The sequence below is a fragment of the Jidongwangia harbinensis genome (genome assembly GCF_020216025.1).
GTDB classification, from domain to species: domain Bacteria; phylum Actinomycetota; class Actinomycetes; order Mycobacteriales; family Micromonosporaceae; genus Actinoplanes; species Actinoplanes harbinensis.
Genome location: NZ_JAIWNC010000028.1, coordinates 57672 through 143278 on the forward strand (window position 1 = coordinate 57672; position 85607 = coordinate 143278).

The window sequence follows — 85607 nt, forward strand, 5'->3', positions numbered from 1 at the left end:
CACAGCCACGATCCGATCCTCGCCGCCATCGCCGCAACCACCACCCCGATCGACCACGTCGCACAGCAACTCATCGACATGATCGACGCCCACGGCTGGGCCCTACTCATTAATGCCGAGATCCAGCCTCCCAGCCCGGCCACGCCGCCAGCCGCCCCCGCCGCCCAGCCTCATCACACACACGATGACGCCCACCACCACAACAACGCTGACGAATGCAGCGAGGACAGCGATCGAGATGAGCGCGACCACCTCACCGACGTGCCGGCCGAACTCACGCGGATGATGCCCACCAACCCCGCCGCCTACCAACGCTGGCGGCGCCTTCGGGTCAAGATCAGCGAACGCCCCGACGCCACCAACAAACAACTCGCCGACGACCTGGCCACCAGCGTGCGTACCGTGCAACGGATCCGCGCCGTCGGCGCGGCAGGACTACTCGACTCCCCTCAACCCCCCACCGGCAGACTCCTCCGCCCGGCCCGCACCAATGGCGCCCCGTACCCCGATGCCACCTCATGACCGCCGACGCCCCGGCACTGCGAGATCGGCACGCAGACACACTCGACGCACCGACAACGGCGCGAATTGTCCCGCTGTAGCCTGTCCACGCCTCGGTTCGGGCGTCCAGCCGTAGTGGCGCATGACTGTGGTCCAGGAAGACGGAACCTTGATCCTGTACATAGACACAGGGGCGATTGAATGTCAGTGCGTGAGCAGGTATTCCTTCGGACTGAGCGCCCGCACGCCGAGGTGGCTCGACTGGCCGCTGAGCTACTCGGAGGTCAATTCCAGCAAGGAGCCGACCATAGCCAACTCCTGGTGGACACAGGCACTCTTGTTCCGGATGGATCCGGACAGTTCGGCGGGCCGGTCCTTACACACGAGTCCGAACGTCCCTACCGGCCGGGGGGCGAGTTTCAAGCGCTCGACCTCTACACCGTCGAGATCCGCCTGTGGCAAGCCCACGGACCCCGCGGCCACCGGAGCCCGGGCCGCGACATCGAAGCCGAAGCCGCTGCGGTCATCTTCGACACACTGGCCAAGGGCATCGACAACCCGATGATCCACGTGAGCCACACCGACAAACTCGTCAGCGCCTCCATGCCCGGAAAAGGCGTCCACGACTTCCCAACCGGCACAACGATCTACGACTGGGACCAAGAGAAGTGGGACGGCTACGTCGTGCTTGACGAGTGACTAGGGCAGCCGCCACGACCCAGAGAGGCCCTGCAACAAGGGGACGGGCTCGTACACCCCGAGGCGGGCCGCGAGCGATTCCACTCGGTGGCGACATCGTCGGCGGGCCGCTAACCCGAGAAGGGGTGACATGTCCCTACGCGTCGATCGCTTATCGACCGTCACGAGTGAGCACCCGAGGCCTGCGCGACGTCCTGATAAGTAGCCGAGAAGAGTGACTCGAACGCCAGTAACGTTGCAGCATCATGCGGATCTGAGGGACGCCAATAGGGACCCTCGATGCTTGATCAGTCATTCGCGAGATTCCGTACTACGACCAGGCAATTTGGTTCCCTGCCTGCGAATTTAGTCACTACCAACGGCTAGCTATGTGATCGGGGTACGCGCCCGCTCGGCTAACGTTACCAGCACCTGCCGATCAAGCGCGGTAAGCCATCGGAGTTTGCGCTGTGTGGTGTCTGGCAGGCGCAGCCATGCCAGGAACGCGGCTTCGGTGAAGGGGAACGCTTTCTCCCACACCGACGGGTGTGCGGTCCAGGTGGCCGACGAGAATCGCGTGCTCGCAAGGTGTTCTACGGCGCGGTCAAGGTCGGCTAGGACGCTTTCTAGGCGCGATAGGAACCGGTGGTCGTGTCGGGAGATCACCTCCAATTCCTTGAAAAGCCTTCTGAGGCCGTACTGAGTGCGTTGGGCCGAGATCCAAGACAGCAGGTCGGCGCTGCCGGGAATAGCCGGGACCTCGCGTCGCCAGGAGCGCCGCCAACGCATGTCGGCATATAGATCAAAATACGCTAGAAAGAAGATGGCCACGGTCATCGAGACGAACAGAAGGACGATAAGTGCGGCATGCCCTATATCCTGGTATGCCGTCGGCAGGTAACGGAAGCTCGCAGGTGTGTCGATTAAGGCGGTGAGCACTGCGGCGAGAAACATGACCATAACGACGGAAGAGACCGTCCGGGTGGAGTCGAATACGAAACGACCCATCTGCCGTTGCGCCAGCATCGCCAGTGGCCTATGCAACGTCAAAATCTGCGAGGCGCGACACGCGCCGCCCGCGACGGCCAGCAGGGCGAGCAGCGGCCAGGCAGCAGCTAGGGCCATAATTGACTGTGGGCCGTAGTTGACGAGAAAAACCTCTGGATATCGTAGACCGTCACGATGAATGCCGCGCCGATGGCAAACGTTCCGTAAAGCAGGCCGAGAACCCCGATCGCGCATACCACCCACGCCGCCACGACCGCCGGATAGCGCGGCCCCAAACCGCGGCAGCCGAAATGCCAGAGGATGGTCGCCACTGCGGTGCACCACAACGCCCTTGTCACCGGGACAGCGGCCGGAAATGCGATCCTTTGGACGACCGCCGTGCCGGCAACCACCGCTGCCGAGACTGCCGTAATAGCCGTCAGAATCGCCAACTGCCCACCGAGCGAGTCCTCGGATCCGTCGTCCCGCGTACTCCAGGACCGCTTGCCCCGCCACGCCTGCAGCAGCAACATCGGCCGTTCGATGTCGTCGTCCTCCACCGGCAACAGGCGCAATGCGACAGTCTTGTCGAGCGCCTTAGACCGCAGCGTCGCCACGGTTTCCTGATGCATCGTCCGGCCTACTGCCCACCGAGCAAGGGCACTAGAGGCCAGCGGGAGGCAGTCCAGGGCGACGGATCGATCGTAGGGCGCTCCTCCGACCAATGCCCCCACCACCAGACGGTCGATCACGTGCTGCAATCGCTCTGGCACGGGTGTCGGCCGGCCCGCCGCGATCATGCGGACCAGCGGCACGGTCGGTTGCGGCCAAGCGAACGAAGCCAGCCGCCTGATCTCGTCGGCTGGCTTGTTCAGATCGCTCTCGACGGGTACGCCGGCCGCCGTTGCCGCAGCCTTCTCTAGCGTGGACTCCGCGCTGCGGAGCAGCGCAGCGCGAAGCTCGTCGTCTCCGTGCCGCAACATGAACGGCACGATGTTCTCCCATCCGGGCTCGGTCAGGATGTTGTCCGGGTCGACCAGGCCGGGCCGGGCCATGGCTAGGCCGGCAGTAAGGAAGTCCTGGATGAGCCGATGCGCGAATAGGAAATCGCCCCGCGCACCATGTGTGGCGCCCAGCCCTGCCAGCTTCAGCACCAGCGCGGTCGCGTCGAGCGTTTCCCCGGCCGGAAAATCCCGTAGGGCCATGGCACGCCGGATGTCGTCCCACGAGGTCCGATCGGTGCCGCTGCCCGCAGTAAGGCAGAAGGCGAGCTCCCGAGCGGTGGACAAGGTTCGGTCGACGGTCGCCTGACCGTCTTCATGGTCACCCACCGTCTCCCGGATACGGGCGCGGATGGACCGGTCGAAGACGTCGAATACCGACTCGGGTAACTCGGTGGAACCGGTGTCCCGCACGTAATTGCATAGCAGGCGCAGCATCAGCGGGTTTTCGCAGAGCGTACGCAGGCCCGCGTCCACGGCGAGCCGCCGACGCAGGACCCGGCGAGCCAGCCTGTCGGTGATCATGACGTGAACGAACCTGCTCTGTCGGCGCAGGCTTAACGGGCGAACCGTGAGCGACGGCCATAGCGCGCCGACGTCAGTCTCGCGAAAGTCGCGGCTGGCAATGACGGTCCGCGACTCGGGCGTGTTGTCGACGAACAGCCGGATGGCGTCCAGGTGCGCCCTGGCAACCCTGCGCGCGTCGCTCGATGCGAGCAATGCGGGCAGCTCATCGAACGAATCGAAGAGGAAGACCCAGCGAACCTCGACATGACGTTCAGTAAGGTATTGCAGCACCAACTCGCGGAACCGAGCGTCGCCATGGCCAAGGATATCGGCCACGTACTCGCGGATCGTGTTTGCCTCGACCGTGCCAGCGTCCGAAAGCATACGCCTCAGGTCGACGTAGACTGGAATCGGCGCCCCGCGGCGAAGCCGCCGGCCACTCGGCAGGGCGATTCTCACCACATGCCGCATGATGGTGGTCTTGCCGCCGCCCGCCGGGCCCTGCAGCAGCACGACCGGGTCAGTTCCTCGGCGCGAGTGCCGTACTAGGGCGCGCACAGCGCGCACTGTCTCCTCTCGGCCGTGCCTTCTGTAGACCGCGTCGACGCCCACGAACGCGTCTTTGCGCCGGACACCCCCGGCTCCGGCCAGCGGGGCGGCAAGCGGCCGACCCTCGATCAGAGCCGTGGCCGCTCGGGCGATCTGCCGCAGATCGTGATCGACGGCTGCGCGGAGTGGCCGGACCAGTCGATAGACGCCGAGCGCACCAGCTAGCGCCGCGACGGCGATTATCGTGAATTGTATTTGGGGCGGGCGGTTAGCCACCACCGGCGTACTTGTTAGGAAGAGGGAGCCGACGGTCGCAGCGGCGACGATCAGCGCCGTCGCGAAGAGTCTACGGAAGGCCAATGGCCAGCCCTTCGCGAAGCTCATGGCGTCGAAGAGCAGCGAGCCCAGCGCGACGATCACGGCGGCCATGGCAAGTCGGTTCGGCAGATCGTCCACAATTGCTCACAAGGTTAGGTACGTGAGGAGACGCCATAGTGGCACGAGGCACAGGTCAGCCACTGTCGGATCATCGACGATGTTCCCTTCCGGGGATCGACGAGTGCGTGACGGTCGATGGGGTTAGCCGCCAGATGGGGCGACCTGGGCCTTTCCGGATCGCGGCCACGATCCATAAGGCCCTCATTTGCCGCGATGAAGCGACGCAGTGCAGGCCCGAGCCACGGGTCATCGCCGGCCAGGTCCCTCACCGCGCACTCGGTCTGCTGATCCGCCCAGCCCAGGTTCACCCCGTAGCTCACCGCCGACTCCTGGAGCCGTCCGCGCCAGTCCCGCGACCAGTGCTCGTACGCCCCGCAGAACTGGAACGCGCAGGTGCCCATGAATTCCGCGGTCCGCGCCCGGTTCAGACCCCGCGTTCTTGCCTCGCTACGCAGCTGGCCATCAACGCTCTACGCCTAGCCGGATCCCACGACATCACCCGAAGCGACCCGATAGGCCAGCCGCAACATGACCAGACCCTTCAACATCCTCGGCATTGCATTATGACCTTGAACCCTAACGTTGCCTTCCGTACTCGATGTCAGCGACGCAGTGACGTGACCTCGGCCCCTGTGCATCGTTTCCCGTTTAGGTTCGGGAACCGAGGGGCGGGAGTTGGTATGGATGAGGTCGTGGTCGCGTTCGGGACGGCGCTGGTGCAGGCGGTCGCTACTGACAGCTGGGCTCAGATCCGTGACGCGGTGACCGGACTATGGCGGCGTACCCGCGGCGGCCAGCCCGCCGAGGACATCGGTAGTGACCTCGACACGTTGCGGGCGGAGGTCCTCGAAGCCCGCGCTGCTGGCGACCAGGACATCGAGGACGCGCTCACCGGTGAATGGCGATCCCGGCTACGCCGGCTGCTGCGTACCGATCCCGACCTGGCTGTCGCGCTCCGCGAGGTCCTCGATCAAGTGCTGACCCCTGCGCTGCAGCCCGCCGAACAGGCGCGGGTGCAGACGCTCCTCGGCGACCACGGTCAGCAGGTTCACATCGCTGCTGGGAACAACGCCTACACCGCGTTGGGTGACCAGACGAACATCGGTGGTAGCCAGACCAACATCGGCCCGGTGTGACCGCCGCGCCTGCTCCCGACCCGCCGGGCGCAGACGGTGCCGACCAGCCCGCCCTGCCGTCACACCTGTCGGTCGGCGACAGGCCACGGATCGATGTCCACGCTGGGAACAACGCGTACACGGCCGGCAGGGATCAGATCAACATCGCCGGCGACCTAAACGTCTGCCCGGCCTCCGAGTCCGTATCGTTCAGCCTGCCCCTTGACACCGCGGCGTTCACCGGACGACAGAACGAGTTGGACAGCATCACCACTGCCGTGCTGCGGGCCGCGGAAACCGGTGGGATCATCGACATCCATGCCATCGACGGGATGCCGGGTACCGGCAAGACCGCGCTGGCCGTGCACGCCGCCTACCAACTCACCGACCGGTTCACGGACGGACGACTGTTCCTCGACCTGCATGCCCACACCCCGGGGCACAGGCCCACCGACCCGAGCTGGGCGCTGGCCATGCTGCTTCTCGCTGACGGCCTAAACGTTCGTGAGCTTCCCGCGGACCTGGACGGGCGCGCTGCGCTTTGGCGCAACCGGACGGCTGCTAAAAGCCTGTTGCTCATCCTCGACAACGCCGCCAGCAGCAGCCAGGTCAGGCCGCTGCTGCCTGGCAACCCGGCCTGTCTGACTCTGATCACCAGCCGCCGCCACCTCGGTGATCTACCCGGGCGCACAGCATCGCTGTCTCTGGATCAGCTGTCCGCCCGGGAAGCGCAGGACATGTTCGTCCGCTCGGCCGAACGCCCGATCGACGACATGGACGCTGTCGCGACACTGGTCAGAACGTGCGGGCATCTGCCGATGGCGATCACGATCCTCGCCCGGGTCTATAACCAGCACCGGTGCTGGACCATGGCCGACCTGATCGCCGAGACCGAAACCCGACTGCTGCATCTGTCGCCCGAACAGGACACCGTCGCCGCCGCGTTCGACATCTCGGTGGACTATCTATCCGATCAGCGCCGCCGATTCCTCACGCTGCTCGGCTTGCACCCAGGAACCAGCATCGACCCCTACGCCGCGGCGGCGCTGACCGATAGCAGCCTCCAGGACGCCACCGGCCACCTCGATGGGCTGTGGCACGACAACTTGCTAACCGAAACCGCACGCCGCCGGTACGGCATGCACGACCTCGTCCGCGCCTACACCCGCGACCTGGTTGCCGCAGTCCCCGAGACGGAACGCGAACAGGCTCTCCACCGGCTGTTGGATTACTACCAGCACACCGCTACCCGAGCTGCGACCGTCCTAGCCCACGAGCCCTGGCCCAGCCCAGACCTACCTGGCCAAAATCGGTTCGCCGCCCCGCCGGTCGACAAGCACCCGAGCGCCTTGACCTGGAGCCGCGCCGAACGCCCCAACCTGCACGCCTGCCTACACCATGTCACCGATACTGAGCAACACGCCCGGATCATCGCATTCACCGCAGCACTCGCCCCGATCATGCGCACCGACGGTCCCTGGATCGATGCAATCAATCTGCACACGACCGCGGCCGAGACCGCCGGGCAAGTCGGCGACCGGCTCGAGCAGGCCAACGCCCTCCGTTCGCTGGGGGTCGTCCAGTGGATGACCGACAACTACCCAGGCGCGACCAGCGCGTTGCAGCAAGCCCTGGACCTCTACACCGCCCTCGGCAACCAGCTCGGACAAGCCAACACCCTCAGCGATCTGGGGCGCGTGCGGCGCCTCACCGACAACTACCCAGGCGCGACCAGCGCGTTGCAGCAAGCCCTGGACCTCTACACTCCCCTCGGCAACCAGCTCGGACAAGCCAACACCCTGCACGTTCTGGGCGGCGTGCGGCGCCTCACCGACGACTACCCAGGCGCGACCAGCGCGTTGCAGCAAGCCCTGGACCTCTCTACCGCCCTCGGCAACCGGCTCGGACAGGCCAACGCCCTCCACGCTCTGGGGGGTGTGCGGCGGATGACCGGTGACTACCGAGGCGCGACCGACGCGTTGCAGCAAGCCTTGGACCTATACACCACCCTTGGCAACAGGACTGGAGAGGCGAACACCTGGAGCGATCTGGGAACCGTGCGGCGGATGACCGGCGACTACCCAGCCGCGACCGACGCGTTGCAGCAAGGCCTAGACCTCTACACCCGCCTCGGCAACCGGCTCGGACAAGCCAACACCCTTATCGATCTGGGAACTGTGCGGCGGATGACGGGTGACTACCGAGGGGCGACCGACGCGTTGCAGCAAGCACTAGACCTCTACACCACCTCCGGTGACCGCGGCGGTGAGGTAGAGGTGCTCAACGAATACGGGGCATTGCTGCGGGTGTGCGGTGACCTAGTGGGTGCTGGGAAGAAGCATAGGCGGTCGTTGGATGTCTCGCGGCAGATCGGTAGTGAATGGGATGAAGCGCACGCCCTGGCAGGATTGGGACGGTGCGTCCTCGCAGCCGGGCGAAGCGCCGACGCCATCGACTTGCTAAGCCGTGCGAAGGAGATCTTCACCCGGATCGGCGCCGCCGAGGCACCAGAAATCGCCGCTGAACTCGCCGCCGTCGAAAATGAGCAACGTCCCGAAGGCCAAGAACCTCTGGAACCATTGGCCGACGATTGTCGGCTGGACCCGGGCGCCATGACGGAAGAGCGGCCTGCCTGACCATTGGGCCTTGTGGTTTGACCCGGCCAGGCCTTTGGTGTCCTGCTACATCCTCGGTGCCTTTGCTTCGCGCCCTCGCTGAGGACATCGCATTACTTTGAACCACGGATCGATACGTGGACGCTGAGGTTACGAGGAACGCATCAACCCTGCAATATGCATCGGAATGGCGCTCACCGTCCGTCGATACGTGTGACGGCGTACTGATCTGCCGCCGTCCGGGCGCGTCAGTTGGCGCCGTGTGGCCCAACCCCTAGCTGGGGCGGTTCGCGCTGTGGGTACCGTCTAGCCATACGACCAGGGCTTCTCTGCGGATAAGCCAGTGCCTTCCGAGACGGTTACCGGGCATGTGCCCGGCCTGGATTTCGGCGATGACATCGGCCACGTCGACATCGAGGTACACCGCCAAGTCGACGGCTTTGACAACTGGCGGAAGTGGGACCTCGGCAGGCCCAGCGCCCGAAGTCCCCGGCGAGCCGTCGAACGTACGTCCAGGAGGCGAGGACCTGTTGGGGGCGGGTCGAGGCTTCGTCCGGCTCCAAGTGACGGCCACGCCGACGAGAAGTGCCGCCATGAACATGATTTGGAGCGCAGTGAAGCTTCCGTCCAGGATGATCGACAACATGACAAAGACAGCCAGGGCGCCGGCACCGACCGGCCACGGCGAAATCGGGCGTCGCGGTGGCTGCGGTCCTCCAGGCATGTCACCATCCTGACGGCCTGGCAGGCATCGTCAACGGTCAACACGCTGATGGATGTTGACGGATGCCGCATCAACGGTTCCGGTCATGGCGGTGCTGCGTCTAATCTCGGATGGCACGCACACTGAGGGGGTCGAGCATGCCGGGCATCGGGCGGTGGTTCGGCTTCGGATTGTTCGCGGAGTTCGACGAAGATCCCGGGACCTCATACAGGCCAGACATCAAATCTGACCCTGTCCCCTTCCGTTGTCCTTACTGCCAGGGGGTAAGGTGGTCGATCCATCTCACGTTGAAGTGCCGCGGCACCGCGGAATGCCGGCATACCCCGACACAGATGAGAAAGATCCGCCGCGAAGGCGAGAACCTGGACCAGCCCTTCGATACGGACGGCCTCGACGCGGCGCTCGACTTCCCCGATGAATGATTTCGTCGCCTTCCAGATCAGCTCACGCTTCATTTTTGTCAACGTACTCCCTAATACCCTGTTCGTTGCGCTAGTTGGCGGACTGGTAGCTGCGGGGGCACCGGATCAGGCACCGTCATGGTCGACGCTAGTTCACTCGATAACCGAACTGTCGTGGACGGGTGGAATCCTCGTGGCGCTGGGGATTGTTGTTGCTTCCGTGGTGCTACACCCGTTGTCCTACCCGCTTATCCAAGTTCTGGAGGGCTACTGGGACCGCTTTCCTACCGCCGGCCAGGCGCATCGACTGGGTGCGGCCCGATACAAGCGCTGGCGCATGGAGCTGGCGGGCTTCCCGAATGTTGAGCGAGTTCTCCATGACCTTGCCGATCTGCCTGCAGATAACGCGCTAGTGCTCCCCACTACCCTTGGTAATGTTCTTCGGGCAGGCGAGCTCCGAGCTGGCTCTCGTTATGGGTATGAGACGGCAACCGCGTGGCGCAGACTGTTCAAAATTGCCACCCCCGATGCGCAGGGCGAGGTCAGAGATACCAGGAATCAGCTTGATTCGGCAGCTCGGCTATGTATCACGGGCCTTTTGTGTGTCCCGGTCACCACGTGGCTGCTTTGGTCTCACCAGAATTGGTTACTAGTCCCGCTTGGTTGCTACTTGTTCGCCTGGGCGGCGTATCGTGCCGCCATTGCCGCTGCCCGGCGCTTCTGTGACGCGCTTGCGGTTGCCTTCGACATGCATCACTTGGAATTGTGGGATGCGTTATCGCTTCCGCGTCCGAAGACCCTTCTCGCAGAGAGGGACCAGGCCGCGCCGCAACTGTGCAAGCTCCTGGCGGGGACTCAGCCCCTGCAGGTGGAAGAAGAGGAAGAGTTCGAGTACGGAGAAACGACGCGGCCGCAGTACGGCATTCCGCCGCCGAGTCCCTTTTCTGGCCAGCCATAGACCCAGAAGACTGGCGTGGTAGGGCCGTCTTCCGCAGGTAGCGACGCACTGATCTGCCGCCGACAATGCGCGTTGGCTTGCTCTGCCCGATCATTGCGGGAGTGCGGTCAGCAGCGTTTACCGGTTTCGCTGGATGAAATCGCGGTCGTTCGCAGCCCAAACGACTGCCTCTTGAGCGTGGTGCCGGCGGACGCCTTGCTGGACAGCCACCTGCCGATGCTCGACCTGATCAGCCACCCGGCCAAGGACTGGCACGGCATGGACCCGGCTGACGAGCGCTACATCGGCCCGACATACGCGCTGCGGGTCCTCGCGCGGGGCTTACCGGCATATGACCCAGCTGGCGGGCGCACTGACCCTGTCCCGTATGGCATGGGGATGTCGAGGCTGGCCGCCGCTGTCGCGCACGGTCGGCCGCTGCCTGCCGTCAGACGGAGCGCTCGTCTCCACTCCGGAGATGGAGGGCGTCAGGCGGCCTCAGGCCGGTCGGGTTGGGGCCGGTCAGCACGCCACCCTCGACGGGCAGGGTATGGCCAGTAATCCACGCAGCGTCGTCGGAACCGAGGAAGGCGACCGCCGCGGCAATGTCTTCCGGCTCGCCGACGCGGCCGAGCGGGTACATCGACTTGAGCTTCTCCAGCGTGCCCGGCTGGGAGTCCCAGTTCGATGTCCGGACGGTGCCGGGGGCGACGACGTTGAAGCGCACACCGAGCGGACCGTACCGGGCGGCGTAGTTCTGCGACATCGCGATCTGGCCGGCCTTCGCCGCGGCGTACTCCACGTTGCCGAAGGCGGAGATACCGTTGACCGAGCTGATCGTGACGACGTTGCCGCGGGTCGCCACCAGGTGCGGAATGGACGCCTGGATGCAACGGGCGGCGCTGAGCAGGGTGAAGTCGAGCTGACGGTGCCAGTCTTCGGCCGAGGTGTCCTCCGGCATCGAGGTGACGATGCAGCCGCCCGCGTTGTTCACCACCAGGTCGAGCCGGCCGAACCGCCCGACCGCCGCGGCGATCGCGGCGTCGATGTCGGCGCGTGAGGTGACATCGACCTTGACCCCGAGCGCGTGCTCAGTGCCGAGTTCGTCGGCCAGCGCTGCCACCGCGTCCTGCTGCAGATCCGTGACGACCACCGCGCCGCCCTCGGCGGCGATCCGCCGGACGACGGCCTGCCCGATGCCCTGAGCCGCCGCCGTGACCAGCGCGACCTTGCCCTCGAACCGCCGCATCACCATTCCTCCGGATCGTTGCCGCCATTCTCCGCGATTCAGCCCGGCCTGGGCGCCGAGACCGCAGCCCAGCATGATCGACCGCCCTCGGTCGCCTGCGCCGCCCTAGATCGACTATCGAGAGTAGCTCTCATGAACACTATCGTCGCGACCCCCGCTCAAGTCGACGTGAGAGCCAGCCTGCCGGCACGCAGGGTCGGACGATGGCTACCTGGTTCGAAAGATGGCCACCCCTCCAGCAACGTTGGAAGTAGGTTCCGCGAATCTCCTCCGATCCGTTCGCGACCCCACCATCGGGTAGAACCAACACCGCATCCGATTCGTAGAGGGCAACGAGCCCTTCGACATCGCCGGTATTGAGCCGAGCGACAACAAGGCGACTGAGAGGGCGGTTTGTGAGCTTTCCGTAGTTCGTCATCGCTCGATGTCGTAACCTTTAAGTAGCGGCGATGTCCGGCTGGCAGGCGGACGGGTTGAGCTGGTCATGGGCGAGCGGAAGGCGTATCCCAGTGACCTCACCGATGAGCAGTGGGCGGTGGTGGGCCCGTTTTTGGGCGCCTGGAAAGCGAAGCATCCGTCGGTGTCGGGACACACGGGCCGCTACTCGTTGCGGGAGATTCTGAACTCGATCTTCTATCAGAACCGGACCGGTTGTCAGTGGGCGTATCTGCCGCATGACCTGCCGCCGAAGTCCGCGACGTACTACTACTTCGCGTTGTGGCGTGACGACGGCACCGACCAGGCGATCCATGATCTGCTGCGCTGCCAGGCGCGGGAGAAGGCGGGTCGGCGCGAAGATCCGTCCGCGATCATCATGGACACTCAGTCGATCCGGGCCGCGAACCATGTTCCGGCCGTGACGACCGGCAAGGACGCCGGGAAGAAGGTGCCAGGCCGTAAACGCGGGCTGGCCGTGGACGCGCTCGGGTTGATCATCGCGGTGGTGGTGACCGCGGCGTCGGTCACCGACACCGCGATCGGCGTGCGCCTGCTGGACAAGGTCGTCGAGCACACCCCGACCGTCACCCGGGCCTGGGTGGACGCCGGGTTCAAGCACGACCTGGGCATCCACGGTGCGGTGCTCGGCGTCGACGTCGAGGTCGTCAAGCGCAGCGACACCAAGCCGGGGTTCGTGCCGATCGCGAAGCGGTGGGTGGTCGAGCAGGTCAACGGCACGTTGATGCTGCACCGCCGCCTGGTCCGCGAGTACGAGAGCCGCCCGCAGTCGTCGGCGTCACGCACCCTGTGGGCCTCGGCGGCCAACCTCATCCGCAGGCTGACCGGCACCAATACACCGTCCTGGCGGGACCCGGCATGAACACCACGACCATTCTCGACCTGATCGCCGCCCGCGAAGCTGCCGCGTCCACCGCACGCGACGACCTGCGCCAACAGCAGGCCAAGCTCGCCGCCGAGGTCGCCGCAATCGACGCCGAACTGGCCGACCTGGCGACCACCCGCCAGACCCTGACCAAGATCCTCGAAGACGAGGTGAGCGCATCCGAGCCGGCCGTCATCAGCGAGCCCTACCAGCAGATCCTCGCCGTATTCAGCCCCGACCGCGGCGCCCTGCGCGCGAAAGACGTCTGCCTCGCGCTGGGCATCGGCACCGAACCCAAAGACACCGAAGGCATCCGCGCCAAGCTGAAACGCCTGGTCAACCGGCAAATCCTGACCGAAAGCCAACCCGGCCTATTCACCCTCACCGAGAAACGGGCATAACCTCACGGACCGCCCTCTCACGCGGTGGCGGGCTCGATGTCCAGGACGATCATCTTGTCCTCCCGGTAGGCGTCCAGGTCAGGCCTGTTCCAGGACTCGCCCTGCCTGATCTGGTGGAAACGGAACGTTGCGTTCGTGTCGTTGGCAGCGACGATGCAGCGCACTGGGCTGGGGGCGCTGAGCGCGTAGACCAGTCGGCTGAACTGGAGTGCGAAGGCGAAGCCGTGCAACAGCAAGGTCCGCTGGTCACCGTCCGAAATCACCGGAGCGTCATCGACGATGGCAACGTCTACCTGAACAAAGTCTTCGATGTGGAACGAGGTGTCGGCGCATTCCCAGGCTGTCAGATCGTTGAAGATCGACGGCGCGCCTTCGGCCACTCCGACCGAGTCAGCCCAGGTGAGGACCGAGCCCCGGCGTCGGAGGCCGCAGTCTATGCGCTCTTGAAGGCCCGTCGTCAGATCGCCCGGTGCGGCCGTGTATCGCAGAGCACCAATCATCCCGAGTACCTGGGCGGCCGCGTCGTTCACCTTAAGCGTGAGCATGTCGATCATGATCTCATCGCGCTCGGTAACGCCATGGGTATCGGCAGGCGCGACACCCTGCCCTGGGTCGACTTTCGCAGCGCTAACACCGAAGGGGGCGGCGAGTGCACGGATCTGCCGCCGATAATGCGCGTTGACGGACACGGTGGGTCAGGGACAGCTTTCACACCTGATACCAGCGCGCGTGATGTCGCCGCTGCGGACAAGCTCGCGGATCGCTGCGGTCATCACCGCGATGCCGGACTCTGGCACGATAACGTCGTCGACACCCCAGAAGTAGCTGCCATTCGCGACTTCGCCGGCATCCCGCCACACCGATAGGAGTCGTCGGACCTCCTCGACTGTCAAGATGGTCAGTGCCCAGCAGGAGCCGTCGGGCAGGTCGACGAATGCGTCGACGTTCGCCACCGATTCTTCGGTATCGGACTCTGGGTCGAGAAGGAACCGCGCCACGAACGTCGGCTCTTCGACCGTGAAGTATGGACTTGGACTGCTCACCGCCCTCATCATACCGTGCCCTGCCCCATGTGCCCTGCACATCGGCCCACGGCCGCAGCTATTTCATGGACGATTGCTGAAGGTGGGCCAACGTGCTGATCTGCCGCTCTTGGGCGTGCTGGCGTTCATCGTGGATAGTGACGCACGGTGGTGTATGGCTGCCTTTCCCACCTCCGTGAAGGACGTCGCCGCAGGTGAGAAATGGACCGAAGGGGGATGGTTTCTTTCGTCAACCGTGAGATAGTTGGCAGCACAATGCGGGTCGTTCCCGTTTGGGAGATTGAAGAAAGTCGTGTCTCGAAAACGGAGGTCGTATCCAACTAGGTAGGGGGCGCTCGAGGCACTGATCTGCCGCCGTCCCTGCGGCGCTTACAGCAAGTGGAGGCAGTGAACCCCACGCCAGCACTGAGGGCATCTGGGCTCGCCTATCAGCCTGAGAAGCGTGATCAGGGGTCGACCGGTGGGTCGAGGGAGGCCGGTCCCTGGACGGTGCCGGGCATATATCCGGCCGGACGGCGGACAGGCAGCTGAGCGAGGCGCCTTGTCGAGCCGATGACGTGTCTCTTCGCTGAGTTGACGAAGTCCAAACGCACCTCTTCCATGACTGCGGTCACCGCGAACCAGTCGGCCTCCTCGATCACTTGGCCGCGTTCGATTCGCTCGGTCTGTTGCCAGAACACTGCGTCGACCTCGCCAGCTGCGTCAACTACGGCACCATCCGCCACTAGGCTGATCTCCGCGAGCGCGTCATTCCATGCACCCCAATCGACGTCCACTTGATGCTTCCAGTGCCTACGTATCGCGAGCTGGAGACGGGTGGACTCGACCACGATGGCGGCGCACGCATCAACTTGCCGTCCTAGCGCCCACTGTCTTTTCTGGACCTGAGCGGTGACAAGCGCGCCTAGGCTGACACCGAACAGGGCGGCGGATCCGGTGATCACTGCAGGCCACACTGATGGTTCCATCCTCAATCAGCTCCCAACGACCTGAAAGATCGGCCAGCCTGCCCATGTGCGGGCCCATTTGCTGTCTTGCACTACCCAGATGGTGTCACGTCCACCAACCAACGGAGCCAGCCGTTTCATCTGTCATTCCATGATCGTCCAGCGCACTCACAGGCCGCGATTCGAGTGGCCTGTGCGCTGGACGTTTATTGTGCCCGCGATGTTTGCCCTTCGGGCTTGCTCCTGTGTTGATGTAGGAAAACCGCTGGTCATGTCGGTGTCTCGGATACGGTGACTGTGTGCTGGAGCACTACGAGCGGCTGTTGTCGGCGCAGGGGTGGGACTCGGAAGCGTTGTGCTTCACCTACGCCAAGGGTCTCGATGAAGCCGCACTGATCACGGCGTTCGGCGGGGACCCTTCAGCGACGATGCCGCAGGCGGAGTTGTTCGAGACACTGGCCGGTTTCCACTACAGCAAGGTGCCGGCAGCGCTGCTGGTCGCTGACCTGGACGGCTGGTGTCTGGGCATCGAGCCCAACGGCTACCAAGGCAGCCGGCCCGAGGTACTGCGCCGTGCCGCGGTCGGCGGCGCGGCGGTGAGCGTGTACTGGAACGTCAACGCAACCAACGCGTTTAGCTATGCGACCGGTGGCCGTACCGTCGTCGGCTTCGACATGCTGGACCCGCAGTCGCCGTATGGTGCCGACCCGCATCTCCTGGACGCGGAGATGGCCGATTTGCCGTTCGGCGGCGAGATCTTCGAGTCATACGTCGCCGGGCTGGTGCTGGCGGAGCGGGTAACCGGAGTCCGGCTGCCGGCCGACCTGCCGCAACGCGAACTCACCGGCGCTGTGCTGAAGAGGGTTCCGGAGGACCTCGTCCCAGAGCACGGGGTCGGTCACCCGGCGTTGGACGATCCCTTCATCCAGCAGGTACTGGCCACGCCGACCGCGGATAAACTGCGGGCGATCGACGGATTCCTGGCCCAGCTTGTAGCCACGGACTCGGGTGTCATCGAAGAGCCGGAGATTAGAGCGAGCATCGAGGCGTTCCACGACAAAGAGGTACCAGCGGACCTGCGCGACGGACTCCTAGCGGTACAGGAACGCTACCGCGCCACGCACCGCGCCACGCTGCAGCTTCCTGCGACCGATCGAGGCAACGCGCTCGAACTCCTTCACGCGGTGCAGGATGTTGTGGCGGCCCTGCTGCCTGACCAGCGTAGGCGCGGCCGAGACACCATCAACTACCGCAGCTACCAGCTCCGAGACAGCGGCCGGAGCCTCCAAGCCTACGTGTTGCAGCAGTGCGCCGCCCGCGCGAAATACCACTGACCGGCGCCGCCCCGAGCGTCGGGGCAGTCCGGCCCGGGGACTGACCGCGGTGCTACCCGTCGGGCGACACCCGATACAGGTGGGCGCATCGAGGACGGGCGTGGCGGCGTCGCTGTTCGGGTTGACATCGCTGCGGAACGCCCGGCCGGCGGGTCGCGAGAACCTGAGCATCCGAGTTCACCACCGACCGGGCAGCCACGAGGCTACCTTTCGTCAGGTCCCCAATCCCGGTGACGTGGCCTCCGGTGAGCCGTCGACTACGCCACCGCCCGACTACTCAGCCCGCCGCAGGAGTACTACTGCTGCCCATCCCATCGCACACAGGCCGGTCGCTGACCACGGACAACGCAGAACTCCTTCACCGCCCGCCGCACGAGTTCCAGGGGGACCTCAGACCGTCCGGGAAGGTCAGTCCAATGACCGAGGATGAAATAGTCGACGTCGTCGCGGCTGCCCGGCGAACCTACCGTCACCCAGTTGCCCCCAGCGTCCATGAACGTCAGAATGCCGACCTGCAAAGTCCGGTCGACGCCCACCAGCAATTCATGATCAGGGGAACCGGAGAGAAGGGTGTCGCGCTCCAAGGAATGAAGTTGAGCGAGATTCTCATCCTCGGGTCCCGCCAGGAGAGCGTCGATCATCGCATCGACGTCGTCCGGAGAGCGCAGCAACGCAGGCGCCTGTGCGTGCCCTCGTCGGTATCGCGCCTCAACCGTGAAGCTCATCAGCCAACCCGTCGCACGTCTTGGTCCCCCGCTTGTCACCTGGGCTTGACCCGTTTCGACGGACAGGCTCGATGAGTTGATCTTCACGCTACCTTGAGGGCAGGCAGTGGAGCGAGTCTGGTGCCGGCTTCGTAGGCGGCTGGACTGTTGTAGCCGAGGCTGGAGTGCCGGCGGCGGGTGTTGTACCAGCCCTCGATGTACTCGAATGTTGCCTGGTGGGCGGCCTTGCGGGTGGGCCATGCCTGCCGGTGGATGAGTTCGGTTTCAGGGTGGAGAAGAACGACTCAGCGACCGCGTTGTCCCAGCACTGTCCGCGCCGGCCCACGCTCAGGCGTACGCCGTGCCGCTGGGCGAGGCGGGCGTGCTGGGCGCTGATGTGCTGCCCGCGGTCGGAATGAAAAGTGAGACCGTCGGCGGGACGCCGCCGGGCGAGGGCGTCGCTCAGGGCGGCGTCGACCAGGTCGGTTTTGAGACCCCGGCCTGCTGCGCGGCCTGCTCGCAGGCCTGATCGCCGGCCTGCTGGCCGGGATCTTCGCCTACGCCACCGGCGAACCCCACATCTCGCGCATCCGCCGGGCGATGCGTTTGCGGCCGTGCCGCAGCCCGGCGTCGGCGAGCTCGGCATGGATGCGCGGGGCACCGTACGTGCCGTTCGACGCGGCGTGCACCGCAATGATCTGCTCGGGCAGCTGCGCGTCGATGCGGTCCCGGGTGCTCTGCTCGCCGCGGGCGTGCTGGTAGTAGGCGGACCGGGAGACCTTCAACAGCTCGCACGCGCGCTTGACGTTGTGCTTTCCGGCCTGCTCCGCCTCGATGAACGGGTACACGTTCACCGGGTCTCCCTCGCGAAGAAAGCCGTGGCCCGTTTGAGGATGTCGACGTCCTGCTGCAGCCGCCGGTTCTCCGCCCGCAGCCGGGCCAGTTCCACCCGCTCATCCGATGCCAGCCCGTCCGAGCGGGTCCCGGCATCCAGCTCGGCCTGCTTGACCCAAGCCCGCACCGCAGTCTCGGTCAGGTCGAAATCCCTGGCCACTTGCCCGACGGTGCGATTGCCGCGCTGACACAACTCGACGATCTCGGCCTTGAACTCGGGCGTGAACGCCCGCCGCGGCCTCGATCGCTTCTTTCCCACGCTCTCCATAATGCTGGACATCCTCCCGGAGACCCCAGGTCTCCTGATCTTGGATGTCCGTCAAAACGGGGCAGGCCCAACCCAACTCCGCATAGCCAACAGCGGCCGATGCCTCACCGTCAACAATGCCGTCACTAGGACCGCTACCCCACTCACTCAACAATCCTGCGACCACACCAGCAATGGCGCTCATGACCCACACCGACGCCAGCTGAAACCACGTAAGACCAGCCAGAGGAAGGCCCCGGCTCGGTTCGGGCGAGCCGGGCCACCGCACGGTCGTTGCCGTGGGAGCTTGCTGTGCCGGTAGTTGGCACCTGGACCGCACTGAAGAATCCAATCAGCGCGGGCGAGGCTGTCAGCACTTCGGACTCTAGGCTTCTAGCCATACGCACGATACGGCGACGATGCCGTCGAGGGCCTACCGCCCGCTTAATGATCCCGTCGCCTTCGAGCCGCGACCGTTCCTGCCGCCGCAGAGTGCTCACCTCGTTCCCTCCAGCGTGCCGCCCTCTGGCAGGAGGGCGGACGCCGCTGACCTGCGACGGCATGGGAAACGACCAGCGGATCAAGGGAGCACCCGCACGGCGAAGGGCCGGGAGAAGCTGCGCCGGGTGACCATGGCCATGACGTCCCGCTGCGCCAGTCGGCCTCGGACAGGCTCTGCGTCACTACGGGGTGAAGGCCGCGACGGTGGACGCAGCCCTTGTGTAGAGCCTGCCGCCGGCGACTATCACGCCGTAGACGGGTCCGTATGGGATGCCGGAGGCAGCGGTCTTGCCGCTGGACGGCGACAGGATCGAGAGACTGCCGTTATCGGATGTGACGTACAGCAGACCGCCGGCACGAACAAGACCCTCGGGGTCGACGACAGCGCGTGTCCAGGCCAACTTCCCGGTCTTGGCCTGGTATGCGTTGACCCGCCCGGCTGAAGCCACGTAGACCCGGTTCGCGTCGGCGGCCAGGTCACCCGTCTCTCTCTTGACCGTCCAGAGCACCTTGCCGTTCTTCGCGTCGAGCGCGCTCAGGCCAAGCGAGCTGGTCAGATACCACCGATCTCCTGCGGGACTGGCAGCGCTCGGCGTCCAACCCGACCCGAGGGTATACAGCAACGCGCCCGTCTTGGCGGACGCGACGAAGTCAGACCGCCAGTCAGTCGGCCTCAGCAAGACACGGCCGCTCGCGGAAACCGGCCCAGCGAGAACCGTGTTGTCATAGCTCCACACCTGCACGCCGTCGGAAGCGCGGATACCGATGACACCGTGTTCAAAGCCGTCACAGGTGCCGCAGTATCCCGAGGTAATCACCACGCCGGCATCAGCGACGACCGTGTCGACCATCCAGCTTCCGCTGTGGCGCCAGCGCTGCGTCCCGGTCCGCACGTCCAGGGCAGTGACGTACCCGTCGTAGTTGCTGTTGGAGTAACAGTTCGTGTCGGTCACCAGAAGAAGACCGCCGACAACGACAAGCTCCGCGCTGATATAGCTGAAGGAGGTGTTACTCCACAGACGGGCACCGGTCTTGACGTCAAACGCCGCCACCCCGGCTCCGCTGATCATGAACATTCGTCCATCGACCACTCGGGTTGAACCCGGGCTTGCACTGCACCCCGGCTCACCATCCTCCGCGGTGACAGACCACCGAAGCTTCAGCTTCTTGATCGTGCTGGTGTTGATCACCGATTCCTGCGGGTTGTAGTAGGTGTGGCCGGGCCCGTATCCGGCCTGCGCCCACTGCGATGGCGGCGTAGCCGCCGCGGCCGGCGTGACCGGCGTTACGTTGGCCGCTGCGAGGACGGCCGCGGCGGCCATCACCAGGGCTGTTCGCCGGCCGCAGCGTTGTTGACTGTTCGACATGTGTCCCCCGTCGTAGACCTGTGGGAAGAATCGTCACGCCTGTAGGCGGAACCCGGTGGGCAGACACAGCGGCTGCAAGGACAAATGACCGAACGGGCGAACTCGCGCGTGGACCACCAGCATGGGTCCGTGCCGCGGGCCTTCCGAGCAGTTCTGGCACTGCGTAACCGCACCGCCGATACCTAGCTCGTCTCCCCCGCTGAGTCGCTTGGGATGGCTGTACTGGCGACGATGCCGTCGTCACCATATTCACTCGCGAACGAAGACGCCTTTGCCGTTCTCATATACACAGGCGATCTTGCACGCGTGCAGCAGGTCGACGAGGTCGTCGGCGGGGCGTTCCGGTAGAAGCACCGCAAGGCTTGCCGTCTTGGACGGGAGGTGGCGTTGGTAGTCGTACAACTGCCCAATCGCGAGCCGGACGGCGTTGCGGGTAGCGGTCCCCTTCGCTTCGTATAGCTCACCGGCAGTGACGTCAAACAGGTCCGTGAGCAGAGGTCGCAACGTACCGGGCGGTCGAAGCCGGCCACGCTTGACGACATGGCCAAGGCTGGCGAGATGCGTGCGGTAGCGCTCGGACAATTCCGCTTCCCGGCGTTCGGCGGTGCCACCTTGGGTCGGATCACGTTCGAACGATGCGGCTTCTACCTTCTCGACCGGCACCAGCGCACTGGCGCCCGCGGAGACGTCGGCCGCGTGTTCAACCTGCCCCGTTGAGTCGGTGAGGGCCGCTCCCACCGCGCGAAGACGGAACACGACCGCAGACCGCATCTCCTGGTTGCGGTCCACGCCGTCCTCGCGCACGTACGGCAGATCAGGGTCGACTTCGAACTCACCGATGTAGGTATGCAGCTTGCCGCCCTTGCCGGGATCGCTGTGGAAGACGAATAGGTGCAGGCTCCGACCCTGTTCGCGATGGCGCAAGACGGAGCCGTTAAGCCCGGTGATGAGTTGATCACCGTAGTTACCGGTGCCGGTGTAGAGGAAGACCGGCTCATCGTTCTCGTCTGTGGCTGGGCCATCCCAGTGGTAGCCGTACCGAGCTGCTTCAGCAGGATCGGAGTAGATAAACACATTCGGTGTCGTGTCAGACGGGGATGATCCCGCCCTGGATACCACCGCCGAACGCCTGTTTGACCTGCTCACGAGTCCTGATATCGCCCGGCGTCAAACCGATACTTGCCATAGCCAGACCTTACGAGGCCGGTACGACAGTTCTGCAACCACAAGACCACCCCCGTCCAGCCTTACCCGCGCGCAAGGTGCACCGGCAATGGCCCCTACAGCTCGGCGTTGCTCACCCAGCAACCGAGGGCTTAACGAACCTAGATAACGTTCGCGTTCTCCACCTCGACCGACCCCTGATCTACTGTCTGCACCGCAGGAAGGCTGCCTCTGCGCGCAGCACCGCGCTCACCTGCCGGGCCATTTCCCGCGCACGTGTCGGATCACGTCCCACTCACTCGTAAGTCCTCAGCGTCACCGCGCTGGCCGACTCCGCGCCTTCGCGCACTTCGCCGCGATGATCGACGGTCTCGGCGACGGCTACGACGTCGATCTCGACGCGCTGTTCGAGGCCGACCCGAGCGGTCGGGACGACGACGTCTGACCGTTCCCTCCACCGAGTAGTGGTCTGGGATCGCCTGAACGCTCTACCGAGCACTCCCGTCACGCAGGAGAGTCCGAGGTGCAAATGTCAGTAGGAACCGGCCATCCGGGATCTGGACCGTGCAGAACGCCGTACGCATCAACCTGGTCCGCTGCAGGCCGCTATCGGTGATGACCAGGTGCCCGCCCGGCCGCAGCGCCCGGGCCATCGATGCCAGCATCGCCCACGTGACCGCGAGCGGGCACTGATGGAGCTCGAGGCTCGAAACGACGGTGTCCACCGAAGCCGGGCCCAGCAGCTCAGCCACCGCTTCACCCCGGCCGGTCACCCACGCCCGCTCGAGCTGAGGTTCTGGGGCCGGGCCAGCGCCAGCACTTCGGCATCGGGGTCGAAACCGACGATCCGGGCCAGCGGCTTACCGCGGGCCGGCAGCAACGCCAGTGATCCGGTGCCGCAGCCCACGTCGGCGATCACGTCGCGGGACGTGGCGCGACGTGGTCATAGAAGCGGGTCGGAGCCGAACGGCCCAGGGCCGGAGTGAACGATCTCATGCCCGAGTCTCGCCCGCAGATCCTTCCCGGTCTTGAACAAAGCGCTCGCGCCGATCTGCTCGGCGGGCGCCTGCACGCTGGCGCAGCCCCCGTCGATCGGGCTGGTGTCGAACCACCCGGCCAGGCATCAGCGTCGCAACGTAGTCGACGTGGCCTTGCTTGCCCGCGTGGTCCCGTCGGTGGTGCTCGGGTCGGCGTGCCCGTAACCGGCCCGCATCATGCGGTGGGGGCGGCGGGACGTCAGGTGGCGAGTCCACCGTCGCCCAGCAGCTTCTGCGCCAACGCGGAGGGTTTCCGGACCTCGTCGGCCGCCGGGGGCACCTGCGCCCGCACGCCGCCGTAGTCATTTGCCTCGATGGTCCACGGCTCGGCCGAGCCGGGCACCATCACGTTCACCGTGTGGATACGGTCGTGGGAGTCGAGGGTGGCGCGGAACGGCATCGCGTGCACGGCACCGGACAGCGGGTACCGGCGTGCCATTGCACCGATCATCGTCGGGTCCTCCGCCAGGCCGGTGGCGTCGAGGGTGCCGTGGACGATCACTGGGCTGCCCTGGGCGGTACGGACGCGGCTGAGGAGACGTTTCATCCCGACCGCGTCGGGGTCCGTGAAGTTAGGCCCGGTCGTGGGTGTGGACGCGACGACCACCGGCGGCCGCCAGTACTTGCCGCTGGCGAAGTCGTGCACCTCCCGGACCGCCGCGGCCTGCTTCTTCCGGGTGGGGCCGAGGGCTTCCTCCAGCTCCTCCAACCTCCCGAGCAGGTCGTCCCACTTGCCGCCCTGGAGTTCCGTCTTGAGGTATCGCTTGCCGCCGACGATCCGAGCCCGGTGCCAGGCCCGGGCGTCCTTCGTCGTCTCGAGCGAGGTGAGGTCCGCAGTGCCGCTCGGCGCGTGCAGCAGGCCCCTCGTAATCACGTCCTTCGCGTTCACGACGAACCGGTACGAGCCGGTGTCGATGCCGCTCGTCGACGCGGCGAGCGCGGCCATGGCGTCGAAGGGTTTCGTGACGGCGGGTGCGGGACTGCTGGGCTCCGAGCACGCGGCGAGCGGAAGAATCTGCAGGAGCACCACGAAGATCAGCAACCGGCGGAGAATCACCGGCGCATCGTAGACGAACCCGCGGGCCCTGGATCGTGCCGGTGGGCGTCCCGGTCAATGACGGACCCGGTCCGGGCGTGCGGGTCAGAAGGTGGTGTGGACGTGGGCGGCCACGCCGGTGGAGCGGCCCCTGCGCGTCGATGACCCGACCAGGGTGAACGCCGCCGCGCGGCCGGTAGAGCCGGCGGTCCTGACCGTCGCCCAGGGCGAGGCGCAGGAGACCTCGCCGCCCGGTTCGAGACGCGCCGCTCCACACTGGTCAGGCCGTACGTCAGAAAGCAGATGAGTGCCCGCAGTTCCCCAAGTTCAATGGCCTGGCCTGTCGTTGATCACGGTGGACAACCGAGCCGAAGCCATGGCCCGCTCGATCACCGACCCGGACCGGCAGGCGCAGGCGCTGTGTGCGGCAACTAGGGCGAGTGGCGCCGCCGGCGATCCCGACGGGGCCGAGACGGTGACCCCGCTCGATCACCGACCAGTACCAGCAGGCATGGGCGCTGTCCGCGGTAGCTAGGGCGATCGGGTCGAGCCTGTTCCGCTCTGTTGCGGTCGCTCTATGGCAACGTCCTCGTCATCTCGACGGTTAGTCAAGCTCTTCGATAGCACGTCCGAACGAGTGCCTTATTATTCCCCTTGATCAGACATTTCGGGGTCGAAGGTACCCATCTGGACGTCGTAGAAGAAAGCTTCCCAATACGTTTCCTCCCCGATTCCGAAAGCCGTTTCGTCGATGGTCGAGATCGCCAACCGGACCCGGTCGGCGGCCTCGTCCCAGTCTTCAAAATCAGGGGGCGAATAGAACGGGAACATGGTTTGAACAGCTCGGATGCATTCGGAGAAGTGGTCCAGCGTCGCGTTGACGTGTGCTCCTCTGCGACCATCGGGGACGAAGGCGGTTACCACACTTCCAGTTTCGAGATCCACACACATCCGGATAGGTGCCAGTGCAGGACCGCCGAAGGAGACCAGGTCGCTGCCGCCGCCGATCCGTCGCGCGGTTTCGCCGGCCAGATACCTCTTGCGGATGAGGTTTCGTGGTACTCCAGGCTGGCGGAGTCGTTCAGCCAGCCACGGTGGTACGTCCGGTTCCGCCGGCACGCTGACGAGTTCGAAGGACAACCCGCCTCCGGCATTATCAAACTCACTATCTGTCACAGGCACGGTGAGATCCTACCGTAGCAGCATAAGTTGTCGGATCGCCTTCTTGAGGGCGGCGGTTGTTTCTTTCCTAATTGCGTTTCGCCTCGCAACGTCGGCGTGGTTCCATTCGAAGGACCAAGTCACCTCTACGGGGTATCCGAGCCTCTCGATTGCTTTCTGGCAACCGCTCGTGGCGCAGGGAGCGCGCTCCGAATACAGGCGCAGGATGCGAACCCCTTCGGCCATCTGGATCAGATATATCTCGGCGTGCTCGTCGTTGTCAGACCTTGCCGTAATGATTCTGCCATTGGACAGTTCAGCTGCTGCGTAGTTGCCACCCTTCGCGAGACCGCTTGGGTCGGTGAGGCGTCGGTGGTGTACGGCCCGGACGAGGTCGTCGGCGGTGTCGAAATAGTCGACCCATCGCCCGATTTCGCACCCGGCCGGGTTGGGTGTCATAGCCGACCGGCTCATGCCTGTGGCGGCGGTGAGTGCACCGGCAGGGCCGGTGCACGGTCGGTTCACCACGCTGCGGGCGAGGTTGGCGTCGATGGCCTTGCGGGGGACGATGACCCGCTCGATGACGGCGGGGATACGGATGCGGTTGAGGGTCCCCTTGAGTAGTCCCATACCAGCCGTGCCGCCGCTGACGCCGCCGGCGGCGGAGCCGATGAGGGAGCCTTCGACCCATGCTCCGTAGAGGCCGCCGATGCCCATGCTGACTTCGGCGCCGCCGGCGATGGACAGGGCGGTGGCGCACAGCGCGGCGCAGGCGGCGCCGAGGGCGAGTAGTTCGACGGCGAGGCCGGTCGCGGCCGACACGGTCAACCAGGCGCTGAAGAGGAGCCCGCCGGCGACGAGGAGGTCCCAGGACCGGTTCGTCATGAAGTTCGGGTTGAACGTGTCGGCGACGCAGCTGCGGTAGTAGGTGCTGTCAATCTGGGCGAACTTGTTGCAGAACTGCTTGTTCAGCGTGGCCCGGGCGAGTTTGATGTCCGCGGGGTCGAAGACCTTGCGGCAGTTCTTCAACAGATCCGGGGTGTGCCAGGAGCCCTTGTAGCAGTCGATGAACTGCTGATCCAGTGCCTGTCGCCGTTCGGAGGCGATCATGTCGCTGGTGATTTTCTCGGCGGCTCGGTAGGCGGCGCGAGCTTCCGCGGCGTTTCTGCCGGCGGCCAATGCCGATGCCTGGGCTCGTTTCGCGGCGCTGACGGCCCGGCCGGCGTCGCGTTTGGCCTGTTCGTAAGAGTCGCGGGCGGCGGCGGCGGACTGGTTCGCGTCGGCCGCTGCCTTGTTCGCCACGTCGGCGGCCCGCGCCGCGGTACGCGCGGAACTGACAGCCTCGATCGCGGAGTTCTCGGCCTTACGTGCGGCTTCGTCGGCCTGGTTGGCGTACCGGACGGCGTTCTCCGCGGATCTGACGGCCTTGTCCGCCCACTGTTGGGCCTGCTCGGCCCAGCCGCGTGCGCGGGCAGCCACGGCCTGGGCCTGCTCGGCGTGTTGGGTGGCGGTCGTCGCCGCGCTGAGCCCGCGGGCGAGCAGCGCGAGCATCTCCTGGTTGTGGACGTCAGCGTCGGCGTCGTTCTGCGCGGCGGTGTACCAGCCGGTGGTGACGAAGGTGTGCAAAGAGCCGGGGGCGCCGTCCAACGCGTTCTGCGCGGCCGCTTTGAGTTCCGGGCCACTTTCCGGGTCGGCCAGCATCCGGTTGGCCTTGATCCGGTCGTCGTGGTAAGCCGCATGGAACTGGCCGGTGGACAGGAACGCACGGAGGTCCTCGTCGGAACCGTCGAGGGCCTCCTGCGCCTGCCGCGCGGTGGCGACGTTGTCCGCCTCCTGCGCCTTGCTGAGAATCCGGACGACCGAGAGGCGGTCGTCGGTGGACCGCTGGGGATAGTCCTGCTCGCGCAGGAACCGTGCGACCTCGGCATCGGAGGAGTCGAGGGCGGCCTTGGCGGCCAGTTGCATACCCGGTGTGCCGGTCTGCAGCAGTGTGGTCACGGTGGCCCGATCGTCACGGGCCGCGGCCACGTCGACGCCGACACGGATGAACTCCACAACGTCGTCGTCCGTGCCGCCGAGCGCGGCGAGGGCCTCCTGCTGAGTGGCGGGGCCGGCGGTCTGGCTGAGAGTGAGCGCCACCTTACGGGCGCTGAGCACGGCCACGGCGGGGTCCGTTACCGGGTTGCGCACCTCGGCGATGAGCCGGTTGGTCTCGGCGCTGCGTTTCGTGGCTTCCTGCGCGTCCCACTCGGCGCGGGCCTGATAGGCCTCGTAGGCGGCCAGTTCGGTGCGGGCGGCCTCAGCTCCCTCCTCGGCTGCCACGGCCAGTCGATCGGCCTCGGCGGCACGTGCGACCTCGTACACCTTGTAGGCGTTGTTGGCGGCGGTCACCGCCTGTTCGGCTGCCTTCGACGCGGCAGCGGCGGCGTCGGTCGAGGCCTGCGCGGCGCGCGTGGCGTCACCAGCGTGGTCGGCCGCTTGCAGGGCGGCCGCCGCAGCGGCGTTGGCGTCGACCGCCGCGGCTTCCGCAGCGACGCGGGCGTTACCGGCGCCCTGCAACGCCGCCTCCGCGAATCGCAAGGATGCGGCCGCGGCCCGGTTCGCACGCGCGGCCCGGTTACGGGCTCGGTGCGCCGCTGCCTCAGCCTCGCGTACGTTGGCGCCGGTGGCCCGGGCCAACGCGAGGGCTTGCTGGGCGGCGTTGACGGCGTTGGCGGAGTCGATGCTCGCGGCGGTCGACGCCCGAGCGGCGTTGATCGCCTCGCGGGCGGCCTCTTCGGTGCGGCCCACGGCGTAGGCGGCGTCCTGCGACAGTTTCGCGGTGACCCGCGCGTTCTCCGCCAGAGCCCGGGCAGCCGCGCTCTTGTCCTCGTTGACGGCCGCGTCCGCGGCCGCTTTGTAGGCCCGGTTGGCGGCATTGCGGGTCATCGCGGCGGTAGCCGCCGCTCGCGAGGCCGCCGCCGCGGCCGCCCGGGACGCGGCCACGGCCTCGTGCGCGGCGTCAATCGCCTGTGCAGCCGCGTCCGCGGCCTTACTCGCGGCGTCGGCGGCTCGGGCAGCCGCGTCGGCGGCCTTTTCGGCGTTGCCCTTGGCGGCCTCCATGGCCGCCAGCGCGTCTTGGGCGGCTCCCTTGGAGGCCGCCGCGGACGTCGCCGCCTGAGCCGCCTTCTCCTTGGCGGTTCGGGTAAACACTGCAGCGTCCGCGCTGGCTCGCTGCGCGACGCTGACCAAGTCGGAAATGGTGGTCGCCTCGTCGTCGCGGGCAGCCGCGACAGCGTGCTGAGTGTCGAGGAAGTACGTCAGGGCATCGGTGTCGTCCGCGTCGAGTGCCCGCTGCGCCAAGCGCCGGACGTTGGAGTTTTCAGGAGCCTTGGCCAGGATCTGCACGACCTTGAGCCGCTGATCGGTTTCGAACGGCGTGCGCCATCCCGACGCCAGGAAGGTGTCCAGCGGCCCCGCGGGTTCGACATCGACATCGTTAATTCCCTCGATGTCGGCAAGGTCGTCCGGGTCGGGGTCCGGCAGGATGGCGGTGTCCGCGTCGAGCGCCTTCTGCGCCGCCACGCGCACAGTCGGGCCACCGGCCGCAAGGAGTTGATTGACCCGCACACGTGCGTCCGTGCGAGTGGCCTCCTGCCACCCCGTCGTGAGGAAACCGCGCACATCGTCGCTGTCGAGCGCCCTCTGCGCGGCAGACCGCACCGCAGGGCCACCCCTGGCCAGCATGCGGGTCACCGTCAGCCGGTCGTCCACCGCCTGCAGCGTCTCCGCCCGGTCCAGGAACGCCCGCACGTCGTCGTCGGAGCCGAGCAAGGCCCGTTCGGCGGCCGGGGCAAGCAGCGTTCCCCCGTTCTTCCACATCCGCACGACCGCGTCGCGGTCGACCGGTGCGACCGGGTCCGCCGCCTGAGCCGCCGGAGGAACCCAGACCAAGTTGATCGCCACGGCCGCGGCGGCAGCGAGCGCCATACCGCGTACCCGGAACACCCTGCGCGCCATCGTCATCCCCCGCATCCCGAACCTCATCCCGTCGCCCGCAGCCGCAACAACGTCGTCGACGAGTCCTCCTCACCCTCTCCGACCGGCGTACTGCCGTCCGGATCGACGACCACTGACAACTTCCTGCCGTCCTCGGACTCCAGGTCCGCCGTCACACGGTGCCCGGCACCGGAACGCAGCCCATCACCACGAATCTCGTAAACGGCCGGCACTTCCAGCTCCAGAACCCCAGTCGGGGCGGACACCCGGAAGCAAAACCTCCCTCTGCCGTTCACTCCCACCAATGCGGTGGTGCTCACCCGCAGCAATCCGATGTCCCCCTCGACCGGTGTGGCGCAGTCGACCATGCGAATGCGGCCGTCGCCGGCGATCAACCGAATCCCAAGCGTGGCCAGGAACTTCGCCTCACCGGGATACGAGAAGTCCTCTAGCGCGAATACGGGGGCGGGTTCGGAAGCGACCTGGCGCACAGGCACCGCCGCAGCGGCGACCTGGCGCTGGTACAGGTCGCGTACCTCGACGGAGGTCAGGACGCCTTGCACGGTGTGTACCTCATCAACGCTGCCCGACCACCGGTAATCGTCCGCGCCCTTCCACCGGCCGCCGCCGATGACGAACCGGCTGGTAGCCGGCCACACCGTCGCCACGCTCGCCGCTCCGGCAGCCTCGCCGTTGACGTACAAGATGATGCGCTGGCCCGCCGCGTCGTACACCCCGGTCAGGTGCGCCCAGACGCCGACGACCGGGCCGATCGCGGCGACGATCTGCACCAACGACCCGCCGGAGTCGGAATCGGCAGTATGCAGCCAGAAGGTCCATCGGTTGGCGGTGTTCTTGCCAAGTCCAAACATGCTCGTCCGGGTGCCGTCCTGCGACACGGCGTTAGTGTTGGTGGCGGTCAGCCGGTCGGCCCGCACCCACGCGGACACCGAGTACGACTGATCGGTGCGTACCGCGGCCGGGCCGGTCAGGACCTGATCGACGCCGCCAAACGAGGCAGCCCGGCGCAGGCGCCCGTCGGTGTACAGCACCCGGCCGACCGAGGTGAGGTGCCGGTCGTAGCCGGAGGAGTCCGGTGCCCGATCCTGCATCGCCCACCGACCGGTCGCGGCATTGGCCATCGACGGCATCTGGCCGCGAGTCAACGCCCTGTTCCAGGCCTTCACCTCGGCAATGTCACCGGCCCAGAAGTAGGCGTTCGCACCCACCCACCGGCCGCGGCCGATCGCAAACGCCCCGCCCGCGGTCCACGGCGCGACCGACATGGTGGCCGTCGCGGCGAGCGCGCCGTCGACGTAGAGCGCCAAGCTGCGGTCCGCCACGGTGAACACGCCGGCGAGGTGCGTCCAGACGCCGACCTTCGGGCCCGTGGCCGCCGCGGCCTGCGCCAAGGCACCACCGCCGTCCGTATCGGCCGAGTGCGTCCAGAAGACCCACTTGTTGGCGGTGTTCTTACCCAGCCCGAACATGCTCGTGCGGGCGCCATCGACGGACACAACATTGGAATTCACCGCACTCAGCACCGTCGGCCGCACCCAGGCCGACACGGTGTAGTCACCGGCCGTGTCGACCACCGGGTCTACCGTCGCCGCACCGTCGTTGACACCGTCGAACCGCACCGCAGTCTCACCACCGGGAATGCGCCCGCTCTGCCCCAACGCCGCCCCGGACACCGACGCCGGGTGCGCGGGCCCGGCCACCGTACTGTCGCCCAGAGTGGTTCCCGACATCTCGCTCATGTCCCACCGGCCCACCGGCTCGCCCGTCACGACGCTCTGCCGGACCCAGTCGCCGAGGTCGTCCACCCGGATCGCGGTCGCTTCCCGCTCCGGCTCCGTCTCATCCAGACACCCACCCGGCCACGACGTGTTGATGACGCCGGTCAGCAGCGGCCCGTCCGCGGCCTCCTGTAACGCCGGCCCACCGGCGTCACCGCGGCACACACCGACGGCGTCGCCACCGACGGTCAACTCCGCCTCGGACACCTCTCGGACCGTGAACTCGGCGCTGTGCGCCGCCGCGGGCAGCCAGTCCTGCTGGGTACGCCCGTAACCGGCCACACGGACCGTCGAGTCCACCGCGGCCGGCGCACTCGCCAGGGCCACCGGTGTGACGCCGCGCACCGGCGCCGCCAGCCGCGCCAACAGCACGCCCCGCGTCGCGTGCGGCACCACCTGCACCACCGACCGCACCTGACCGCCCGCGCTCGGCAAGTCGCCCCGACCCAGCGACGCGGTCACCGGCACCACCGGGCGGCCGGCAGCAGCGGCACCGGCACCGGTCTCCAGGCACGCAGCCGCCGTCAGCACCCACTCAGCCGCGACCAGGGCACCACTGCACGCCTGCACGCCGTCGCCGACGTCCAACTTGGCGACGAACGAATACCGTTCGGCCGGTGCCGCCTGTCCACCCGCGACGGCAAACGCCGGCGCGCTCGAAGCAACAACCACTGCGGCGACCGCCCCCGCTCCGACAGAGAGCAGGCGGACGCGCAAGGACCTTGTCAACGTGATCCCCCGTGTCAGTCGACGCACCACCCGACGGCACGCACGTAACTGAGTGACTACCAAGCGCATCGATGTGCGTCAAGGCCCCATGACGTCAACGCCTGATCGGGCAGCGAACGACATCACGCCGTCCCAATGACCGACAGCGTTCGTCGAGGGTGGACTGCGACGTGATGGACATTCGACCGACTGACACGCATTCCCTGCACCGTCTGACGGCCGCCGGGGGACTCGTACGAGGCCAGCGGGCCATCCTCGGCCCGGCACATCCGCAACCGCTGCGTTCCCAACTCGGTCTGACCATCGCGCTCGAGATGACCGGCGACTCCGCTGGCGGACAGGCGCAACTGCGCCTCGTGCGACAAGCCGCGTCCAAGAACGTCGGGCGACTCACGCAGACCTTCGGTCAACCATTTGCTGCCTTGTTGCTCAACCCCCTCCCCACCGCGTTGTGGAAGCGCCTCGCGGCCCCACCACAACCGCCGGAGGACTGCTTGCTGACTCCGCGCTCCGGGGAGAAACCAATGGCCTCGACCGCGTGGCCTGCAGGTAAAGCTGTTCTCGGTAAGGGCTGTGGCCGATCACGACTTCCAGCACCCGGGTTCGTGCTGCCATGGGATCGTGGGCCAGTGCGTCAGCCGGCCGGATATGTGCGTCGAAGGGTTCGCTGGCGGACGGCTTCGCGGTCGGGCTCGGCCGATCCGTAGTCGTCGCCGCCGGCGCGCGGTCCGCGGTGGCAGCCGACGGCGAGGTGCGGACGGCGATGAGGCCGAGGGCGCTCGCCATCACCGTTGATGTCAGCCTGACATCTGTCCAGAGCGCCGCCCAACAGGACCCCCCAACCCGAAAAGTGTCTAGATCTAGCGGCCGGGTGTGATCCGGATTCGGTGGACCGGCGGGACTGGAGACGCCGGCAGGTGGAGCGCCGACGCGCATTGCGCAGGGCGGCCGCCGGCGCGTGACGACTGGACTAGCAGGTCTGGCGGTACGGAAGGCCAGGAATGTAGTGTGCCCATTCGGACCTGTCGAGTCCTCGGCCCGCCATCGCACACGCCTTCGCGCGCGGATCGGCAGCTAGGGCCATGATCTCGCCAACGTCCCAGGTGAACACCTCGAAGCTCGGGCTACCGGACACGACGGTTTTCTCGCCGGGTCCGAAGAACACCGAAGAAACGGCGTTTGTATGCCCTCGCAGGATCGCCAGTCGCTTCGGATCTTCGGGGTGGTACAGATCCCAGACGGTCACGTTCTGGTCTTCTCCTCCGGTTAGGAGCACGCGGCCGTCAGCACTGAACGACGCCGACCCAACCCCGGGGTCCGTGCTTGGCACGGCACCGATCCGGCGCACATCGCCGAGATCCCGCACGTCCCAGAGATAGCTCGTTTCCTTTCCGCCGGTGAACAGTCTCGTACCCGTGCGATCGAAAACGAACGGCATTGCGGCGTCGGACAGTGCACCTGTCAGCCGGCGCGGGCGGGTCGGTTCGCTGATGTCCCAGAACACCGCCGCATCCGATTCCGCTTCTGCGTTGTACATGGTGGAGGCGGCAAGCCGCGCGTCCGGGCTGACCATGGCGATCGCGAGCGGGCTACCGTCTGTCTGGAGTTCGGATAGCCGTGCGGGTCGGGCCGGATTGCTCAGATCCCAGATCGTGATGCTGGCAACGAAATTACCCTCTTCGGAAGCGCTCGCATCGACGGCCGTGATGACCGCCATCCGTGCGTCGTCGCTCACGCTGACGTAAGTTGGCCCGTCCATGCCTGTACCGAAGGCGCCTAGACGCACGGGGCGGGCCGGATTAGTAACCTCCCACACTGTCGCTTGGCCGCGCGATCCGGTTAGCACGATACTTTGTGTCGCGGCCGCCGCGAAACTGTCGATGTCCTGCGGTGCAACGCTTAGCCGGCCTACCCGTCGCGGTGCTCGAGGATCGGTCAAGTTCCACAACAAGGCTTCGCCTTTTCTCCGGCCCCCGGCGAGGAGCAGCTTCCGGTCCGGTCCGATCGGCACCACCTCGTTGATGCCGCCGTCGGAACTACCCGGGATTCGTGCCGCCTGAGGTATCGCGGCGGGCGGGCGAAGATCCCAGATCGTGACGCGGCTCCCGTCGCTGGTCGCCGCCAGCCGGCCGTCGGTGCTCACCGCCGCGCCGGAATCAGAACGGCCGAACGTCGCGGTACGGCTCGGATGTTGGGGATCGCGAAGGTCCCAAAGACTGTTGGGCTGCCCCGGGCTGGCCATCACCGCAGTGTCGCCGCTGGGTGTCACCGCTACGGACGCACCGCCCAGGTCCTGAGTTTCGTAGGTCGTCTTCAGCTCGCCGTACCGCTGCGGTTTACCGGGGTTGCTCAGGTCATAGACCACGCCGCTCCCTGCGGTCACCATCTTCCCGTTCCGAGCGACCGTCAGCGTCATATCGAACGGGTCGGGCTCGTCGAGCCGCCCGAGCCGTCGAGGCCGCTGCAGATCGGTGACCTCCCAGACGTTGAAACCGCCAGCCTGTACAACCGCGAGCTTGCCGTCGTCGCTCAGGCCGTAGTTTGGCGACTGCACACCCGGTGACCTCAGGCGACCGGCCCGGCGGGGGTGCCGAGCATCGGTCAGATTCCACAGTTGGAGATCATTGACCGAGTCACCGGCCGTCAGAGCGACCGTGCCGGAGCTGTCAAGAATCGCCCGTCCCGCCGAACCAGCCAGCCGGGCAACCCTGGTGGCCCGATACCGTGGCCCGTCCAGCCGCCACACCTCGGTGCGGTCGTTCATACCGAGCAGCATTATCTTATGGTTGGCGCTGAATTCGGCCGACCAGATGCGCTGGGCCGAGGTGAAGGTGCTCAGCGGGTGTGGCCGGCTCGGGTCGGTCAGGTCCCAAAAGGTGGCCGTCGCATCCTCGGTTCCGACCAGCACTACTGGGCGATCAGGCACGAACGCGATTGCGTCTGCCTCTGAGGTGATCCCGGGAAGGGCCGCCGCGAAACGATTGTCGATCACCGTGTCGAGCAGACCGACGCGGGTCTCGCGGGTCGGGGTGATCGCGTAAGCGGCCGCGGCGAGCCGAAGCGCGGTTGCCGGCTCGGGCTCACGAAGCAAGGCCGACTCGAACACGAGTCCGCGCGCCGTTGCAACCTGCTGCTGCTCGGCGGCTCGGCGGGACTCCCGGATGGCAATCCCTGCCGTACCGGTGGCCAGCACCAGCAGGCCGACCAGCGTCATGACGACCAGCCGCCGCACCCGGTTCCGCCTGCGTAGAGAGGCTCCTTCCGCCTCGATTCGGCGCTGCTCGGCCGCGGTGCTGCGCACGACGAGCTCCGCCAGATGCCATGTCTCGGACGGACGTTCGGCGACCATCACGACCGCCTGCTGCAGGACGGCGCCCCGAAGCAGGAAGTCGTCGCCATGCTCGGTCCAGTCGCGCTTACGAAGCTCGGTGTGGTCCAGCCAGGTGAGGAACCCAGCGTCGTCGGCACGCCAGGCCACCAAGCACGGCCACTCGCGCAGCAGGATCTCGTGCGCGATCTCGGCCGCCTCCGCACCGGTGGCGGAGTCCCGGAGCAACGTGACCAGCCGGCAGGAGGCATCGGCCAGCTTGTTCACCACGGCCCAGTCCGCCTCTGACAGCTCGGTGCGCAGCACCGGCCGGCCGACACCAGCCAGGTCGGTGCGGGTGAATCTGCAGAAGACGTGCTTCGCGCGTAGCCGCTCGTCTTCGGTGAGCCGGGCGAGGCACTCGTCAGCATGCAGAATCAGACCGCGTCGCAGACCACCCATGTCAACGTACGATTCGAGCGTGAGCTCCTCGTTTCGCTGGGCCCATAGCTGACGCAGCGTGAACTGGACCAGTGGCAAGTCGCCGGCCTGGCCGGCGAAGTCCTTGACGATCTGAGCGACCAGCCGATCGTCGAGCCGGATCTTCTTCCGGGAGTTCGCAAGCTCGGCCGGGCCTACGATCGCGGATCGCAGTTCCGTCTCATTCATCTGCCGCAACGGACGCGCGTTCCGCTGCAGGTAGCCGCCGAGTCGGGTTTCCAAGGTGACGAAACGGCCATAGAAGTCGTCGCGTACCCCGAGCGCGATCACTGCGGCCTGGTCGCGCTCTGCCTCAACAAGATCACCGATCATGCCGATGAAAAGTTCGAGCTCCCGTTCATCGTGGCGGTGCGACAAAGCTTGCTCGAGCTGGTCCACAACCAGCACAGCGCGCTCGTGTCCGGTGAGCACAGCGAGTTCCGCCAACGCGCCTGCTAAGCCCAAGGTGGCCAGGCTCCTCCGCCAGCGGTCAGTGTCAGCGTGACCCGATACCCGGCCCATCGCGGCCGCGATCGCCGTCACGACCCGGTCACCTGGGCGGACGAACAGCTCGACCTGAGAGGCCGTCCGTCGGAGCCCGGCGACGAGGCCGGCGGCCAGCACCGACGACTTTCCGCTGCCGGAGGCACCCATGATCGCCAGCAGCGGTCGTTTTTCCGCGTCGGCGAGCAGAGTGCCGACGAAGGTTTCCCGGCCGAAGAAGCGTTCGGCATCACCCACCTCGAAGGAACGCAGACCTGGATACGGCGACGCTGGCGGGCGATAGAGCTGGTCCGGCCACATGTCGACGGCGACATCGGCACGGACCACATAGACATCGGTTCCGTCCCCACCGGCCGCGTGCAGGATGCCTGCCACCTCACCCGTGCCGATCAGCCAGACCGGTCCTCCGCTGAACCCGGCACCGACCGCGAACGCGCCTCTGATCACTTGATCGACCTGGATCCGACCCTTGTCGATGTCTCCCATCAGTTCGCCACCGACATGCCCCGGAGCATGTCGGTCAGGCGACGGGCCCCACATCTGTACGGCCGCTCGCGGTGGCGGATCGTCGAGAACGAGGGCCAGTGGCGGCGTGCCGACGGGCTTGGGCTGCTTCAGGACGAGGCCGGCGCAGTCGTGCGTGAGGAGGTCGGCCCCTCCCGCCGGGCCCCATGCCGCGACTGCCGCCCGGCAGACCGGCATTTCCTCGCCGACACCGCCGAACGGGAACTCGATCAGGAGATAGGCGTCCCGGTCTGGTTCCTCAGTTGTGCGCTGCGGTCGCCCCAGCGCGGCGTTGACTACATGCGCGGCCGTCAGCAATTGCCGCTCTCCGACCACGAAGGCAAGGCCTACCGGCTTCTGATCTCTCCCGAGCACCCGTGCAACGGAATGCTCAGGTGTCATCGCCCGGACGATCCCAATTCATGGTCACCTTCAAGGTCGCCTCGGCGGTGCCTTTGGTGAGAATTACTCCGGTCTCTCCGCCCAGTTTCACGCCGATCTCCACGGCCACTCGGTCAGGCGAATTCTCATGCTCACGCACCTTCGAAATGATCGTTCCAACAGCGGGCAGCAAGCGATTAATCGACGTCGAAAGCGAATGGGCAGCACGGAAAGTACGACGACCATCACTAGACGTAAGCTCGACATCGTCCGCGCCCACATCTCGCGATTCGACCTCGATCTCGATCTCAACCTCACCATCTTCTTCGATCGGCACCCGAAGCAGGACCGTGGCCATCGAGAACTCCTCATCGGACAATCGAATCGGTCAACATCACAGCAAACGAGAAAGGCTTATGAGTCGTTGGCGCCGTGCACCAGGGGTGTCGGGGCCCGTGCGCCAACACCCCGAGGTCCCAAGCCCGCTGAACCCGCCGTGCCTTGCTTTGCCGCCATTCAGCACCGACGCCTGGCGTAATGTCAAGGCCTTTCACTCGAATGATGTAAAACTTTCTCGCATGCCAGCAGCAATTTGCGATGCGACACGTTGCGGAAAGGATTTCTCGACTCGGCGAGAATTGCTCGCACATGCCATACTCGCTTAAACGTCCGACTTGTGAGCGAGAGGTTAAGGTTCCTGGTGCGCAAGATCGCTATCACTTTGGCGGCATCGGCACTTCTCGCCACCGATTGAGGCGGGTTCGGTGGGCGTCGGGTCTGTCGTTTTGGCGGGTCGCCGCGGTGCATGTTGCTGCCCGACGGGGCATGCACGGCAGCCGCCGGTCGAGGCGGCGGATTATGGTGTTGATCGCAGCCCAACGGATGAACGCCACCAGCCGCTGAAATTCAGCCTCACCGAGGCCGGCAATCTCGCCGTGAACTGGATCTACCTGATCGACCGGATCAGCGCCACCGTCGCGGTGGGTAGTCACCGGCCTTCCGGCGCCGTCAGCGGACCGGGCATTCGCCAAATGCGCCGTGTTGCCGCGGCGGAGTGGACGGGCCTGCATTTTACGGGCGACACCTGATCGCCGGCGCAGTTTTTGACCAGGTCCAGGTCACCGTCGGCCCAAACCAGCACGTACGCATCGGAGTAGACCTGGGTGTCCAGGCGCTTATGAAACACGCCTTAGACCGTCCCGGGCGGGATCTCGCCGGTACAGCATGGGAGCCCGCCTCCATCCAGACGCGCAGAGAAGTACGGACATCCCGTGCAGACGCCCTCGAAAATCGACAGGCGGCGACGGATCCGGTCCAGGTCTATCGGAAACGGTCGTCTGCGATGGAGGAGCGCGTCTTGATCTCCTCATGCCCGTTCTGCCCAGTAGGCCAGGTTGCCGCGGGCCTTGAGCGTTTCCAAGCTTTCCGCACCGAATACGCGTTGTAGGACGGGTAGCAGATCGGCGAGCTGATCACGGGCTCCCGCCGGGTCGCCGGAGCGTCCGATCCATCTGGCTAGATCGGACCTGGCAATCAGGGTGGCGCGATGACCGACGCCGAAGACGCGTTGCAGGACGGGCAACAGTTCGGCGAGCTGGTCACGGGCTGCTGCCGGGTTCCCCGCCCATCCAGTCCAGTAGGCCAGGTGCACACGGGTCTTCACCGTCTCTGGGTGTTCGGGACCGAGAACCTCGCCGAATCGCGGTACGAGCTCAGTCAACTGATCGCGGGCGGCGACCGGGTCACCGATCCGGCCGGTCCAGTAGGCGAGATCGGATCGAACCTGGAGGGTCTCGCGGTGCGAAGGGCCGAGCGCATCTCGCATGATCGATATTAGGCTGCTGAGCTGGTTGTGTGCGCTCGCTGGGTCGCCGGCCTTGCCGGTCCAACGGATCGTTTGGGCCTCGTGTACCAGAGTGGTGTGGCTCTTCCTTCCGAAGACCTCCCGCCTTAGCGGGACTAGGGCAAGGTGCAGGTCACGGGCTCCTGCGGCGTCACCTGCCTCGCCGACGAATCTCGCGTGGGTGCTTCTTATGCCGATCAGCTCATAGTCGGTCTTCTTCAACACCCGTTCGGCGGTACGGAGCAGCGCGATGAGGGAGTCGCGTGCCGCTACGACGTCGCCGGCTTCGCCGGTGAACCACGCCAAGTTCGACCGATAGAGCAGAGTCTCTGGGTGTTCGGGGCCGAGGACGTGTTCTGCGATGGGAATCAGTGCAGCGTACTGATCTCGAGCGGAGACGATATCGCCAGCTCCTCCGGTAAAAGACGCCAGGTCAGCGCTGGCGGTGACGATCACAGCCGGGTGGCTATCGCTGAGAGTCCGGGTCGCAATGGATCGGATCATCTCGGCTTGCTCGACCGCTGCGGGATGCTGACCGAGGGCCGCCACGTAGCGGCTGACCTCGCTCGCTATTTCCGCTACAACGGCGATCGTCTCCCGGTCTTCCGGACCGGGTGATTCTGCGGCGCGAGCCAGCACCTGGATCGGATGCGGTGAGATGAGACGGTAGAAGGGCCAGTTCGCGGTATCGAACTGGTTCTCATGTTCTTTCACCGCGCGTTCGAGCAGGCGGGCTGCGAGTGCTAGGGCGGCCCGGGTCTGCCCGGTCCTGGTGAGGTGGTACAGGCTCGCATCGCGGACCAACGGGTGCAGGCGCCATGTCGGCGGTGTCTGCGTTTCGGGTTCAGCAGGGTTGACGTCGAGTAGGCCGAGCCTGATCAGACCATCGCGGCTCTCGTCGAGACGTCTGGGGTTCAGCCCGGGGAAGAGCTCGGATCCTGCCATGACAGCAGCGTCGAGGAGATTTTGAAAAGGGATGGGCGCGTCGGCGAACACCGACAGCAAGCGTAGGAGGTTCCGCGCATCAGGAAGGCTTCTGCCGCGTTCGAGGTAGGTGAGCGACAGTTCCCAGGTCTGGGCGATGACTTCGCGCGCCTGCCTGTCGGCCAGGTGATGTCGTGTGTCGGGGAACACGGCGTAGGTGCCAGCGGAGTCGAGCGCGGCGTGGAAGCCGGCGAAGGTCTTGACCTGACCGGGCAGCAGATCCTCGTCCTTGGTCTGACCTAAATAGTGGCCGGCGAGGCGAAGAGCAAGCGGGAGTCCGCCGAGCCTGTCTGCGAGTGCGCGGGCCTCCTCGTGAGTCCCGGGGGTGGTGCCGGCGAGGTCGAGCAGGACCTGCGCGCTGTCCGAGGTCGACAGCATGCCGACGTGCTGTAGCTCGCACCACGTCCCCCACTCGTCGCTGTCGCTGTCCCGGCTGGTCACGATGATCGCGCCGTGTGAGATGTTGACAGGGCGGATCCAGCCCTGCTTCTGGCTGACGGTCTGTCCCTCGGGGACCAGCATGGTGGGGTCGTCGGCGTTGTCGACGATCAGCAGCCACGATTTTGAGTACGCCGCGATGAGACGCCAGAGCACGTCGGGTCCCCGATTCCAGCCCTCGGCCAGCTCGTAAGCCGTCGCGTTAAGCCTTTCGGCGACCTGCCGCATACCGGCGTTGAGCTCTGTTGGGCCGGCGGCGGAGACGAACCAGACAACTACACCTTCGGCTTCGAGGATCTGCCCGACGTGCCGGGCGATGGTGGTCTTGCCCGCGCCACCCATGCCATGCAGGACCCGAACTCTCTTCGTGTTCGTGGCGTGCCGGTCGAACAACCCGATGAGCTCAGCGATCAGGGTGTCGCGGCCGCGGATCTGCTCGCCGTCGGCGAGGCCGGGGACCTCCAGCGAAATTCGCGGCCACAGGCTCGGGGCATGCCCGGCACCATGGCCGGTCAGCGGGCCTCGGTACTTCCAAGCCAGGTATAGCGCCGCGATCCCGGACGTGCCACCGATGACGCTGAATACCTTGTCCATGCCGTTCAACAGATTCGCCTCGGCGAAAAACCAGGCCGACAGGAACGAGACCGTGGTGGTGAGCACCAACGCGACGAGCGCCAGCACGGTACGGCCCCGCGCGTTCATACGCCGCCAGCCGGCGCATGCGGGACCGGGACTGGTATCGCTGATGGTCCGCTGCCCTGGTCGTAGTCGAGGCGTTTGTCCAGGTCGAGTTCGAACCTGCCGTGCAGCGCCACGTTGGACCAGAACACCGGGGTCAACCCGCGCAGATCGTGGTCGGTGAGCCGGCTTGGCGGATGCAACTTCACCAGCTGCTCCTGGTCGGCGTCGACCACCGTCCACGACGCGATCAGATCATCGAGGTCCCACTCACGGCGCACCGCAACACTTTGGCAGACAGCGACGTGCGCCGATAAGCCCCGTCCGGGCACGACCACTACTTCGTTACCGCGTCGACGGCGCAGCGCGACGCGCTGCGCCGTCGAACGCCGCAGGCCCTGGCCGGGTGGCAGCACCGCCACATCCACCAGCAGATCCGCAACCGCGCCCACGAGCTGGACCCCACTCACCCGGTGCTGAACCCCGACTTGATGTCCCTGTACCCGGACAGCCGCCAGCCCCCGCGCGAGGACCTCGGCCGGCTGCGCACCTTCGCCTGGATCGAGGCGAACGCAGTTGTAGGCGGCGGCGTCACACGGTGGAACGACTTCGACCATCACCGACCCGACACGTTGCCGTGGATCGTCCAGCACGTGCTCAACGCCGCCGACCCCCTGCAGGCCGCGTTCTCCACGCCCAAGCCGACGACACACACAAATGGGCCGACCTCGAACACATCCCCGGGCCGGCCGGGCCGATCTACCGGGTGGTGTCCGCCGGGCGGCACCGCACCCACGCCATGCGCATCCTCGGCGTGCCGTTGATGGTCGCCGAAATCGGCGTCAGCGCGCTGCCCGTGCTCGTTGAGCAGTCCGAACTCCACGAACCCGGGTACCCCGACTACCCCGCCGAGGCGATCTGGCGTGGCCTCATCGGCCGCGGGCTGCTCGACGGCGACATCGTGCGCGGGTACCACGGCCCGGCACTGCAGCCATACCGGGTGGCCGCGCCGTGGCTGCTACTCAGCTCGGTGGCGCTTGAGTCGGTTGATGCCGCATTCCACGGCGTGGCGTTGTTGGTAGATCTGCGGGGGAAGGCCGGTGGCCGGCCGCCCTTCGACCCGAGCTTGCGCCGGTTGGCGTCCTGGTCAGCCTTGCTGGGGATGGTCGCCTTGATCCCGCGTCGGCGCAGGTAGCGCCGGTTCACCCGCGACGTGTACGCCTTGTCGGCCAACGCCCGGTCCGGCCTGGTGCGTGGCCGCCCGACCGGGCGGGGCACCCGGATGCCCTCCATCACCGCAATGAACTGCGGGCTGTCACCTCGCTGCCCGCCCGTCAGCACGATCGACAGCGGCTTCTGCCTTTGCTCGCAGCTCAGATGCAGTTTCGTGGTCTGCCCGCCCTGCGATCGACCCAACGCATGATCAGCACGCTCGACCGTCACACCGCCCGGTGGTTCAGCCTGCAGATCCCCCTTTACGCGCACCGCTGCATGCTGATGCGCCCGCGCCACGGTTGAGTCGACCGACACGTCCCACACGATCCGGCCGGCCGCATCGGTTATCGCCTGCAACGCGGTCAGGATCCATGCCCAGGTCCCGTCACGCTGCCACCGTCGGAACAACGCATACGCCGCCGCCCACGATCCATAGCAGTCCGGGATGTCCCGCCATGGCGTTCCCGCCCGGACCCGCCACCGGATCCCGTCGATGAGCTGCCGTTTCGTCCAGGTCGGCGGACGACCCGGTCGACGGGGCCCGGGCAGCAACACGGCACCCGCCTGGCGTACGAAGGCCAGGTCAGGGTCGTCGCCGCCGGATACGGGGGCGAGGATGACGTGCCAGAGCAGGCCGGCGAAGCGGTCACCGCGATGGACCGGCGCGTCACCACCGGCGTGGTCACCCTGCCGCGCCGCAGGGTGCACGTACCGGATCCCGTCGACCACGAACAGCGAGGGCCACCACTGGCTCAGGCATCCCGGGTCGGAGTGTGGTTCCGCCGTGCGCCGGGTGCTGCACCAGGTGACCACTCCGTTCTCCTACCTGCGCATGATGGAAGATGGACTGGAAGCGGCAGGCCGCGATGCTCGAAGGCGCCGCCGTGCGCCTCGAACACCACCCGCGGCCAGGCCTAACCTCAGCCACCATCGGCACCAGCAGCCGAACCGCCGGTTTCACATTGACCACCGTCACCGCCCCGTCCGCCGAGGCGAACAGGAAGCCAGCAACAGCCGCTCCAGCTCCAACCGGCTCTCGTAGACCACATGATCAGCGACCGTCGCCGCCCAGTAGCAGCCCGGCAGATACGGCTGCCCGCGATGCGACCGCCACCGCCGCCACGGCACTGACCCTGCGAAACGCGCCAGCCGCAACTGCTCGACCGGCACCACCACAACCCCGGAATCCGAGCGAATCTGCACCTGCGCCCGAAACACGGCCGCGACCGTTCCGCCCGGCACGCCGGGCACCCGCTGCGAGGCCAATCCGGCAGCCATCCACCCATGGCAATCCCACCACCCGCCCACGGCAGCCACGACACACCGACACCATCAGGCGACAACCAGCAGAACCACACATACGGGCGACACCACCCTCCCCGCCAGCCCGGCCCGGCCGCGCAGAAAGGCGCCGCCACAACAGCCACGAGCCGGGGTAACATCTGCCCGGCACGTCAGCACTTCGCGGGCCGTCACGGAAACGTCGAAGCGAATGAGAAAGGCGCACGAGTGAGCGAAGATAAACAACTTTCGCGACGCCATTTCCCGTGCGACGAATGCCCTATACGCGCCGATAACTGCGACAACCCCAAGGCCAAATTCCCGGCCGACCGGTGGGACGAGCTGAGCGTGACCGTCCGCGATCCGGAAACCCGGCACGAACCGCCCATCGGTGAAATCCTTTTCGGCTGCCACAAAGGCGCACCCAGCAGCAACGCAGACCTCGCCTGCGCCGGCTGGCTCGCCCAGTTCGGCACCGACCACCTTGGAGTACGCCTCGCCGTCGTCGACCGCCGCCTGCCGCCAGACGCCCTGGCACCTGGCTCCAACTGGCCGCCACTGCACCAGACCTGGGACGACGTCGTACGCGCCCAAACCACCGAGTGAACCCGGCGACACAATCCCATACCCGTAACCGATTTCCGGAACATCAGTCCCCCAACCGGTACGGCGACATGCGGTACGAGCCGAAATACGGATACGGAATTTTCCTGAAATGCGTACCGCCGCCACCGGACTGTTCATAGCCGTAATAGCTGCCTATCGACGCGTCGACCCAGCCCGCGAACAACACTACATGGCCACGCAAGTCGGTGTCCGGATTGATCATCAGATCACCCGGCCGTAGATCTGACTTCCCGATCATCATCGACCGCTGCGCCAGCTCAACCGTGCTCAGCCCCGGCCCTCGCAGACCCAGCGCCATCGACACGTAACCCGAACAGTCCCGCCGATACCCATGGAAAAGATCGCCGGGAACATTACTCGACAGATAAGGCACCGGTCCGCCCCGCCATGCGGTCAACCACGACCGCGCCCGGTCGAACACTGCGCTAGCCTCGACACAGGACCCACCAGAGCCGTCCGGCGAAGCCACGACCTCAGCGCAAATGCTCACGCATTGCTCACGATCGACTGGAATTGCTCGCGGATCCCCGGAAACTACAGCGGTGACGATCGCGGTCGCGTCCGGCTCATGCTTGGCGTACGCGTCAGGGTAGGCACTGATCTGCACGGCCTGAGCGGCCACTGTCAGCGGCAGGGTCTGCCAGTTGGCGACGGTGAGCAGCTTGTCGTAGAACCTGCCCGCGGCGTACTCGGGGTTCATGATCCGCGCCGGTCTCCCCCATCCCGCACTGGGGCGCTGCTGGAACAGTCCGAGGCTGTCGTGGTCGTTGTCCTTGCCAAGATTGCCGAGGTTGCGCAGGTTCGATTCCTGCATCGCGGTGGCCACAGCGATGACCTGCCCGCGCGGGGCAATGCCGCGGCGGGCGCCGACTCCGACGATGATGGCGGCGTTGTGCATCTGATCGGCGTCGTAGCCGCTGGTCGAACCGGGCAGCGCCGGCAGCATCATGCACGGGGATGCGAAGCCGCCGATGCCGGCGATGGCGGCCACGCAGACGAACGCGACGCCCAGCACGCAGGCGGTGATGATGGCGAGCACGCGGCCGGTCATGATCGGCTCCGGGAGGCGTTGGTGTGCATAGGTCTGCCCTTCTGGATGGGTCCCGGACACAAGCCGGCAACCATCCCGGGCAGGCCGTGGCACGGGCGGCGGCGTACTGCCGATCGCCCGCGCCACGGCGGTTCTCAGGACGGTGCCGGCAGTGGCGTGTGGCCGTTGCTGGAGGCGAGAGCGGCGATGCGGGCGACTGGCGTTTCGGGCGAGTCGAGTAGCCCGGCGAGGCCGGCATCACGGATGCGCTGGACGGTGCGTGAGGACACGTCGAACCGGGCGGCGATGTCCTGATTCGATGCGCCGTCGTCGTCGGTCATGGCCTGCCAGATCTCGCGCCAGCGGTCATAGACGGACTGCTGGGTGGGGATCTGGCGCAAGACGGCCGTGCTCGGTGGGCGGCTGGTGTCGACCAGCCCGGCGCCGATGCGATGCGCGGCCTGGGTCGGCGCCGGCTGCGCGGCGTCGGGTGGCTGGATCTCGGCGGCGATCGCAGCCGCCCAGCCGATGGTGTCGATCATGGCCATGAGGGCGTCCGCGATGTCGTCTACCGGTGTGGTGGTCGCGGCGATCGAGGCAAGCACCGGGTCGGTGTCGTGCCGGGAGCGGATCTTCGCTTCGATGTGGCTGGCCAGCGCGGCCCGGCGGGCTTCGGTGCGCAGCTGGACGCGGGCCTCAGCGAGGGACTCGTGCAGGCTGCAGCCGAACTGCACGGCCAGGCTCTTGGCGCGACGGGTGACGGCCGGCTCTCGCCACCACTGCAGCAGTCCGTAGGCCGGCGGGGTGGCCGACAACTTGCCGGCGACGCGCAGCGCGTCGCGGCGGCGGGCCGAGGAGTGCAGCAGCCACACGCAGTAGGCGAAGATGCCCAGCCCGCCGAACACCGTGGCGAGATACGGCGAGCCGGCGTGGCCGACGACGTTGATGCCGACCGCCAGGGTGACCGAGCCCGCCGACAGGATGCGCCAGCCGTAGGCGTTCTCGCCGAGGCGTTGGCGGGTGTCGGCGAAGCCTGAGCAGACGACGCCGCCGAGGTCAATGACGACGGCGAACGGCAGCGCCAGGATGGCGCGCAGCCACAGCGGCATGGTGTCGGACCACGGCGGCGTCTCGACGCCGACCCAGACCTGGCCGATCGACGAGCCCAGCGCGGCGACGGCGTAGAACGCCCAGGCGGCGTGCTCGGCGGCGCGGCCGAGAGCCTGGTCGCTGCGGGCGGAGGTCATTGGGCCCATGCGGCACCTCCGGTCGGGGTGCGGCGGGCGTTGGCGTTGTGGGACACGGGGTCCTCCTGCAAGGTGTGCAGGGCCCAGCGCCCCATGCGGGACGCGGGGCCGAATCGGGTTCGGCTGTGCGTCCCGCGGGTGGTGCGGGATCAGTTGCAGTGCTGGAAACGGGCCGGGTCGTCGCTGGTTTGGTTGACCTCGCCGGCCTCGGCCAGACGCAGCAGAATGCGCCGGATGGTGCCGTGCGAGTGGCCCAGCACCTTGGCCAGTTCCCACGGCGTGAACGCCAGATGCGGGTAGGTCCGCAGGTGCGCCAGGATCAGCGGCGTCAGTTGCCCGTAGGGCATGCGTTGCGGGTGGATGGACATGGCGTCGTCCTCGTGTCAGACGCGGTCTCGTCGCGCGCCAGCGTTGGCAGCGCGCGTGGCGTCGCCGCGTCAGGGTCGCGAAAGCCGGAGCGTGCCGGCGTCAGATGCTGTCCTGTCGCGGTAGGTGGCCCGCGTTGATCATGTGACGCGGGGTCTGGCGCGTCAGGGTCTGGCCAGGCCGTCACGGTCGTCGGTCTCAGCTGCTGGCGAACCGGCAGGAGACGTCCTTGCCGTGGTGGCGGCCCTGGCACTCGATGTCGCCGAGCTGCCGATGCTGGTCGGCAACCTTGTGCCGCATGGTTTCCTCCAGCTCATCGATCTGCGGGCCGTGCAAGTGCTCGTAGTGGCTCTGGTTGTCGGCCATCTCGGCGGTGACCGGGTGGCCGGGGAACGCGGCCAGCCACATGCGGAAGTACAAGCCCGCGCCCGCGCCGTGCATGGGGGCCAGCTGGCTGACCTTCGACAGCGCCAGGCAGATCTCGGCCGCGGTGGCCGGGCGCAGGTCCGCCCCGGCGGCCACCCGGTCCAGCAGTTCCCGGACGTGGCCTCGGTAGACGAACTCGGTACCCGTGCCCGGCCCGACGTGCCGCGGCGTCAGCACGCTGAAGGCGTGGTAGAGCACATCGGTCTGGCCAGGGTGGTGGCGGGCGGCCGCGGCGATCTCGGCTTCTGCCCATTCCATCACGGCGAACACGGAGCTCGTTTCCGTCTCGATAAGGGCGAACAGGGCGCCGGGATCGGACGTGGCGGACCGTTGGCCCGCGGAAGGTGTGGTGACGGTCATGCGATTCGCTCTCCATCCACTGTGGATGGCCTCGCCGGCCTATCGCCCGTCAAGGGCGACCGAAGTCGACGATGCCCTTGAGGGGTCTTGGCTTCTAGCGGTTACGGCTGACGCCGCAGGTGCTACTGAACGGCGGTGTCGCCGGTGGAGTCGCTGTCAGCGCCGGCGTCGTGGTTCTCGTCGTTGCTGTAGAGCTCGACGCCGGCGGCGGCGAAGCTGTGGTCGAGGAAGGCGGCGTTCAGTTCGCCGCTGTTCGTAGCGGTCGAGCTGGTAGCTGTTGAGCTCCCATTCGTCGTCGGTCAGGGTTCCGCTGTCGGCCTCGATGGTGCCGGTGACCTCAGCCATCAGGGAGCCGAGTTTGTCGTCGCCGGCGAGCATGGTGATCGGCTCGTGGCAGACCAGGCAGACGAGCCAGTCGCCGTCGTCATCGCCGCGCAGGTATACGTCGGGATTAACCGTCCGCGGTGGCGCCGGCACGTTGAGCCGGCGCAGCAGCGACTGCTGGGCCTGGGGCCAGGTCAGCCCGCGGTGCGGGCCGTAGTCGCCGTTCTCGGCGTGCCACCGTCCGTCGGCCCACCAGGTCCGCCAGGTTACGTACCAGGCGATGCCGGCGGCCCAGTCGGGCATGTGCTCGGTGCGTCGGCAGATGACGATCCAACGCGGCGATGGCGTGCTCGGCCACGTACAGGACGTCGGCTAGCGGGAACAACAGTCGGATCATCAGTGGGTCTCCTCGAAGGTGGGTATCTCGGGAAGCTCGACCTGACAGCGTTGGCCGCAGGTCGGGCAGTAGACGGCGAAGCCCGGGCACAGGCACATGTCTTCGGCGGCGCCATCGTCGAACGCCTCGCACTCGCGGCACCGGCTGATGACGCTGCGGCTGGGACCGAACAGGGCCGTGACGCGGTGCTCGGTACCGTCCGCCGCGAGCAGGTCGCGGTCGCCGTCCCAAGTCCAGACGTGATCGCCGGGGCAGCCGATCTGAATCGTGGAGCTGCTCAGCCAATAGCCCTCGTCCGTGGTGACGTCGGCGTACACCTGCGGGGCGCCGCCGTCGACGCTGATTAGGGCCACAGCGCCGCGAGGAAAGCCAGTCGTGGCGGCCAGCACGATCGTGACGGGCTTGCTCAGGCACGCGTCGTCGTGTTCGATCGGTGCGCCTTCGGCGACGTGCCAGCCGTGCGCGGCGCACCACAGCTGCAGCCGGGCGGTGGTGCCCATCCGCGGCGCGTAGTCGTCGAACACGTCGCAACCGACGAAGTCCTGCACCTGGCTGCTGGCTTGCCGATCGTGGGCGCCGGTGCGCTGGTGCAGCCACGCATCGGTGTCGATCAGGTAGTAGAGGTTGTGCAGGGTGACCGGTTCGGCCATGAGGTGTGCCTCCTGGAATCGGGAGGCGTGGGTAGGCTCACCGCGACCCGGCAGCCTGCCCACGCCCTGGTGGGGAGGGGTCAGGACTGCGGGTCGGCGTCGGTCTGCACACCGATGAGCGCGGTGACGCCGCGCACCGCGGGCCAGCCGTGCGAGCGGCCGGGCGCGGTGGCATCGAAGCTTTCGTAGCGGGTGCCGTTCTCGAGACCGAACACGCTGGAGCGGGCCACCTGGTCGTCGACGAACGCGTGCACATCGAGGCACAGGTGCTCGTTGTCCTCGCCGGCGGCCAGGCCGAACACCTGCACGATGGCCTTCTTCCTGCCGTCGGCGAAAGTGACGATCAGGGTGTGGCGTTGCAGGTCGGTGGTGTCGAGGTCGATGACCGGGTAGTCGCTGTCGGGGCGGCCGTACTTGGCCATGTACTCGGCGAAGGTCTCTGCCATGCGCTGGGCTCCCTCTCGGGATGGGAGCGGGCACGGCGCATCGGCCGTGCCCGCAGCTGGGTGGTTCTTGGCCGGGCATCGGCCGGATTAGGTGGAACTGGTGGAGCTTGTGGTGGTGCGACCGGGCAGCGCTGCCCGGCAGTCCGTGGCGCGGTTAGGTCGCCGGCGTCAGCGCAGCGGTCGCGGTGGTGAGCATGGCGGCAGCCTGCTGTTCGGCGTACGCATTGCCGTACAGACCGAACAGCGAGTCGTGGCCGGTCCAGCCGTCGGCGGCGGTGTGCTGTTCGACGATGACGCCGTAGACGTCGCCGTCGAGCCAGGCCCGCCACTCGTCGTGCTCGCCGGTCAGGTCGCACACGTCGGTGATTCCGGCGTGGGCGCGGAAATTGGCGGTGTCGAAGATGACCACCGTGAGGTCCTGGCCGGTGACATGGCGGATCGCGGTGGTGCCGTGTACCAGGCGCAGGTACCGCTCGAACAGCTCGTCGGTGCCGAAGCGGCGCCAGGCGGCCAGGACCCGGTCGGCGTGCTTGGGCTGGTACACCTCACCGGCCCAGACCGCCTGACGGCGTTGGATCAGCAGGGCCGGTGCGAGCGCGTCACCCCACGGCTGACTAGCGTCCTCGTCGACGACGATCCGGGCCCGCCAGCCGGGAAACCTGTCATCGATCACGATCATGCTGCCGTCACTCATCGTCCCCGTCCTCGATGTCGGTGGTCCACAGCGACAGCCGGTCAGCCTGCTCGTGCAAACCAGGTGCGGGTGTCTCGCCGTCGGCCAGGCAGGACGCCAAACCCGCGGCCATCTGCTGGTGGGTACGGCCGAACCCGCCCGAGCGCAGGTCGCTACCGGAGGCGACCAGTTCGCCGCCGAGGTGCACGGCGTAGATCCAGCCGTTGTCGGCGTACGCCAGCCCGACGGTGCCTCCACCGAGCGCGGCGATGCCGATCGTCAGCGACGGCTGCCCACCGGCGATCGCCGGAACCTCGAAGACCGTCTCCGGCTCGGTCCGGTACACCCGGAAGTAGTCCACGACCTCGTCAGCCCCGTTGTCGGTCATCGTGCACCTGCCAGCAGTTCGGTCATGGCGTCGATGTCGGTGTCGTTCATGTACGCCCACTCGGCCACCGCCGCGTTGAACACCCACCCGTCCAGCGGTGGGTGCTGGCCCATCGCGGCCCGGTATGCCTCGGCGTCGGCGCGCAGGAACGACAGAGCGCTGGCCAGCACCTCAGCTGCCTGCCGGCCTCGGCCGTAGTCGCGTACCGGCTGGCGGATCGCTTCCCGGTCGTCGTAAATCGCTCGGTAGCGCGCGGTGATGCGCAGCCGCCACAGCGAGTGCTCGCGGCCCACGAAGCTCAGATCGCAGGACACGACGCCGCCGGTAACCGAGTCGCCGATCTGCACCGAGGGCAGCCGTTCAGCGCCGAGGAACAGGGGCCTTGCAAGCCGGTATCCCATCACCGCTCCCCGTCCGCCGACGCGGGCCGTCTGGTGAGTTCCGGCAGCGACCGATGCGCGGCACTGAGGGCCCGCATCTGCTGCCCGGCCGACCCGGCGCGGTCACCGGTAACGGTGAGCAGATCCGGGCCGTCGCCCGTCTGCTGCGGCGGGCACGTGGACCGGAGGCCGAGGGTGCACACGACCACGTCCGCGGTGGTGAACTGGCCGATGACGTCGTGCAGCTCGTCGGTGCTGCGGGTCAGCCGGTCCAACGACGCGACAAGCAGCAGGTCGAAGACGTCGGACTGGGCGGCACCGACGGCGCCGGCGCGGCCGGGCCGGGCAGCGCCGTGGTTGATGTCGCAGAACGCGGCGACGACGCGCCAGATCGGCACACCGTCTGCCGTCTGCTGCAGAAACGCGGTCTGCTCGACGGCCAGCGCCATGGAATCGGCTCGCAGGTAGAACGCGACGCGGAAGAAGGAAGCAGGTTGCGTCATCGAAAAGTCACTGTCCTTTCAGGTGTCGAAGTCGATCAACGGGCAGGGCGTCCGCGTGTCCGAGAAGCTGGGGTCAGCGTTTCGGCCGGTGATCGGCCCTTTCGTAGGGCATCGAGGGCGCGCCGAAGGGCTCGCCGCCGGTCTAGTGCGGCGAGCGCGGGACGCTCGGGGAGATGTGGTGTGGCCGGGTTACTCGCCCGGTCGGCGGTCGCGGCGGCGATAGGCCGGGCGGACTCCGAGCAGCAACGGCAGGCCGTCGCGGACGGGGTCGTAGAACTCAATGTGGCTGCGCTGGTCCTTGGCGGTGAACATCGCCAGGCTGGAGCAGCTGAGCAGCTGAGCAGCTGGTGCGGGTCGCCGCCGGGCAGCTGGCAGATGCCGACGCTGACCTCGACCGGCCGGACAATGCCGGCCACCGCGGCCGGGACAGCGAGGGCTGCGGTCAGGCTGTCGGCAAGCTGTTGCGGGGTGCGGCGGGTGATGAGGACGAACTCGTCGCCGCCCAGTCGGGCGACGAGGTCGCCCGACTGGGCGGCGTGCCGCAGTCGGAGCCCGACCTCGGCCAGGTAGCGGTCGCCGACGGCGTGCCCGCCGGGTCCGTGGTTGATCGTGTGGAGTCGGTCGACGTCGGCCAGCGCGACGGTGAGGGCGATGTCTGGGCCGGCGGCGGCGATGGCGTCTTCGGCGACGCGGCATACCGGCAAGCCGGTCACCGGATCGGTGAGTGCCACCGCCAGGCGCTGCTGAAGCCCGTCGATCAGGGCGCGGAGGTCGTCGATCTGGGCGCGCATCCGGGTGGCACCCCAGAAGCCGAGAACGACCGCGAAGGTGAGCATCCAGCCGGCGGCCTCGACGAACAGGGCTGTCGCCGAGGGGACGTCGGGAAGCACGGCGATGGCCAGCAGTGGCAGCCAGAAGACCAGGCCGGCGGACATCAGGCTGAGCAGGACGGCGACGAATCCGGGAGCGTTCGGCCAGAAACAACACATGACGATCTACCTCCTCGTGGGCGGGATCGCGGAGGGCACGCCGATCGGCCGGCCGGCACGAGGACGACCGGCCGCAGCCAGGGCGTGCAGGAGGGCTAGCTAGTAGTGACGGCGACCAGCACGTCGTCACCGGACAAGGTGTTGAGGTGGTCATTGGCCGTACGCAGGTAATCCAGTTGATCGGCGTAGCGCAGGCCGATCGGCCGCAGGAGCCGCCCGTCGGCGGTCAGCATCGTGTCGGCGGGAACCGCTTGCAACAGGCCGTACGTGGAGTAGACGTACGGGCCGGCCTCGAACGCGTCGAGGTGATCGGTGGGCAGCTCGGTCGGCCGTCCGGGGTGCGCGTTGAAGGTCATCATCCGCGCGATCCGCGGCTGGCTGACGAACGCGTGCCGGGCAGCATCCCAGCTGTACTTGTCCGGGTCGGCGGCGTATCGGTCGTAAAAGTGCCACCACGGCTTCGCCTCGGGTGATCCGGCGACAATCTGCTGCCAGAGCATGTACCGGTTCCAGTACCGCTCGGCCAGGTCGTCGCGCATCGCGTCGAGATCCAGCAGCCTGACCGGGCCGCCGGCGGCGGTGCCATTGTCAGGTTGCAAGAGATTGATGGTGGTCGACCGCGTCAGCAGCCGGGCGTGCAGAGGCTGGGTCGCGGTCCGGAAATGCCGGGCGAGGCCGGCGTCGGTGATGCCGTGGGCGGCCAGCAGAGCGGAGACCGCGGCGGGGACCTGGTGGGTGCCGGCCGTCTTGGACAGGCAGACAGTCACGGTGCGAACGTCAGACACAGTTGTTCCTCCAAAGTGGATACGCGGTGGGCGCAAAGAAACGCCGTGCCCGACGACTCGCGTCGAGGCGAAGCCCGGGTGGGGCGGTGGTACGGAGAGGTTTCGCAGGCCGTGATGAACAGCAGCAGCGAAGGCGCATGGTGTGCGCGGAAGGTGCGACGCCCGCAGAGGGGGCGCCCGGGTGGTGCGTGGTGGTGCTTGGGTAGTGCGGGGTGGGTTGGCGGCGCACGAGCGGTGCAGGCCGACCGGCCGGGTGGCGGTGGGCGGTTGCGACCGTGGTCGTGGGCGGCGGGCCCGAGGGTGGTACCAACGGGTTTCTCGATGAGAAGACTTCACCATAGCGCCGGCACCCAACAGCCCGGGCCCTTCACCGCCGCGCTTCGAATGGGGCCTGACCTGCGCTATTGGACCACGCCGTGCGCGGGCCGGCGCGGCTGTTGGGTGATCCGGTGCCGCTGTTGGGTGACCCAACGGCATCACGCAGGCAGGCGCCCGGCTCGGTTGCTACCGCAGGTGCCGCAGCGGGTGGTCGTCGGGGCGGGGTGCGCCGGGGTTGAGCGGGCCGGGTTGACCGTGCCCGCGGGGCAGGTCGATCAGGCGGATGCGGTGGCGGCCGTTGCCGACGAGCCGCCACACCAGTTCGGCCGGATCGTCGCCGGCCTCCGGTGAGGTGGTCGCGATGACCAGGTTTGGCTCGGGCCGGTCGGCCAGTCGCCGGTGCAGGTTCTGCTCCCGGGCGCGGTTGGGCAGGACGAACAGCACGGCGTACGGGGGGCCGCCTTCGGCGCGCAGCCTGCGGTAGGAGTTGAGCTTGTCGGCCAGCCGGCCGAGCGGTTCAGTGCCGCGGTCGAGTTCGAGGAAGAACCCGGTCTCGTGGTGGCCGTCGGCCCAGACACCGTGCCCGTCGGGGTGAATCCTCCGGCCGAACGCGCCGGCGGTGGCGCGCTCCGACCACCACCGCGACAGCGCCGTGTCCTGGCTGGTTCGGCTGTGGACCAGGAGCCGGACGAAGAAGTCGTTGGCCTCCAGCAGGTGGTCCAGCGCCGGGTTGGCATAGATACGGTCCTGGCGTTCCCGCAGCGCCCGGGCCGTGGGCGGAGCCTGCTCGGCAGCGAGCGCGGTCAGCCGGGCCGAGAGCGGGCCGGGTACCCAGCAGACGATGTTCGCAGTGCCCGGCTCGCTACGGCGGATGAATCGATCGACGAACCCGAAGGAGCGCAGGACGGTGAGCCGGTGGCGGCAGGTGATGGCGCTGGTGAACAGCACGTCGGTGAGCTGGCCGGTGGTGAGGGTGGTGTGGTCGTCCAGCAGCGAGGCGAGTGCGTAGTCGCGAGGACGAAGGCGATGAGAGACATCGATGAGAGTGGGAGAGGAAGAGGAGTTGACGGAGTAGGAGGGGGTGGATGAGCGATAGACGGAGGGCGACGAGGGGGTGATCCCCGTCCGGGAGACTTCCCCTACAGGGAAGAGTCGGGTTGGCCGGCTGGCAGGCATAAGGTCTCCTTGCTGCGGTGTTGGCCAAGGCGGGCCGGCCTGGGGTCGGCCCGGCGGGGCGGAGTCCAGGCCGGGGTCGCGGCCGACCCGCAGCCGCACCTCCGGCCAGGTATGGGGTTGGAAGAGGAGGTATCGCCCGACGAACACGAGGCGACGAGATGTCCGCGCGACGCAGCCCGTATGCATACCGCTGAGACCGCTGGCCTCGACTGCGGACGAACTGCGAATGGTTGGGCTACCGGTGGCGACCGCGCGGCTAGATTGATCAAAGTGAGTGGGTGCATGCTTGCGGGACGCGGTCAGACGTCCCGCTGTGACGCGCAGGACGAGCACAGTGGACCGGATCGTGTTGGTGTTCGGACGCGGCCGGCGCCCCAGCCCCAGCGGCACAGGGGTTCGGGGATTCCGGCCGCTGCGGCGTCCTGCTCCAGTACGCGGATGTCGGCGAGGGCCTCTGCGGCGATCGGCCACGCGGCCAGCTGTTCCCGTTCGTCCCGGGAGGCGAACGCGCCGCACAGGCACTCGCCGGACATGTGCAGCATGTCGGCGACCTGGTTGCGCGGGCACTCCGGGAACCGCATCCGATAGGTGTTGAGGTCGAGTGCTGTCCAGTTGCGCAGCGGTGACACCCACACGATCGACTTGCGGCGCTCGAGCTCGGGTATTGCGCGTGCGGTCCGTCGTGGCGACTCCGCGAGGCGGCGCCCGGCGAGGAACACGATGCGTTCCTGGTGCGGCTGGCGTACCAGTTCGTTCTTCGCCGTCTGCAGCCCGCGTTCCTTGAGCCGCTGATACATCTTCCAGTGCTTCGCCGGGCCGGGGAATCCGTCTGCGAGGACCAGCTCTCGGTAGGTCGAGCCGGGCGGGGGGTGTTTCTCGATCAGCGGTAGCCCCCACGCGGCGCACACGTCGCGGACGAATTGCCGGGTGGCTTCGATGCCGATACCGGTGTTCGCGTGCACGGCGTGGGTGGCGCGGCTGCGGAACAGGTGGGCCAGCACGGTGGAGTCGTGGCCCCCGGAGAACAACACCACGGTCGCGGCGTGCCGCCGGCCGCGGCCCTTGCCGTCGCGGTGCTCGGTGATGTGCTCGCGGACGGCCGCGTCGAGAAGCTGGTGGGCCTGGCTGATCAGCAGGTCGAGCCGAGCATGCCGCGCTGACAGGTCGAACCCAGCCGCCGCGGTCATGCGGCGCTCGGGTGGGTCGGGCCGCCGGGGCGGGGTCGGCGGCGCCGTCGAGCGGCCCGTTGCTTGTCCTCGTACGCTTGCCAGGTGCTGAACCGGCGGCCGGCCATGGCCTTCACGAAGGCGCGGATGCGGTTGGCGGGGATGCCGACCAGACGGGGTCCGAGGACGGCGAGCAGGTCGGAGGCGTCCTGCGACGAGAATCCGGCGTCCACGATGGCCTGGTCATCGGGGAAGACGTCGGCGACCCGGTCGACGGTCGGGTCGAGCTGGCTGTCTTGGGTGCCGCCGTAGGAGTAGACCCACAGGAAGTTCGGCGGCGGATCGGGTTCCACGAGGCGCCTAAACCGGTCGACTTCTTTGGTGTAGGCGTAGAAGTGCAGGTCCGGTCGCGACCGGCAGATCCGCAGCCAGGCTCGCAGGTAGTGGTCGCTGAAGAAGTCACCGCTGTCGTGGATGCGGATCCAGCCGCCGGTGAGCTTCTTGGCCGCGAGCTCGGTGAGCATCGCGGCTTCCCAGCCAGGCAGGTCGTCAAGGACAAACGTGAGGTTGGCGTGGTGCTTGGCGCGGACAACCGGCCACAGGTAGGTGCCTTGCCGGGCGTAGCACACCTGGGCGCAGATTCCAGCCGAGGGACATGTATTGAACGTGCGGCCGTCGTCGAGGCGGCCGGCCCAGGCGGGCAGCGTCCAGTTCCAGACGCCGATAGCTTTCAACTCGCGGTTCTGCGTGAGTAGCTGACGGGGACGTGCGGCAACAGTGCGGGCGTCGATGTTTTCCGGCATGGTGGTCTCCCGACCGTGAGTGACGGGGACAAGGGACCGGCATTGGCCGCGAGGGGCATGCGCCGGTAAGCGACGCCGACGGCCCGGATCAGGGGCTCGGCGTGAGAGCGGTGTGGCTGCGCTGGCACATGCGGGTCAGTTCGGGCACCGCGAGGGGGTCGGCGGTCAGGTCGAACGCCTGGAGCCAGCCGGTGCGGGCTTTGCTGGGCGGCAGCAGGTGCAGCGGGTACGCGTCGTGGACCGCGAGGACCCAGTCGGGCAGCGGCCGGCCGGCGGACAGGATCAGGCTCCAGCTGGGCCCGTGCAGCCGGATCACCGCCGGCGTGCCTGCGGCGGTGGCGTACGCGATCCGGATGAGGTCCGGGTCGCCGCTGGCGGCGATCTGCGGGGCCTCGTTGAAGATGTCGTGCAGCCGCGGCCTGGCGGACAGGTTTGCGTGATGGGTTTGGATGAGCCGGACCCGGTCGTCCAACAGGCGTGCGGTGAACAGCTGGTTGGCGATCTGGTCGGCCAGCCGCCGCCGGTTGGGCATGTCCGGTGTGGTGGTGTTGGGCGTGCTCACGGGAACCTCCCGAATCTTCGGGGCCACAAACGGTGAGCGCCGCGTGACCGTTGGGTCACGCGGCGCTCGTTTCGGTGGGTGTTGGGTCGTCGGGCGGCTCGGGCCGGCGCTTGCGGCCGGGTGGCTTCATCCGGGCGAGCTTGGCGATCGCGGCCTGGCCGTTGCCGCTGTCGGGGGTGACGTTGGCCAGGGCGGCCTGCCGGACCGCGGTCGTCTCCCCCACCGGCGGTTTGGGCGGCAGGGTGTGCAGGGTGAACGCCGGGGTCTCCCGGCCGTCGACCACCAGGCGAGCTGCGGCCTGGAAGGCGTCCAGGTGCGACAGGTCGTGATCGGACAGCTCGGGCATGGTGTGTTTGGCCAGCTGGGTGGCGTCCTCCGGCGCGCAGGTGAAGAACACTTTGTTGCGCGCGTTCGCCGACAGGGCGAGCTGCGTCTCGCGGGGCATCTGGGTCAGGTTCTGGTGCGCCAGGACGAGACCGAAGCGATAGCCTCGCGCCTCGGCGAGCATGTCGCCGACGCTGCCGGGCAGGTTGAGGAAGTTGTGGGACTCGTCGATGTAGGCGACCGCGTCACGGCGGGCGTCTTCGGCGATCCGGGTGCGGCCGGTGGCGGTCTGCCATGCCTGGGCCAGGATGAACGAGCCCATCAGGCGGGCGGTTTCTTCACCGATCTGCCCTTTCGGCAGCCGGGCGAGCAGGATGCCGCCGTCGAGCACGCGGCGCATGTCGACCGTCGAGCGGGCCGCGCCGACGGTCTGCGTGACGAACGGCCGCGTCAGAAACGACCGCAGCCGGGCCAGGACCGGCCCGATGACCTGCGAGCGCAGCGGCGGCGGCGTCGACTCGAACCACTGCCAGAACCCCAGCAGTCCTTCGGGGTCGTCGAGGTCGCTGGTGAACGCTGCCCGGAACTGCTTGTCCTGCAACAGTGACGGGATCAGGGTGAGCGTGGCGTTGGCTTTGCGTAGCAGCGTCAGGCAGGCCATGCGCATCGTGTCGTCGATCCGCGGACCCCAGTGCTTCGCAAAAATCTTGCCGAAGATCGACACGATGTGGTCGACGACCAGGTCGTGATCGGCGCCCTCAAGGGGGTTGAGCGTGGCGCCGGCGGGCTGGTCCGGGTCGATGAGATAGAGGCGTTTGTCGGCGACGTCGGCCGGGAGTCGGTCGATGACGTCGTTGATCAAGTCACCTTTGGGATCGATGACGATGACGCCGCGGCGCGCGTGGATGTCGTCGAGGATCATGTGGGTGAGCAGGGTGGATTTGCCGCTGCCGGTGCTGCCGATGACGTGCGCGTGCTGCCGGGCGTCGGCCGCCTTCAAGGCGACTTTGTGGCCGCCGACCTGGGCGGTGCCGAGGACTTTCGTGCCGCGCCCGCCGCTGACCACGGCGACCGGCGCCGGCATCGCCTTCGCCCGGGCCCGGTCGAGGCCGGGGACGGCGATGTCGGTCGGCAGCCCTGCGAGGGTGGACAGCTCCCCGGCGTTCAAGACGAATCCGGAGCGCAGCACCCGCGACGCCAGCACCCGGCCCGGGTAGCCGGTGCGGATCCGGATGCGGCGCAGCCGGTTACGGCCGGCGTACACGCCGAAGCTTGAGGCCAGGCCCTGTGCGATGCTGGTCAGCCGCGGCGCGAGGGTCTTGGCGGTGCCACCGGGCCCGGTGTGCGCGACGGCGTAGCGGACCGCGACGTCCCACAGCGGTGTGCCGGCGAGTTTGTCGACGGCCGCTCGGGCGTCTCGGTCGGCTTGCGGGTCCGCGCCGGGTAGCCGCGCCGCCGACCGCCCCGCGGTGGGGGTGGTGCGGCGGGTCGGGCCGAGCACGCTGAGCGCGACGTCAAGGACGCCGCGCAGCCACACTGCCGGGTCGAGCCAGCTGGTCGGTGGCTTGCCGGTTCGCAGGGCCTGGACACCGCGGCGTAGGCGGCGGATCTGCCGGTTGCTGGCCGGCCGGGCCAGGACCTGCACGCATGCCGCTTCGGTGCGGCCGAGTTCGGCTGCGGCCTGGATCAGGGTGCGTAGCGGGTCCGCGTCGTGGTCGCTCTCGAGCGGGAACCAGGCCGGCAGCACCGGGATGAGCGCGCCGCCCTCGGCGATCGCGGTGGCCGGGACCGGGTCGCTGGGATCGGCGATGTTGCAGGCGATGCCGGGCCAGGCGCCGCGGATGGCAGCGAGGACCGGGCCGTACGCGATCGTGTCGGGTAGCCACAATCCGATCCGCAACTGGCGCCCGGACCATCGGTACTCCAGGGCCACGTGCGCGCGGCTGTCGCGGAGCCGGCGCCGCCCGGTCGGCCGGAGGATCTCGGCGAGGGTGGACCAGAGCACGCGGGCGCCGTCCGGGTCGACCTCGGGGGGTGGGTTGATCCAGATCAGCCGGGCGTGCTCGCGCCTTCGTGCGTCGTGCCGGGCCAGCAGGGCCGCCCGGGCCACGTGCCCGGCGACCGCTAGTGCGGCCACGACGGCGAGCAGCCATGGCCGCTGCATGCACCAGGTCGTGACCGTGTGGGCGAGGTGTTCGGCCCACACCGTCGGGGGCGGCTCCGGGAAGTTCGGCGGACCGGACGAAGGTGCAGGAGACGAAGGAGAAGGGTGCGGGGCAGTGAGCCGGGACATGACGGTGGCCCTTTCACCGAGCGCGAAGAAGGGCCGGCCCTTCTTCGCGCTCGCGTGGAGCTCGAAGAGAGGGCCGGCCCTGAAGAAGGAAGGGAAGAGGACGGTGGTGGCCGGATCGTCGGCCGGCGGTTAGCGGTGGGCTACTCGTCGACTTCGAGGTCTCCGATGCACAGCCGGTGCTCTTTGCGGGACGCGACGGCCTGGAAGCTGACCCGGTGGGTGCCGGAGATCAACAAGCCCTCGCCGCGGCGGGCTGACAGCAGTAGCCGGGTCTCGCCTGTGGTGAGGCCGAAGGAGCGGGCGATGACGGCGATCGGTGGCGCTGCCTGCCGCAGCAGGATTTGGGTGGCGGCGTTGGCGATGACGGCCTGCCCGAGGTCCGAGCCGAGCAGGTCACCGACGTCCTGGGTGATGACCGAGACTCCGGCCTTGCGTTTGCGGGCGCTCTTGGACAGGCGGTAGAGGAATTTGGCGCCTTCGCCGTCCTTGAGCAGCACCCACGCCTCGTCGACGATGACCAGCCGGCGCGGCGGCATCGCGCCGGCGGGTGGCACGTCGACATCACGCCAGATCGCGTCCAGCGCCATCAGCATGCCCGGTGCCCGTAGCTCGTCGGCCAGCTGCCGGGTCGACCACACCACCAGCTGCCCGTGCGGGACATGCGTGGTCGGTCCGTCGAACAGGTCGCGGAAGCTGCCGGACACCCAGGGGGTGAGCCGGGCGGCCAGGGTGAGCGCCGGGCCGGAACCGTCGGTTTCCAAGGCGGAGGACACGTCACGCAACAGCGGCGCCTGCCGCTGCCACGTGCTCGGGTCGTTGGAAATCCCCGCTGTCGCGTAGGCGGCGATGATCGCCCTGTCCAAAGCGGCCCGCTCGACCGGCGGCGGCTGCTCACCCAGCAGCACCGCAACGAGGGTGTGCAGAAACAGGGCCCGGCGCGTCAACGCGTCGTCGCGGCGGTCCCCGGCTGGGATGTCGAGCGGGTTGAGCCGGACGCCGCCTGCTCCGAGGTGAATCGTGGTGCCGCCGACCGCGTCGGCGAGGCGGTGATATTCATTGTCGGGGTCGATGACCGCGATGTGCACCCCGTCGGCCAGCGAGCGCAGGACCTCGAGCTTGATGAAGTAGCTCTTCCCGCTGCCGGAGTCGGCCAGGACAACGGAGTTGGCGTTGTGCTGGTTCCAGCGGTCCCACCACACGATGCCGTTGCTGTCCGGGTTGAGCCCGTACAGCATCCCTGCTTCCGGGGCAGGTTCTCCGGGCAGCGGCGCGGGCAGGTCCGGGCTGGCGAGGGGGAACATCGTGGCGATGGCCTCGGTGTCCATGACTCGCCGCTGGCCGATGGTGTCGGTCGCCAGCGGCAGCATGGTGAGCCAGCCCTGTAGCTGGCGCCAGGTGGCGGGCTGGACGTCGAGCAGCACCGACGCGGCGACCGCGCGGACGTGCGCGACTGATTCCTGCAGCTCTTCCAGGCTCGGGGCGTGTACGCACAGGTACAGGCCGACCCGGAACAACTTGGATTGGCCGCGGGCGATGCGGTCGGCCAGGTCCGCGGCGTCGTCGGCGGCGGCCTCCGCAGCCGGGTCGAGCAACCGGCCGTTCTCGGTGTCGGAGCGCCGGTTGGACTCCAGCCGGGCGCGCTGTCGGCGTAGCCGGCCCGCGGCGGCTTGCGGGGTGAGCGGGTCGATGTAGACGACGACGTCGAGGCGGCCGGGCCAGGCCAGCAGCGGGTCGAGCCAGGCCGCGCCGACCTCAGCCGGATACCCGGTGACGATCAGGGTCGACGCGTAGCCGTCGCCGACCTGTAGATGGCGGGGCAGGTTGACGACGCCGGCGGGGCCTAGAACGGACGAGAGCCCGGCCGCATCTGCCGGGCTCTCACCAGTCTCTGTCTGCGGTTGTTGTTTGCGGTTCAGCAGTTTCATAAGTCGGCTCCTTGTCCGGTCACCGGTGCCCCGGGACGGGCTCGGGGCCAGGTGACGTCGGCCGGGGTGTAGGGGTCGGTGGCGCAGGTGAGCACGGCGGTCGCGGTCGCCCCGTCGAGCACGACGGTCTGTGCGCCCAGGGCGGCAAGCGCCGAGGCGGCGTGGTCCGCGCGGCGTAGGACTTCGGTGTCGCGGCCCCGGTCGCCCTGGGCGGTGACGGCGATGGTGACGGTGCGCCACAGCGGATCTCGGCGCTCGGCCAGCTGATCCAGGAACTCGGCGTAGTCGTACGCCGCGTCCGCCAGCGCCGGATTGGCGATGCCCGCCGCGCCGTCGGCGACCCGTTGGGCGTGGCTCGACAGATCCACCCGCTGCGCCGAGATCACCAGCTGCACTCCCCCGGTCAGCGAGTTCAACCACCGCCCGTACGCGTCGACCAGGGCGACCTGCTCGTCACCGGAGCGCAGCCCGATGTTGACGGTCGTCGCCGCGACCAGGGCGACCGCCTTGTCGCCGGCGTCGATGACCCCGGATTCGGCTATCGCCCGGGCCGCAAGTCGCAGCTGCGGCACCGCCATGCCCGGCCCAGGCGCCCACCCCGGCACCGGTTGGGCCGCGGCGGCCGCGTGCTGCTTCTGGCTACTGGACTGCTGCACCGCCGACAGCAGCCAGGCGTCCAGGCTGCGCCCGTCGCGGCGGCCCAGCGCGAGCGTGACCGCGACCCCGGCGACCGGCACCAGCAGCCCAATCAAGACCGGCGGTGGCAGCAAGTGCCCGAGGCCGCGGAACACCGCGTACGCGACCGCGGCGGCGACCGCCAGGATCGCGAGCTGGCGTGCCGTCAAACCGTAAACGATCTTGTCGGGCTGGTCCACGTCCGTCGGAACCCTTGCTCTATAAGGCTCGTCCGTCCAAGTACTCTTTGGACTCATTGACGATCACCCACCCTTTTCATCCGTTGTTCGGTCAGTGCCTTACGGTGCTGATCACGATGCGCAAGTGCACCGGGCTGTGGTTCATGTGCGAGGTCGACGGGAGGCGTCGGGTCACGGTGCGTCAGGAGTGGACGGATCGTGGTGTGCCGGCGTCGTCGGATCGGCTCGCTGTTGATGGGTTGGGCGCCGCGCGGGCGTTGGTCGACGCGATCGACGCGACGCGGACAGGCAGCCCTCATGAAGTACCTCCTGAGCAGGGACAGGACAGGGATGGCTCGGATGAGCCGGGAACGAGGGCTGTTGAGCGGGCCAGACCTGCGCCAAGCGGTGATGGCGGTGGCGAACATGCTCGAGGCGCTGCTGAACGCGGATGTGGCCGGTGAAGCCGTCGCCGAAGATCACGTCGTCGCATCTGAGCCGGTCGGCGATCGTGTACGTACGTCAGTCGACCCTGGCGCAGGTGCGGGAGAACACCGAGTCCACGACCCGGCAGTACGGGTTGACCGCGACCGCCGCCGAGCTCGGCTGGCTGGCCGAGCAGGTCGTCGTGATCGACGCCGACCTGGGCATCTCCGGGCGGTTCGGTTCCGAACGCGATGGCTTCCGCGACATCGTGGCGCGGATCTGCATGGGCGAGGTCGGCGCCGTATTTGGGTTGGAGGTGTCTCGGTTCGGCCGTTCGAACGCCGACCTGACCCGGCTGATGGAGCTGGCCCGGCTCACCGACACCCTGCTGATCGACGCCGACGGCGTCTACGACCTGGGCAACGTCAACGACCGGTTGCTGCTCGGCCTCAAAGGTCAGATGAGTGAGATCGAGCTGCACTTTCTGATGGGCCGGCTGCACGGCGCGAAACTCGCGGCAGCCGAGCGCGGTGAACTGCGGCACCCGCTGCCGGTCGGCCTCGTTTACGACGCTGACGGCGGTGTCGTCAAGGACCCCGACGAGCAGATCCAGGGCGCGGTCGCGGACCTGTTCGCCGAGTTCGGCCGCGGCGGTTCCGCGCTCGCGGTGATGCGCGCGTTCGACGCCGCGGGCAGGTTGTTCCCCCAACGCACCTGGGGCGGCGCGTGGGCGGGCACGCTGAAGTGGGGCAAGCTGACCCGGGTGCTGCAGGCGTTGAAGAACCCGGCCTACGCCGGCGCCTACACCTTCGGCCGCTCCAGCGAACGGCGCCGGGTCCAGCCGGACGGGACGGTGCGCAGCTCGCGCCGCAAACGCGCCCGCGAAGACTGGACGGTCACCATCCGCGATCACCACGAGGGCTACATCAGCTGGCAGGAATACCTCGACATCGAGGTCAAACTCGCCGCGAACAACACCCAAGGCGGTGCCCGCCCGGCCCGGGAAGGCACCGCCCTGTGTCAGGGGCATCATCAGCTGCGGTGTCTGCGGCGGCCGGGTCGGCACCCGCTACGACCGCGGCGACGCCCGGGCGACCTACACCTGCCAGGTCAAAGACGCGATCCGCACACCGCAGTGCCGGACCGTGGTTTCGACTACCGTCGACGCGGCCGTCAGCGCCCTGTTCCTCGACACCATCACCGAGCAACAGATCACCATCGCGCTGGCCGCCAGCGACGAGGTCACCGACCGCCGCGTCCGCAACCACCGGGCCGCCGAACTGGCCGTGCAACGCGCCCGCTACGAAGCCGAACGCGCCGAACGCGCCTTCACCAACGTCGACCCGGACAACCGGCTGGTCGCCCGCAGCCTGGAGAGCCGCTGGGAGACCAAGCTGGTCCAGCTCGCCGACGCCGAAGCAGCGTTGGCCACCGCACAAGCCACCACCGCCCCCGCGCCAGAGCAGAACGCCTTGCGCGCCTTGGCCGCTGACCTGCCACGGTTGTGGGACAGCCCCACCACCAGCCACCGCGACCGCAAACGACTGCTGCGCAGCCTGATCGCCGACATCACCCTGTTGCCCGCTATCGACGACGACAGCGTCCGGATCGGTGTCCGCTGGCACACCGGCGCCACCGACGAACTCACCGCCCTGCGGCACGGGCCCGGCCGCACCCCCGCCGGAGCTTTGGAACTGGTCCGCCGCTACGGCGCCACACACACCAGCGAACAACTCGCCGAACGGCTCAACGCCTCCGGCTTGCTCACCGGCAAAGGCAAACCCTTCACCGCCGGCGCGGTCGCCCGCGTCCGAGACGCCTACAAAATCTGGGCGCCGCGCACCGTGGCCATCCAAGACGGCGAGGTCAGCGTCAAACACGCCGCCGCACAGCTCGGCATTCCCGCCAGCGCCGTCTACAACTGGCTGGTCAAAGGACAGGTTCCGGCCCGCCGCGCCCCGGGCGGACGGTGGTGCATCCCCTGGGACCCCGCAACGCAGGAGATCTACCGGGACAAAGTCGCCAAGTCGTTCCGCCTCAAGCCGACCAACCTCGCTGCCAACCGGGACCCCGGATCGGACGCGACTCACCGTGACAATTACGGCCGATAGGGTGATGACATGGTGAACGCGGCGCCCGCCGTCTACCGCTGCGGACTGACCGACAGCAGCCGCTGGCGGGAGTTCCAGCTGCGGCCGGACGACATCGTGATCAGCGTGCCGTCGAAATGCGGTACGACCTGGATGCAGATGATCTGTGCTCTGCTGATCTTCCAGACCCCCGACCTGCCCACCGCGCTGACCACCCTCTCGCCCTGGCTCGACATGTTCCTGCGACCAATCGCGGACGTCACCCGGACCTTGGACGCCCAGCAACACCGCCGGTTCATCAAGACCCACACCCCGCTCGACGGTCTGCCCCAGCTGCCCGGCGTCGTCTATGTCGTTGTCGGACGCGATCCCCGTGACGTCGCCGTGTCGATGGCTTACCACCGGCCCAACCTCGACGACAAGGTCATCCACCGCCTCCTGGCCTCCGGCGACCAGGCACCCACCGACCCACCGACCAAACCGGAGCGTCCGGCAAGCACGCGTGAACGCGTGCTGCGGTGGATCGATGACCCGCGGCCGGCGACTGAGAACCTGGACTCGCTGCGCACCGTGGTCCACCATCTCGGCCAGGCGTGGGAACGCCGCAACGAACCAGCGGTGATCCTGCTGCACCATGCCGATCTCTCTCGAGACCTCGCAGGGCAGATGCGGCGACTCGCCGACCGGCTGGGCATTCACGTGCCGCGGAAGCAATGGCCAGCCCTGATCGAGGCGGCCACCTTCACCTCCATGCGCGCCAAGGCCCACCAGCTGGCCCCTGACGAGCGGCTCGGACTGTTCACCAGCAACAGTGCCTTCTTCCGCTCCGGCAAGCCCGGCCAGTGGAGAGAAGTCCTCAACGACGCCGACCTCGCCGCCTACGACAGCTTGATCCGGTCGCTGGCCAATCCAGACTTCGTCGACTGGGCCGAAAACGGCACACACAGCAGCTGAACGACACCAGCAACCTGCATCCACGCCTGCACCGAGCAGAAGAGCATCGAACTCCAACAAACCCCAACAACAAACGCAGAGAAGGCAGTATGAAGCGCCCGTCGGGATCCGGGCGCGCGGGCCGGCCTCCTCATTGTTACGCATCCCGCTCACCACGCTCGCCCCGCTCGCGGCGGCCCTTGAGATAGCAGGTGTAGAGGTCGACGCCGTCGGCGAGTTCCTGAGGCGTGTACGGGTAGATCGGCCGGCCGGTCGGCCAGGCGATCGCGACGACCGCACGGTGATCGCGGACCTGTCCGATGGCAGGCGAACTGGTGGTGTTGGTGCTCATGACCGGTTCCTTCCGGTGGGTGCGGCGCTGCCGCGGCTCGGTGTGGTGCTCCGGTTCGCCGCGGTGCCGCGGCCCGAGGTCGCGGCGTCGCGACGGCGCAGGGATTGGGTGTAGACATCGACGCCGCCGGCGATCTCATCCCGGGTGTAGGGCCTCACCGGGCGTCCACTCGGGTAGGCCGTACCGCCCACGCCCGGGGCGGCACCGGCGGGTGGTCGGGCCGGCACGCGCGCCGGTCGCGCCGAGCGGGCAAGGGCGGGCGGGGACGTCCGTTCGGCTGCGGGCAGTGGGTTGGCCGCAGGCCGCGACAACGGGCGGGAGCCACCGCCGCGCGACGGGCCGGTCGGCCACGGCCGGTCGGTACGACCGGCGGCCGGTCCCGCACTGGGCCCTCGGCCAGCGGCGGCCGCGGTTCGTGCGACGCCGCCTCGGCCGGCCGCGCGGCTCAGCCCTCTGGTGAGCTGCTGCACGAGCACGACCCGCACGATCATCCCGACCGGACTCGGCGACGACTTCGAGACGTAGCGGCGCATCATCGACGGGACCTTGAGGATCGCCCACAGCAGGCACAGCACGACCAGCAGTTTCATGACCGTCCCGGTGTTGCCGGGCAGGCCCAACGCCGGAAGGTCGGACTGCGGGCTCAGGAAGATCGTGAGCGTCGTGTGCAGGGCGACCGCCTGGATGAGCACGGTGCCCAGCGCGCCGAGCATGAGGCGCCACCACAGTTTCGCGGCCGGCTCGGTCTGCGGGGTTCCGTGCAGCGCCAACGCGATCGGCGCCACCCCGACAGCCACGATGAGCACACCGAGCCGGATGATCCATTGCACCAGCAGCATCGCCACCAGGACCGCGATGACCAGGCCGATCACGACGAACAGGAACCCACCGGGCTCGGTGGCCGTCTGGTCGGCGAACGCGTCGGCGACGATCTGCTGCAGGTGCCGCATCGACCCCGGCGAGGTGATGTCCTGAGAGGTCAGAGCGATCGTCAACGCGTTGGCCAGGCCGATCATCTGTGAGCACAGCGGCATCGCCAGGTTCGCGCCGATCAGACCGATGACCAACCGGGGAATCAGTTCGCCCGGGCCGTAGCGGCTTTGGATGGTGTCGCGGCCCAGCACCAGGATCGCCATCCACAGGATGGCCAGCACATAGCAGGTGTTGACGATCGCCAGCGAGGTGCGGGAGAAGGATTGGACCTGCGGCAGCAGGGTCACGTCCGGCGAGTGGAACGCGGTTGCCGACAGCAGGTCCCACAGGATGCTTAGTCCGCCGGCGATGACCGCGGCGAACCGTCTGAGGATGGCGTCGATCAGCGCGGAGGTGAACCAGTTAGCCATGCTCAGCCACCGATCCAGCCCTTCACGATGGCGAGCAGGACCGGCGCCAGAACAGCGAGGGCGTAGCCGATCAGGGCGGACTTGAGCGCCGACTTGGCCTTCTCCACCTCAGCCGGGTCACCGCCGGCCGCGAGGTAGCGCAGCCCACCGATCGTCAAGAAGAGGGTCGCGACCCCGAGCAGCATCCCGATGATCCACGTCGTGATGTTGGAGATGATCACCGGCAGGCTGTGGGCCGCCTCGATGTGCGTGTCGGCCGCGTAGGCGGGAACGGAAACGGCCACCGCCGCAGCGGTGGCCGTCAGAAGGAAGAGCAGTCGGGAAATGTTGCGTCGCAACATGGTGGGCACCTCCCGCCCCGGCTTGCGGGGCGAATTGGGATTTGAGGTGCGCCACCGGGATCACAGGGGTGGGGCCGCAGGAGCGGTGCTCCTTCCAGCCGTTGCGGGATCGGGTGCGAACACGGCCCCGTCAGGCCGGCGCCACAACGTGATCCCGGGGCGCCGACGCCGGCCGCCTCTTGCGGTCCGATGTCTTGCCCACCAAGGCCCTGCGTTGGGTGCCCAACGCGGCCTATGCCGCCGCGCCGCTACCCAACGCCGGCCCAACACCACGCCCCGGGCGGCTGGTGTTGGGCCGGTTGCGGCGCGAGCGCAGCGGCACGAACGACAACTCGCCCGCCCCGATCGCGTCGGCGAGGCGTTTCTCTGCCCGCGTCCTCCACGCCGACGCCAGCTGCGGGGAGATCCCGATCCGCGCGGCCACGCCGGCCAGGGTCTGGTCGTCCAGCCGGGTGGCGGCGATCAGATTGGCCTCGTCCCGGTCGAGCACGGCGACCGCCACCGCGCGGGCCAGCACCAGATCCGGGTGATCCCAGGGCCGGATCGGCATCACCGCCCCCAGCTCGCCGGAGCGGATCAGCATCGTGTCGGATTCGGCTTCACGGACCTTGCGGGCGGCACGGACCCCGGCCTCGATCAGCCGGCCGCAGATCCGCGCCGCGTCGAGGTCGACCCGCGCAAGGCACTCCATGAACCCCAGCAGCAGTTCAGCGTCCAGGTCGTGGGTGTCGCCACGCCAGCCGGCGGCCAGCATGCCCGCCTGGCGGCGCAGGCCGGGCATCGCCATTCCGACAGCGGCGACCCGCCACGCCGGCCCGTCCCGGCGAGCCCGCACGACTAGCTCCCGCCACACCGCGTTACGGACCTGCGGGCTCGTGCCCGCCGCCAGCACCAGCCGGCGCAGCTCGTCCAGCGGCAGGATCCGGTCGGGCAGCCCGTCGAAGCCGCGGGCGTCGAACGGCACATGCGTCGGCGCTTCAGCCAGCAGGGTGAACGCCTTCTCGGCCGCCTCCAGCGGCGTCGACGGCCAAGGCGAAGAGGTAGAGGTAGACATGCAGAACTCCCGAATGGTGGGTGCGCCACGGTGACCCCGGGCGCGTGAGCCGCCATTCAGGCAGGTTCAGCCAACATCAACCGAAGTGGCCGTCGGCGGCGTCCGGCTGTTGGCGCAGGTCACGACCGCCCAACAGGCCGCGGCACGCGAACCCGGCCTCGGCGCCGATGAACAAGGGCTGCGACAACGGCGCAGGTCAGGCGGCCAGTTGGGCGCGGTTGGGCAGGCCGCCGTCTTCCGGGCTCGCGACCGGGTAGCCGGCGTGGCGCAGCGGCAGCATGGCCGGGGACGTTCCGACGTCCAAGGTGCGTCAGGCGACACGCCTTGTGCACTCAAGACGCGACGACGGCGGTCACGGCCGGGTCGGCGAGCGTCGGAGACCCTTGGTCGCGGAACCCTCTCACCCCGTCGCCCGATGGCTGACCCCGAGAACCCGGCTTCATGGTGCCGCCACCGGTTGCCGTCTACCACGATCGGCTCGAGGTTCTGACCTTGACGCGCGACCCAACGCCTCGCCTGATCGCACGGCGACGCCACCCAACACGGGCGCCCGGCGCAGCCGCCTTCACCTCCACAACGGCCCATAGCATGCCCACCCAACAGAAGAGCGAACGGCGCGTGTGGGGCCCAGCCGGACGGCTCGTTGGGTAAACCCGGCTTCTCGCCCGAAGTCCTGTTGGGCCAGGCCGCCGGACACGCGATGGGACTGTTGGGTTGGCGTTGAGTTGCGCCGACGCGTCCAGCCCGGCGAATCCCGGCTGCGCGGCGCTTTAGTGAAATGCGAACACGGCTCGTCGGCGCGGGAGCGACCCGCCCATGACTGCCCATGACAAGAACGCTTCCGTCGCCCCGGGCGCCGGGACTGACACGGCGCCCGACACCCCTGCCACCACCCCCGCCAGTCGCGACACGCCCGCCGTCATCGTCTGGCGGATCAGCCCGGACAGCGATGCCAGCGCTGACACGACCGGAAATCCTGACGCCGGTGACAACCCGCTGACCGCACGACTGGCACGCCACCTCGTCAAGATCTACAGCGACGTCCACGCCACAGTCGTCGACTTCGACGCCGACCCCACCCTTCAGCGCGCGGCCGAGGCAACCGGGCGTACCTACTCGACGATCACCGACCTCAGCGAGGCGGCTCCGGAGACCCAGCCGTCCGGGCCGGCCGCGCTGATCCTGCTGCGCTGGCCCCGCCCGGCCACCGACGAACCGGGATCGGACGCCAACAGCCTTCTCAGGCGCTGCCAAAGGCACCTCGCGGACCACGGCAGCACCATCGTCGTCGTCACGACCATCCCACCGGGCACCGGCGGGCCCAGCTACCGCGATCACGAGCAGGTCCTGCTGCCCGCCGCAAGGTCCGCCGGGCTGCGCCACCTGCACGACATCGTCCCCATCGACGCCGTCGACGGCCGGGACGCCTTCACGTATGCGACCGGCCAGCGGTCCGCCCGGGTGACTGAGTCCGGCGGACCGCGACAGGACGGCGTCACGACCTTGGTGGTCTTCGGTCATCGCGGGCGGCGACCGTGACATCCCGCGACAGCGGCGACAGGAACCGGCACGGGGGCGACAGGAACGGCGGCCCGTTCCTGTCGCCCCTGCCACGCCACCGGCGCCCGGTGACAGAAACCTGTCGCCGGGTGACAGAGACGAACAGCCGAGCCGCCAGGCCGCGATGACTGACCGCGACATCCGACGCGGCGACCACGACATGACACGGCCGGTCGGCGACGCGAACCGCCGCGACCGCGACACGCGGCAAATCGCGGAAAGTCGCGCCGGGCAGGCCTTGCCTGCCGCAATTGAGTCAAACTACCCTGCCCCGGCCCTGACCGGACCCGCCGTACAGAAGCCTGATGGCCTACGAATCGAGCTTCCGCAGCACGACCCGGTCATCACCCCGGCGGCAGCTCGCGCACTACTACGGCTAGTCCAACGAGCTACAGCGCGGCGCGACCAGCCGGACGACTAGCAAACCCCACAACTCGGGAGTAGCCCATGAGATTCGCCTTCTACGGACGGGTGTCCACCGAAGACAATCAAGATCCCCAAGCGTCTTACAACTGGCAGTTCACCCGTGCCCGCGGGCTCATCGAACCCGCGGGACACACCATCGTCGCCGACTTCTTCGATATCGGTACGTCGCGTTCGCTGCCGTGGAAGCGTCGGCCCCGTGCCACCGAACTGCTGGCCGCGTTGAAGGACCCGCGGCGCGGGTTCGACGGTGTCGTCATCGGTGAACCGCAGCGTGCGTTCTACGGCAACCAGTTCGGTCTCACCTTCCCGATCTTCGAGCACTACCGCGTCCAGCTGTGGGTTCCTGAAGTTGGCGGGGCCGTCGATCCGGGCAGCGACGCCCACGAACTGGTCATGGCCCTTTACGGCGGCATGAGCAAAGGTGAACGCAACCGCATCAAGATCCGCGTGAGGTCCGCGATGGCCGCCCAAGCCGCGATGGAAGGCCGTTTCCTTGGTGGACGCCCGCCCTATGGCTACCGGCTCGCCGACGCCGGACCGCACCCGAATCCCGGCAAGGCGGCCGACGGTAAGCGCCTGCACCGGCTCGAAGCCGACCCGATCACCGCACCGGTCGTGCAACGCATCTACCGCGAATACCTGGCCGGGTCGGGAATCTACGCCATCGCCGAAGGGCTCACCCGCGACGGGATCCTCTCGCCCTCGGCCGCCGACCCGGCCCGCAACTCCCACCGCCACATCCAGGCCTGGGGCAAGAGCGCCATCCGGGTCATACTCACCAACCCCCGCTACACCGGCCGCCAGGTCTGGAACAAACAACGCAAGGCCGAAATCCTCATCGACGTCGACGACGTCGCGCTAGGGCACGAAACCAAGATGCGTTGGAACCCGACCCGGGAATGGGTCTACTCCACCACCCGGGCACACGAAGCGCTCGTCGACGACGAAGCCTTCGAACAGGTCCAGACCATGATCGCCGCTGGCGCGAAACGGCCCGACGTCGACCGCAAGCCGCGACGCAGCAAGCGCAGCTATGCCTTCTCGGCCTGCTCTTCTGCGGTCTATGCGATCGCAGGATGATCGGCAGCTTCAACAACGGCCGCAACCACTACCGCTGCACCTACAGCTCCGAGTACGCCGACGCCAACCGGCTGGCCCACCCGCGCAGCCTCTACCTGCGCGAGGACAAGATCGTCGAACTCGTCGACCCCTGGATCCGCCGGGCCTTCTCCCCCGCCAACCTGCGCACCACGCTGCAGGCGATGGCCGATGCCCAACACGACGACGCCGACCAGCATCGCGTCCTCGCCGCACGGGAAAAGATCAAGACCTGTCAGACCAAGCTCGACCGGTACCGTGCCGCACTCGACGCCGGTACCGACCCGGTCCTGGTCCAGCAGTGGATCACCCAGGTCCAAGCCGAGAAAGCTGTCGCCGAGGCCGACCTACGACGAATCACCGGACGCCGCACCATGACCCCTGACGAGATCAACACCCTGGTCGAGGCCATGGCAGGTATCGCGACGATCCTGCGGCGAGCCGACCCCACGGACAAAGCCAAGGTCTACCGACAACTTGGAATCAAGCTCACATACAAGCCAGGCCTCCGCTTGATTCAAGCAGAGGCCTCGCCAAATGGATCTTGTACTCAAGTGTGTCCGAGGCCGGATTCTTGTCGCAGTTCCAGCCGCCGTCCGGCCACTGCCAGCGGAGCAGCCGGGACACCAGGTCGGCGCAGCGCGGGTCGGCCAGCCCGAGCGTGCACAGGAACCACAGCGCGTTGCCCTGCTGCGAGGCGCACCGGCGGGGCCGGCCCCGGATGACCGGCACCCCGCGCCGCCGGTACGCCGCCGACTTGGCGTCCGCCACGAACCCGACGTCGTACGACGGGTTCAGCCAGGTGTCGAGGACCAGGTCGCGCAGCGGGTGCAGCGCGGCGTCGCCGGGCGGGTAGCCGAGGTCGGCGAGGGCGGCCAGCGCCCAGTGCGCACCCTGCCACTTGGCGTACGTCCCCGGCGGGTCGGCCGAGCGGCACGGCGCCAGGAGCCGGCGCACCCGTTCCGAGTCGCGGATCTGGTCCCGGAGCGCGTCCAGGCCGGCGCCGTCCGGTGCCTCGCCGAGCACCCGGGTGCGGACCTTCCACCGGATCGACGGCTCGGCCGAGGACAGCAGCGCGTCGACGATCGGCCCGTGCCCGCCGCTGCCCGTCACCCGGTCATTGTGCCCCTGCGGCGCCGGGTCCGGGGACCCGCCAGCCGTCCGGGTCGACGCCGCCGGGCACCGCGGCGGCCGGGTCGTAGGGGCGGCGGGTGAACACGAACGTGCCGAGGTCGAGGTGGCTCACCGCACCGGCGGCGTCCCGTACGACCCGCAGCCGTTCGCCGGCGAAGTAGCCGTTGAGCCCGATCCAGCTGCCGTCGCCGGCCGGGCGCAGCCGGGTTCCCCGGCCCACCGCGCGCAGCCCGGTCAGGTCCAGGAAGCCGTCGGCCACCGGGCGCAGCAGGTACGGGGCCGGCCCCCAGTACCAGGGCCCGGCGAGATCCAGCAGGTCCGGGTCGACCACGGGCAGCGGCCGCCACGGCGCCGGGATCCGCGGCTCCCGCTCGGCCACCGTGGCCACCAGGTCGGCGGCCATCGTGCTCACCGGGAGTCCGGCGGTCACGTTGCCGAGAACGACGGCGCCCAGCCCGTCCTCCTCGCTCACCCAGACGGTGGCGAGGAAACCCGGCAGCGAGCCGGTGTGGCCGACCAGCAGCCGCCCGTCCCGGCGGAGGATCTGGGTGCCGAGGCCGTAGCCGCTGTCCAAGGTGGCGGCCTCGGGCGGAGACGACGGGGTACGCATCTCCGCCACCGTGTCCGGGTGCAGCACCCGTTCGTCGCCGTCGAGCAGCAGGACCGCGAGCCGGGCCAGATCCGCCGCGGTGGACCAGAGCTGCCCGGCCGGCGCCATCCGCCCGGTGTCCACGTCCGGTTCCGGCAGCAGCACGTCGGCCCAGGGGTGCACCGCCCAGCCGGTGGCGTGCGGCGCGGCCGGGACCAGCGCGGTCCGGGTCATGCCCAGCGGGTCCAGCACCTCGCGGCGCAGCACCTCGCCCCACGGCTCGCCGCGCAACCGCTCCACCAGCGCGCCGAGCAGCGCGTACCCCGGATTGGAGTAGTGGTGGCGCCCGCCCGCCGGATGCGGCTGCGGTTCGGCACCGAGCACATCGGCCAGTTCCGGCCGCAGGTCGCCCGGGGTCCGCTCCCACCACGGTCCGGGCGGGTCCGCGCGCAGCCCGGCGGTGTGCGCCAGCAGCGCACCGATCGTGGCCTGTCCCGCCGACGTGCCGGGCAGGTGCTCGGCCAGCGGATCGGTCAGCGCCAGCCGGCCCTCGTCGCGCAGGCGCAGCACCAGCAGCGCCACGAAGGTCTTGGTGATCGAGCCGATGCGGTACTGGACGTCGCCGTCCGGCGGACGCCCGTCCACGCTCCCCCAGCCCTCCACCCACACCGGGCACCCGTCACGCACCACGGCGGCCACGGCCGACGGCGCCCGCCCCTGCACCTGACCGGTGGCGAGACGGTGGCGCAGGGCGCGGCGGGTTTCGGCCAGGAGATCGGTGCCGGTCGCTGACATGCCGGCGAACGTACCAATGATGACGATCGCGCGGCATCCGGGCGCCCGGACCGGGGCGGCGCGGCCCGGGTCAGTAGCGGCACCGCAGGACGACCATGGTGTGGCCGCCGACCTCGCGCGTGCCGCCGGCCTTGATCGTGCGCCGGCGGGCCGCCAGCAGCGGGTCCGCGGTGTCCACCACGGCCTCCCAGGTGCTGCCGTACTGCGCCGGCGGCACGGTGAACGTCACCGTCTCGCCGAGCGGGTTGAACAGCACCAGGAACGAGTCGTCGATGATCGGCTCGCCCAGCGCGTCGCGCTCGGGGATGCCGTGGCCGTTGAGGAACACGGTCATGGTCATGCCGCTCTGGGTGTTCCAGTCCTGGTCGGTCATCAGCTCGCCGTCGCGGCGCAGCCAGGCGATGTCCTCGATCTTCGAACCGGGCACCTCCTCGCCGCGGAAGAAGCGGCGGCGGCGGAAGATCGGGTGGTCCTTGCGGAGCTGGGTGAGGTGCGCGGTGAACAGCTGCAGCACGTCGTGGTGGCGAGCGGCCTCCCAGTCGATCCAGCTCAGCTCGTTGTCCTGGCAGTACACGTTGTTGTTGCCCAGCTGGGTGCGGCCGATCTCGTCGCCGTGCACGATCATCGGCACGCCCTGCGAGAGCAGCAGCGTGGCGAGGAAGTTGCGCTTCTGCCGTTCCCGCAGCGCGTTGATCTCGCCGTCCTCGGTGGGGCCCTCGACGCCGCCGTTCCAGGACCGGTTGTGGCTCTCGCCGTCGCGGTTGCCCTCGCCGTTGGCGTCGTTGTGCTTGTCGTTGTAGGACACCAGGTCGTGCAGCGTGAAGCCGTCGTGCGCGGTGACGAAGTTGATCGAGGCGATGGGCCGCCGGCCGTCGATCTCGTACAGGTCCGAGGAACCGCTGAAGCGGGACGCGAACTCGCCCAGGCTGGACGGCTCGCCGCGCCAGAAGTCGCGGACCGAGTCGCGGTACTTGCCGTTCCACTCCGTCCACAGCGGCGGGAAACCGCCGACCTGGTAGCCGCCGTCGCCGACGTCCCACGGCTCGGCGATCAGCTTCACCTGGCTGACCACCGGGTCCTGGTTGACCAGGTCGAAGAACGCGGCCAGCCGGTTCACCTCGTGGAACTCCCGGGCCAGCGCGCTGGCCAGGTCGAACCGGAAGCCGTCCACATGCATCTCGGTGACCCAGTAACGCAACGAGTCCATGATCAGCCGCAGCGACTCGTGGTGCCGCACGTTGAGGCTGTTGCCCGTACCCGTGGTGTCGTAGTAGTACTGCTTGTCCGCCTCCACCAGCCGGTAGTAGGCCGGGTTGTCGATGCCCCGGAACGACAGCGTCGGGCCGAGGTGGTTGCCCTCGGCGGTGTGGTTGTAGACCACGTCGAGGATGACCTCGATGCCGGCCCGGTGCAGCGCCTTCACCATCGTCTTGAACTCCTGCACCTGACCGCCGTGCCCGCCGAACGAGGCGTAGCCGTTGTGCGGCGCGAAGAACCCGATGGTGTTGTAACCCCAGTAGTTCGACAGGCCGCGCTCGGCCAGCGTGCTGTCGTGCACGAACTGGTGCACCGGCATCAGCTCCACCGCGGTCACACCGAGCTTCTGGAAATGCTTGATCATCTCCGGGTGGGAGAGGCCGGAGTACGTGCCCCGCACGTCCTCGGGCACCTTCGGGTGCCGGGCGGTCATCCCCTTGACGTGCGCCTCGTAGATCACCGTCTCGTGCATCGGGATCCGCAGCGGGGTGTCGTTGGCCCAGTCGAAGAACGGATTGATCACCACCGAGCGCATCGCGTACGGCGCCGAGTCGGTGTCGTTGTACGAGTCCGGGTCACCGAAGCGGTACGAGAACAACGCCTCGTCCCACTCGATGCCACCGTCGATCGCCTTCGCGTACGGATCGAGCAGCAGCTTGCTGGGATTGCACCGCAGCCCGGCCCGCGGGTCGTACGGGCCGTGCACCCGGTAGCCGTACCGCTGGCCGGGCACGATCCGGGGCAGGTACCCGTGCCACACCAGGGCCTCGCGTTCCGGCAGGTCGACCCGGGTCTCCCGGCCGTCGTCGTCGAACAGGCACAGCTCGACGCGCTCGGCGACCTCGGAGAAGAGCGCGAAGTTCGTGCCGCCGCCGTCGTAGGTGGCGCCGAGGGGGTACGGGTTGCCCGGCCAGATTTTCATGCGCCGTGCGTTCCCCGTCGGGCCGTTCACCAACCCCCGTGACACGCGGGCGTCCCGTGACGACTGCCACGGGACGCCGGCGTACCGGGTCAGCCGTGCTGCTCGGTCACCACATACCGGCGCAGGCGGGCCCGGCCGGTTTCCCCGGTCCGGGCGCCGGCGACCGGGCGGGCCGTCGCGTCGTCGGTCCCCGGCCAGGACGTGTGGTGCTCGGCGTGCCGGGAGTCGGTGCGGGACTCCCGGCCGTAGCCGGCCGTGCCGGTGTCCAGGTCTCCGCCGGCCGCCGGGTACCCGTAGTACCGGTACAGCTCGTCCTCCTCCGCGGGGCTGAGGTCGCCGTCGGCGTCGATCCGCGGGGCGTTCTTGACGGTGTCGGAGTCGAACGGCACCACGATCCGGTCATCGGTGAGCGACGCCCGCTGCAGGGGGACGAACGACTCCTTGGTGCCGAACAGCCCGGTCTTGACCGAGACCCACTCCGGGTCGCCGCTGCGGTTGTCGAGATAGACCTGACCGGCCGAGCCGATCTTGCCGCCGCCGGACTCGTAGACGTCCTTGCCGAATAGCCTCTGGATGTCATTCCTGGTGATCATGCGAGCCCTTTCCATGGGGGATGGAAACGCACGAAACCGCTGCTCAGCGGCTCGTACGTGATCTCAGATGCCCGCCCATGCACCGCATAAACAATGGCGTTGTGAATTGTTTCCCGGCCACCTCGATGCATTACCCGAAAGGATTAAGAATGCGCCACGAGCGGTGGCCGCACGGCGGTGCGGCCGACTCGGTGGTACACCGGCGTGGTCGTGGACGCCGCGCCCGCCCGGCGAGGCGGAGACCGGCCGAGCCGGTCCGCCGTTCCCCTTCGGAGGGGAATCCGACCAGCTCAGCGGCCGTTGTACCGCAGGTGAGCGACGTACTGGACATCCGCCGCATCTACCTCGAGCCGGACGCGGCCGCGCTGCAGCGCGGCAAGGAGGTGCTGGCCCGCTGGCCGGACGCCGAGCGCGTCGAGGTGGCCAGCCACCAGCGGATCCCGGAGCTGTACGGCGACGAGACGAACGTCGGCCGCTGGGTCCGGATCAAGCGGGAGGCGCTGGTGCTCGGCGTGAAGCGGTCACTGACCGCCCGCCCGAACGGCCGCTCGGCCGACTTCATCGCGCCGTCGACCGCCAACGGCTGCGCGATGGCCTGCGCCTACTGCTACGTGCCGCGGCGCAAGGGCTACAGCAACCCGATCACGGTCTTCGCCAACATCGACAAGATCACCGGGTACGTGCAGCGCCACGTCGCCCGGCAGGGGGTCAAGCCGGCGCCCAACGAGTGTGACCCGCACGCCTGGGTCTACGACATCGGGGAGAACTCCGACTGCAGCCTGGACGCCCGGATCAGTGACAACGTGCGGGACCTGGTGGAGACGTTCCGGTGGATGCCGACCGCCAAGGCCAGCTTCGCCACCAAACACGTCAACACCGACCTGCTGGACTGGGACCCGCAGGGCCGTACCCGGATCCGGTTCTCGCTGATGCCGCAGGCCGACGCGAAGCTCCTGGACATCCGCACCACGCCGGTGCCCGAGCGGATCGCCGCGATCGACGACTTCGTGGCCGCCGGGTACGAGGTGCACGTCAACTTCAGCCCGGTGGTGGTGCGCGACGGCTGGCTCGCCGACTGGGCCGAACTGCTCGACCAGCTCGACGCCGGCCTGGGCGCCGCGGCCAAGGCCCAGCTCGCCGCCGAAGTGATCTTCCTGACCCACAACGAGAAGCTGCACCAGGTCAATCTGGGCTGGCACCCGAAGGCGGAACAGGTGCTGTGGCGCCCCGACCTGCAGCAGGTCAAGCACTCCCAGAACGGCGCCGAGAACGTCCGGTACCGGACCGGCAGCAAGGGCCGGTACGTGGCCGCCTTGACCGGCCTCATCGCGCAGCGGACGCCGTATTGTCGTATCCGCTATGCCTTCTAGACTGATCATCCCCGTCGACGGGGCGCGCACTCCGGCGATGCGCCTCCCGGTCGCTCGTCCGTGAGCGCTCCGGCCCTGGTGGTGGTGAGCGGCGCACCGGGCAGCGGCAAGACCACGCTGGCGCACACGGTGGCCCGGCACGTCGGCTGCCCCGCGATCTGCCGCGACGAGATCCGCGAGGGCATGGCGCACGCCGGCACCGCCGACCCCACCATGCGCCGCACCCTGGACACGTTCTTCGACACGCTGGGCGTGCTGCTGCGCGCCGGGGTGACCGTGGTGGCCGAGTCCGCCTTCCAGGACCGGCTGTGGCGGCCGATCCTGTCCCCGCTGGCCGGCCTCGCCACCATCCGGATCATCCGGTGCACCGCCGACGCCCGGGTGTCCCGCGACCGGATCGCCCGCCGTCTGGTCACCGACCGGCACCGTGCCGCGCACCGGGACCGGGAACTGCTGCGCGGCCTCGACGACGGCACCCGGTCGCTGGCCGACTGGACACCGATCGCGCTCAGCGTGCCGACCCTGGTCGTGGACACCAGCGACGGCTACGCGCCCGGCCTGGACACCATCGTGGCGTTCGCGGCCGGCCCGCGCCCCTGACCACGGGCGGCCGCTGGGGCACCGGCCGCACCCCTGACCACGGGCGGCCAGTGGGCACCGGCCGCACCCCTGGCCACGGGCGGCCAGTGGGCACCGGCCGCACCCCTGACCGCGGCGGCCCTACGGCGCCGGCTTCCCGCCTACCGGGAGCAGCTCGAGCGTCGCGGGCAGCTGGGAGTGCAGCGGCGCGGGCAGCGCGTTCGGGGCGAACCAGCCGAGCCGGTCGAACTTGTGCGGCTCACCGATCGCCACCGCCTCCGGGTCGACCCGTACCGCGAACACGATCGCCACCCAGTGCGACGGCGGGTCCTCGCGCAGCACGTTGCGCACGCCGAGCAGGGTGGTGCCGAGGGGCTCGGTGGCGTACTCCTCGCGTACCTCCCGGGCCACCGCCGCCTCGAACGTCTCGCCGAACTCCAGGGCCCCGGCGCCGCAGTCCCAGGCACCGGGTTCGTCCCGGGCACCGGGCGAACGGCGGGCCAGCAGGATCCGGCCTTCGTCGTCCCGGCACACGAAGACACAGGAGACGTCGGGCTTGCGGGTCACGGGCGCCTCCCCGGGCGGTCGCGGACGGTCGCCGCCATGGTGCCGCAGACGCGCCCGTCCTCGGGCACCGGGCCCGCCCCGCGACGTGTCGGCCCCCTCACCCAAACCCCTACGCCCCACACCCGACAGCACCCACCCGCCCGTGTCGACCTACGGCGCGCTCCAAACCCCAACGCCCCACACCCGACAGCACCCACCCGCCCGTGTCGACCTACGGCGCGCTCCAAACCCGAACTCCCCACACCCGACAGCACCCACCCGCCCGTGTCGACCTACGGCGCGCTCCAAACCCCAACGCCCCACCCCGATCGCGCCTGCCAACGGCACCTCCGAACCCGCGCTCCCCGCAGCAAGTCGGCGCGCTGCCACGGCGGTCTGGCAGGCTGGACGGGTGATCAGACGGATCAAGGCGTGCCTGAACGGCGGCCGCACCGACCCGCCGGTACCGGTCACTCCGGCGCAGCTGGCGGACGCCGCGACCGGGGCGGTGGCGGCCGGCGCCGAGGCCGTACACCTGCATCCGCGCGGCCCGGACGGCCACGAGTCCCTGGCCGCGGCGGACGTCGGCGCGGCGGTGTCCGCGGCCCGCCGGGCCGGAGCGCCGGTGGGCGTGTCGACCGGACTGTGGATCACCGGCGGGGACGTCGCCGCACGGCAACGGCTGGTGCGGGGCTGGGCCGAGCTGGACGACCGGCCCGACTTCGCGTCCGTCAACGTGGGCGAGGAGGGGTACGCCGGCCTGGTGGACACGCTCACCGGCCTCGGCGTGGCGGTCGAGGCGGGGGTGTGGACGCCGGCCGAGGCGGACCGGGCCGGCGACGTGAGCCGGATTCTGGTGGAGATCATCGGTACGCCGGCCGGCGCGGCGGTGTCCGCGGCCGACGCCGTGCTGGACCGGCTGCACCGGCTCGACTTGCGGGTGCCGGTGCTGCTGCACGGCGAGGACGCGGCGTGCTGGCCGCTGGTGGCGCACGCCGGGCGGCTCGGCCTGCCCACCCGGATCGGGTTCGAGGACACCCTGACCTTTCCGGACGGCTCCCCCGCGCCCGACAACGCCGCCCTGGTCCGGCGGGCGCTGGCGGTGTGGACGGCCGGTCAGGTCCAGTAGAGCACGCGGCAGCCGGGCAGCCGCCGGGCGATCTCGGTGTCGAACCAGTCGCGCAGCTCGGCCATGGTCTCGCGGGGGTAGACGTACTTCACCGCGCCGTACCTGCCGTGCTTGCGGCTGCGGGACGCCTCGTCCATCTCCAGACGGGTACGCGGATACCAGCCCAGCAGCACCTCCTTGCTGCCGGGCGTGAACCGGTGGGTGATCAGTTCCGCGGTCAGGTCGAGTCCGGGCACGCCGGCCACCGCGTCGCGGACCGCGTCCAGCAGCAGCCCGTAGTGGGTGCGCCAGTCGGGCACCGGCATGATCGGCGCGATGGTGAGTCCGACCGGGTAGCCGTCCAGGGCGAGCCGGCGCAGCGCGGCCAGGCGGTCCTCCACCCGGGCGGTGCCGCCCTCCAGGCGGGTGCTGACCGGCCGGCAGTTGACGCTGAACCGGACCCGGGTACGCCCGGCGTGCGGCAGCCCGACGAAGCCGTCCACGTCGTCGTACTTGGTGGTCCAGCGCAGTTGCACCGGCGCGTCCCAGGCGCCGAAGTGTTCCACCGCGCGCCGCCAGCTGCCGGTGAGGTGTTCCAGGGCCAGCGGGTCGGTGTAGCAGGACGCCTCGAACGTGGTGCCCTCGTCCGCGCGGGCGGAGCTGCGGCTGGTCACCTGGCCGCGGCCGGCGTAGTCGGTGAGGCCGGTCAGGATCTCGTCGAGGTCGGCGTACACCCGGGTGACCGGCGGGCCGGACAGCGACCCGGCCAGGTAGCAGTACTGGCAGTGCGCGGGGCAGCCCTCGGCCAGGTCGAACCGCCAGTCCGCGCTGGGCGCGATGGGCTGCAGCCGGCGCCGTGACGGCGGGCTCACCACGATGGCCAGGGTGGCCTTGGCCCGGGCGTACGTCTCCCGGTCGGTGGCGCCGCGGACACCGGTGAGCCGGTTCGAGGCGAGCCGTTCCACCTCGAGGCCGCGCGCCTCGGCCAGGGCCATGATCCGGTGCCCGTGCGGGTGGTCGTACGCGGCCGGCGTGGCCACCACCCGCCGCGGCGTCCACCGGCGCGCCGGGCGGGCCACGGTTTCGTCGGTCACCGTGGGGGTGGTACCCGCAGGACGCCGGTCAAACGGCCGACCGGGAACGCAGGAAGCGCCGCAGGTCCTGGGTCTCGCCGGTGGCCGGGCGGGCGGCCAGGATGCAGGTGTCGTCGTCCGGGTTGGCCTGCTGCAGCCGGGCCAGCAGTTCGCCCAGCGGGCGTTCCGGCGACGCGGCGACCGCCTCGTCCACCGCGGAGACCACCGTGGCCAGGCCGTCGTCCAGGCCGTACCGGCGGTGCTCGACCAGGCCGTCGGTGTAGAGCAGCAGCACGTCGCCGACGCACATCTCGACCTCGGCGCATTCGTACCGGGCGTCCTCCAGCACGCCCAGCATCGGGCCGGACGGCCGGGACAGCGGCGCGGTCCGGCCGAACCGGCTCAGCAGCGGCGGCGGGTGCCCGGCCTGGGCCCAGGTGAGCCGGCGGCGGACCGGATCGTAGCGGGCGATGACCGCGGTCGCCCCCAGCTCCGGGTTCTCCGCCTCCAGCTCGCAGGTGAGCCGGTTGAGCTGGTCCAGCAGGACCGCCGGGTCGCTGGTGGTGACCGCCAGGGCGCGCAGCGCGTGCCGCAGCTGGGCCATCGTGGTGGCGGCCTGCATGCCGTGCCCGGACACGTCGCCCACGGCGAGCAGCACCGAGCCGTCGCGCAGCTTGCCGGCGTGGTACCAGTCGCCGCCGACCAGGCTCTCCTGCCCGGCCGGCAGGTAGCGCAGGGCCACCTTCAGCCCGGGGAACTCCAGCGGGCCGTCCGGCAGCGGCAGGATGATGTGCTGCAGCCGGGCGGCCAGGTCGTGCTCGGCGGCCAGGGTGCGGCGCTGCTCGGCGAGCTGCTGTTCCACGTCGGCGAGCCGGCGGACGCTGTCCTCACGGGCGGTGACGTCCTGCACGATGCCGTAGATGCGCAGCGGGCGTCCCTCGGCGTCGCGGATCGCGTCGATCACCGTACGCAGGTGTTTGATGGTGCGGCCGATCCGGACCCGCAGCGTGATGTCGACCCGCTCGGCCCGCTCGAATGCCTCCGCGGCGGCCATCCGCAGCGCCTGGTCCTCCGGCAGCGTCAGCGCCGCCGACTCCTCCCGGCTCAACGGCCCGAGGGCCGGGTCCCGCTCGTAGATCCGGTACAGCTGGGCGGACCAGTGCACCTCGCCGCTGACCAGGTCCCATTCGCCCCAGCCGAGGTTGCCGAGGCGTTCGGTGCCGGCCAGCCGTTCGCTCTCCGGCCGGTCCCCGTCGTGCCGGGTCCAGCTGACCAGCAGGTCGTCGCCGAGCTTGTGGGCGCGTACCGAGAACGTGCCGTCGCCGTGCCGGAACGGGCCGGTCTCGGCCGGGTCGCCGCTGTCCAGCACCGCGGCGTAACGGGCCCAGCGGTCGCTGACCAGGCTCTCCGGGAAGCTCTCGCCGAGCGTGGTGCCGAGCAGGTGCCGGCCGGGCCGTCCGTCGGGGGTGACCGCCTCCGGGCTGACCGCGGCGTACCGCAGGTCGGCCAGCCGGCCGGCCGGGTCGCGGACCGGGGTGAGCAGCGCCACCGAACCGGGCAGCGCGTCCAGGATGTGCTGCACGGCGGACCGCCACGGGTCGGACCGGCGGGCCGGCGCCGGGCCGGGGAACAGCGCGGCCAGCGGCGTCGCGGACGGGTCCGCCCCGGGGTCCGGCAGGTCGAGCAGCGCGATCACGCCGGCCGCCACCTCGGTGAGATCACGTTGCTGCTCCGCGGCCATCCGCAGCAGGTGACCGTGCGCCTCGGTGAGCCGGCACCGGGTGCGGCCGGCGAGCAGGCCCACGGCGCGTTCGACCGTGCCCGCGCCGGCGGTCAGCCGGGACACCGGTGCCCTCAGGTCCTGCACCGCGTCCACGTACGCATGTCTGCCGCCGAGCACCGCACCTCCGATCGCCGTATCCGTGTTCCTGCATACGCGAGCCGTCCACCGGTCGTCATCCCCCGATCGCCCGGGATGCCGCCGACCCGCGGGGCGAGCGGACAAGATCACCCAGACGGACGATGGCGGAACGGCCGATCAGATCTCGAAGAGGTCCCGTACCGCCTCGGCCAGACGGACCATGCTGGCACCGGTGACCATGCCGATCCGCTCGGCGCCGACCGAGGCGGGGAGCCGGCGCATCCGGTTCACCACCACCACGCCGGTGATCGGGTCCTGCTCGGTCAGCGCCACCGCGTACGGCGGCAGCTCGGTGGTGCCGCGCTGGCGCACGATCGGCGCGCAGAACGGCGAGGCGTTGACCCGGTCGTTGTAGGTGTCCGCGGACAGCACGAGCACCCGGTACCGGAGGTCCGTGCGGCTGCCGATGGTCCAGATCTCGCCGCGCTTCATCGGAGCGTCGGTCCCCTCGGCCATGCCCCGGAGCGTACCGCCGGCCCGATCTTCGCCCGCGCCCGGCTCGTCCGGTGCTCACTTGGCGGACGCGGTCGAACTCCCAGCGTCGCGAACACGTAAGAATGACCGGGTGAATCGTGAGGGAAGGACGCGGACATGAGTGAGAAGGCGCAGATCGGGGTCACCGGCCTGGCAGTGATGGGCCGCAACCTGGCCCGTAACTTCGCCCGGCACGGCCACACCGTCGCCGTGCACAACCGCAGCTACGCGCGGACCAAGGAGCTGGTCGAACAGTTCGGCGACGAGGGTACGTTCCTGCCGTCGGAGTCGGCGCAGGACTTCGTGGCCAGCCTGGAACGCCCGCGCCGCGTGGTGATCATGGTCAAAGCTGGTCCGGCCACGGACGCGGTGATCGACGAGTTCGCGCCGCTGCTCGAGCCCGGCGACATGCTGATCGACGCGGGCAACGCGCACTTCGCCGACACCCGGCGGCGCGAGGCGGCGCTGAAGGAGCGCGGGCTGCACTTCGTCGGCACCGGCGTGTCCGGCGGCGAGGAGGGCGCGCTGCACGGCCCGAGCATCATGCCCGGCGGCTCGCGGGAGTCGTACGAGTCGCTCGGCCCGCTGCTGGAGGACATCTCGGCCAAGGTCGACGGCGAGCCGTGCTGCGTGCACGTCGGCCCGGACGGCGCCGGCCACTTCGTCAAGATGGTGCACAACGGCATCGAGTACGCCGACATGCAGCTCATCGCGGAGGCGTACGACCTGCTCCGGCAGGCCGGCGGGCACTCGCCGGCGGAGATCGCGGAGATCTTCAAGGGGTGGAACGAGGGCCGGCTGGGCTCGTACCTGATCGAGATCACCGCCGAGGTGCTCAAGCAGGCCGACCCGGAGACCGGTCAGCCGTTCGTGGACGTGGTGCTGGACCGGGCCGAGCAGAAGGGCACCGGCCGCTGGACCGTGCAGTCGGCGCTGGACCTGGGCGTACCGATCAGCGGCATCGCCGAGGCGGTGTTCGCCCGGGCGCTGTCCGGCGACCCGGTGGCCCGCGAGGCCGCGGCCGGGCTGCCCGGGCCGTCTGCCACCGCCGGCGCCGGCGGCACCGGCCTGCAGGCCGACATCGAGCAGGCGCTGTTCGCCAGCAAGATCGTCGCGTACGCGCAGGGCTTCCAGCAGATCCAGGCCGCCAGCAAGGAGTACGGCTGGGACATCGACCCCGGCGCGATGGCCAAGATCTGGCGGGACGGCTGCATCATCCGGGCGAAGTTCCTGGACTACATCAAGCAGGCGTACGACAAGTCGCCGCAGCTGCCCACGCTGCTGGTGGACGACTACTTCCTGGAGGCGGTCAGCGGCGCCCAGCAGGGGTGGCGGCGGGTCGTGGCGCTGGCCGCGGAGCAGGGCGTCCCGGCGCCCGGGTTCGCGTCGGCGCTGGCGTACTACGACGGCCTGCGGGCGAAGCGGCTGCCCGCCGCGCTGATCCAGGGACAGCGGGACTTCTTCGGCGCGCACACGTACCAGCGGGTCGACAAGCCCGGCGCGTTCCACGTGCTGTGGGCCACCGAGGACCGCAACGAGGTCCCGGCCTGACCGGTCCGCCGGCCCGCCACCACGGCGGGCCGGCGGCCTAGGCCGGCACGACCGGCCGGACCATGGCCATCAGGGCACCG

Annotated in this window: 77 protein-coding genes and 3 pseudogenes (1 of these 80 only partly in view); 22 read left to right on the plus strand and 58 right to left on the minus strand. The window is 68.5% G+C overall.

The window, feature by feature from the left end:
* Both LDL48_RS29965 and LDL48_RS29970 read left to right on the plus strand, forming a co-directional pair.
* Positions 1–522 carry the final stretch of a hypothetical protein gene (locus LDL48_RS29965; RefSeq protein WP_225257856.1) on the plus strand. The gene continues 651 nt to the left of window position 1, outside the view, so the window shows 522 of its 1173 coding nt (coding positions 652–1173); the start codon falls outside the window, past its left edge; it ends in the stop codon at positions 520–522.
* Positions 523–822: 300 nt separating this feature from the next.
* Complete coding sequence (locus LDL48_RS29970) at positions 823–1200, plus strand: hypothetical protein (RefSeq protein WP_225257857.1); 378 nt, start codon at positions 823–825, stop codon at positions 1198–1200.
* A 366-nt stretch (positions 1201–1566) separates the two neighbouring features.
* Here LDL48_RS29970 and LDL48_RS29975 read toward each other — a convergent pair whose 3' ends face one another.
* The gene (locus tag LDL48_RS29975) at positions 1567–2304 is read right to left on the minus strand and encodes a hypothetical protein (protein ID WP_225257858.1); all 738 of its coding nucleotides are present in this window, start codon (positions 2302–2304) and stop codon (positions 1567–1569) included.
* A complete protein-coding gene (locus LDL48_RS29980) occupies positions 2295–4679 on the minus strand; it encodes an NACHT domain-containing protein (RefSeq protein ID WP_225257859.1) in 2385 nt (794 codons plus the stop codon). The genes LDL48_RS29975 and LDL48_RS29980 overlap by 10 nt, the downstream gene beginning before the upstream one ends.
* Before the next feature lie 662 nt (positions 4680–5341).
* Between LDL48_RS29980 and LDL48_RS29985 the strand changes: the two genes are divergently transcribed.
* The 3 genes from LDL48_RS29985 (at position 5342) to LDL48_RS29995 (ending at position 10474) form a co-directional block, all read left to right on the plus strand.
* Positions 5342–5797: a hypothetical protein gene (locus tag LDL48_RS29985; RefSeq protein ID WP_225257860.1), complete on the plus strand. Its 456-nt coding sequence runs from the start codon at positions 5342–5344 to the stop codon at positions 5795–5797.
* Positions 5794–8412, plus strand: a complete 2619-nt coding sequence (locus tag LDL48_RS44715) for an ATP-binding protein (RefSeq protein WP_225258544.1) — start codon at positions 5794–5796, stop codon at positions 8410–8412. The genes LDL48_RS29985 and LDL48_RS44715 overlap by 4 nt, the downstream gene beginning before the upstream one ends.
* 1117 nt (positions 8413–9529) lie before the next feature.
* Complete coding sequence (locus LDL48_RS29995; protein ID WP_225257862.1) at positions 9530–10474, plus strand: hypothetical protein; 945 nt, start codon at positions 9530–9532, stop codon at positions 10472–10474.
* Between the two features lie 427 nt (positions 10475–10901).
* On the opposite strand, the gene LDL48_RS30000 is transcribed toward LDL48_RS29995, so the two are convergent.
* A complete protein-coding gene (locus LDL48_RS30000) occupies positions 10902–11702 on the minus strand; it encodes an SDR family NAD(P)-dependent oxidoreductase (RefSeq protein ID WP_225257863.1) in 801 nt (266 codons plus the stop codon).
* A gap of 484 nt (positions 11703–12186) precedes the next feature.
* Here LDL48_RS30000 and LDL48_RS30005 point away from each other — a divergent pair, with 484 nt between their 5' ends.
* Together LDL48_RS30005 and LDL48_RS30010 are read left to right on the plus strand one after the other, a co-directional pair.
* Positions 12187–13020 carry an IS5 family transposase gene (locus LDL48_RS30005; RefSeq protein WP_225257864.1) on the plus strand — a complete coding sequence of 278 codons (834 nt, stop codon included), beginning with the start codon at positions 12187–12189 and terminating at the stop codon, positions 13018–13020.
* The gene (locus LDL48_RS30010) at positions 13017–13424 is read left to right on the plus strand and encodes a hypothetical protein (protein WP_225257865.1); all 408 of its coding nucleotides are present in this window, start codon (positions 13017–13019) and stop codon (positions 13422–13424) included. Before LDL48_RS30005 ends, LDL48_RS30010 begins: the two co-directional genes overlap by 4 nt.
* A gap of 17 nt (positions 13425–13441) precedes the next feature.
* On the opposite strand, the gene LDL48_RS30015 is transcribed toward LDL48_RS30010, so the two are convergent.
* The 3 genes from LDL48_RS30015 to LDL48_RS30025 all read right to left on the minus strand — a co-directional run bounded on the left by LDL48_RS30015 (position 13442) and on the right by LDL48_RS30025 (position 15411).
* The gene (locus LDL48_RS30015; RefSeq protein ID WP_225257866.1) at positions 13442–14113 is read right to left on the minus strand and encodes a PM0498 family protein; all 672 of its coding nucleotides are present in this window, start codon (positions 14111–14113) and stop codon (positions 13442–13444) included.
* 6 nt (positions 14114–14119) lie between these two features.
* Positions 14120–14467, minus strand: coding sequence for a hypothetical protein (locus LDL48_RS30020; protein WP_225257867.1), 348 nt, complete (start codon positions 14465–14467; stop codon positions 14120–14122).
* A 446-nt stretch (positions 14468–14913) separates the two neighbouring features.
* Positions 14914–15411 (minus strand): hypothetical protein, encoded by a 498-nt coding sequence (locus LDL48_RS30025; protein WP_225257868.1) that lies wholly within the window; start codon positions 15409–15411, stop codon positions 14914–14916.
* A gap of 302 nt (positions 15412–15713) precedes the next feature.
* On the opposite strand from LDL48_RS30025, the gene LDL48_RS30030 reads away from it, so the two are divergent.
* Positions 15714–16748, plus strand: a complete 1035-nt coding sequence (locus LDL48_RS30030; protein WP_225257869.1) for a DUF6461 domain-containing protein — start codon at positions 15714–15716, stop codon at positions 16746–16748.
* 296 nt (positions 16749–17044) lie between these two features.
* Here the strand turns inward: LDL48_RS30030 and LDL48_RS30035 are convergent, their stop codons facing one another.
* The gene (locus LDL48_RS30035; protein ID WP_225257870.1) at positions 17045–17473 is read right to left on the minus strand and encodes an Imm1 family immunity protein; all 429 of its coding nucleotides are present in this window, start codon (positions 17471–17473) and stop codon (positions 17045–17047) included.
* A gap of 83 nt (positions 17474–17556) precedes the next feature.
* Positions 17557–17727, minus strand: a complete 171-nt coding sequence (locus tag LDL48_RS45180) for an IS3 family transposase (RefSeq protein WP_225257966.1) — start codon at positions 17725–17727, stop codon at positions 17557–17559.
* An 86-nt stretch (positions 17728–17813) separates the two neighbouring features.
* Between LDL48_RS45180 and LDL48_RS30045 the strand changes: the two genes are divergently transcribed.
* Complete coding sequence (locus LDL48_RS30045; RefSeq protein WP_225257871.1) at positions 17814–17981, plus strand: hypothetical protein; 168 nt, start codon at positions 17814–17816, stop codon at positions 17979–17981.
* Between the two features lie 28 nt (positions 17982–18009).
* On the opposite strand, the gene LDL48_RS30050 is transcribed toward LDL48_RS30045, so the two are convergent.
* The 12 genes from LDL48_RS30050 to LDL48_RS30100 all read right to left on the minus strand — a co-directional run bounded on the left by LDL48_RS30050 (position 18010) and on the right by LDL48_RS30100 (position 36899).
* Positions 18010–18306 (minus strand): IS3 family transposase, encoded by a 297-nt coding sequence (locus LDL48_RS30050; protein ID WP_225257872.1) that lies wholly within the window; start codon positions 18304–18306, stop codon positions 18010–18012.
* Complete coding sequence (locus LDL48_RS30055; protein WP_225257873.1) at positions 18303–18605, minus strand: transposase; 303 nt, start codon at positions 18603–18605, stop codon at positions 18303–18305. The genes LDL48_RS30050 and LDL48_RS30055 overlap by 4 nt, the downstream gene beginning before the upstream one ends.
* 671 nt (positions 18606–19276) lie before the next feature.
* Entirely contained in the window at positions 19277–20461 is a 1185-nt protein-coding gene (locus LDL48_RS30060; protein ID WP_225257874.1) for a PQQ-binding-like beta-propeller repeat protein, read from the minus strand.
* 249 nt (positions 20462–20710) lie between these two features.
* Positions 20711–21535 carry an SRA domain-containing endonuclease gene (locus LDL48_RS30065; protein ID WP_225257875.1) on the minus strand — a complete coding sequence of 275 codons (825 nt, stop codon included), beginning with the start codon at positions 21533–21535 and terminating at the stop codon, positions 20711–20713.
* 578 nt (positions 21536–22113) lie between these two features.
* A complete protein-coding gene (locus LDL48_RS43790; RefSeq protein ID WP_372472200.1) occupies positions 22114–22398 on the minus strand; it encodes a class I SAM-dependent methyltransferase in 285 nt (94 codons plus the stop codon).
* Positions 22395–22544 (minus strand): methyltransferase domain-containing protein, encoded by a 150-nt coding sequence (locus LDL48_RS43795; protein ID WP_308016494.1) that lies wholly within the window; start codon positions 22542–22544, stop codon positions 22395–22397. Before LDL48_RS43795 ends, LDL48_RS43790 begins: the two co-directional genes overlap by 4 nt.
* Positions 22545–22861: 317 nt before the next feature.
* Entirely contained in the window at positions 22862–23719 is an 858-nt protein-coding gene (locus tag LDL48_RS30075; protein WP_225257876.1) for a hypothetical protein, read from the minus strand.
* A 624-nt stretch (positions 23720–24343) separates the two neighbouring features.
* Complete coding sequence (locus tag LDL48_RS44720; RefSeq protein ID WP_225257877.1) at positions 24344–24880, minus strand: SUKH-4 family immunity protein; 537 nt, start codon at positions 24878–24880, stop codon at positions 24344–24346.
* A gap of 9 nt (positions 24881–24889) precedes the next feature.
* Positions 24890–28864: a hypothetical protein gene (locus tag LDL48_RS30085; RefSeq protein ID WP_225257878.1), complete on the minus strand. Its 3975-nt coding sequence runs from the start codon at positions 28862–28864 to the stop codon at positions 24890–24892.
* Positions 28865–28881: 17 nt separating this feature from the next.
* A complete protein-coding gene (locus tag LDL48_RS30090) occupies positions 28882–31353 on the minus strand; it encodes a LamG-like jellyroll fold domain-containing protein (RefSeq protein ID WP_225257879.1) in 2472 nt (823 codons plus the stop codon).
* A 982-nt stretch (positions 31354–32335) separates the two neighbouring features.
* The gene (locus tag LDL48_RS30095) at positions 32336–36562 is read right to left on the minus strand and encodes an nSTAND1 domain-containing NTPase (protein ID WP_225257880.1); all 4227 of its coding nucleotides are present in this window, start codon (positions 36560–36562) and stop codon (positions 32336–32338) included.
* On the minus strand, positions 36552–36899 hold the full coding sequence (locus LDL48_RS30100) for a CU044_2847 family protein (protein ID WP_225257881.1): 348 nt from the start codon (positions 36897–36899) through the stop codon (positions 36552–36554). Before LDL48_RS30100 ends, LDL48_RS30095 begins: the two co-directional genes overlap by 11 nt.
* Before the next feature lie 406 nt (positions 36900–37305).
* Between LDL48_RS30100 and LDL48_RS30105 the strand changes: the two genes are divergently transcribed.
* On the plus strand, positions 37306–37629 hold the full coding sequence (locus tag LDL48_RS30105) for a hypothetical protein (RefSeq protein ID WP_225257882.1): 324 nt from the start codon (positions 37306–37308) through the stop codon (positions 37627–37629).
* A 278-nt stretch (positions 37630–37907) separates the two neighbouring features.
* On the opposite strand, the gene LDL48_RS30110 is transcribed toward LDL48_RS30105, so the two are convergent.
* The 5 genes and pseudogenes from LDL48_RS30110 to LDL48_RS30130 form a co-directional block, all read right to left on the minus strand.
* Positions 37908–40487, minus strand: coding sequence for an AAA family ATPase (locus tag LDL48_RS30110; RefSeq protein WP_225257883.1), 2580 nt, complete (start codon positions 40485–40487; stop codon positions 37908–37910).
* A 17-nt stretch (positions 40488–40504) separates the two neighbouring features.
* Positions 40505–41104, minus strand: a complete 600-nt coding sequence (locus tag LDL48_RS30115; protein WP_225257884.1) for a hypothetical protein — start codon at positions 41102–41104, stop codon at positions 40505–40507.
* Positions 41101–41460, minus strand: coding sequence for a hypothetical protein (locus tag LDL48_RS30120; RefSeq protein WP_225257885.1), 360 nt, complete (start codon positions 41458–41460; stop codon positions 41101–41103). The genes LDL48_RS30115 and LDL48_RS30120 overlap by 4 nt, the downstream gene beginning before the upstream one ends.
* A 51-nt stretch (positions 41461–41511) precedes the next feature.
* Positions 41512–42281 (minus strand): annotated as a pseudogene (locus LDL48_RS30125) (IS5 family transposase); the annotation flags it as partial.
* A gap of 390 nt (positions 42282–42671) precedes the next feature.
* Positions 42672–42977 (minus strand): hypothetical protein, encoded by a 306-nt coding sequence (locus LDL48_RS30130; protein WP_225257886.1) that lies wholly within the window; start codon positions 42975–42977, stop codon positions 42672–42674.
* Between the two features lie 231 nt (positions 42978–43208).
* On the opposite strand from LDL48_RS30130, the gene LDL48_RS44725 reads away from it, so the two are divergent.
* Positions 43209–43586, plus strand: coding sequence for a DUF6283 family protein (locus LDL48_RS44725; protein WP_225257887.1), 378 nt, complete (start codon positions 43209–43211; stop codon positions 43584–43586).
* Positions 43587–43629: 43 nt separating this feature from the next.
* Here the strand turns inward: LDL48_RS44725 and LDL48_RS30140 are convergent, their stop codons facing one another.
* The 21 genes and pseudogenes from LDL48_RS30140 to LDL48_RS30235 all read right to left on the minus strand — a co-directional run bounded on the left by LDL48_RS30140 (position 43630) and on the right by LDL48_RS30235 (position 62070).
* Complete coding sequence (locus LDL48_RS30140; protein ID WP_225257888.1) at positions 43630–44658, minus strand: NlpC/P60 family protein; 1029 nt, start codon at positions 44656–44658, stop codon at positions 43630–43632.
* A 134-nt stretch (positions 44659–44792) separates the two neighbouring features.
* Positions 44793–45893 (minus strand): hypothetical protein, encoded by a 1101-nt coding sequence (locus LDL48_RS30145; protein WP_225257889.1) that lies wholly within the window; start codon positions 45891–45893, stop codon positions 44793–44795.
* A 140-nt stretch (positions 45894–46033) separates the two neighbouring features.
* Positions 46034–46252 (minus strand): winged helix-turn-helix domain-containing protein, encoded by a 219-nt coding sequence (locus LDL48_RS30150; RefSeq protein WP_225257890.1) that lies wholly within the window; start codon positions 46250–46252, stop codon positions 46034–46036.
* A gap of 196 nt (positions 46253–46448) precedes the next feature.
* The gene (locus LDL48_RS30155; protein WP_225257891.1) at positions 46449–46934 is read right to left on the minus strand and encodes a hypothetical protein; all 486 of its coding nucleotides are present in this window, start codon (positions 46932–46934) and stop codon (positions 46449–46451) included.
* Positions 46935–47192: 258 nt separating this feature from the next.
* Positions 47193–47663: a hypothetical protein gene (locus LDL48_RS30160; RefSeq protein WP_225257892.1), complete on the minus strand. Its 471-nt coding sequence runs from the start codon at positions 47661–47663 to the stop codon at positions 47193–47195.
* A 93-nt stretch (positions 47664–47756) separates the two neighbouring features.
* Positions 47757–48407 (minus strand): hypothetical protein, encoded by a 651-nt coding sequence (locus LDL48_RS30165; protein ID WP_225257893.1) that lies wholly within the window; start codon positions 48405–48407, stop codon positions 47757–47759.
* 80 nt (positions 48408–48487) lie between these two features.
* Complete coding sequence (locus LDL48_RS30170; RefSeq protein WP_225257894.1) at positions 48488–48853, minus strand: hypothetical protein; 366 nt, start codon at positions 48851–48853, stop codon at positions 48488–48490.
* A gap of 154 nt (positions 48854–49007) precedes the next feature.
* Positions 49008–49547, minus strand: coding sequence for a hypothetical protein (locus LDL48_RS30175; protein ID WP_225257895.1), 540 nt, complete (start codon positions 49545–49547; stop codon positions 49008–49010).
* On the minus strand, positions 49540–49914 hold the full coding sequence (locus LDL48_RS30180) for a hypothetical protein (protein WP_225257896.1): 375 nt from the start codon (positions 49912–49914) through the stop codon (positions 49540–49542). Before LDL48_RS30180 ends, LDL48_RS30175 begins: the two co-directional genes overlap by 8 nt.
* Positions 49911–50315 carry a hypothetical protein gene (locus LDL48_RS30185; protein ID WP_225257897.1) on the minus strand — a complete coding sequence of 135 codons (405 nt, stop codon included), beginning with the start codon at positions 50313–50315 and terminating at the stop codon, positions 49911–49913. Before LDL48_RS30185 ends, LDL48_RS30180 begins: the two co-directional genes overlap by 4 nt.
* Positions 50315–50797 (minus strand): recombinase family protein, encoded by a 483-nt coding sequence (locus LDL48_RS30190; RefSeq protein WP_225257898.1) that lies wholly within the window; start codon positions 50795–50797, stop codon positions 50315–50317. The genes LDL48_RS30185 and LDL48_RS30190 overlap by 1 nt, the downstream gene beginning before the upstream one ends.
* A gap of 189 nt (positions 50798–50986) precedes the next feature.
* On the minus strand, positions 50987–51109 hold the full coding sequence (locus LDL48_RS43810; protein ID WP_255629021.1) for a hypothetical protein: 123 nt from the start codon (positions 51107–51109) through the stop codon (positions 50987–50989).
* An 83-nt stretch (positions 51110–51192) separates the two neighbouring features.
* Positions 51193–51786, minus strand: a pseudogene (locus LDL48_RS45185) (GGDEF domain-containing protein); the annotation flags it as partial.
* Positions 51787–51881: 95 nt separating this feature from the next.
* Positions 51882–52571 carry a hypothetical protein gene (locus LDL48_RS30200; RefSeq protein WP_225257899.1) on the minus strand — a complete coding sequence of 230 codons (690 nt, stop codon included), beginning with the start codon at positions 52569–52571 and terminating at the stop codon, positions 51882–51884.
* A gap of 504 nt (positions 52572–53075) precedes the next feature.
* Positions 53076–54251, minus strand: coding sequence for a replication-relaxation family protein (locus LDL48_RS30205; protein WP_308016498.1), 1176 nt, complete (start codon positions 54249–54251; stop codon positions 53076–53078).
* Between the two features lie 113 nt (positions 54252–54364).
* Entirely contained in the window at positions 54365–55252 is an 888-nt protein-coding gene (locus LDL48_RS30210; RefSeq protein ID WP_225257901.1) for a phosphoadenosine phosphosulfate reductase domain-containing protein, read from the minus strand.
* Positions 55249–56034 (minus strand): GP88 family protein, encoded by a 786-nt coding sequence (locus LDL48_RS30215; RefSeq protein WP_225257902.1) that lies wholly within the window; start codon positions 56032–56034, stop codon positions 55249–55251. Before LDL48_RS30215 ends, LDL48_RS30210 begins: the two co-directional genes overlap by 4 nt.
* Positions 56035–56122: 88 nt before the next feature.
* On the minus strand, positions 56123–56596 hold the full coding sequence (locus LDL48_RS30220; protein ID WP_225257903.1) for a hypothetical protein: 474 nt from the start codon (positions 56594–56596) through the stop codon (positions 56123–56125).
* A 55-nt stretch (positions 56597–56651) separates the two neighbouring features.
* Entirely contained in the window at positions 56652–59213 is a 2562-nt protein-coding gene (locus LDL48_RS30225; RefSeq protein ID WP_372472201.1) for a type IV secretion system DNA-binding domain-containing protein, read from the minus strand.
* 140 nt (positions 59214–59353) lie between these two features.
* Complete coding sequence (locus tag LDL48_RS30230; RefSeq protein ID WP_225257905.1) at positions 59354–61138, minus strand: VirB4 family type IV secretion system protein; 1785 nt, start codon at positions 61136–61138, stop codon at positions 59354–59356.
* Positions 61135–62070, minus strand: coding sequence for a PrgI family protein (locus LDL48_RS30235; protein ID WP_225257906.1), 936 nt, complete (start codon positions 62068–62070; stop codon positions 61135–61137). Before LDL48_RS30235 ends, LDL48_RS30230 begins: the two co-directional genes overlap by 4 nt.
* Between LDL48_RS30235 and LDL48_RS45190 the strand changes: the two genes are divergently transcribed.
* Genes LDL48_RS45190 through LDL48_RS30255 form a run of 4 tightly spaced genes read left to right on the plus strand, consistent with a single transcriptional unit; the run spans position 61974 to position 65462 of the window.
* Complete coding sequence (locus LDL48_RS45190) at positions 61974–62456, plus strand: DUF5372 family protein (RefSeq protein WP_225257907.1); 483 nt, start codon at positions 61974–61976, stop codon at positions 62454–62456. The genes LDL48_RS30235 and LDL48_RS45190 overlap by 97 nt on opposite strands.
* A complete protein-coding gene (locus LDL48_RS30245) occupies positions 62453–63910 on the plus strand; it encodes a recombinase family protein (protein ID WP_225257908.1) in 1458 nt (485 codons plus the stop codon). The genes LDL48_RS45190 and LDL48_RS30245 overlap by 4 nt, the downstream gene beginning before the upstream one ends.
* Positions 63843–64529 carry a hypothetical protein gene (locus tag LDL48_RS30250; RefSeq protein WP_225257909.1) on the plus strand — a complete coding sequence of 229 codons (687 nt, stop codon included), beginning with the start codon at positions 63843–63845 and terminating at the stop codon, positions 64527–64529. Before LDL48_RS30245 ends, LDL48_RS30250 begins: the two co-directional genes overlap by 68 nt.
* 9 nt (positions 64530–64538) lie before the next feature.
* The gene (locus LDL48_RS30255) at positions 64539–65462 is read left to right on the plus strand and encodes a sulfotransferase domain-containing protein (protein WP_225257910.1); all 924 of its coding nucleotides are present in this window, start codon (positions 64539–64541) and stop codon (positions 65460–65462) included.
* 136 nt (positions 65463–65598) lie between these two features.
* Here LDL48_RS30255 and LDL48_RS30260 read toward each other — a convergent pair whose 3' ends face one another.
* The 4 genes from LDL48_RS30260 to LDL48_RS30275 all read right to left on the minus strand — a co-directional run bounded on the left by LDL48_RS30260 (position 65599) and on the right by LDL48_RS30275 (position 68531).
* Positions 65599–65793 (minus strand): hypothetical protein, encoded by a 195-nt coding sequence (locus tag LDL48_RS30260; protein ID WP_225257911.1) that lies wholly within the window; start codon positions 65791–65793, stop codon positions 65599–65601.
* Complete coding sequence (locus LDL48_RS30265; RefSeq protein WP_225257912.1) at positions 65790–67136, minus strand: TrbL/VirB6 family protein; 1347 nt, start codon at positions 67134–67136, stop codon at positions 65790–65792. The genes LDL48_RS30260 and LDL48_RS30265 overlap by 4 nt, the downstream gene beginning before the upstream one ends.
* Positions 67137–67138: 2 nt before the next feature.
* Positions 67139–67477 carry a pilin gene (locus LDL48_RS30270; RefSeq protein WP_225257913.1) on the minus strand — a complete coding sequence of 113 codons (339 nt, stop codon included), beginning with the start codon at positions 67475–67477 and terminating at the stop codon, positions 67139–67141.
* A gap of 232 nt (positions 67478–67709) precedes the next feature.
* Entirely contained in the window at positions 67710–68531 is an 822-nt protein-coding gene (locus LDL48_RS30275; protein ID WP_225257914.1) for a hypothetical protein, read from the minus strand.
* Positions 68532–69347: 816 nt separating this feature from the next.
* On the opposite strand from LDL48_RS30275, the gene LDL48_RS30280 reads away from it, so the two are divergent.
* The 3 genes and pseudogenes from LDL48_RS30280 to LDL48_RS45195 all read left to right on the plus strand — a co-directional run.
* Positions 69348–70070 (plus strand): hypothetical protein, encoded by a 723-nt coding sequence (locus LDL48_RS30280; RefSeq protein ID WP_225257915.1) that lies wholly within the window; start codon positions 69348–69350, stop codon positions 70068–70070.
* A 468-nt stretch (positions 70071–70538) separates the two neighbouring features.
* Positions 70539–71597, plus strand: a complete 1059-nt coding sequence (locus LDL48_RS30285) for a recombinase family protein (RefSeq protein ID WP_225257916.1) — start codon at positions 70539–70541, stop codon at positions 71595–71597.
* Positions 71594–71662, plus strand: a pseudogene (locus tag LDL48_RS45195) (hypothetical protein); the annotation flags it as partial. The gene LDL48_RS30285 and the pseudogene LDL48_RS45195, both read left to right, overlap by 4 nt.
* A gap of 442 nt (positions 71663–72104) precedes the next feature.
* Here the strand turns inward: LDL48_RS45195 and LDL48_RS30295 are convergent.
* The 4 genes from LDL48_RS30295 to LDL48_RS30310 form a co-directional block, all read right to left on the minus strand.
* The gene (locus LDL48_RS30295; RefSeq protein WP_225257918.1) at positions 72105–72728 is read right to left on the minus strand and encodes a hypothetical protein; all 624 of its coding nucleotides are present in this window, start codon (positions 72726–72728) and stop codon (positions 72105–72107) included.
* A gap of 4 nt (positions 72729–72732) precedes the next feature.
* Positions 72733–74133, minus strand: coding sequence for a serine hydrolase domain-containing protein (locus LDL48_RS30300; RefSeq protein ID WP_225257919.1), 1401 nt, complete (start codon positions 74131–74133; stop codon positions 72733–72735).
* Between the two features lie 70 nt (positions 74134–74203).
* Entirely contained in the window at positions 74204–76312 is a 2109-nt protein-coding gene (glgX, locus tag LDL48_RS30305) for a glycogen debranching protein GlgX (RefSeq protein ID WP_225257920.1), read from the minus strand.
* Between the two features lie 89 nt (positions 76313–76401).
* Positions 76402–76905 (minus strand): PRC-barrel domain-containing protein, encoded by a 504-nt coding sequence (locus LDL48_RS30310; protein ID WP_225257921.1) that lies wholly within the window; start codon positions 76903–76905, stop codon positions 76402–76404.
* 311 nt (positions 76906–77216) lie between these two features.
* On the opposite strand from LDL48_RS30310, the gene LDL48_RS30315 reads away from it, so the two are divergent.
* Complete coding sequence (locus tag LDL48_RS30315) at positions 77217–78275, plus strand: spore photoproduct lyase family protein (protein WP_225257922.1); 1059 nt, start codon at positions 77217–77219, stop codon at positions 78273–78275.
* 60 nt (positions 78276–78335) lie between these two features.
* A complete protein-coding gene (locus tag LDL48_RS30320) occupies positions 78336–78875 on the plus strand; it encodes a P-loop nucleotide/nucleoside kinase family protein (RefSeq protein WP_225257923.1) in 540 nt (179 codons plus the stop codon).
* A gap of 120 nt (positions 78876–78995) precedes the next feature.
* On the opposite strand, the gene LDL48_RS30325 is transcribed toward LDL48_RS30320, so the two are convergent.
* On the minus strand, positions 78996–79421 hold the full coding sequence (locus LDL48_RS30325; RefSeq protein ID WP_225257924.1) for an NUDIX domain-containing protein: 426 nt from the start codon (positions 79419–79421) through the stop codon (positions 78996–78998).
* Positions 79422–79812: 391 nt separating this feature from the next.
* On the opposite strand from LDL48_RS30325, the gene LDL48_RS30330 reads away from it, so the two are divergent.
* Positions 79813–80529, plus strand: coding sequence for a 3-keto-5-aminohexanoate cleavage protein (locus LDL48_RS30330; protein WP_225257925.1), 717 nt, complete (start codon positions 79813–79815; stop codon positions 80527–80529).
* Here LDL48_RS30330 and LDL48_RS30335 read toward each other — a convergent pair.
* The 3 genes from LDL48_RS30335 to LDL48_RS30345 all read right to left on the minus strand — a co-directional run bounded on the left by LDL48_RS30335 (position 80517) and on the right by LDL48_RS30345 (position 83958).
* On the minus strand, positions 80517–81602 hold the full coding sequence (locus tag LDL48_RS30335) for a spore photoproduct lyase family protein (RefSeq protein ID WP_225257926.1): 1086 nt from the start codon (positions 81600–81602) through the stop codon (positions 80517–80519). The genes LDL48_RS30330 and LDL48_RS30335 overlap by 13 nt on opposite strands.
* A 28-nt stretch (positions 81603–81630) precedes the next feature.
* Entirely contained in the window at positions 81631–83481 is a 1851-nt protein-coding gene (locus LDL48_RS30340) for a SpoIIE family protein phosphatase (RefSeq protein WP_225257927.1), read from the minus strand.
* A 138-nt stretch (positions 83482–83619) separates the two neighbouring features.
* Complete coding sequence (locus LDL48_RS30345; protein WP_225257928.1) at positions 83620–83958, minus strand: type II toxin-antitoxin system PemK/MazF family toxin; 339 nt, start codon at positions 83956–83958, stop codon at positions 83620–83622.
* 135 nt (positions 83959–84093) lie between these two features.
* Between LDL48_RS30345 and gnd the strand changes: the two genes are divergently transcribed.
* Entirely contained in the window at positions 84094–85527 is a 1434-nt protein-coding gene (gene gnd / locus LDL48_RS30350; protein WP_225257929.1) for an NADP-dependent phosphogluconate dehydrogenase, read from the plus strand.
* Positions 85528–85607 lie beyond the last annotated feature (80 nt).

Excerpts from the sequence above, each read along its gene's own strand:
- LDL48_RS30230 (WP_225257905.1), bottom strand. The coding sequence starts at position 61,138 with ATGAAACTGCTGAACCGCAAACAACAACCGCAGACAGAGACTGGTGAG.
- LDL48_RS30190 (WP_225257898.1), bottom strand. The coding sequence starts at position 50,797 with ATGACGCAACCTGCTTCCTTCTTCCGCGTCGCGTTCTACCTGCGAGCC.
- LDL48_RS30100 (WP_225257881.1), bottom strand. The coding sequence starts at position 36,899 with ATGGCCACGGTCCTGCTTCGGGTGCCGATCGAAGAAGATGGTGAGGTT.
- LDL48_RS30060 (WP_225257874.1), bottom strand. The coding sequence starts at position 20,461 with ATGTCGAACAGTCAACAACGCTGCGGCCGGCGAACAGCCCTGGTGATG.
- LDL48_RS30005 (WP_225257864.1), top strand. The coding sequence starts at position 12,187 with ATGGGCGAGCGGAAGGCGTATCCCAGTGACCTCACCGATGAGCAGTGG.
- LDL48_RS30150 (WP_225257890.1), bottom strand. The coding sequence starts at position 46,252 with ATGTCCATCCACCCGCAACGCATGCCCTACGGGCAACTGACGCCGCTG.
- LDL48_RS30210 (WP_225257901.1), bottom strand. The coding sequence starts at position 55,252 with ATGACCGCGGCGGCTGGGTTCGACCTGTCAGCGCGGCATGCTCGGCTC.
- LDL48_RS30160 (WP_225257892.1), bottom strand. The coding sequence starts at position 47,663 with ATGCCCGACTGGGCCGCCGGCATCGCCTGGTACGTAACCTGGCGGACC.
- LDL48_RS30035 (WP_225257870.1), bottom strand. The coding sequence starts at position 17,473 with ATGAGCTTCACGGTTGAGGCGCGATACCGACGAGGGCACGCACAGGCG.
- LDL48_RS30265 (WP_225257912.1), bottom strand. The coding sequence starts at position 67,136 with ATGGCTAACTGGTTCACCTCCGCGCTGATCGACGCCATCCTCAGACGG.
- LDL48_RS30145 (WP_225257889.1), bottom strand. The coding sequence starts at position 45,893 with ATGGGCCCAATGACCTCCGCCCGCAGCGACCAGGCTCTCGGCCGCGCC.
- LDL48_RS30010 (WP_225257865.1), top strand. The coding sequence starts at position 13,017 with ATGAACACCACGACCATTCTCGACCTGATCGCCGCCCGCGAAGCTGCC.
- LDL48_RS43810 (WP_255629021.1), bottom strand. The coding sequence starts at position 51,109 with ATGTTCACCGCCAAGGACCAGCGCAGCCACATTGAGTTCTACGACCCC.
- LDL48_RS30095 (WP_225257880.1), bottom strand. The coding sequence starts at position 36,562 with ATGACACCTGAGCATTCCGTTGCACGGGTGCTCGGGAGAGATCAGAAG.
- LDL48_RS30260 (WP_225257911.1), bottom strand. The coding sequence starts at position 65,793 with ATGAGCACCAACACCACCAGTTCGCCTGCCATCGGACAGGTCCGCGAT.
- LDL48_RS30130 (WP_225257886.1), bottom strand. The coding sequence starts at position 42,977 with ATGGCTGCCGGATTGGCCTCGCAGCGGGTGCCCGGCGTGCCGGGCGGA.
- LDL48_RS30175 (WP_225257895.1), bottom strand. The coding sequence starts at position 49,547 with ATGAGTGACGGCAGCATGATCGTGATCGATGACAGGTTTCCCGGCTGG.
- gnd (WP_225257929.1), top strand. The coding sequence starts at position 84,094 with ATGAGTGAGAAGGCGCAGATCGGGGTCACCGGCCTGGCAGTGATGGGC.
- LDL48_RS30085 (WP_225257878.1), bottom strand. The coding sequence starts at position 28,864 with ATGACGATGGCGCGCAGGGTGTTCCGGGTACGCGGTATGGCGCTCGCT.
- LDL48_RS30300 (WP_225257919.1), bottom strand. The coding sequence starts at position 74,133 with ATGTCAGCGACCGGCACCGATCTCCTGGCCGAAACCCGCCGCGCCCTG.
- LDL48_RS30345 (WP_225257928.1), bottom strand. The coding sequence starts at position 83,958 with ATGGCCGAGGGGACCGACGCTCCGATGAAGCGCGGCGAGATCTGGACC.
- LDL48_RS30285 (WP_225257916.1), top strand. The coding sequence starts at position 70,539 with ATGAGATTCGCCTTCTACGGACGGGTGTCCACCGAAGACAATCAAGAT.
- LDL48_RS30155 (WP_225257891.1), bottom strand. The coding sequence starts at position 46,934 with ATGGAATGGGCAGAAGCCGAGATCGCCGCGGCCGCCCGCCACCACCCT.
- LDL48_RS30215 (WP_225257902.1), bottom strand. The coding sequence starts at position 56,034 with ATGCCGGAAAACATCGACGCCCGCACTGTTGCCGCACGTCCCCGTCAG.
- LDL48_RS30275 (WP_225257914.1), bottom strand. The coding sequence starts at position 68,531 with ATGTCTACCTCTACCTCTTCGCCTTGGCCGTCGACGCCGCTGGAGGCG.
- LDL48_RS30270 (WP_225257913.1), bottom strand. The coding sequence starts at position 67,477 with ATGTTGCGACGCAACATTTCCCGACTGCTCTTCCTTCTGACGGCCACC.
- LDL48_RS30255 (WP_225257910.1), top strand. The coding sequence starts at position 64,539 with ATGGTGAACGCGGCGCCCGCCGTCTACCGCTGCGGACTGACCGACAGC.
- LDL48_RS29995 (WP_225257862.1), top strand. The coding sequence starts at position 9,530 with ATGAATGATTTCGTCGCCTTCCAGATCAGCTCACGCTTCATTTTTGTC.
- LDL48_RS30140 (WP_225257888.1), bottom strand. The coding sequence starts at position 44,658 with ATGACCGGCCGCGTGCTCGCCATCATCACCGCCTGCGTGCTGGGCGTC.
- LDL48_RS30225 (WP_372472201.1), bottom strand. The coding sequence starts at position 59,213 with ATGTCCCGGCTCACTGCCCCGCACCCTTCTCCTTCGTCTCCTGCACCT.
- LDL48_RS30170 (WP_225257894.1), bottom strand. The coding sequence starts at position 48,853 with ATGGCAGAGACCTTCGCCGAGTACATGGCCAAGTACGGCCGCCCCGAC.
- LDL48_RS29975 (WP_225257858.1), bottom strand. The coding sequence starts at position 2,304 with ATGGCCCTAGCTGCTGCCTGGCCGCTGCTCGCCCTGCTGGCCGTCGCG.
- LDL48_RS30180 (WP_225257896.1), bottom strand. The coding sequence starts at position 49,914 with ATGACCGACAACGGGGCTGACGAGGTCGTGGACTACTTCCGGGTGTAC.
- LDL48_RS30000 (WP_225257863.1), bottom strand. The coding sequence starts at position 11,702 with ATGCGGCGGTTCGAGGGCAAGGTCGCGCTGGTCACGGCGGCGGCTCAG.
- LDL48_RS30165 (WP_225257893.1), bottom strand. The coding sequence starts at position 48,407 with ATGGCCGAACCGGTCACCCTGCACAACCTCTACTACCTGATCGACACC.
- LDL48_RS30280 (WP_225257915.1), top strand. The coding sequence starts at position 69,348 with ATGACTGCCCATGACAAGAACGCTTCCGTCGCCCCGGGCGCCGGGACT.
- LDL48_RS30235 (WP_225257906.1), bottom strand. The coding sequence starts at position 62,070 with ATGAGTCCAAAGAGTACTTGGACGGACGAGCCTTATAGAGCAAGGGTT.
- LDL48_RS30185 (WP_225257897.1), bottom strand. The coding sequence starts at position 50,315 with ATGGGATACCGGCTTGCAAGGCCCCTGTTCCTCGGCGCTGAACGGCTG.
- LDL48_RS29985 (WP_225257860.1), top strand. The coding sequence starts at position 5,342 with ATGGATGAGGTCGTGGTCGCGTTCGGGACGGCGCTGGTGCAGGCGGTC.
- LDL48_RS30310 (WP_225257921.1), bottom strand. The coding sequence starts at position 76,905 with ATGATCACCAGGAATGACATCCAGAGGCTATTCGGCAAGGACGTCTAC.
- glgX (WP_225257920.1), bottom strand. The coding sequence starts at position 76,312 with ATGAAAATCTGGCCGGGCAACCCGTACCCCCTCGGCGCCACCTACGAC.
- LDL48_RS30205 (WP_308016498.1), bottom strand. The coding sequence starts at position 54,251 with ATGCATACGGGCTGCGTCGCGCGGACATCTCGTCGCCTCGTGTTCGTC.